This window comes from Nonomuraea sp. NPDC049480, from assembly GCF_044465905.1.
In the GTDB taxonomy this organism is placed as follows: Bacteria; Actinomycetota; Actinomycetes; order Streptosporangiales; family Streptosporangiaceae; genus Nonomuraea.
Window position 1 is genome coordinate 55,988 of record NZ_JBITMD010000004.1, and the last position, 113,563, is coordinate 169,550.

At 70.8% G+C, this 113,563-nt stretch carries 100 protein-coding genes, 1 tRNA gene and 2 pseudogenes (1 of these 103 only partly in view); 59 read left to right on the forward strand and 44 right to left on the reverse strand.

Annotation, left to right across the window (positions count from 1 at the left end; genetic code table 11):
• Positions 1-424: the end of a TerC family protein gene (locus ACIBX3_RS13475; protein WP_397116485.1), read on the forward strand. It extends 551 nt beyond the left edge of the window; only the last 424 of its 975 coding nucleotides appear in the window; the start codon falls outside the window, past its left edge; its stop codon occupies positions 422-424.
• A 40-nt stretch (positions 425-464) separates the two neighbouring features.
• Here the strand turns inward: ACIBX3_RS13475 and ACIBX3_RS13480 are convergent, their stop codons facing one another.
• The 3 genes from ACIBX3_RS13480 to ACIBX3_RS13490 form a co-directional block, all read right to left on the reverse strand.
• Entirely contained in the window at positions 465-641 is a 177-nt protein-coding gene (locus tag ACIBX3_RS13480; protein WP_397116487.1) for a hypothetical protein, read from the reverse strand.
• A gap of 89 nt (positions 642-730) precedes the next feature.
• Positions 731-1,465 carry a GntR family transcriptional regulator gene (locus tag ACIBX3_RS13485; protein ID WP_397116489.1) on the reverse strand — a complete coding sequence of 245 codons (735 nt, stop codon included), beginning with the start codon at positions 1,463-1,465 and terminating at the stop codon, positions 731-733.
• 88 nt (positions 1,466-1,553) lie between these two features.
• Positions 1,554-2,861 carry a hypothetical protein gene (locus ACIBX3_RS13490; RefSeq protein ID WP_397116491.1) on the reverse strand — a complete coding sequence of 436 codons (1,308 nt, stop codon included), beginning with the start codon at positions 2,859-2,861 and terminating at the stop codon, positions 1,554-1,556.
• A 162-nt stretch (positions 2,862-3,023) separates the two neighbouring features.
• Here ACIBX3_RS13490 and sucC point away from each other — a divergent pair, with 162 nt between their 5' ends.
• The 6 genes from sucC to ACIBX3_RS13520 are packed head-to-tail and all read left to right on the forward strand — an operon-like array spanning position 3,024 to position 9,939.
• The gene (gene sucC, locus ACIBX3_RS13495) at positions 3,024-4,154 is read left to right on the forward strand and encodes an ADP-forming succinate--CoA ligase subunit beta (RefSeq protein ID WP_397116492.1); all 1,131 of its coding nucleotides are present in this window, start codon (positions 3,024-3,026) and stop codon (positions 4,152-4,154) included.
• Between the two features lies 1 nt (position 4,155).
• Positions 4,156-5,058, forward strand: coding sequence for a succinate--CoA ligase subunit alpha (sucD, locus tag ACIBX3_RS13500; protein ID WP_397116494.1), 903 nt, complete (start codon positions 4,156-4,158; stop codon positions 5,056-5,058).
• A complete protein-coding gene (locus tag ACIBX3_RS13505; protein ID WP_397116496.1) occupies positions 5,055-5,822 on the forward strand; it encodes a hydroxypyruvate isomerase family protein in 768 nt (255 codons plus the stop codon). The genes sucD and ACIBX3_RS13505 overlap by 4 nt, the downstream gene beginning before the upstream one ends.
• Positions 5,819-6,679 (forward strand): 2-hydroxy-3-oxopropionate reductase, encoded by an 861-nt coding sequence (locus tag ACIBX3_RS13510; protein ID WP_397116498.1) that lies wholly within the window; start codon positions 5,819-5,821, stop codon positions 6,677-6,679. Before ACIBX3_RS13505 ends, ACIBX3_RS13510 begins: the two co-directional genes overlap by 4 nt.
• Entirely contained in the window at positions 6,679-8,397 is a 1,719-nt protein-coding gene (gcl, locus tag ACIBX3_RS13515) for a glyoxylate carboligase (RefSeq protein WP_397117396.1), read from the forward strand. Before ACIBX3_RS13510 ends, gcl begins: the two co-directional genes overlap by 1 nt.
• 12 nt (positions 8,398-8,409) lie before the next feature.
• The gene (locus tag ACIBX3_RS13520) at positions 8,410-9,939 is read left to right on the forward strand and encodes an aldehyde dehydrogenase family protein (RefSeq protein ID WP_397116500.1); all 1,530 of its coding nucleotides are present in this window, start codon (positions 8,410-8,412) and stop codon (positions 9,937-9,939) included.
• 4 nt (positions 9,940-9,943) lie between these two features.
• Here ACIBX3_RS13520 and ACIBX3_RS13525 read toward each other — a convergent pair whose 3' ends face one another.
• The gene (locus ACIBX3_RS13525; protein WP_397116502.1) at positions 9,944-10,288 is read right to left on the reverse strand and encodes a DUF6703 family protein; all 345 of its coding nucleotides are present in this window, start codon (positions 10,286-10,288) and stop codon (positions 9,944-9,946) included.
• Between the two features lie 68 nt (positions 10,289-10,356).
• Here ACIBX3_RS13525 and ACIBX3_RS13530 point away from each other — a divergent pair, with 68 nt between their 5' ends.
• From ACIBX3_RS13530 to ACIBX3_RS13540, 3 genes are all read left to right on the forward strand, one after another.
• A complete protein-coding gene (locus ACIBX3_RS13530; RefSeq protein WP_397116504.1) occupies positions 10,357-10,635 on the forward strand; it encodes an antibiotic biosynthesis monooxygenase family protein in 279 nt (92 codons plus the stop codon).
• A gap of 94 nt (positions 10,636-10,729) precedes the next feature.
• Positions 10,730-12,115: a glycine--tRNA ligase gene (locus ACIBX3_RS13535; protein WP_397116506.1), complete on the forward strand. Its 1,386-nt coding sequence runs from the start codon at positions 10,730-10,732 to the stop codon at positions 12,113-12,115.
• Positions 12,116-12,355: 240 nt separating this feature from the next.
• Positions 12,356-15,466 carry a M14 family zinc carboxypeptidase gene (locus ACIBX3_RS13540; RefSeq protein ID WP_397116508.1) on the forward strand — a complete coding sequence of 1,037 codons (3,111 nt, stop codon included), beginning with the start codon at positions 12,356-12,358 and terminating at the stop codon, positions 15,464-15,466.
• Between the two features lie 58 nt (positions 15,467-15,524).
• Here the strand turns inward: ACIBX3_RS13540 and ACIBX3_RS13545 are convergent, their stop codons facing one another.
• Complete coding sequence (locus ACIBX3_RS13545; protein WP_397116510.1) at positions 15,525-16,088, reverse strand: dienelactone hydrolase family protein; 564 nt, start codon at positions 16,086-16,088, stop codon at positions 15,525-15,527.
• A 126-nt stretch (positions 16,089-16,214) separates the two neighbouring features.
• Between ACIBX3_RS13545 and ACIBX3_RS13550 the strand changes: the two genes are divergently transcribed.
• From ACIBX3_RS13550 to ACIBX3_RS13580, 7 genes are read left to right on the forward strand one after another with little or no spacing between them, the layout of a single operon-like run.
• Positions 16,215-16,361 (forward strand): hypothetical protein, encoded by a 147-nt coding sequence (locus ACIBX3_RS13550; protein WP_397116512.1) that lies wholly within the window; start codon positions 16,215-16,217, stop codon positions 16,359-16,361.
• A complete protein-coding gene (locus ACIBX3_RS13555) occupies positions 16,358-17,371 on the forward strand; it encodes an AAA family ATPase (protein WP_397116514.1) in 1,014 nt (337 codons plus the stop codon). The genes ACIBX3_RS13550 and ACIBX3_RS13555 overlap by 4 nt, the downstream gene beginning before the upstream one ends.
• Positions 17,368-18,357, forward strand: a complete 990-nt coding sequence (locus ACIBX3_RS13560; protein ID WP_397116516.1) for a DUF58 domain-containing protein — start codon at positions 17,368-17,370, stop codon at positions 18,355-18,357. The genes ACIBX3_RS13555 and ACIBX3_RS13560 overlap by 4 nt, the downstream gene beginning before the upstream one ends.
• Positions 18,354-19,295: a VWA domain-containing protein gene (locus ACIBX3_RS13565; RefSeq protein WP_397116518.1), complete on the forward strand. Its 942-nt coding sequence runs from the start codon at positions 18,354-18,356 to the stop codon at positions 19,293-19,295. Before ACIBX3_RS13560 ends, ACIBX3_RS13565 begins: the two co-directional genes overlap by 4 nt.
• Complete coding sequence (locus ACIBX3_RS13570; protein ID WP_397116520.1) at positions 19,292-20,155, forward strand: S1C family serine protease; 864 nt, start codon at positions 19,292-19,294, stop codon at positions 20,153-20,155. The genes ACIBX3_RS13565 and ACIBX3_RS13570 overlap by 4 nt, the downstream gene beginning before the upstream one ends.
• A gap of 10 nt (positions 20,156-20,165) precedes the next feature.
• The gene (locus ACIBX3_RS13575) at positions 20,166-20,834 is read left to right on the forward strand and encodes a response regulator transcription factor (RefSeq protein ID WP_397116522.1); all 669 of its coding nucleotides are present in this window, start codon (positions 20,166-20,168) and stop codon (positions 20,832-20,834) included.
• Positions 20,831-22,000, forward strand: coding sequence for an ATP-binding protein (locus ACIBX3_RS13580; RefSeq protein WP_397116524.1), 1,170 nt, complete (start codon positions 20,831-20,833; stop codon positions 21,998-22,000). The genes ACIBX3_RS13575 and ACIBX3_RS13580 overlap by 4 nt, the downstream gene beginning before the upstream one ends.
• Here ACIBX3_RS13580 and ACIBX3_RS13585 read toward each other — a convergent pair.
• On the reverse strand, positions 21,992-23,371 hold the full coding sequence (locus ACIBX3_RS13585; RefSeq protein ID WP_397116526.1) for a cytochrome bc complex cytochrome b subunit: 1,380 nt from the start codon (positions 23,369-23,371) through the stop codon (positions 21,992-21,994). The genes ACIBX3_RS13580 and ACIBX3_RS13585 overlap by 9 nt on opposite strands.
• A 228-nt stretch (positions 23,372-23,599) precedes the next feature.
• Here ACIBX3_RS13585 and ppdK point away from each other — a divergent pair, with 228 nt between their 5' ends.
• Positions 23,600-26,236, forward strand: coding sequence for a pyruvate, phosphate dikinase (ppdK, locus tag ACIBX3_RS13590; protein WP_397116528.1), 2,637 nt, complete (start codon positions 23,600-23,602; stop codon positions 26,234-26,236).
• A 173-nt stretch (positions 26,237-26,409) separates the two neighbouring features.
• Here the strand turns inward: ppdK and ACIBX3_RS13595 are convergent, their stop codons facing one another.
• Genes ACIBX3_RS13595 through ACIBX3_RS13605 form a run of 3 tightly spaced genes read right to left on the reverse strand, consistent with a single transcriptional unit; the run spans position 26,410 to position 29,053 of the window.
• A complete protein-coding gene (locus tag ACIBX3_RS13595; protein WP_397116530.1) occupies positions 26,410-27,153 on the reverse strand; it encodes an SDR family oxidoreductase in 744 nt (247 codons plus the stop codon).
• Positions 27,153-28,133, reverse strand: coding sequence for an alpha/beta hydrolase family protein (locus ACIBX3_RS13600; protein ID WP_397116532.1), 981 nt, complete (start codon positions 28,131-28,133; stop codon positions 27,153-27,155). The genes ACIBX3_RS13595 and ACIBX3_RS13600 overlap by 1 nt, the downstream gene beginning before the upstream one ends.
• On the reverse strand, positions 28,130-29,053 hold the full coding sequence (locus tag ACIBX3_RS13605) for a zinc-binding dehydrogenase (RefSeq protein ID WP_397116534.1): 924 nt from the start codon (positions 29,051-29,053) through the stop codon (positions 28,130-28,132). Before ACIBX3_RS13605 ends, ACIBX3_RS13600 begins: the two co-directional genes overlap by 4 nt.
• Positions 29,054-29,141: 88 nt before the next feature.
• On the opposite strand from ACIBX3_RS13605, the gene ACIBX3_RS13610 reads away from it, so the two are divergent.
• Both ACIBX3_RS13610 and ACIBX3_RS13615 read left to right on the forward strand, forming a co-directional pair.
• Positions 29,142-30,083 carry a LysR family transcriptional regulator gene (locus ACIBX3_RS13610; protein WP_397116536.1) on the forward strand — a complete coding sequence of 314 codons (942 nt, stop codon included), beginning with the start codon at positions 29,142-29,144 and terminating at the stop codon, positions 30,081-30,083.
• Between the two features lie 548 nt (positions 30,084-30,631).
• Complete coding sequence (locus ACIBX3_RS13615) at positions 30,632-31,303, forward strand: DUF2306 domain-containing protein (protein ID WP_397116538.1); 672 nt, start codon at positions 30,632-30,634, stop codon at positions 31,301-31,303.
• A 3-nt stretch (positions 31,304-31,306) separates the two neighbouring features.
• Here the strand turns inward: ACIBX3_RS13615 and ACIBX3_RS13620 are convergent, their stop codons facing one another.
• The 3 genes from ACIBX3_RS13620 to ACIBX3_RS13630 all read right to left on the reverse strand — a co-directional run bounded on the left by ACIBX3_RS13620 (position 31,307) and on the right by ACIBX3_RS13630 (position 33,702).
• Positions 31,307-32,080, reverse strand: coding sequence for an FHA domain-containing protein (locus ACIBX3_RS13620; RefSeq protein WP_397116540.1), 774 nt, complete (start codon positions 32,078-32,080; stop codon positions 31,307-31,309).
• 91 nt (positions 32,081-32,171) lie between these two features.
• A complete protein-coding gene (locus ACIBX3_RS13625) occupies positions 32,172-32,846 on the reverse strand; it encodes a response regulator transcription factor (protein WP_397116542.1) in 675 nt (224 codons plus the stop codon).
• Between the two features lie 19 nt (positions 32,847-32,865).
• On the reverse strand, positions 32,866-33,702 hold the full coding sequence (locus ACIBX3_RS13630) for a S1C family serine protease (RefSeq protein ID WP_397116544.1): 837 nt from the start codon (positions 33,700-33,702) through the stop codon (positions 32,866-32,868).
• A gap of 109 nt (positions 33,703-33,811) precedes the next feature.
• On the opposite strand from ACIBX3_RS13630, the gene ACIBX3_RS13635 reads away from it, so the two are divergent.
• Positions 33,812-35,158, forward strand: a complete 1,347-nt coding sequence (locus tag ACIBX3_RS13635; protein WP_397116546.1) for a sensor histidine kinase — start codon at positions 33,812-33,814, stop codon at positions 35,156-35,158.
• A gap of 42 nt (positions 35,159-35,200) precedes the next feature.
• On the forward strand, positions 35,201-35,653 hold the full coding sequence (locus tag ACIBX3_RS13640) for a DUF1003 domain-containing protein (protein ID WP_397116548.1): 453 nt from the start codon (positions 35,201-35,203) through the stop codon (positions 35,651-35,653).
• Here the strand turns inward: ACIBX3_RS13640 and ACIBX3_RS13645 are convergent, their stop codons facing one another.
• The gene (locus tag ACIBX3_RS13645) at positions 35,654-36,082 is read right to left on the reverse strand and encodes a DUF6194 family protein (RefSeq protein ID WP_397116550.1); all 429 of its coding nucleotides are present in this window, start codon (positions 36,080-36,082) and stop codon (positions 35,654-35,656) included.
• A gap of 73 nt (positions 36,083-36,155) precedes the next feature.
• Positions 36,156-37,661 (reverse strand): M48 family metallopeptidase, encoded by a 1,506-nt coding sequence (locus ACIBX3_RS13650; protein ID WP_397116552.1) that lies wholly within the window; start codon positions 37,659-37,661, stop codon positions 36,156-36,158.
• Between the two features lie 80 nt (positions 37,662-37,741).
• On the opposite strand from ACIBX3_RS13650, the gene ACIBX3_RS13655 reads away from it, so the two are divergent.
• Both ACIBX3_RS13655 and ACIBX3_RS13660 read left to right on the forward strand, forming a co-directional pair.
• The gene (locus tag ACIBX3_RS13655; protein WP_397116554.1) at positions 37,742-38,962 is read left to right on the forward strand and encodes a deoxyguanosinetriphosphate triphosphohydrolase; all 1,221 of its coding nucleotides are present in this window, start codon (positions 37,742-37,744) and stop codon (positions 38,960-38,962) included.
• A 76-nt stretch (positions 38,963-39,038) separates the two neighbouring features.
• Complete coding sequence (locus tag ACIBX3_RS13660) at positions 39,039-40,202, forward strand: NAD(P)/FAD-dependent oxidoreductase (RefSeq protein ID WP_397116556.1); 1,164 nt, start codon at positions 39,039-39,041, stop codon at positions 40,200-40,202.
• Here ACIBX3_RS13660 and ACIBX3_RS13665 read toward each other — a convergent pair.
• The gene (locus tag ACIBX3_RS13665; protein ID WP_397116558.1) at positions 40,168-41,058 is read right to left on the reverse strand and encodes a M23 family metallopeptidase; all 891 of its coding nucleotides are present in this window, start codon (positions 41,056-41,058) and stop codon (positions 40,168-40,170) included. The two genes, ACIBX3_RS13660 and ACIBX3_RS13665, sit on opposite strands and share 35 nt — an antisense overlap.
• Positions 41,059-41,215: 157 nt before the next feature.
• Between ACIBX3_RS13665 and dnaG the strand changes: the two genes are divergently transcribed.
• From dnaG to rpoD, 3 genes are all read left to right on the forward strand, one after another.
• A complete protein-coding gene (gene dnaG / locus ACIBX3_RS13670; protein ID WP_397116560.1) occupies positions 41,216-43,057 on the forward strand; it encodes a DNA primase in 1,842 nt (613 codons plus the stop codon).
• A 53-nt stretch (positions 43,058-43,110) separates the two neighbouring features.
• Entirely contained in the window at positions 43,111-44,163 is a 1,053-nt protein-coding gene (locus tag ACIBX3_RS13675; RefSeq protein WP_397116562.1) for a YncE family protein, read from the forward strand.
• A gap of 597 nt (positions 44,164-44,760) precedes the next feature.
• Complete coding sequence (gene rpoD / locus ACIBX3_RS13680) at positions 44,761-45,864, forward strand: RNA polymerase sigma factor RpoD (RefSeq protein WP_397116564.1); 1,104 nt, start codon at positions 44,761-44,763, stop codon at positions 45,862-45,864.
• A 49-nt stretch (positions 45,865-45,913) separates the two neighbouring features.
• On the opposite strand, the gene ACIBX3_RS13685 is transcribed toward rpoD, so the two are convergent.
• Genes ACIBX3_RS13685 through ACIBX3_RS13715 form a run of 7 tightly spaced genes read right to left on the reverse strand, consistent with a single transcriptional unit; the run spans position 45,914 to position 54,225 of the window.
• On the reverse strand, positions 45,914-46,723 hold the full coding sequence (locus ACIBX3_RS13685) for a transporter substrate-binding domain-containing protein (RefSeq protein WP_397116566.1): 810 nt from the start codon (positions 46,721-46,723) through the stop codon (positions 45,914-45,916).
• Positions 46,720-48,078, reverse strand: a complete 1,359-nt coding sequence (locus ACIBX3_RS13690) for a hypothetical protein (protein WP_397116568.1) — start codon at positions 48,076-48,078, stop codon at positions 46,720-46,722. Before ACIBX3_RS13690 ends, ACIBX3_RS13685 begins: the two co-directional genes overlap by 4 nt.
• Positions 48,075-48,776, reverse strand: a complete 702-nt coding sequence (locus ACIBX3_RS13695; protein ID WP_397116570.1) for an FHA domain-containing protein — start codon at positions 48,774-48,776, stop codon at positions 48,075-48,077. The genes ACIBX3_RS13690 and ACIBX3_RS13695 overlap by 4 nt, the downstream gene beginning before the upstream one ends.
• Positions 48,776-50,062, reverse strand: a complete 1,287-nt coding sequence (locus ACIBX3_RS13700; protein ID WP_397116572.1) for a VWA domain-containing protein — start codon at positions 50,060-50,062, stop codon at positions 48,776-48,778. The genes ACIBX3_RS13695 and ACIBX3_RS13700 overlap by 1 nt, the downstream gene beginning before the upstream one ends.
• The gene (locus ACIBX3_RS13705) at positions 50,055-50,939 is read right to left on the reverse strand and encodes a PP2C family serine/threonine-protein phosphatase (protein ID WP_397116574.1); all 885 of its coding nucleotides are present in this window, start codon (positions 50,937-50,939) and stop codon (positions 50,055-50,057) included. The genes ACIBX3_RS13700 and ACIBX3_RS13705 overlap by 8 nt, the downstream gene beginning before the upstream one ends.
• Positions 50,939-53,059: a tetratricopeptide repeat protein gene (locus tag ACIBX3_RS13710; RefSeq protein WP_397116576.1), complete on the reverse strand. Its 2,121-nt coding sequence runs from the start codon at positions 53,057-53,059 to the stop codon at positions 50,939-50,941. The genes ACIBX3_RS13705 and ACIBX3_RS13710 overlap by 1 nt, the downstream gene beginning before the upstream one ends.
• Positions 53,056-54,225: a hypothetical protein gene (locus ACIBX3_RS13715; protein ID WP_397116578.1), complete on the reverse strand. Its 1,170-nt coding sequence runs from the start codon at positions 54,223-54,225 to the stop codon at positions 53,056-53,058. The genes ACIBX3_RS13710 and ACIBX3_RS13715 overlap by 4 nt, the downstream gene beginning before the upstream one ends.
• 178 nt (positions 54,226-54,403) lie before the next feature.
• Between ACIBX3_RS13715 and ACIBX3_RS13720 the strand changes: the two genes are divergently transcribed.
• From ACIBX3_RS13720 to ACIBX3_RS13730, 3 genes are read left to right on the forward strand one after another with little or no spacing between them, the layout of a single operon-like run.
• A complete protein-coding gene (locus tag ACIBX3_RS13720) occupies positions 54,404-54,577 on the forward strand; it encodes a hypothetical protein (RefSeq protein WP_397116580.1) in 174 nt (57 codons plus the stop codon).
• Positions 54,578-54,613: 36 nt separating this feature from the next.
• Complete coding sequence (locus tag ACIBX3_RS13725) at positions 54,614-55,888, forward strand: amylo-alpha-1,6-glucosidase (RefSeq protein WP_397116582.1); 1,275 nt, start codon at positions 54,614-54,616, stop codon at positions 55,886-55,888.
• Positions 55,885-56,358 (forward strand): hypothetical protein, encoded by a 474-nt coding sequence (locus ACIBX3_RS13730; protein ID WP_397116584.1) that lies wholly within the window; start codon positions 55,885-55,887, stop codon positions 56,356-56,358. The genes ACIBX3_RS13725 and ACIBX3_RS13730 overlap by 4 nt, the downstream gene beginning before the upstream one ends.
• Positions 56,359-56,476: 118 nt before the next feature.
• Here the strand turns inward: ACIBX3_RS13730 and ACIBX3_RS13735 are convergent, their stop codons facing one another.
• Positions 56,477-56,803, reverse strand: a complete 327-nt coding sequence (locus ACIBX3_RS13735) for a YtxH domain-containing protein (RefSeq protein ID WP_397116586.1) — start codon at positions 56,801-56,803, stop codon at positions 56,477-56,479.
• 126 nt (positions 56,804-56,929) lie between these two features.
• Here ACIBX3_RS13735 and ACIBX3_RS13740 point away from each other — a divergent pair.
• From ACIBX3_RS13740 to ACIBX3_RS13750, 3 genes are all read left to right on the forward strand, one after another.
• Positions 56,930-57,004: transfer RNA gene (locus ACIBX3_RS13740), tRNA-Asn, on the forward strand.
• 151 nt (positions 57,005-57,155) lie between these two features.
• On the forward strand, positions 57,156-57,569 hold the full coding sequence (locus tag ACIBX3_RS13745) for a hypothetical protein (protein ID WP_397116588.1): 414 nt from the start codon (positions 57,156-57,158) through the stop codon (positions 57,567-57,569).
• Between the two features lie 268 nt (positions 57,570-57,837).
• Complete coding sequence (locus tag ACIBX3_RS13750; protein WP_397116590.1) at positions 57,838-58,953, forward strand: nitric oxide synthase oxygenase; 1,116 nt, start codon at positions 57,838-57,840, stop codon at positions 58,951-58,953.
• Here the strand turns inward: ACIBX3_RS13750 and ACIBX3_RS13755 are convergent.
• Entirely contained in the window at positions 58,873-59,631 is a 759-nt protein-coding gene (locus ACIBX3_RS13755; RefSeq protein ID WP_397116592.1) for a tyrosine-protein phosphatase, read from the reverse strand. The two genes, ACIBX3_RS13750 and ACIBX3_RS13755, sit on opposite strands and share 81 nt — an antisense overlap.
• Before the next feature lie 49 nt (positions 59,632-59,680).
• Between ACIBX3_RS13755 and ACIBX3_RS13760 the strand changes: the two genes are divergently transcribed.
• The gene (locus ACIBX3_RS13760; RefSeq protein ID WP_397116594.1) at positions 59,681-60,454 is read left to right on the forward strand and encodes an enoyl-CoA hydratase-related protein; all 774 of its coding nucleotides are present in this window, start codon (positions 59,681-59,683) and stop codon (positions 60,452-60,454) included.
• A gap of 62 nt (positions 60,455-60,516) precedes the next feature.
• Here ACIBX3_RS13760 and galK read toward each other — a convergent pair whose 3' ends face one another.
• A complete protein-coding gene (gene galK / locus ACIBX3_RS13765; RefSeq protein ID WP_397116596.1) occupies positions 60,517-61,629 on the reverse strand; it encodes a galactokinase in 1,113 nt (370 codons plus the stop codon).
• A 43-nt stretch (positions 61,630-61,672) separates the two neighbouring features.
• On the opposite strand from galK, the gene ACIBX3_RS13770 reads away from it, so the two are divergent.
• Positions 61,673-62,512, forward strand: a complete 840-nt coding sequence (locus ACIBX3_RS13770) for a 1-aminocyclopropane-1-carboxylate deaminase/D-cysteine desulfhydrase (protein ID WP_397116598.1) — start codon at positions 61,673-61,675, stop codon at positions 62,510-62,512.
• Here ACIBX3_RS13770 and ACIBX3_RS13775 read toward each other — a convergent pair.
• From ACIBX3_RS13775 to ACIBX3_RS13785, 3 genes are all read right to left on the reverse strand, one after another.
• On the reverse strand, positions 62,446-63,117 hold the full coding sequence (locus tag ACIBX3_RS13775) for a DUF6766 family protein (protein ID WP_397116600.1): 672 nt from the start codon (positions 63,115-63,117) through the stop codon (positions 62,446-62,448). The two genes, ACIBX3_RS13770 and ACIBX3_RS13775, sit on opposite strands and share 67 nt — an antisense overlap.
• Before the next feature lie 79 nt (positions 63,118-63,196).
• Positions 63,197-63,571 (reverse strand): hypothetical protein, encoded by a 375-nt coding sequence (locus ACIBX3_RS13780; RefSeq protein WP_397116602.1) that lies wholly within the window; start codon positions 63,569-63,571, stop codon positions 63,197-63,199.
• A 34-nt stretch (positions 63,572-63,605) separates the two neighbouring features.
• Complete coding sequence (locus ACIBX3_RS13785) at positions 63,606-64,154, reverse strand: hypothetical protein (RefSeq protein ID WP_397116604.1); 549 nt, start codon at positions 64,152-64,154, stop codon at positions 63,606-63,608.
• Positions 64,155-64,276: 122 nt separating this feature from the next.
• Here ACIBX3_RS13785 and ACIBX3_RS13790 point away from each other — a divergent pair, with 122 nt between their 5' ends.
• The 6 genes from ACIBX3_RS13790 (at position 64,277) to ACIBX3_RS13815 (ending at position 73,720) form a co-directional block, all read left to right on the forward strand.
• Positions 64,277-69,286: a tetratricopeptide repeat protein gene (locus tag ACIBX3_RS13790; RefSeq protein ID WP_397116606.1), complete on the forward strand. Its 5,010-nt coding sequence runs from the start codon at positions 64,277-64,279 to the stop codon at positions 69,284-69,286.
• A 39-nt stretch (positions 69,287-69,325) separates the two neighbouring features.
• Positions 69,326-69,574, forward strand: a complete 249-nt coding sequence (locus ACIBX3_RS13795) for a helix-turn-helix domain-containing protein (RefSeq protein ID WP_397116608.1) — start codon at positions 69,326-69,328, stop codon at positions 69,572-69,574.
• 182 nt (positions 69,575-69,756) lie between these two features.
• On the forward strand, positions 69,757-70,479 hold the full coding sequence (locus ACIBX3_RS13800; RefSeq protein ID WP_397116610.1) for a TetR/AcrR family transcriptional regulator: 723 nt from the start codon (positions 69,757-69,759) through the stop codon (positions 70,477-70,479).
• On the forward strand, positions 70,476-72,959 hold the full coding sequence (locus ACIBX3_RS13805; RefSeq protein WP_397116612.1) for a PEP/pyruvate-binding domain-containing protein: 2,484 nt from the start codon (positions 70,476-70,478) through the stop codon (positions 72,957-72,959). Before ACIBX3_RS13800 ends, ACIBX3_RS13805 begins: the two co-directional genes overlap by 4 nt.
• Before the next feature lie 50 nt (positions 72,960-73,009).
• A complete protein-coding gene (locus ACIBX3_RS13810; protein ID WP_397116614.1) occupies positions 73,010-73,147 on the forward strand; it encodes a hypothetical protein in 138 nt (45 codons plus the stop codon).
• 144 nt (positions 73,148-73,291) lie between these two features.
• Positions 73,292-73,720, forward strand: coding sequence for an SRPBCC family protein (locus ACIBX3_RS13815; protein WP_397116616.1), 429 nt, complete (start codon positions 73,292-73,294; stop codon positions 73,718-73,720).
• Here the strand turns inward: ACIBX3_RS13815 and ACIBX3_RS13820 are convergent.
• Positions 73,686-74,861, reverse strand: coding sequence for an FAD-dependent monooxygenase (locus tag ACIBX3_RS13820; RefSeq protein WP_397116618.1), 1,176 nt, complete (start codon positions 74,859-74,861; stop codon positions 73,686-73,688). The genes ACIBX3_RS13815 and ACIBX3_RS13820 overlap by 35 nt on opposite strands.
• A complete protein-coding gene (locus ACIBX3_RS13825) occupies positions 74,858-75,445 on the reverse strand; it encodes a TetR/AcrR family transcriptional regulator (RefSeq protein WP_397116620.1) in 588 nt (195 codons plus the stop codon). Before ACIBX3_RS13825 ends, ACIBX3_RS13820 begins: the two co-directional genes overlap by 4 nt.
• Before the next feature lie 160 nt (positions 75,446-75,605).
• Here ACIBX3_RS13825 and ACIBX3_RS13830 point away from each other — a divergent pair, with 160 nt between their 5' ends.
• Entirely contained in the window at positions 75,606-76,139 is a 534-nt protein-coding gene (locus ACIBX3_RS13830; RefSeq protein WP_397116622.1) for a hypothetical protein, read from the forward strand.
• Positions 76,140-76,488: 349 nt separating this feature from the next.
• Here ACIBX3_RS13830 and ACIBX3_RS13835 read toward each other — a convergent pair whose 3' ends face one another.
• Positions 76,489-76,905, reverse strand: a complete 417-nt coding sequence (locus ACIBX3_RS13835) for a hypothetical protein (protein ID WP_397116624.1) — start codon at positions 76,903-76,905, stop codon at positions 76,489-76,491.
• Between the two features lie 78 nt (positions 76,906-76,983).
• On the reverse strand, positions 76,984-77,652 hold the full coding sequence (locus ACIBX3_RS13840) for a DUF397 domain-containing protein (RefSeq protein WP_397116626.1): 669 nt from the start codon (positions 77,650-77,652) through the stop codon (positions 76,984-76,986).
• Between the two features lie 171 nt (positions 77,653-77,823).
• Between ACIBX3_RS13840 and ACIBX3_RS13845 the strand changes: the two genes are divergently transcribed.
• From ACIBX3_RS13845 to ACIBX3_RS13855, 3 genes and pseudogenes are all read left to right on the forward strand, one after another.
• On the forward strand, positions 77,824-78,375 hold the full coding sequence (locus tag ACIBX3_RS13845; RefSeq protein WP_397116628.1) for a GntR family transcriptional regulator: 552 nt from the start codon (positions 77,824-77,826) through the stop codon (positions 78,373-78,375).
• A gap of 5 nt (positions 78,376-78,380) precedes the next feature.
• Positions 78,381-79,100 (forward strand): GntR family transcriptional regulator, encoded by a 720-nt coding sequence (locus ACIBX3_RS13850; RefSeq protein ID WP_397116630.1) that lies wholly within the window; start codon positions 78,381-78,383, stop codon positions 79,098-79,100.
• 199 nt (positions 79,101-79,299) lie between these two features.
• Positions 79,300-79,629 (forward strand): annotated as a pseudogene (locus ACIBX3_RS13855) (GTP-binding protein); the annotation flags it as partial.
• 170 nt (positions 79,630-79,799) lie between these two features.
• Here ACIBX3_RS13855 and ACIBX3_RS13860 read toward each other — a convergent pair.
• Positions 79,800-80,669 (reverse strand): intradiol ring-cleavage dioxygenase, encoded by an 870-nt coding sequence (locus tag ACIBX3_RS13860; protein ID WP_397116632.1) that lies wholly within the window; start codon positions 80,667-80,669, stop codon positions 79,800-79,802.
• Positions 80,670-81,039: 370 nt separating this feature from the next.
• Between ACIBX3_RS13860 and ACIBX3_RS13865 the strand changes: the two genes are divergently transcribed.
• From ACIBX3_RS13865 to ACIBX3_RS13875, 3 genes are all read left to right on the forward strand, one after another.
• Positions 81,040-82,428 (forward strand): glycoside hydrolase family 43 protein, encoded by a 1,389-nt coding sequence (locus ACIBX3_RS13865; protein WP_397116634.1) that lies wholly within the window; start codon positions 81,040-81,042, stop codon positions 82,426-82,428.
• On the forward strand, positions 82,425-85,664 hold the full coding sequence (locus ACIBX3_RS13870) for an MGH1-like glycoside hydrolase domain-containing protein (RefSeq protein WP_397116636.1): 3,240 nt from the start codon (positions 82,425-82,427) through the stop codon (positions 85,662-85,664). The genes ACIBX3_RS13865 and ACIBX3_RS13870 overlap by 4 nt, the downstream gene beginning before the upstream one ends.
• A 124-nt stretch (positions 85,665-85,788) precedes the next feature.
• Positions 85,789-87,894 carry an ATP-binding protein gene (locus tag ACIBX3_RS13875; RefSeq protein WP_397116638.1) on the forward strand — a complete coding sequence of 702 codons (2,106 nt, stop codon included), beginning with the start codon at positions 85,789-85,791 and terminating at the stop codon, positions 87,892-87,894.
• Positions 87,895-87,896: 2 nt separating this feature from the next.
• Here ACIBX3_RS13875 and ACIBX3_RS13880 read toward each other — a convergent pair whose 3' ends face one another.
• From ACIBX3_RS13880 to ACIBX3_RS13890, 3 genes and pseudogenes are all read right to left on the reverse strand, one after another.
• Positions 87,897-88,625, reverse strand: a complete 729-nt coding sequence (locus ACIBX3_RS13880) for an SDR family oxidoreductase (RefSeq protein WP_397116640.1) — start codon at positions 88,623-88,625, stop codon at positions 87,897-87,899.
• A 280-nt stretch (positions 88,626-88,905) separates the two neighbouring features.
• Positions 88,906-89,475: pseudogene (locus ACIBX3_RS13885) on the reverse strand (SDR family NAD(P)-dependent oxidoreductase); the annotation flags it as partial.
• Between the two features lie 136 nt (positions 89,476-89,611).
• Positions 89,612-90,481, reverse strand: a complete 870-nt coding sequence (locus ACIBX3_RS13890; protein WP_397116642.1) for a helix-turn-helix domain-containing protein — start codon at positions 90,479-90,481, stop codon at positions 89,612-89,614.
• A gap of 45 nt (positions 90,482-90,526) precedes the next feature.
• Here ACIBX3_RS13890 and ACIBX3_RS13895 point away from each other — a divergent pair, with 45 nt between their 5' ends.
• Entirely contained in the window at positions 90,527-90,703 is a 177-nt protein-coding gene (locus tag ACIBX3_RS13895) for a hypothetical protein (protein ID WP_397116644.1), read from the forward strand.
• A gap of 7 nt (positions 90,704-90,710) precedes the next feature.
• On the opposite strand, the gene ACIBX3_RS13900 is transcribed toward ACIBX3_RS13895, so the two are convergent.
• On the reverse strand, positions 90,711-92,954 hold the full coding sequence (locus ACIBX3_RS13900) for a pectinesterase family protein (protein WP_397117398.1): 2,244 nt from the start codon (positions 92,952-92,954) through the stop codon (positions 90,711-90,713).
• A 215-nt stretch (positions 92,955-93,169) separates the two neighbouring features.
• On the opposite strand from ACIBX3_RS13900, the gene ACIBX3_RS13905 reads away from it, so the two are divergent.
• Positions 93,170-96,106 (forward strand): endo-1,4-beta-xylanase, encoded by a 2,937-nt coding sequence (locus ACIBX3_RS13905; RefSeq protein ID WP_397116646.1) that lies wholly within the window; start codon positions 93,170-93,172, stop codon positions 96,104-96,106.
• Positions 96,107-96,269: 163 nt separating this feature from the next.
• Positions 96,270-96,803, forward strand: a complete 534-nt coding sequence (locus ACIBX3_RS13910) for a helix-turn-helix domain-containing protein (RefSeq protein WP_397117400.1) — start codon at positions 96,270-96,272, stop codon at positions 96,801-96,803.
• Here the strand turns inward: ACIBX3_RS13910 and ACIBX3_RS13915 are convergent.
• On the reverse strand, positions 96,726-97,625 hold the full coding sequence (locus ACIBX3_RS13915) for a hypothetical protein (protein WP_397116648.1): 900 nt from the start codon (positions 97,623-97,625) through the stop codon (positions 96,726-96,728). The genes ACIBX3_RS13910 and ACIBX3_RS13915 overlap by 78 nt on opposite strands.
• Entirely contained in the window at positions 97,622-97,975 is a 354-nt protein-coding gene (locus tag ACIBX3_RS13920; protein ID WP_397116650.1) for a PadR family transcriptional regulator, read from the reverse strand. The genes ACIBX3_RS13915 and ACIBX3_RS13920 overlap by 4 nt, the downstream gene beginning before the upstream one ends.
• 527 nt (positions 97,976-98,502) lie before the next feature.
• Here ACIBX3_RS13920 and ACIBX3_RS13925 point away from each other — a divergent pair.
• Genes ACIBX3_RS13925 through ACIBX3_RS13935 form a run of 3 tightly spaced genes read left to right on the forward strand, consistent with a single transcriptional unit; the run spans position 98,503 to position 100,194 of the window.
• The gene (locus ACIBX3_RS13925) at positions 98,503-99,528 is read left to right on the forward strand and encodes a LacI family DNA-binding transcriptional regulator (protein WP_397116652.1); all 1,026 of its coding nucleotides are present in this window, start codon (positions 98,503-98,505) and stop codon (positions 99,526-99,528) included.
• 43 nt (positions 99,529-99,571) lie between these two features.
• The gene (locus ACIBX3_RS13930; protein ID WP_397116654.1) at positions 99,572-99,796 is read left to right on the forward strand and encodes a type II toxin-antitoxin system VapB family antitoxin; all 225 of its coding nucleotides are present in this window, start codon (positions 99,572-99,574) and stop codon (positions 99,794-99,796) included.
• Entirely contained in the window at positions 99,793-100,194 is a 402-nt protein-coding gene (locus ACIBX3_RS13935) for a PIN domain nuclease (RefSeq protein ID WP_397116656.1), read from the forward strand. The genes ACIBX3_RS13930 and ACIBX3_RS13935 overlap by 4 nt, the downstream gene beginning before the upstream one ends.
• A gap of 13 nt (positions 100,195-100,207) precedes the next feature.
• Here ACIBX3_RS13935 and ACIBX3_RS13940 read toward each other — a convergent pair whose 3' ends face one another.
• Positions 100,208-101,281 carry a LacI family DNA-binding transcriptional regulator gene (locus ACIBX3_RS13940; protein WP_397116658.1) on the reverse strand — a complete coding sequence of 358 codons (1,074 nt, stop codon included), beginning with the start codon at positions 101,279-101,281 and terminating at the stop codon, positions 100,208-100,210.
• Between the two features lie 320 nt (positions 101,282-101,601).
• Here ACIBX3_RS13940 and ACIBX3_RS13945 point away from each other — a divergent pair, with 320 nt between their 5' ends.
• Positions 101,602-103,104, forward strand: coding sequence for a glycoside hydrolase family 43 protein (locus tag ACIBX3_RS13945; protein WP_397116660.1), 1,503 nt, complete (start codon positions 101,602-101,604; stop codon positions 103,102-103,104).
• Here the strand turns inward: ACIBX3_RS13945 and ACIBX3_RS13950 are convergent.
• Both ACIBX3_RS13950 and ACIBX3_RS13955 read right to left on the reverse strand, forming a co-directional pair.
• Entirely contained in the window at positions 103,069-103,842 is a 774-nt protein-coding gene (locus tag ACIBX3_RS13950) for an alpha/beta fold hydrolase (RefSeq protein WP_397116661.1), read from the reverse strand. The genes ACIBX3_RS13945 and ACIBX3_RS13950 overlap by 36 nt on opposite strands.
• Positions 103,843-103,962: 120 nt before the next feature.
• The gene (locus tag ACIBX3_RS13955) at positions 103,963-105,210 is read right to left on the reverse strand and encodes a C39 family peptidase (RefSeq protein ID WP_397116663.1); all 1,248 of its coding nucleotides are present in this window, start codon (positions 105,208-105,210) and stop codon (positions 103,963-103,965) included.
• Positions 105,211-105,401: 191 nt separating this feature from the next.
• Here ACIBX3_RS13955 and ACIBX3_RS13960 point away from each other — a divergent pair, with 191 nt between their 5' ends.
• Positions 105,402-106,082 (forward strand): adenylate kinase family protein, encoded by a 681-nt coding sequence (locus ACIBX3_RS13960; protein ID WP_397116665.1) that lies wholly within the window; start codon positions 105,402-105,404, stop codon positions 106,080-106,082.
• 132 nt (positions 106,083-106,214) lie between these two features.
• Here ACIBX3_RS13960 and ACIBX3_RS13965 read toward each other — a convergent pair whose 3' ends face one another.
• The gene (locus tag ACIBX3_RS13965) at positions 106,215-106,928 is read right to left on the reverse strand and encodes a class I SAM-dependent methyltransferase (RefSeq protein ID WP_397116666.1); all 714 of its coding nucleotides are present in this window, start codon (positions 106,926-106,928) and stop codon (positions 106,215-106,217) included.
• 83 nt (positions 106,929-107,011) lie between these two features.
• Between ACIBX3_RS13965 and ACIBX3_RS13970 the strand changes: the two genes are divergently transcribed.
• Positions 107,012-108,286 (forward strand): hypothetical protein, encoded by a 1,275-nt coding sequence (locus tag ACIBX3_RS13970; RefSeq protein ID WP_397116668.1) that lies wholly within the window; start codon positions 107,012-107,014, stop codon positions 108,284-108,286.
• 5 nt (positions 108,287-108,291) lie between these two features.
• On the opposite strand, the gene ACIBX3_RS13975 is transcribed toward ACIBX3_RS13970, so the two are convergent.
• On the reverse strand, positions 108,292-108,750 hold the full coding sequence (locus ACIBX3_RS13975) for an Lrp/AsnC family transcriptional regulator (protein ID WP_397116670.1): 459 nt from the start codon (positions 108,748-108,750) through the stop codon (positions 108,292-108,294).
• A 160-nt stretch (positions 108,751-108,910) separates the two neighbouring features.
• On the opposite strand from ACIBX3_RS13975, the gene ACIBX3_RS13980 reads away from it, so the two are divergent.
• Together ACIBX3_RS13980 and ACIBX3_RS13985 are read left to right on the forward strand one after the other, a co-directional pair.
• The gene (locus ACIBX3_RS13980; protein ID WP_397116672.1) at positions 108,911-112,264 is read left to right on the forward strand and encodes an indolepyruvate ferredoxin oxidoreductase family protein; all 3,354 of its coding nucleotides are present in this window, start codon (positions 108,911-108,913) and stop codon (positions 112,262-112,264) included.
• Entirely contained in the window at positions 112,261-113,412 is a 1,152-nt protein-coding gene (locus ACIBX3_RS13985; protein WP_397116673.1) for an acyl-CoA dehydrogenase family protein, read from the forward strand. The genes ACIBX3_RS13980 and ACIBX3_RS13985 overlap by 4 nt, the downstream gene beginning before the upstream one ends.
• Positions 113,413-113,563 lie beyond the last annotated feature (151 nt).

A 113,563-nucleotide genomic window follows, 5' to 3' on the forward strand; every position in this document is an offset into this window, starting at 1 on the left:
CTTCGGTCGCAGGATGGTGACCCCGATGCTGATCGTGATGGTCGCCATCGGGACCACCGACCTGCTGTTCGCGCTCGACTCCATCCCGGCCATCTTCGGGCTCACCAAGGAGCCCTATCTGGTGTTCACCGCCAACGCCTTCGCCCTCATGGGGCTGCGGCAGCTCTTCTTCCTCATCGGCGGGCTGTTGGACCGGCTCGTCTATCTGAGCAAGGGGCTGTCGGTGGTGCTCGCCTTCATCGGGGTGAAGCTCATCCTTGAGGCGCTGCACCACGACGGCGTGTCGTGGGCGCCGGAGATCCCGATCATGGTGTCTCTCGGGGTCATCGTCGGCACTCTCGCCGTCACCACGGTGCTGAGCCTGATGAAGTCGGCTCGCGATGCCAAGAAGGAGGCGAAGGAGCCAGAGCCTGTGGAGCGCTGACCACGCCGCGGTGGGGAGCTGGGCCGGCCCCTGCCGCGGCTCAGCGCCTCGGGGTCTTGCGTACGTCGTGCTCCGCGGCCCACTGCCGCAGGTAGCGCTCGGCGTCGTCGGCCGAGTAGTGCTTCTTGAGCGCCGCGCTCAGGCCGACGCCGAGCGCCCGGCCGTCCGCTGACTGACCCAGGGGATCACCCAGGAGAAAGCGAATGAACGCCTTCATGGTCATGCACCTCCTGTCCGTGTGGCTCCATCCTCTACCCGAGGTGTTTCGGAGCATGTCGATTACTGTGAACGTCAGGTAATCCGCTGTCATCCCGCGGTGCGGCGGCGCCGGCGCACCGGCTTCTGCTCGGGCTGAACGGGCTCGTTCTCGCGCTGCTCCATGTAGGAGGCGCGGGTGTGCTCGGTGTGCTCCCGCATGATCTTCGCCGCCCGGCGTTCGTCGCCGGCCTCGATGGCGTCGATGAGCGCGGTGTGCTCCTCCCACGAGGCCATGCCGCGCTGGCGGGCCACCGGCGTGTGGTACCACCGCACGCGCCTGGCCACCTGGCTGGCCAGCTCGGCGAGCACTCTGTTGCCGGACAGGGCCGTCACCACGGCGTGCAGCTCGGAGTTGATGGCCACGGCCGAGTCGATGTCGTCGGACTCCACCGCGGCGATGCCGCGCGAGCACAGCGCGCGCAGCCGCTTCACGCCGTCCTCGCCCGCGTGCTGGGCGGCCAGCCGCGCGGACTCGGTCTCCAGCAGCGCGCGCACGGCGAGCAGCTGATCGGCCTCCTCTACGGTGGGGACGTGCACGAACGCGCCCTGGCCGGGGTGCAGGTCGACCCAGCCCTCGCCGCTGAGCTGCTGCAACGCCTCTCGAACCGGCTGCCTGGACACGCCGAGGAGATCGGCCAGCTCGCTCTCGACCAGGTGCTGGCCGGGCTTGAGCTGGCCGGAGACGATGAGTTCCTGGATGGCCTCGATGACGCTCTCCCGGAGCGTGGCGGGGCGGCGAATCTTGGTGGCCGCCGCCTGGCCGGCCTGATCCGACAGCAACATGGTCACGACTCCAGGGGCTGCGTTAACGGTTTTTCGTCGACTGCCTACAGCATACCGTTCGCTGGGCGAACTGGGCTGGTGAACCTCGTCACAAGGGGATGGTCAGGGGTAGACCCGGGATGCGCAGGCGCGGCGTGGCCAGGGCCGGGACGGCGGCGAGCGCCGCGGCGGACAGGAGGGCGGCCACTGGGGCGGTGAGGGCGATCAGGGCCAGGACGACGGCCACGACTCCCGCCACGGCCTTCGCGCTGTAGACGACGGCGTGGATCTCGCCGGCCCGCTCCACGCCGAAGAACTCCCGGACGAGGCTGGCGAGGAGGGGATAGAACGCCCCGCCGCCCAGTCCGGCCATGACGACCCCAAGCCAGAGCAGCACCCCGCTCCCCACCACGCCGCCGACCGGCGCCGCTCCCCCTGCCGCGGGGAGCGTGCCGGTGGTCGCCGGCGTGACGTCCAGTGCGGCGGCCGCCAGCAGCGCTTGGCCGAGCGCGAGGGCGCCCAGGACGGCGGCCAGCACTCTGCGGCGGCCGAACAGCTCCGACCACCGCATGGCCACTGACCGGCTCGTGCCGTTGAGCGCCACCAGGACCGCCACCGCGGCCCAGGACCCCGTGCCCGCCACCACGATCACGTCGAACACCGACACCGCGCCCGCGCACGTCAGGATCAGTGCGAGCGCCGGCAGCGTACGGGTGCGCAGCGCCTGGGGCAGCCGGAACTGCTTGGCGGCCTCCGGGGTGACCCGCAGCCGCGCGGCGTCCAGGGCATGCGTGCGCGGGTCCAAGTCGTCGGGCCACCACAGGGCCGGCGGCAGCCGCAGGTGCCGGGCCGCGGCCCCGATGACGGCCACCGCGACGAGCGCGGCGGTCAGGAAGGCGGCGGACGTGGCGCCGGGGGCGATCCCTGCCCAGAGCAGCAGCGGGACGGCCCCGTACCCGAAGGCGCCGGTGATCAGGCCGACACGGGCGGCGGGCCGCTCCGGATACCAGGAGGAGACGACCTCCCCGCACACCCCGTAGACCAGCCCCGCGCCCAGCCCGCCGAGCAGCGCGTAGCCGGCGAACGCCACCAGGCCGCCGGCCGCGAGCAGCGACGACGCCTCGCTCCCGCTCCATGCGGACGACGGGCCGCCGGCGCTCCCGGCGATGAGCCCTGGTCCGGTCAGCGCGGCGGTCAGCAGGCCCACCCCGCTGAGGGCCGCCCCGCCGTACAGCGCGGGGCGCACGCCGAGGCGCCCACTCCGGACCCAGCGGAGCGCGGGGAGCGCGCCGGCCGCCTGGCAGGCGATCCAGGCGGCCAGGAGGGTCAACCCGGCGGCCTCGCGGGCGAGGAGCGCGGCGTAGGCGTACTGGAGCGGGCTGATCGCCGCCATGGCGGCCCAGGCCAGCCAGAACATGCGGGTGCGGTCGGCGGGGACGGGCCCTGGGAGGTACGGACGGCCTCGCCAATCTCGGATTGCATTCTCCATACTGTATGGAATATCCACAAATCCGAGGCCCTGTCGAGACCCTAGACGGAGGATATTCCATACGGTATACCGTAGACAAAGGAGGCTCGAATGGACCTGTACGAGTACCAGGCGAAGGAGCTCTTCGGGCGTCACGGGATCCCGGTCCCGGCAGGCAAGGTGGCGGCCACCCCGGCCGAGGCCCGCGAGATCGCGGCCGAGCTGAACGCGCCCGTTGTCATCAAGGCCCAGGTGAAGACCGGCGGACGGGGCAAGGCGGGCGGGATCAGGCCGGCGGCGGGGCCGGTCTCGGCCGAGCACGAGGCCGCCCGCGTGCTCGGGATGGACATCAAGGGACACGTCGCGCGCCGCGTGCTGGTGGAGGCCGCGACCGTGCCGTTCGAGGAGTACTACGCGGCCTTCCTGGTGGATCGGGCCGAGGGCGGCTTCCTGGCGATGGTGTCCGGCCAGGGCGGCATGGAGATCGAGGAGCTGGCGGCCACCGACCCCGACGCCATCGTGAAACTGCCGATCGACCCGGTGGCGGGGGTGGACGCGGACACCGCGCGGCTGCTGGCGGCCAAGGCGGGACTACCGGAGCAGGCGGCCGGCGCGCTGGAGAAGCTGTGGCAGGTCCTGGTCGCCGAGGACGCGGTGCTGGTCGAGGTGAACCCGCTGATCTGCACGACCGACCAGCGGATCGTGGCGCTCGACGGCAAGGTCACCCTCGACGACAACGCGCATTTCCGGCACGCCTGGGAGTACACCGAACGTACCGGCAGTTTGGAGGACCAGGCCAGGGCCAAGGGGTTGAACTACGTCAAGCTCGACGGCCGGGTGGGCGTCATCGGCAACGGCGCGGGCCTGGTCATGAGCACGCTGGACGTGGTCGCCGGGGCGGGCGCGGCCCCGGCCAATTTCCTGGACATCGGCGGCGGCGCGTCCGCCAAGATCATGGCCGACGGGCTGGACATCGTCCTGGCCGACCCCGGTGTGCGGTCGGTGCTGGTCAACGTCTTCGGCGGCATCACGGCCTGCGACGCGGTGGCCAACGGCATCGTCACCGCGCTCGAACTCCTCGGCGAGCGCGGCCGCGGCAGGCCCATCGTCGTACGGCTGGACGGCAACAACGCCGAGGTGGGGCGGCGCATCCTCAGCGAGGCGCGGCACCCGGCCGTCCGGCAGGTCTCCACCATGGACGGCGCCGCCGAGATGGCGGCCAGACTCGCGGCAGGTGCGTGAGATGGCGATCTTTCTGACCAAGGACAGCCGGGTGCTCGTGCAGGGCATGACGGGCGCGGAGGGCAGCAGGCACACGGCCCGCATGCTGGCCGCGGGGACCGACATCGTGGCCGGCGTGACGCCGGGCAAGGGCGGCCGGTCGGTCGACTTCGGCGAGCGCACGGTGCCGGTGTTCGGCTCCGTGGCCGAGGCGGTGGAGGAGACCGGGGCGGACGTGTCGGTGGTGTTCGTGCCGCCGCGGTTCACCGGCGGGGCCGTGGAGGAGTCCGTGGCGGCGGGCGTGCCGCTGTGCGTGGTGATCACCGAGGGCGTGCCCGTGCACGACGCGGTACGCTTCCGCGCCCTCGCGCGCGGCGGCCGTACCAGGATCATCGGGCCCAACTGCCCCGGTCTGATCAGCCCCGGGCAGTCCTCGGCCGGGATCATCCCCGCCGACATCACCACCGCCGGCCGCATCGGCCTGGTCTCGAAGTCCGGCACGCTGACCTACCAGCTCATGTACGAGCTGCGCGACCTCGGCTTCTCCACCGCCGTCGGCATCGGCGGCGACCCGGTGATCGGCACCACCCACATCGACTGCCTGAAGGCATTCCAGGCGGACCCGGGCACGGACGCCATCGTGATGATCGGTGAGATCGGCGGCGACGCCGAGGAACGGGCCGCGGCCTACATCGAGCAGCACGTCACCAAGCCGGTGGTGGCCTACGTGGCCGGCTTCACCGCGCCCGAGGGCAAGACCATGGGCCACGCGGGCGCCATCGTGTCCGGCTCGGCCGGCACCGCCCAGGCCAAGAAGGAAGCCCTGGAGAAGGTCGGCGTCCGCGTCGGCAAGACCCCGTCGGAGACGGCCCGCCTCATGCGCTCAGCGCTGGCACCGAGCCCGCCGAACGGAGTGAGGCCATGAACACGTTCGACGTCAACCTCTCCATTCTCTTCACGGACCTGCCGCTGCTGGAGCGCCCGGCCGCGGCGGCCAAGAACGGGTTCGACGCCGTCGAGCTGTGGTGGCCGTTCGGCACCCCGGACCCGACCGGCGCCGAGCCGGCCGCCCTGCGGCAGGCCATCGAGGACGCCGGGGTGCGGCTCGTCGGGCTGAACTTCGACGCCGGCGACATGGCCGCGGGCGAGCGCGGCCTGCTGGCCAGGCCGGACGGCTCGGCCCGCTTCCACGCCAACGTCGACGCCGCGATCCGCCTGGCGGGCGAGCTGGGCTGCGGGGTGCTCAACGCTCTGTACGGCAACGGCCCGGACACCGACAGGGACCTGGCCGTGGCGAACCTGCGCAGGGCGGCCGACGCGGCGGCCGGCATCGGCGCGACCGTGGTCGTCGAGGCGCTCAACTCCCACGAGAACCCGAAATATCCGATCACGTCATCGGAAGCGGCGTTCGCGCTGATCGACGAGGTGGACAGGGAGAACGTGGCCTTCCTGGCCGACCTCTACCACCTGCACCGGATGGGCGAGGACGTGCTCGCGCTCATCGACCGGCACGCCGGGCGGTTCGGCCACGTGCAGATCGCCGACGACCCCGGCAGGGGCCGGCCGGGGAGCGGGCGCATGCCGTACCCGGAGATCTTCGCGCGGCTGGAGGCTGCGGGCTACCGGGGACACGTCGGCCTGGAGTACCGGCACGAGGGTCCTGGAGCGTTCGACTGGAGGCTGGCATGAACATCGGCTTCATCGGCTTGGGGATCATGGGCAGCCCGATGGCGGCCAACCTCCTCAAGGCCGGACATACCGTGACCGGCTACGACGTGAGCGCCGAGCGGGTGGACCAGCTCGTCGCACTCGGCGGCAAGGGCGCCTCCAGCGTGGTCGACGCGGTCGGCGGGGCGGACGCGGTGATCACGATGCTGCCCGACTCGCCGCAGGTCGAGGAGGTCGCGCCACTGGTCGTCGAGTACGCCCGCCCGAGCCTCCTCTACATCGACATGAGCACGATCAAGCCGGAGACCTCCCGCAGGGTGGCGCTGCGGGCGGCGGCCGTGGGCGTACGGGCGCTGGACGCCCCCGTCAGCGGCGGCGAGCGCGGCGCCGTCGACGGCACTCTCTCGATCATGGTGGGCGGCGCGGCCGAGGACGTCGAGGCGGCCCGCCCGATCCTGTCGGCGCTCGGCACGACCGTGGTCCACGTCGGCCCCGCCGGCGCCGGGCAGACCGTCAAGGCCGCCAACCAGCTCGTCGTGGGCGGCATCTACGGGCTGGTGTCGGAGGCCATCGTGCTGCTGGAGGCGTCCGGCGTGGACCCGGCGGCCGGGCTCGACGTGCTCGCGGGCGGCCTGGCCGGTTCCCGGATCCTGGAGCTCAAGCGGCACACCATGGTCAGGCGCGAGTTCGCCCCCGGCTTCCGCATCGACCTGCACCACAAGGACATGGGCATCGCCGTCGCCGCCGCCCGTGAGGCCGGGGTCAGCCTGCCGCTCACCGGGCAGGTCGCCCAGCTCGTGGCCGCGGCCAGGGCGCAGGGCCACGGCTCGCTCGACCACTCCGCCCTGCTCAAGGTCGTCGAAAGGCTCAATGGATGATGAAGCGCATCCCTTGCATGGAGGCCGTGGTCGCGGTGCTGGAGTCGGAGGGCGTGGACACGGTCTTCGGCATCCCCGGGGCGGCCATCCTGCCGCTCTACGCCGCGCTCCAGCACAGCTCGATCAGGCACATCACGGTACGCCACGAGGAGGGCGGCACCCACGCGGCCGACGGCTGGGCCAGGGTCACCGGGAACGTCGGCGTCTGCATCGGCACCTCGGGCCCGGCCGGCACGAACATGATCACCGGTCTCTACACCGCCCTGGCCGACTCCATCCCGATGATCTGCATCACGGGTCAGGCCGTGTCCTCCAAGCTGCACCAGGAGGCGTTCCAGGCGGTCGACATCGTGGAGATCGCCCGGCCGGTGACCAAATGGGCGGTGCAGCTCAAGGAGCCCGCCCAGGCGCCCTGGGTGTTCAGGGAGGCGTTCCGGATCGCGCGGTCCGGGCGGCCCGGGCCGGTGCTCATCGACCTGCCGATCGACGTGCAGCGCGGCACCTGCCTGTACGACCGGGACCTCGACGCGCCGCTGCCCGTCGAGGAGCCCAGGCCGCTGCCCGGGGCCGTGCGCAGGGCCGTGGAGATGCTGGCGGAGGCCAGGCGGCCGCTCATCCTGGCCGGCGGCGGCGTGATCGGCGCCGACGCGAGCGAGGAGCTGCTCGCGCTGGCCGAGCACCTCCAGGTGCCCGTGCAGGTGACGCTCATGGGCAAGGGCGCCTTCCCTGAGGACCATCCGCTGTTCGCCGGCATGGCCGGCATCCAGACGCAGACGCGGTGGGGCAACGCCGCGTTCCTGGCCAGTGACCTGGTGCTGAGCGTGGGGGCGCGGTTCGGCGACCGGCACACCGGCGACCTCGGCGTCTACCGGCGGGGGCGGAAGTTCGTCCACGTGGACATCGAGCCCACGCAGATCGGCCGGGTCTTCGAGCCCGACCTGGGGATCGTCGGGCACGCCCGGCCGGTGCTGGCCGAGCTGCTGAACGAGGCGCGCCGCCGTACCGTGCCCGCTCGGGAGAAATGGGTGCGCAAGGTCGCCGAGCTGCGGCGCACGATGGGCCGCCGGGACGACTTCGACGACGTGCCGATCAAGCCGCCGCGGGTGTTCAAGGAGATCAACGAGTTCTTCGACCGGGACACCACGTTCGTCACCGCCATCGGGCTCTACCAGATCTGGTCGGGCCAGTTCCAGACGACGTACCTGCCGCGCCGCTACCTGGTGTGCGGGCAGGCCGGGCCGCTGGGCTGGGAGGTGCCGGCCGCCATGGGCGTCAAGTGCGCCCATCCCGAGCGGCAGGTCGTGGCGGTGGTGGGCGACTACTCCTTCCAGTTCCTCATGGAGGAGGTCGCGGTGGCCGCCCAGTACCGGATCCCGTTCGTCATCATCATGATCAACAACGAGTATCTGGGCCTGATCAGGCAGGCCGAGATCCCGTACGGCATGAACTACGCCGTGGACCTGCACTACGGCGAGGGCGGCATCGACCACGTCAAGGTCATGGAGGCGTTCGGCTGCCCGGCGCGCCGGGTGGAGCTGCCCGGCGACATCCGCGACGCGCTCGCCTGGGCGTCCGTCGAGGCGGCGCATGAGCGGCTGCCGGTCCTGGTGGAGGTGATGGTCGAACGCGAGGCCAACGCCGCCATGGGCCCATCGCTGGAAGCGATCAAGGAGTTCGAGCCGTTGCCCGAGCTCATCACCGCCGACTGGTCCGACTGAGGAGGCACGCACATGCGGCTCAAGCCGGGTACGGCCTGGTCCGACGCCTACGACCGCTGCTGCGCGGCGGCGCCCGAGGCCTTCCACGACGACCGCGTGCTCAACCACTGGGGCGGCATCTGGCACCGCGACGGACGCCCGGTGCCCGGTTTCTCGCCCCTGGACGGCACCGCCATCGCCGGCCCTCCCCGGCTCGACCGGGCGGGCGCCGGCCGTGCGGTGGCGGGCGCCGTCGAAGAGCACCGGCGCTGGCGGCACGTACCGCTCGCCCAGCGCAAGGCCATGGTGACGGCGGCCGTCGACGCCATGGCCGCCCACCGCGACCTGCTGGCCCTGCTCCTGGTCTGGGAGATCGGCAAGCCGTGGAAGACGGCCTGCGCCGACGTGGACCGCTGCCTGGACGGGGTCCGGTGGTACGTGGAGGAGATCGACCGCATGGTCGCCGGGCGCACGCCGCTGCCCGGCCCGGTCAGCAACATCGCGAGCTGGAACTACCCGATGAGCGTGCTCATGCACGCCATGCTGGTCCAGGCGCTGGCCGGGAACGCGGTCATCGCCAAGACCCCCACGGACGGCGGCTTGTGCTGCCTCACCCTGGCCTGCGCGCTGGCCGTCCGCGAAGGGCTGCCGTTCACGCTGGTCAGCGGGGGAGGGGCGGACCTGTCGCCGGTCCTGGTGGCAGGGCGGTCGCTGGGGTGCGTGTCGTTCGTCGGCGGCAGGGACGCCGGGGCGAAGGTCGCCACCTCGCTGGCCGACCTCGGGCGCCGGCACGTGCTGGAGCAGGAGGGGCTCAACTGCTGGGGCGTGTGGGAGTACGGCGACTGGGACCTGCTCACGAGGCAGATCCGCGCGTCGTTCGACTACGGCAAGCAGCGCTGCACCGCCTACCCGCGGTTCGTCGTGCAGCGCTCGCTGTTCAACGAGTTCCTCAGGGCCTACCTGACGGCGGTCGAGTCGTTGCGCCACGGCCACCCCCTGGCCGTCGCCGCCCCCGACGATCCGCTGCCGGAGCTGGACTTCGGCCCGCTGATCAACGCCTCGAAGGCCAAGGAACTCGCCGACCAGGTGGACGAGGCGGTCGCGCGCGGCGGCGTCCCGCTGCACCGCGCGTCCCTGAACGCCGGACATTTCCTGCCGGGGCAGGATATTTCCGCTTACTTCGCCCCGACGGCCCTCCTCAACCCGCCCCGCTCCTCACCCCTCCACCACGCCGAGCCCTTCGGCCCGGTCGACACGATCGTGCTGGTGGACACGGAGGCGGAACTGCTGGCCGCCATGAACGCCAGCAACGGCGCCCTCGTCGCGACCCTCTCCTGCGACGAGGAGGAGACCTTCCGCCGGCTGGCACCCGAGGTCCGGGCCTTCAAGGTCGGCCACAACCGCCCGCGCTCGCGCGGCGACCGCGAGGAACTGTTCGGCGGCCTCGGCGCCTCCTGGCGCGGCGCCTTCGTCGGCGGCGAACTCCTGGTGCGGGCCGCCACCACCGGCCCGGACACCGAACGCCTCCCGGGCAACTTCCCGCACTACACGCTGCTGCCCTGAAGCCCTAAAAGGCCCCGAAGCGGGTCGCCACGAGCAGCACGAGGAACGTCGTCATGGCGACCCGCAGCAGCTTCGCTCCAGGCCGCAGCGACGGCCACGACAGGTATGCCAGCCACCCCACGAACGCCAGCACCACCAGCGCCGCCACCCCGCCCAGCGGATTGGCCACGGCGAATCCGGCCAGCAGCAGGACCACCAGCACCACGGGCGGCACCCACCGCGGCAACTGCGTGGACAGGTAGGTCAAGGGCACCGCGCTGCGCTGCTCCACGGCCTTGCGCAGGCCGGTCGCGCCCGGCGTGAAGAATCGCTCACCCTCGGGGAGCGGGCGCTTGTTGTTCGAGGCCACCCCCAGAGCCTACGGGAGATCGCGCACCGTGCGGGTGAAGCGCCTCTAGGCTGTTGCAGGTGCTCGCCGTGATCCGATACACCGTGCCAGAGTCCCAGTCCCAAGACTTCGTCAAGCAGGGGCAGACCATCCTCGACACGTTCGCCGCCCAACCCGGCTACGAGCGGGGCCGGCTGGCCCGATCGGTCGATGAGCCCAATCTGTGGGCCATGATCACGGAATGGGAGGGCGCCGGGTTCTACCGCAGAGCGCTCTCCGCCGCCCGGATGGCGATGTATCCGCTGATGATTCTCATGGTCCACGAGCCCAGTGCGTACGAGGACATATACACCCAAGACCGGGCATAGGATTTACTCGCGCGCGAGAGTGGGCGGCAGTCCCCTAAGCTGGGATCTCATCAATTTCACTCGCCGACCTCCAGCCGGAAAGAGATTCAACCAAATGGCACGACGCACCGACGTCATGGACACCATCGTCAGCCTCGCCAAACGCCGCGGGCTCGTTTACCCGTCGAGCGAGATCTACGGCGGACTTCGCGCGTCGTGGGACTACGGTCCCCTGGGTGTCGAGCTGAAGAACAACGTCAAGCGGCAGTGGTGGCTGTCCATGGTCCAGGCCCGCGAGGACATCGTGGGTCTCGACTCCTGCGTCATCCTCGCGCCCGAGGTGTGGCGGGCCAGCGGCCACGTCGAGACGTTCACCGACCCGCTGACCGAGTGCCTGTCCTGTCACAAGCGCTTCCGGGCCGACCACCTCGTCGAGGCCTACGAGGAGAAGAACGGCAAGTCGCCCGAGGGCGGCCTGGCCGACATCACCTGCCCCAACTGCGGCAACAAGGGCACCTTCACCGAGCCCCGGCAGTTCAGCGGCCTGCTCAAGACGTTCCTCGGCCCGGTCGAGGACGAGTCCGGCCTGGCCTTCCTGCGCCCGGAGACCGCGCAGGGCATCTTCATCAACTACCTCAACGTCCAGCAGTCCGCGCGCAGGAAGATCCCGTTCGGCATCGGCCAGATCGGCAAGTCGTTCCGCAACGAGATCACGCCGGGCAACTTCATCTTCCGCACCCGCGAGTTCGAGCAGATGGAGATGGAGTTCTTCGTCAAGCCGGGCACGGACGAGGAGTGGCACCAATACTGGATCGACGAGCGCTTCCGCTGGTATTCCGATCTGGGCATCAACAAGGACAACCTGCGGCTCTACGAGCACCCCAAGGAGAAGTTGTCCCACTATTCCAAGCGGACGGTGGACGTCGAATACCGCTTCAACTTCGCCGGTTCCGAGTGGGGTGAGCTCGAAGGCATCGCGAACCGCACCGACTTCGACCTCAGCTCCCATTCCAAGGCGTCGGGCGTCGACCTCAGCTTCTTCGAGCAGGACACCGGGGAGCGCTACGTTCCCTACGTCATCGAGCCGGCGGCCGGCGTCGACCGCGCCACGCTGACGTTCCTGCTCGACGCCTACAGCGAGGACGAGGCCCCCAACGCCAAGGGCCAGATGGAGAAGCGCACGGTCATGCGGCTCGACCACCGGCTCGCGCCGGTCAAGGCCGCGGTGCTGCCGCTTTCGCGCAACGCCGACCTGTCGCCGAAGGCCCGCGACCTGGCCGCGCAGCTGCGCCGCCGGTGGAACGTCGAGTTCGACGACGCGGGCGCGATCGGCCGCCGCTACCGGCGCCAGGACGAGATCGGCACGCCCTTCTGCATCACGGTCGACTTCGACACGCTGGAAGACCAGGCCGTGACGATCCGCGAGCGCGACAGCATGGCCCAGGAGCGCATCGCCATCGACGGCGTGGAGTCCTATCTTCGCCAGCACCTGAACGACTGATCCTTCGGTTCGAAAAGGCCGCTCGCCGCACTTCGGCGGGCGGCTTTTCGATTCCGGCGGCCGGGGCCCGCATGAACCACAGAGCCGGCGTTCGCCTGTCATACGGGTTCGTCACCCGCCGGGATCGTATGGTCCAAACTTTGACCACATGTGGCCGTCGTGATTGACAAGAGTCCGGTGTACACGGAGATTGCGGGCAATCCCTAGCGGCATTCGGGGGCCGACTTTCTCGGAGGCGCGATGAAGCGCATGTTCATCATGTTCGCCGGCATGTTCCTGCTCCTTGGTTCGTTCACCGTTCCGCCTGCCTCGGCGGTGCCGGAACCGACGGCGGGACCTGACGGCGTCTTCGTCTACACCGGTGAGCTGAGCTCGGACCAGATGGCCAAGCTGGTCGCGGCGGGTGTGGACCGCGAGGAGATGAGGATCGTCAAGCGGGCGGACGGCAAGGTCACCGTCGAGGTGATCCTCGCCTCGGCGCTGGCCGACTCTCTCGCCAAGCAAGGCATCACCCTCAAGGCCCAGGCCGCGAACACGGCGCGGCAGGCGCAGCAGGGCGACGGGGTCTTCAAGCGTTACGCGGGCGCGGGAGGCATCCGTGAGGAGGTCATCGCCGCGGCCAACGCCAAATCGAACATCGCGAAGGTCGTCGAGCTCGGCAACAGCCTCAACGGCACGCCCATCACGGCGATCAAGGTGACCAAGGACGCGCGCAAGCTGCGTGACGGCACCCGCCCGGCCATGCTGTACCTGGCCGCGCAGCACGCACGTGAGTGGATCACACCCGAGATGGTGCGGCGGCTGCTGCACCACTTCCTCAACGGCTACGGGACCAACGCCGAGCTGACCCAGCTGGTGAACACCACGGAGCTGTGGTTCCTGCCGGTGGCCAACCCCGACGGCTACGACTACACCTTCACGCCGGACAACCGGCTGTGGCGCAAGAACCTGCGCGACAACGACGGCGACGGGCAGATCACCAGCAACGACGGCGTCGACCCCAACCGCAACTTCGCCTACAAGTGGCGCTACGACGACGAAGGCTCGTCGAGCCTGATCAGCAGCCAGACCTACCGCGGCAAGGCGCCCCAGTCCGAGCCGGAGACCGTGGCGCTGGACAACCTGACCAAGCGGGTGCAGTTCACGTACATGCTGAACTACCACTCGGCGGCCATGCTGCTGCTGTACGGCATCGGCTGGCAGCAGGCGACCCCGTCGCCCGACGACCTGATCTTCGAGGCCATGCTGGGCGACGACGCGAACCCGGCCGTGCCGACGTACGACCCGGACATCGGCGCCGAGCTCTACACCACCAACGGCGAGACCGACGGGCACATGACCAACCTGCGCGGCATCATGTCGATCACGCCGGAGATGTCCACGTGCGAGGCGGCGGCGGCGAAGTACCCCGACGACGAGTGGACGGTCGAGGGCTGCGCCGGCGGGCTCGGCTTCACGTTCCCGGACGACGAGCGGCTGATCCGGGAGGAGTTCGAGATGAACATCCCCCTGGCGGTCGCCGCGGCCAAGACCGTGCGCACGCCCGACAAGCCGGTCTCCGTGGTCGGGCGCACGGTGCCGGACTTCGCACCGGACTCCTTCACCGTCTCGTACGGCGACCCCCAGCCGGTGGCCGTGACCGCCCGCAGGTCGCTGCTCAACAAGGTGCTGCGCTACCGCATCAACGGCGGCCGCGTGCAGACCAGGCAGCTGAGCGAGTGGAAGGGCGGCAAGCGGTACGGCGGCGAGAACGATCTGTACTTCGCCGAGTACCGGAGCTACGTGATCGGGGCGAAACCGGGTGACAAGGTCGAGGTCTGGTTCGAGGGCCTCAAACGAGGCAGCGGCCAGGCCTCCAGCTCGCACTTCACGTACACGCTGGCCAAGGACTCCGCGGCCAAGGTCCTGGTGGTCGCCAACGAGGACTACACCGGCTTGAACCCGGACTACCCGCCGTCGGTGACCGCGCCCAAGTACGCCGCGAAGTATCAGCAGGCGCTCAAGGCCGCCGGGTACGCGTCCGAGACCTGGGACGTCGACTCCCAGGGCGTGCCGCACCACCTGGGCGTGCTGTCGCACTTCAAGGCCCTCGTGTGGGAGCTGGGCGACAACCGGCTGTCCATGGAGCAGCAGGACCTGGTGACGGTCACCCCGCTCGGCGACCTGCCCGACGCCGACGTCAAGCCGTCACAACAGAACCTGACCATCGCCGTCCGCGACTACCTCAACGAAGGGGGCAAGCTTCTCTACACCGGCGAGACCGCTGCGTACTACGGCATTCTCGACACCATCGTCGGCGGCATCTACTACGGCATCGACGGCAACCCCGATGGCGACTGCGTGGTCACCACCATCCAGGGCCTGTTCGACGAGTGCCTGCTGCTGGCGGACGACTTCACGCAGTACTACCTCGGCGTCGGCGGCCGCATTCCGCGCGAGAACCCGGCCGGCTTCACCGGCACGGGCCCGCTGGCCGGGGTGGGCGGCACGTTCGGCGGGCCTGCCACCGCCGACAACCCGGTTGACGAGGCCGGGGTCCTGCAGCCGATGGGCACGGACTTCCCGCGCTTCACGGGCACTCCGGCGGCGGGCTACCAGCTCGGCACCCCTGGGCCGTTCGACCCGATAGAGGGCCAGTGGTATATCAGGGGCACGCATGCCGACGACTCGTATATGCGGCTGACCAGGACGATCAACCTGGGCTCCGTGACGGCGGCGCAGCAGCCGCGGCTGGCGTTCCAGCTGTCCTTCGACACCGAGCCCGGCTACGACAATGTCATCGTCGAGGCCCACACGGTCGGCCAGGACAACTGGACGACGCTGCCGGACCTCAACGGCGGCACCGACACCCAGGTGCCGGCGGAGTGCGAGGCCGGATTCCTCCTGGAGGAGCACCCCTGGCTGCTGCACTACCTGACCCCGGGTAACCCATGCACGCCGACCGGGACCAGCGGGTCCTGGAACCGGTTCACCGAGAACTCGGGCGGCTGGCAGCAGGTGGCCTTCGACCTGTCCGCGTACGCGGGGCAGCAGGTCGAGGTATCGATCAGCTACGTGACCGACCCCAGTACGGGCGGCGTGGGCGCGTTCGTCGACGACACCCGGATCACCACCACCGGCGGGACGCTGGAGTCCGAGGGCTTCGAGAGCGGGCTCGGCCCGTGGGCGATCCCCGGTCCTCCGGCGGGCAGCCCGACCGGCGCCGGCGACTTCGTCCGCGCCGAGGCCGACAGGACGGCGGCCGTGACCACCAAGGACACGGTGCTGCTGGGGTTCGGGCTGGAGCAACTGGCCGGCGACAACGAGCGGAACGCGACCGTGAAGAAGGTGATGAAGTATCTGATCGGCTGACCCGCGCATGACGAACGGCCACCCCTGCCCGGGGTGGCCGTCTCGCCGGCGAACGGCGTCATGGGCACCGCCCCAGCTCGCCCACCGCCGCCTTCATGTCGGCCACGAACCGCTCCGGCGGGATCTCTCCGAGCTTGGCGGTGGCCGCCGCGGTGTCGGTGAACGAGGCGGTGCCGCCCTCGCGGGACAGCAGGTCGACGGCCAGGGCCGAGTAGCCGCTGGCGGTCAGGCGGCCGGCGACCGAGCGGATGTGGTCGGTGAGGCCGCGGTTCTCGTGGATCACCAGGACGGCGCCCTTCGCGTCCCCGTCGGCGGCCGCCCACGCCGCCTGCAACGTCGTGCCCTCCGGCCCCGCGAACGTGATCGCCTCCGTCGGCAGCGGCGAGGGTCCTGCCGGGCTCACCGTCGTGGTGGCGGGCGCCGGGGAGGTCGCGGGCGAGGTCCCCGCGGTGGTGGGCGCGGCCGGTTCCTCTGAGGCGCCGCACGCGGCCAGGAGCGCGGTGGCGGCGGGCAGCCCGAGGCCCAGCAGCGCGAGCCGCCGCAGCGCCTCCCGGCGGGGGATCAGGCCGTCCGCGTGGTCGAGGGCCACCTCTTCTGCGAGATACCGCTGGATGGGCGTCATGCCGGAGGTCTACCCCCGTCGACCGAAAAATCGTGTAAAGCCGAGGGTTACGCGGGTTTTCGCGGTCACTTGATGACATGCCTTCTAAGCCCACTAAGAGGCCGATACGAGGGACACGAGGAAACCATGCGTACATCACGTTTCGCTCTTGTGCTGCTGGCCACCGGCGCGGTGCTCATGACCGGGAGCGCCGCGTTCGCCGATCCCGAGCCGAGCGCGCTGGAGCTACGGGTGGTCGTCGACGACTGCCCCGACAAGGTCGTGCAGCCGTGACGGATCCCGCGCTCCTGGAACGGGCGCTGTTCGAGGTCAAGCGGGTGATCGTCGGCCAGGACCACATGGTCGAGCGGCTGCTCGTGGCAGTGCTCGCCAAGGGTCACTGCCTGCTGGAGGGTGTGCCCGGCATCGCCAAGACGCTCGCCGCGGAGACCATGGCGACCGTGGTCGGCGGCACGTTCGCGCGCATCCAGTTCACACCCGACCTGGTGCCCTCCGACATCGTCGGCACCAGGATCTACCGGCCGTCGACCGAGAGCTTCGACATCGAGCTCGGCCCGGTCATGGCCAACCTGTTGCTCGCCGACGAGATCAACCGGGCGCCCGCGAAGGTGCAGTCCGCGCTGCTGGAGATCATGGCCGAGCGGCAGGTCAGCATCGGCGGTGTCACCCATGAGGTGCCGACGCCGTTCCTGGTGCTGGCCACCCAGAACCCGATCGAGTCCGAGGGCGTCTACCACCTGCCCGAGGCACAGCGGGACCGCTTCCTCATGAAGATCGACGTGGACTATCCCAGCGAATCGGAGGAGCTGGCGATCGTCTACCGCATGAGCGTGGACCCGCCCGCGCCGCGGCAGGTCCTCGACCCCGCCCACGTCATCGCACTTCAGCGGCGGGCCGAGCAGGTGTTCGTGCACCACGCGGTCGCCGAGTACGCCGTCCGCCTCGTCTACGCCACCCGAGACCCCGACCGGTACGGCGTGCAGGACGTGCGCCGGCTGCTGGGGTTCGGCGCGAGCCCCCGTGCCACGCTCGGCCTGCTGGCGGCCGGCCGGGCGCTCGCGGTGCTGCGGGGGCGCGACTACGTGCTGCCGGAGGACGTACGGGACCTGGCGCACGACGTGATGGCGCACCGGCTCGTGCTGTCCTTCGACGCCCTGGCCGACGGGGTGTCGCCGCGGGAGATCGTGGACCGGGTGGTGGCCGCCGTGCCGCTGCCGGTCATCGCCCCGCAGCAGGACGGGGCCCGGCAGCAGGAGACCCTGCGTCAGGAAGCCGTGGCATGAAGCCGTACCTGATCGCCGAGCCCGCACTGCGCAGGCTCGAGCTGACGATCACCCGGAGGCTGGACGGACTGCTCCAGGGCGAGCACCTGGGGCTGATGCCCGGTCCGGGGAGCGAGCCGGCGGAGACCAGGCCGTACCAGCCGGGCGACGACGTGCGGCGGATGGACTGGAACGTCACCGCCCGCACGAACGAGCCCCACGTGCGCGACCTGGTCGCCGACCGCGAGCTGGAGATCTGGGCCCTGCTCGACGCGACCGCCAGCATGGACTTCGGCACCGCGGCGATGGAGAAGCGGGAGCTGGCCCTGTCCACGCTGGCCGCGGTCGGCTTCCTCACCCAGCGGACCGGCAACCGGATCGGCACGCACATGCTGCACGGCGGCGGCGTCAGGACGCTGCCCGCCAGGACGGGCCGGCCGCACCTGATGGCGCTGCTGCAGGCGGCGTTCGCGCTGCCGCGCACCCCGCCGGGCGTGGCCGAGCCGCTGCTCGGGGTGGCGGCCGAGCAGCTCGGCCGGGTGGTACGGCGCCGCGGCCTGATGGTCGTCGTGTCGGACTTCCTGGACGCGCCCGAGACCTGGGAGCTGCCGCTGCGCAGGCTCACCGCCCGGCACCAGGTGCTGGCCGTGGAGGTACTGGACCCGCGCGAGCTGAGCCTGCCGAACGTGGGGATCCTGACGCTGATCGACCCGGAGACGGGGCGGCGGCGCGAGATCGCGACCTCCAGTGCTCGGCTGCGGCGCAGGTACGCCGAGGCGGCGGCCGGGCAGCGCGACGCCATCGCGCAGGCGATGCGCCGGGCCGGGGCCACCCACCTGCGGCTGCGTACCGACCGGGACTGGGTGCGCGACCTGGTCAAGCACGTGATGAGACAACGCCGCCTGGCCGCGCTGGCCACGAGCCCCGCCTTCCCGGCACGCCCGGCGGGCTCCAACCCGCCCGGCCCGGGCACAGGCGGGCCCCCGGAAGGAGGTGGTGCGGCGTGAGCCTGCTCGCGCCCATCTGGCTGCTCCTGCTCATCCCCGTGGCCCTGCTGGCCGTCACCTACGTGGTGGTGGGCCTGCGGCGCAGCGCGTACGCCGTCCGGTTCACCAACCTCGACCTGCTCGACAAGGTCGCCCCGAGGGGACCGGGCTGGCGCAGGCACGTGCCCGCGGCGGCGCTGCTGCTCATGTTCGCGCTGCTCGTCGTGGGCTTCGCCCGGCCGACCGCCGAGGTGACGGTGCCCAGGGAGCGGGCGACGATCATGGTGGCGTTCGACGTGTCCGCGTCCATGGGCGCCACCGACGTCTCCCCGAACCGCTTCGAGGCGGCCAAGCAGGCGGCCAGGCAGTTCGTGCAGGGCCTGCCGGAGCGGTTCAACCTGGGGCTGGTGCCGTTCTCCTCGGGGGCCTCGGTGGCCGTGCCGCCCACGACGGACCGGCAGGCCGTGCTGACGGCGATCGACCGGCTCGGCATGGACTCCGGCACCGCGATCGGCGAGGCGGTCTACTCCTCGCTGGAGGCCATCGCCTCGCTCGACTCGGAGGAGGAGGCGCCGCCCGCGCACATCGTGCTGCTGTCCGACGGCTCCAACACCACCGGCCGCACGGTCAGCGAGGCGGCGGCGGAGGCCGCCAACCGGCGCATACCGGTCACCACCATCGCCTACGGCACGGCGGACGGCACCATCAACCTCTCCGGCCGCGAGGTCCCGGTGCCGGTGGACGGCCCGGCCCTGCGCGGGCTGGCCGACGCGGCGGGCGGCGGCTTCTACGAGGCGGCCACCGGCGACCAGTTGCAGGCCGTCTACGACGACATCGGGACCTCGGTGGGGTACCGGACCGAGCGTCAGGAGGTATGGCAGTGGTTCGTGGCGGCGGGACTGATCTTCGCGCTGATCGCGGCGGTGACGTCGATGTTGTGGTTCTCGAGGCTCCCATGAGGGGCCTCGGCAGCCCGCGCGGGCCGGAGTTCGTCACGCCGCACCTGGAGGCCCGCCAGGAGCCGGTCCTCCCGGGCCTTTCTCCACAGGTTGGGGCGCACAAGGCGCCCAAGCCCCCCACGACGTCGCCCAAGGGACGCCTGCTGGTGGCCGCCGTGCTCGTCGCGGCGGTCACCGGGGCGGCGGCGGGCGTGGCGGGGGCCCGGCTCTCTGAAGGGTCCGAGCCGGCCCCCGCCGCGGCCCTGCCGAGGGTCGCCGCGGCCCCGTCGGCCAGTCTGACCGGGCTGAGCGCGACCGCGGCCCGGGTGCTGCCCAGCGTGGTCTCGGTGGAGGCCGGGCGCGGCGGCGGGTCGGGGTTCGTGGTGGACGGCCGCGGTCACATCCTCACCAACGCGCACGTGGTCAGCGGGTACGACGACGTGACCGTGATACTCAGCGACGGCCGCAGGCTGGCCGCCCGCGTGATCGGCGAGGACGACGACGAGGACCTGGCCGTGCTGGAGGTGTCCTACCCCGGGGACCTGACGCCCGCCACGCTGGGCAGGTCCGCGGACCTCTCGGTGGGCGACCAGGTGCTCGCCATCGGCTCGCCGCTGGGACTGTCCGGCACGGTCACCGCCGGCATCGTCAGCGCCCTGGACCGTGAGGTACGACTGGGCGGCGCCCGGCGGAACGCCGTCCAGACCGACGCGTCCATCAACCCGGGGAACTCCGGCGGCCCGCTGGTGAACGCCCGGGGCGAAGTCGTCGGTGTGAACACCGCGATCGCGGCCGGCCGGGGCGGCGGCAACATCGGCATCGGTTTCGCCATCCCCATCGACCGGGCCGCGCCCATCGCGGAACGAATCATCCGAAATTAGGGTGCAGGGCATGCGACTGCTTGTGGTGGAGGACGAGGAGGACCTCGTCGAGGCGATGCGCGTCGGCCTCGTACGCGCCGGATATGCGGTGGACGTGTCCTACGACGCGCCGTCCGCGCACGAGAAGTTGCAGGTCAACACGTACGACCTGGTCCTGCTCGACCTGAACCTGCCCGGCGGGGACGGCTTCCAGCTGTGCCGGACCGTTCGCGCCGCGGGCCAGGGCGTGCGGATTCTCATGGTCACCGCCCGCGACCGGCTGGACGACCGCGTACGCGGACTCGACGAGGGGGCCGACGACTACCTGGTGAAGCCGTTCGCCTTCCCCGAACTGCTGGCCAGGGTGCGGGCGCTGCTGCGCAGGGATTCCAACGGCGGCACGTCCGTGATCCAGGTGGGCGGGCTGAGGATCGACACGGCCCGGCTGGAGGTCACGCTGGACGGCAGGGCGCTGGCGCTCACCCCCAAGGAGTACGGCGTCCTGCACTACCTCATGACCAGGCCGGGCCACGTCGTGTCCTCCGAAGAACTGCTCGAACACGTCTGGGACGAGCACGCCGACCCGTTCACCAACACCGTCCGGGTCACGGTCGGCAACCTGCGCCGCAAGCTGCAGGAAGAGGGCCTCATCGAGACCGTGATCAGCCGGGGCTACCGGCTCAAGGAGCCGACGGCATGATCCACACCATTCGCTTCCGGCTCACCGTGCTCTACTCGGGCCTGCTGTTCGTGCTGGCCACGCTGGTGCTCGGCGGCATCTACTTCGCGGTCTCCAAGACGACCGAGCAGCGCCCGATCACCCCCGAGTACGCCAAGGCGTACAGCGGCGGCCAGTACATCGGCAAGCGGGAGGTGGTCTTCGCCGAGGAGGTGGAGAACGCCGTCAACGTCCGGACCATGGCCACGCTGCGCGACTACTCGCTCTACACCCTGGCCGGCCTCTACGTCGCCAGTCTCGGCATCGGCTGGGTCCTGGCCGGCCGCGTGCTGCGCCCGGTCCGTTCGATCACGCGTACCACGGAGGAGATCCAGGCCACGGACCTGAAGCGGCGCATCAACCTGAACGGGCCGCGCGACGAGCTGAAGGACCTCGCCGACACCATCGACACCATGCTGGACCGGCTGGAGGAGGCGTTCCGGGCGCAGCGCCAGCTCATCGACGACGCCTCGCACGAGCTGCGCAGCCCGCTGACCATCATCAGGGCGAACGTGGACGCCGTGCTCGCCGCACCCGACGCCAGCGACGAGGAGCGGGTCAGGGCCGTGGCCATCGTGGACCGCGCGACCACCCGCATGACCAGGCTCGTGGAGGACCTGCTGGCCAGCGCCAGGCGGCAGGGCGGCGCGTTCGCCGACGCCGATCTCGACCTGGCCAGAGTGGTGGGAGAGGCGTGCGAGGAGTACACGGCCCCGGCCGCCGCCCGCGACCTGACGATCACCCGTCACCTGGGGCGCGGCCTGGAGATCACCGGCGACGCCGACGCGCTGCGGCGCTCGGTGGCGAACCTGCTGTCCAACGCCGTGCGCCTGTCGCCGCCCGGCGGCACGATCCAGGTCGGGGCCGGCCGGTGGGAGGGCTGGTTGTGGACGGCGGTCCGCGACGACGGCCCCGGCATCGAGGAGGCCGACCGGGAGCGGGTGTTCGACCGGTTCTGGCGCGGCGACACCAGCCGCCGCGACCGCCACACGGGCCTCGGCCTGGCCATCGTCCGGCAGATCGTGGAGTCGCACGGCGGCCGGGTGGCGGTCTTCTCCCGGCTGGGGGAGGGGGCGACGTTCGTGCTGTGGCTGCCACCGCGCGACGGCGTGCCCGGCACGCCGCCCGAGGAGAACCCCCTAGGCTGACCGTCCGCGGCACACGGCACGGGTGACGAGGAAGGCCACCACCGGCAGCACGAACACCGCCACCCGCAGGGCCACGATGATCGTTTCATACGTGCTCGCCGGGACCGTCAGCAGCGCCGCCGGGACCGGCGGCGGCTCGGGGAACCCCGGAGCCGAACGCATCACCGGCGGCGCCGGCGAGACCCACATCCCCGCCCACAACACGGTGAAGAACGTGATCACCGCGACGCCGAGCGCCGTGCGCACCGGCGCCTGCGACGGCCGGTCCAGCAGGTGGTGCTGGTCCCCGTCGCCGGTGAACCGCCGCTCCAGGAACGGGTAGACGAGCAGCACGCCGAAGAACACCGTGAGGATCAGCGGCGGGATCCACAGCCCGGTCTGGAGCACGTACCCGCCGATCGTGATCTCCCACCCCGGGACGAGCCGCTGGGCGCCGTCCAGCACCCCGAAATACCAGAACGGCTGCGCCGCCACCGGATGGGCGCCCGGCTGGTACGCCCCGTGCTCCCACACCGGGTTCACCCGCGCGAACGTGGCCAGCGCCGCGATGGCGGCGATCGTGAACAGCGCCGTCGCCCCGTTCTTGATCGCGAAGTACGGGAAGAACGGGCCGCCGGTGACGGTCTGCTCCCCGGCCGCCGTGGCCCTTCGCTCGTGTTCATGGTCGCGACCGCTTCGCTCGGTGTGCTTCTGCCGCCAGGTGAGGACCAGCGCGTGCAGCGGCACCACCGCCAGCAGGATCCCCGGCACCAGCAGCACGTGCGTGACGAAGATCCGCGGGATGACCTGCCCGGGGAAGGCCCCGTCGAACACGAACGCCGACAGGTACGTCCCCACCAGCGGAATCGACAGCAACACCCCCTGCGCCTGCCGCAGCCCGGTCATCGCGAGCTGGTCGCCGGGCAGCGAGACGCCCAGGAACGACTCGAACAGCACCAGCCCGAACAGCACCACCCCGAGCATCCACGTCAGCTCGCGCGGCCTCCTGAACGCGCCGGTGAAGAACACCCGGCACAGGTGCGCCACGATCGCCAGCACGAACACTGTCGCCGACCAGTGGTGCAGCTGGCGCATCAGCAGCCCGCCGCGCACCTCCAGGCTGAGTTCCACGGTGGAGGTGAAGGCCACGTCCGGGTTGGGCTTGTAGAACAACGTGAGGAACGTGCCCGTGAGCACCAGCAGCGCGAACGAGTACAGCGCCAGCTCGCCCAGCAGGAACGACCAGTGGCTGGGAAACAGCTTCCTGAGCTGCGGCCTGAACCAGCGCGCGAAGGGCAGGCGATCGTCAAGATAGAGCGCCGCGTCGCGGGCCGCCTTCGCCGAACCGGCCACGACGCGAGGCCTTCTCTTGGGCTTGGTAGGAGTGGCCATGGGCGCCTCCTGGCGGGGGGTTGATCCAATTCTGCACCTCCCTTGCCCCATTCACAAGAATTGGTGTAAACCAATTGGTATAAACCAATTCCGTGTTGACCTTCATAAATTGGATTAGACCTCTCACATGCTTCTGACCTGCACAAATGACGACTTAGGCGAGGAGTGCAGTTTCATCATCAATTCCGCCGGTAGAGTCCGGGACAGAGGCGTTGGATTGGAGCTGTGGTGGCCAAGCATGTTTACGACTTCACCGAAGGCAACAGGAATCTCAAGGATCTTCTCGGCGGTAAAGGCGCGAACCTCGCGGAGATGACCAACCTCGGGTTGCCCGTTCCCCCCGGATTCACGATCACCACGGAGGCGTGCCGCCACTACCTGACACGGGGCGGCCTCCCGGACGGCCTCGAGCAGGAGGTCGCCGAGCACCTCTCCGCGCTCGAGGACCAGATGGGCAGAAGGCTCGGCCAGTCCGACGACCCGCTCCTGGTGAGCGTGCGCTCCGGCGCGAAGTTCTCCATGCCGGGCATGATGGAGACCGTGCTCAACATCGGGCTCAACGACGAGTCCGTGCACGGCCTGGCCAAGCAGGCGGGCGGCAACGAGCGCTTCGCGTGGGACTCCTACCGCAGGCTCATCCAGATGTTCGGCAAGACGGTGCTCGGCATCGACGGCGACCTGTTCGAGCACGCCCTCGACGCGATCAAGGGCAGGCGCCAGGACACCGACCTGGACGCCGGCGAGCTGCAGGGCCTGGTGGAGACGTACAAGGGGATCGTGCGCGAGCAGACCGGCAAGGACTTCCCCGCCGACCCGCGCGAGCAGATGCGCCTGGCCGTCATGGCCGTCTTCGACTCCTGGAACGCCCCGCGCGCCATCCTCTACCGCCGCCAGGAGCGCATCCCCGCCGACCTCGGCACCGCCGTCAACATCATGGCCATGGTCTTCGGCAACTACGGCGACGACTCCGGCACCGGCGTCGCCTTCACCCGCGACCCGGGGACCGGCCGGCAGGGCATCTACGGCGACTACCTGCAGAACGCCCAGGGCGAGGACGTGGTCGCGGGCATCCGCAACACGATCCCGCTGGAGGAGCTCGAGCGCATCGACAAGCACTCGTACGACGAGCTCCTCGGCATCATGGAGACGCTGGAGACGCACTACAAGGACCTGTGCGACATCGAGTTCACGATCGAGCGCGGCAAGTTGTGGATGCTCCAGACGCGGGTCGGCAAGCGTACGGCGGCGGCCGCGTTCTGCATCGCCACCCAGCTCGTCGACCAGGGCCTCATCAGCCTCGACGAGGCCGTCACGCGCGTCACCGGCGACCAGCTGGTCCAGCTCATGTTCCCGCGCTTCGACGGCGGCGCCGAGAAGAAGAAGATCGCCAAGGGCATGAACGCCTCCCCGGGCGCCGCCGTCGGCAAGGCCGTCTTCTCCTCCGAGCGGGCCGTGGAGCTGACCGAGCAGGGCGAGGACGTCATCCTCGTCCGCCGCGAGACCAACCCCGACGACCTGTCCGGCATGATCGCCGCCAAGGGCGTCCTGACCAGCCGCGGCGGCAAGACCTCCCACGCCGCCGTGGTCGCCCGCGGCATGGGCAAGACGTGCGTGTGCGGGGCGGAGGAGCTGGACGTCAACACCCGTGACCGGACCTTCACGGCACCGGACGGGGTGGTCGTGTCGGAAGGCGACGTGATCTCCATCGACGGGACGACCGGCGAGGTGTACCTCGGCGAGGTCCCGGTCGTGGCCTCGGCCGTGGTCGAGTACTTCGAGGGCGCCGAGCCGGACGACGAGCTCGTCCGTGCGGTGGACCGCATCATGCGCCACGCGGACGCCGCCCGCAGGCTCGGCGTACGGGCGAACGCGGACACTGCCGACGACGCCGCGCGGGCCCGCCGCTTCGGCGCGCAGGGCATCGGCCTGTGCCGTACCGAGCACATGTTCCTGGGCGAGCGCCGGCAGCTGGTGGAGGACCTGGTCCTGGCCTCTTCCGACGAGGAACGCCAGGCCGCGCTGGACGCCCTGGAACCCCTCCAGAAGTCCGACTTCACCGGCATATTCCAGGCCATGGACGGCGACCCCGTCACCATCCGCCTCATCGACCCGCCCCTGCACGAGTTCCTGCCCGACATCGTCGACCTGTCCGTCAAGATCGCCACGTCGTCGGACGTCACGGAGAAGGACCGCAAGCTCCTGGCGGCCGTGAAGCGCCTGCACGAGCAGAACCCGATGCTCGGCCTGCGCGGCGTCCGCTTGGGGCTGGTGATCCCCGGCCTGTTCGCCATGCAGGTCAGAGCCATCGCCCATGCCGCGAAGGAGGTCCCGGGCGCCCGCCCGGAGATCATGATCCCGCTGGTGGCGGCCGTGCAGGAGCTGGAGTCGGTACGCGAGGAGGCCGTCAAGATCCTCGCCGAGGTCGGGGTCGAGGCCCTGATCGGCACCATGATCGAGGTCCCCCGGGCGGCGTTGACCGCCGGCCAGATCGCGGAGGCCGCCGAGTTCTTCTCGTTCGGCACCAACGATCTCACTCAGATGGTGTGGGGCTTCTCCAGGGACGACGTGGAGGCCGCCTTCTTCTCCCAGTACCTCAACCTGGGGATCTTCGGCGTCTCCCCGTTCGAGACCCTGGACAGGGATGGTGTGGGGCGGTTGGTCAAGATCGCGGTGGATGAGGGCCGGGCGGCACGGCCGGACCTGCACCTCGGGATCTGCGGGGAGCACGGCGGGGACCCGGACTCGGTCCACTTCTGCCATGAGGTGGGCCTGGACTACGTCTCCTGCTCGCCGTTCCGGATCCCGGTGGCCCGGCTGGAGGCGGGCCGCGCCGCCTTGACCGACACCGACTCCGACACCCGCTAGGAAGTCCTGGGACCGCCCAGGGCTCCAGGGAGCTCCAGGAGGTCCTAGGCGAAAAGCAAGGTCTTCGCCGGGGGGCGCTGCGCGCCATTCGAGTGCTCAGGCAGCGCCTCCCAAGGGGCAAGCCGGCGCGCCCGGTGATGCCGCAGCGCCCTTCTCGTACATGAGCGGCATGGTCAGGCGGGGATCGCCGTCACCAGGCCGCCATCGATGACGAGGTCTTGGCCGTTGATGTAGGACGCCTCTGAGGAGGCCAGGAACGTCACCGCCGCGGCGACCTCCTCCGCCAGGCCGAACCGGCCGGCCACCACCCGGCCGGTGATGGCCGCCGCCTCCGTCTCGCTCAACGCCGCGGCCGGGTACATGGGTGTGTCGATGTATCCCGGACTGATGGAGTTGACGCGAATTCCACGCGGTGCGAGTTCCGCCGCCAGGGTGCGGGCCAGGTTGTGCGCGGCCGCTTTGGTGGCCGAGTAGAGCGTGAGGATGCCGTTGCCACGATGCAGGGTCCACGAGGCGTTGATCACGATGGAGCCGCCATCGGCCAACAGCGGCAGCGCCTTCTGGATCGTGAAGAACACGCCTTTGACGTTCACCGCGATGCTTTGATCGAAGTCGGCTTCGGTGATGTCGGCGAAGGGCACGAAGGTGCCCACGCCCGCGTTGGCGAAGACGACGTCCAGCCTGCCGTGCCGAGTCTTGATCGTGTCCATGAGGGCGTCCAGTTGGTTGAGGTCGGCCGCGTCCGCCACCATGCCGAGGGCGTGCGGGCCGAGCATGGCTGCGGCCTGGTCCACACGCCGCTGGGTGCGGCCGGTGACGATCACGTGCGCGCCTTCGGCGACGAGGCGGTGTGCGGTGGCCAGTCCCATGCCGCTCGTGCCGCCGGTGATCAACGCGGTTTTGTCGATGAAGCGCATTAGGTGAGTGCTCCGGAAAGTCGGTCGGCGGCCGCCGGCAGCCAGTCGGGGCGGGCGTTGCCGAGCAGGTGGTCGCCGTGAGGGATGTGCAAGTACTGTCCGCGTGGCGCCAGGCGGGCGAGGGGTTCGCCGTTGGTCACGCCGGGGATGAGGTCCTGGCCGCCGTCCACCACCATGAGAGGGCAGGTGATGCGCGGAGCGAGGGTGGACAGGTCCACCTGGCGGGCGAAGTGGCGGGCGGCTTCCTCTCCGCCGGCGCGCTGGATGAGAATCTCCTGTACGAGGGACGGCAGGGTGTCCCAATCCAGGCGGAAGGGACCGCTGACGGTGACCGCGGCCGCGACGCGCGGTTCATGGGCGGCGCTTTCGGCGACGTAGTAGCCGCCGAGGCTGAGCCCGACCAGTCCCACGCTCTCGACGCCGAGTGCGTCGATGACCCGGCCGATCACCTGATGGTAGTCCGCAGTGATCGTGGAGGTGGCCGCGAGCGTGCCCTGGCCCGGCCCGTCCATGGCGAACACCGCCAAGCCCCGGCGCAGCAAGGCGGTGATCAAGTCGTGGAACTCCTCCTTGCTGGAATCCAGCCCGGGCACCACTACGACCGTGGCCACCGCATCGGCCGGGCCGCGCAGCCAGCCGGCGAAGCCTGATCCCTCGATCCGGCGCGCGCCAGGCTCCAGCAGTCGCAGGGCGCGGCCCATGGCGGCGTCGGCCTTCACGGCGGCGAGAGCGTGTTCAGGATTCGGCCCCAGGGTGGCGAAGTGGAACCAGCGGGCCGCGACCTGATAATGCTCGCCCGCGGAAATCGCCGTGCCCGCCTGCTCGGCGCGCACAAGGTGTCCGTGTGCGGCGCGCATCAAGGCCTCGCCCCAGCGGCCCAGGTCGGCCAGCTCACCGGCGACCCGCTGATATTCGTGCGGGTCCAGCCCGGCTCCCGTGGCTCGCGTCAGGTTGGCGGCGGCGAAGTCGGCGGCGCTCATCGTGGTGCTCCGATCGTCAGGACGGCGTTACCGCGGATCCGGCGTTCCCGCAGGTCGACCAGCACATCGGCGGTCTGGCTCCAATCGGCGGTACGGCCGATCTCCGGGTGAAGCCGCCCGCCGGACACCAGGCGTACCAAGGTGGCCAGATCAGGGCCGTACGGCGCGCCCGCATAGTGGAAGTGCCGGATCACTGCGTTCTCCGGCCCGGCGAGCAGGTCGAAGAAGTTCACCGTCGCCGGGGTACGGCTGGCCTGGCCGAACCAGACCAGCGTGCCGCCGGGGACCAGCCTGGCCAGCGCGGTCGCGAGCACGCTGCCGCCGGTCGACTCCAGCACCACGTCGAACGGCCCGCCCGTGTCCGCCACGTCGTGCACGATCGCCGCGGCACCCAGCTCGCGCAGGCGTGCACCACGCTCCACAGTGGCGGTGACCGCACTCACCTCCGCCCCCGCCGCGGCCGCCATCTCGGTGAGATAGTGGCCCACCCCGCCAGAGGCGCCGGTGACCAGCACCCGCCTGCCCGCCAGGGCGCCGGCCGTACGGAGCAACCGAAGCGCGGTGATCCCGGCCAGCGGCAGCGCGGCCGCCTGGACGGCGCTGATCTCGTCGGGCAGCACGGCCAGCGAGTGAGTGGGCACGGCCACGTACTCGGCCCAGCCGCCCATCGGCGGATGGCCCACCACGCGGGTGCCGGCCGACGGCCCTGAGCCGTCGGCAGCGGCCTGCACGACCAGGCCGGCGACGTCCTTGCCGGGCAGCGGGCCGGGTTTCGGCCCCTCCAGCAGGAACGTCTCACCTCGGTTCGGGGAGAAGGCCTCGACCTTGATCAGCACTTGGCCCGTGGTGGGTACGGGCTGCGCGTCCTGGGCGAACTCCACCGGACGCGCTGCATCTCCCGTGGGGATCAATCTTCGCATGCGGCCATGAAACCGGTGCCAGGGTTGCGCGATCCAACAACGCACAGGTGAGCCCGACAACCACTGGTTGTCGCCTAAGGTGACAGACGTGGACCTCGACCTGGCGCAGGTGCGCGCGTTCGTGCTGGCCGCCGAAGAGCTGCACTTCGGTCACGCGGCCGAGGAACTGTCGATTTCCCAGCAGGCGCTGTCCAAGCGGATCGCCCGCCTGGAGTCCATGCTCGGCAGGCGCCTGTTCGAACGCGGTGGCCACGGGGTGCGGCTCACCGAGGCAGGGCGACGTTTCCTGGAGCCCGCCCGGCAAACCTTGGCCGCCGCGGACCTGGCCGTGGCGGCGGTGCTGGATGTTCACCGTCAGTTGCGGATCGATGTGTGGGGCCACCTGTACGCGCCCATGCGCACGCTGGCGCAGGTGGCGTCCCACGAGCCGCGGCTGGAACTCGGGCATGGCCGTGACCTGCCTGCGGTGGCCGCCGCGCTGCTGCACGGCACCGTGGACGCCGCCTTCGGCCGCGTCCACGCGCCTCTGCCCGCCGGACTGACGCATCGCCTGATACGACTGGAGCCGGTGGATGCGATCCTCAGCGCCGACCATCCACTGGCGCACGCCCCGGCCATCCGGCCCGAGCAACTGCGCGACAGCGTGCTGTGGACTCCGGGGCCGCTCCATCGGCTGGACTTCCTGCACCGCTTCGCCGAGCACTTCGGCATCCGCGACCAGGCCGAGGGCGCCAATCTGGGGCTGGACCACTTCCTGGCGGATCTGGCAGCCGATCCGCGCCGCTTCTGCCTGCTGCCCGCGGACATACCGCTCCCATCCGACCCGGCGATCCGCTCGGTCCCGCTGGTGGATCCGACACCCTTGTACGCCTGGTCGCTCCTGTGGCGGGACAACGGCGGCCATCCGCTGCTGGAAGCCTTGACGCGTGCCTTCACGGCGGAGGCGGAGCGCAACCGCTGGCTCGAATACGATCCCACCCGCGATTGGCTTCCCGAGCATCACCCCTCACCGCGGCGGAACCGTCCCTGACCCCCGGGATGCTGGTGTTGCTGTGTGAGCGTGTTCCCGGCGCGCAGAGCGTCCACGTACCGCCCGCAGGCGGTCTCTTCGTGACCGTCGCCGGTGAAGCGCAAGATCAGGTATTGCCCACCTTCGGAGCACAGCTCCAGTTCGCCACAACAGGACGTCTTGATCACCCGCGTCCGCGGGGTACGAGGGCGGTGTGGTTCCCATTCGTACAAAGAGAGCTCCTTCGACCGGCGCCACGCGATCCTTCGTATGGGATGTCGCACCTGATGGTGAGAGGACAGGAAGATCGGCGTGGGCGCGCCGCACAGGGCCGTCGTCGACATTCACGGTCGGGTGCCGGGTTGGCGCTCCATGAGGCCTAAGGGTCCGAGCTCATTGATCACGAGTACAAATTCGACTGCCCTGATCGCGGCCCTCTGACCAGCAGACGCCCCACTCTGGCGCAGTCAGGGAGCGGCACGGTGCCGACCCCCTGCAGGGCCGGCACGGGCGGATGCGGGCCGTCCGGCTCCGCCGCATGATGGCCAGCCGAAGTGCTGGAGGAAGTCATGACCCACCACGTAAGCGGCGCTCCGGCGCGAGCCCGCCGGATCTGGCTGATGGCGGCCGTCGCGGCGGTTTTCGGTGCCGTGCTCGTCACGCCCTGTCTCGGGCTCGACGCCGCCGGCAGCCGGCTCGACGTGGGCGGCGGGGCGCGCTATTACCTGCTCGTCGCGCACATCTTCACCGCGCTGGTCGCGCTCGTCCTCGGCCCGCTCCAGTACGTCCCGGCGATCCGGGCGCGCAGACGGGCGCGCAGACGGGCGCACCGGACGATCGGCCGCTGCTACCTCCTCGCCGGGGTGCTGCCGTCCGCGCTGACCGCGATACCGGTGGCGCTGCTCTCGGGCCGGCTCATCACCCAGATCGGCCTGACGATTCCCGCCGTGCTGTGGCTCGCCACCGGCTGGCTCGCCACCGGCTGGCTCGCCTTCCGTGCCGCCCGCCGCCGCGACTTCGTGCGGCACCGGCAGTGGATGATGCGCAACTACGCGCTCACCTTCCTCGCCGTCACCTCACGGGTCCTGGTGCCGCTCATCCTGCTGGCCCAGGTGCCGTTCAGCGACACGGTGAACGCCGGCTCCATCGGCGCGAGCGCCCAGTCCGTCATCCCGATCGGGCAGGTGCTCGGGTGGATCGTCAACCTCGCCGTCGTGGAGATCATGATCCGGCGGCCCTGATCCTCATTGCTGGAGGTCGGATTCCAGGAGGTTGAGGTCCGGGGGGACCAGGGTCGTGGACTCCACCAGGCCTCTGAGGAGGTTGTGCAGGAGGTTGTTGTCGTACGGCCGGCCGGCCGCCTGGTCGTGCAGCAGCGGGTACGGGAAGCCGGCGGCATGGAGGCGGCGGCGGACGACCTCGATCCTGTCCTCGATGATGTTCTTCCGCCAGTTGTCCTCCGGCCGGAGATAGGCCAGCCGCTCCTTCGCCTGCCGGTACGTCAAGGGCCGCGGGGACTCCTCGTACAACAGGTACCGCTCGCCCAGGACCACCAGGAGCAGGCGCTCGGTGTCGTCCAGCTCCCACATCTTCGGCGGTATGGTCTCGATCTCGTGGCGGTTCCCGTGCGTTTCGCCCTCATGGCCCGCCACGTAGAGCTCCACCAGGTGCTGGCGGTGGCCGGATCCCCTGATGAACAGCGGCGTGTAGCCCTCCGCCAGGGGGATGGGGTCGGTCGAGGTGTGCATCAGCTGCCCGCGTGGCAGCCGCACCAGTTGCCGGCCCATGTTGCGGAGCCACCACAGGTTGTCGTGGTACGTCAGCTCCCCGTGCAGGCGGCTCACCGACTGGTCGTCGGCGCCGACGCTCAGGTCGACGTGCGGGCGTCCGGCCCGGCCGAAGCGGACGTGGCGGCCCGGGCGTGGCCCGACCTTGATGCCGCCCGCGAGCGTGCGGACGTGCAGAGTGCCCGGGTGGGCGGGGGGCACACCGTACGCGAGGCTCTGGGGGACGTTCATGGATTCGCCTCCTGGTGCTGGTCGCATGCGTGCACGTCCATGGTGCCCCACCCGTCCGGGACCCTCCCCGGAGATCGCGGTCCACGACGCGTCAGATCGCCGGGTCGAGACGGTAGCCGGCGCCGCGCACGGTCTGGATGTTGTCGCGGCCGAACGGCCGGTCCACCTTGTCGCGCAGGTAGCGCACGTACACGTCGACCACGTTGGACCCGCCGTCGTAGGCGAAGTCCCACACGTGCTCGATCAGATGGGTGCGGCTGAGCACCTCGCCGGGCCGCCGCATGAACTCCTGCAGCAGCGCGAACTCCTTGGGCGACAGCGTGATCGCCGCCTCGCCGCGCAACACCACGTGGCTGACCGGGTCCAGCGAGAGATCGCCCGCCCGCAGTACGGCGGGACGCTCGTGCGGGTCGCGGCGGGTCAGCGCGCGCAACCGGGCGTACAGCTCCGACAGCGCGAACGGCTTGGTCAGGTAGTCGTCGGCGCCCGAGTCCAGGCCGCGTACGCGGTCGTTCACGGCATTGCGCGCGGTGAGCATGAGCACCGGGGCCCAGCGACCCGCCGCGCGCATCCGCCGGCACACCTCGAACCCGTCCGGCGCGGGGATCATGGCGTCGAGCACCACGGCGTCGTAGTCGTTCTCCATGACGCTCCACAGCGCGTCCTCGCCGTTGCCCGCGGTGTCCACGGCGTAGCCCTCCCGCCGCAGCCCGCGGATCAGCATGCGGGACATGCCGGGGTCGTCCTCGACGACGAGCACCCTCATGGCACCACCCTAAGGCTCGTCACTGGTGGAGCAGGTCGTCGATGGTCTGCCGGGCGCCGTTGACGGCGATCGCGAAGCCGATGTTCTGCGCGTCGCCGGCCGCGGCGGTGTTGATGCCGATGATGCGGCCGGAGGCGTCCACGAGCGGGCCGCCGCTGTTGCCCGGGTTGATGGCGGCGTCGGTCTGGATGACGTGCTGGAGCTGAGCGCCGGCGTCGGTCTGCACGGTGCGGTCGAGCGCCGAGACGATCCCCTCGGTCACCGTCGGGCCGCCGGGCAGGGCCAGGGCGTTGCCGATCGCGATGACCGGGTCGCCGACCCGCAGCGTCGAGGAGTCACCGAGGGCGGCGACGGGCAGGCCCGTGGCGTTGATCCGCAGCACGGCCAGGTCGGCCGCCGGGTCGCTGCGCAGCACCTTCGCCCTTGACGTCCGCCCGTCCCGCAGCGTGACCGTGACGGTCTGCGCGCCCTGGACGACGTGGTTGTTCGTGGCGATCAGCCCGTCGGCGCCGATCACGAACCCGGTGCCGGTGCCCTGCTCGGCGACGGGCTCCATGAGCGCGTTCACGCCGACCGAGCGGGTGCGGACCGTGACGATCGACGGCTCGATCTTGGCCAGGATGGCGGGCGCGTTCACGGCGCCGGCCGAGGTCGCGGGGACGGTGACGGCCGGGGCGCTCGCCCGGGCGACGTCGCGGCCGCCCAGGTAGCCTCCGGCGCCCGTGGCCGCCACGACGGCGACCAGGGCGACGGAGGCGGCCAGCACGCGGCCGCCGTTCCGCCGCGCCCGGTGCGCGGGGGCGTGGGGGCCCGGGTAGGGGGGTGACTGGCGCGGCTCGAAGGTGGGGACGGTCATCGTGTGCTCCTCAGGTGGCGATCCGTTGTGTTCGCGCCTTCAGCGTGCGAGCCCTCCCATGAGAGAACGATGAGAGCCTTGGCGGGCGGATTGTGCCAGGCTGTGCAGGGTGCGGCTGCTACCAGGCTCGATGCGGGCCCGCGTGACGCTCGTCACCGCGGCGGGCGCCGTCTGCGCGCTCGTCGTCTGCCTCGCCCTCCTGTACGCCGCCCTCGACCGCCAGTTGCAGGCCGCCATCGACGACGGCCTGGCGGTCCGCGCCGGCGACCTCGCCGTGGCTCTGGAGAACGACGACGTCGCCGCCCTGATCGACGACCCGATGGCCCAGTTGTACGGGCGCGGCGGGGAGGTGACGGCCGGGTCGACCTCGCTGGAGGGCCGGCGGCTGCTCACCACCGAGCAGGTCCACCAGGTCGGGGACATCACGCTGAGCACGCGGACGCTGCCGATCGGGGACGGGGGCGCGGAGATCTCCGTACGGCTGCTGTCCGAGCGCCTCGAACCGGGTGGCGGCGTGCTCACGGTTGGGGTGTCGGCCGAGCCGATCCAGGCCGCCAAGGATCGGCTGGCGATCGTGCTCTTCCTCGCCGCGCCGCTGCTCGTCGCCGGGCTGGCCGCCGGGGCGTGGGCGGTCGTGCGCACCGCGCTGCGGCCCGTCGACGCCCTGACCCGTGAGGCCGCCATCATCTCGTCGCTGGAGAGCGACAGCCGCCTGCCCGCCGTGCCGGGGGACGACGAGATCGCCCGGCTTGCCCGTACCCTGAACGACATGCTGGCCAGGCTCGGCGTGGCGGCCGAGCGCGAGCGGGCGTTCGTGGACGACGCCAGCCATGAGCTGCGCACCCCGCTCGCGGTGCTGCGCGGCGAGCTGGAGCTGGCGCTCGACGCGGTCGGCGACGACCGCGAGGTCGAGCAGTCGCTGCACGCGGCGCTCGGCGAGGTGGACCGGCTGTCCCGGCTGGCCGACGACCTGCTGCTGCTGGCGCGGGCCCGGGCCGGCGCGCTCGTGGTCCGCACGGAGGCCGTGGACCTGCTCGACCTGGCCGCCGCCGAGGCACGCCGCCTCGGACCCGCGCTCGGCCTGGCCATCGAGGCGTCCGGCGATCCGGTCGTGGTCAACGCCGACCCCGAGAGGCTCCGGCAGGTGCTCGCCAACCTGGCCCGCAACAGCGCGGCGGCCGGAGCAGGCACCGTGCGGTTCCGGGTCGCGCGCGGTCGCGAGTCGGCCACCGTGGAGGTCGCCGACGACGGGCCCGGCTTCCCCGAGGGACTGCTGGACGCGGCGTTCGCCCGGTTCACCCGGGGGGACGACGCCCGCAGCGGCGTCTCGCCCGGCGCCGGGCTCGGCCTGTCGATCGTGCGTGCGGTGGTCAGCGCGCACGGCGGCATCGTGTCCGCTCGCAACGGGGAGCCGCTCGGCGGCGCGGTGGTCACGGCCTGCCTGCCCCTGACGTAGCTCTCATCCTGCTCTCATCCCCGCCGGGGCACGATCGGGCCTATGAAGGCAGACCAGCATCCGCTCACGCGCCTCGGCCGGCCCCGGCACAACCGCTGGATGCGGCATCCGGGCGTCCGCACCGGCGGCCGGCTCACCCTGGGGGAGCGGGCGGCCGACCGGACGCGGCTCGTCATGGGGTCGTGGCCGTTCGTGCTCACGTTCCTGGCGCTGCTCGTCGTCTGGATCATCGGCAACGGGCGGCACGGCTTCGACCCGTACCCGTACATCCTGCTGAACCTGGTGCTGTCGTGCCTGGCCGGCCTGCAGGCGTCCGTGCTGCTCATCGCGGCCAGGCGCAGCGACCAGGTGGCCTCGGAGCTGGCGACGCACGACTACCAGACCGACCAGGGCACCGCGATGGCCATCGCCGCCCTCCGCGCCGACGTCGCCGACCTGTCCGTCCAGCTCGCCCGCGTCGAGGCGCTCGTGAAGACCCGGCACCCGACGCCGTGATCAGCGGCGGTGACGTCCGGCCGCGCGGGCGTGGGCGTCGGTCACCAGGGAACGCGCCTGCTGCTCGCCGGGGTTGAGCACGCAGACCCACCCCTGGGCCGCGTACACGGGATGCGGGAGGACCTGTTCCAGGACGGTGTAGTCCAGGCCGTCGGGGCGCGCCTCGGGCGGGTAGCCGAGGAGCCGCTCGAACGCCGCGCGCCCGGCCGCGACATTCAGCCGGAACACGCCCGGCCGGTCGAGGTCGGAGGCGGTGTCGAAGCCGGGGTAGTTCTTGATCACGATCGTGGCGAACGGCTGCCGGTCCGATCTGTAGGTGAAGAACGCGTCGCCCCATGCCACCTCCGGGGAGCCGTCGTCCGGGCCGGCGATGAGGACCGAGGTCTCGGGCAGGCCGTTCACGAACTGGATGATTTCCTCTTCAGTCATGCCATCAATGGTGTCATTGACCCACCCAGTGAGACTTTGAGCGGCATCGGCCGAGAAAACGGGCGCCGAAGTCTCAACCCGCGATACTGGCCTGCGGGGCCGGGTCCTGGACGGGGACGTAGTCGTGGCGCATGCCGTGGCTGCCCAGCCACTGCCGCAGCCCCGCGACGGCCTCCGGATTCGCCGCCACCTGGGCCGCGTACTCCGACAGCGACACCTCCTCGCCGTCGTCGAACAGCAGCCGCGCCGGTCCCGACCACGACAGCGTCCACCGGGCCTCCCCGAGCTGGATCAGCACCGCCTCCAGCGCCTGCCCCAGCACCCCGGCCAGCAGCGTGTCCGACGGGTTCCAGCCCAGCTCGCGCAGCCGCTCCTCCAGCTCGGCCTGACGCCCCCGGGCGATCGCCTCGAACGCCGCGTCCAGGTACGGCCGCGAGGCCCCCATGACCCGCTGCCCGGACACCGCGAGGTCGTGCAGGGCCTCGGCGTTGCGACCCGCGTACATGCCCTCGGACACCAGCTCGTCCCACGACACCGGGCGCAGCCCCGCCAGCGCCTCCGGCGTCCACATCGAGTGCTCGACCGCCTGCACCGCCACGTTCGCGTCCTGCAGCAGCGTCAGCGCGGAGCGTGGGTCGGGCACGTGCTGCGGCTCCGCCAGGTGCTCGATCGCGGTCAGCCGCTCGGCCAGGCTCGGATGGGAGTCGTACGGCGAGACCTCCTCCGGCTCCGCGCCCAGCTTCGCGAGGTGGGTCTGCCGCTCGGGATCGCTCATCATCGCGTGGAAGCCGCCGAACACCGAGGCGGGCCGGGCGCCGCCCGCGCCCGTCAGCGACAGGTAGCTGTTGACGTAGATGTCCCAGCCCAGCGCGGTCGTGTGGATCTTGCGGAGTGCGCCCGCCATGGCCTGCCGGCCGCCGATCCCGACCGCGAACTGGTCGGCCTCCAGCTCCTGCTTGCGCGAGACGGCCTGCGAGACGCGCAGGTAGAGCTTGGCGTACCAGGTGAACAGCTTCTGGATGAACGGGTGGTTGCCCAGCCCCTGCACCGTCGCGATGAGCGAGACCCGCCCCCGGTAGACCGGCGCGCCCAGGCGGGTGTGCGCGCCGCTGTAGTGGCCCAGCTCGTGCCCCAGCACCGCGCGCAGCTCGTCCACCGTCAGCGTCTGCAGCAGCGGCAGGCCGATGAACATCCGCCGCCGCGTGGCCCGCAGCCCCAGCCATCGCGTGTCCTCGGACACGGCCGCGTTCACCTCCGCGACCAGCCGGATCTCGTCCGGCGGCGCCGTGCGTACGCGCTGGGCCAGGTCCTCGACCGTCTGCCAGAGCACCGGCTCGTGCTCGCGGCCCACCGGCACGCCCGGCTGCTCGCCGCCCTTGCGGCGGGTCACCATGAGCAGGGCGCGCAGCAGCGCGCCCGCCGCCAGTGTGAGGACGATGGCGATCTTGACGGTGTTCGCGTGGAACTCGACGAGCAGCATGACGTCGAAGAACACCGCGGCCGTCAGAATGAGGCCGACCAGGACGTAGAAGCCGGCGAGCAGGGTGAAGGCCAGCACTGCTCGGAACGCTGTGGTCATGGGGGAGGGCTCCCGGGGAAGGGGTTCTCGCGAGGCTTGACATTAGCGGAGTCGGGAAACTGGATAAAATCACTGAACCAATGCCGTACTACGACGAGCACGATCAGGAACGTTGGGTTCCGGAACCTCCCGGCAATCCTGAACGCTCCGCGTTCGAACGCGACCGGGCCCGCGTGCTGCACAGCTCCGCACTCCGCAGGCTGGCCGCGAAAACGCAGGTCGTGGGCCCTGGAGAGACGCTCGGCGGCGGCCAGCACATCCCCCGGACCCGGCTGACCCATTCGCTCGAATGCGCCCAGGTCGGCAGGGAGATGGGCGCCACGCTCGGCGTCGATCCGGATCTCGTCGAGACCGCCTGCCTCGCGCACGACCTGGGGCATCCGCCGTTCGGCCACAACGGCGAGCTGGCGCTGAACGCGCTGGCGGCCACGTGCGGCGGGTTCGAGGGCAACGCCCAGAGCCTGCGCCTGCTCACCAGGCTCGAGGCCAAGGTCCTCACCGAGGACGGCCGCAGCGCCGGGCTCAACCTCACCCGGGCGGCTCTGGACGCGTCCATCAAATATCCCTGGACTTGCGAAAAATCCGCAAAGTTCGGCGTGTACGACGACGACCTGCCGGTGTTCAAGTGGATCAGGGAGGGCGCCCCGCAGGGCCGGGTGAGCTTCGAGGCGCAGATCATGGACTGGGCCGACGACGTCGCCTACTCCGTCCACGACCTCGAGGACGCCCTGCACTCCGGCCACGTCACCCCGGAGGCCCTCCAGTCGCCCGTCGAGCGCAAGCAGGTGTGCGAGATCTCCCGCACCTGGTACGCCCACGGCGCCGACCTCAACGAGCTGGAGGAGGTCTTCGCCAAGTTGATCGCCGCCCCGCTCTGGCCGCGCCGCTTCACGGCCACCCTGGCCGACCTGGCCGGCCTCAAGGCCCTCACCAGCGGCCTCATCGGCCGCTTCTGCCGCTCCGCGCAGACCGCCACCAAGGAGGTGTACGGCTCCCGCCACCGCGCCGACCTCGTCGTCCCGCACACCACCCGGCTGGAGTGCGCGCTGCTCAAGGGTGTCACCGCCCACTATGTGATGACCACCGAGGACCATCACGCCAACCAGGCCAGGCAGCGCGAGCTTATCACCGAACTGGCCTCCATGATCACGCTCGGCGCGCCCGGCACGCTGGAGCCCGCCTTCCGTCCCGCGTACCTCGAGGCCCCCGACGACGCCGCCCGCGTCCGCGTGGTCATCGACCAGATCGCCTCGCTCACCGACACCTCGGCCGTCGCCTGGCACCGCAGGCTCTCGCGATGATCAAGCTTTCTCCATGACCTCCGTGACCTGACAGAACCCGCTTTCCCGATCCCCGCGACGGGCGGATACTGCGCCCATGGCCACATATGTGATCGTCGGCGCCGGGCTGGCCGGGGCGAAGGCCGCGCAGGCACTGCGCGAGGAGGGCTTCGACGGCGAGATCGTGCTGATCGGTGCGGAGAACGAACGGCCCTACGAGAGACCGCCCCTGTCCAAGGACTACCTCCAGGGCAGGAGCGAACGGGAGACGATTTTCGTCCACGCCCCCGGCTGGTACGCGGACAACGGCGTGGATCTCCGGCTCGGCATGCGGGCCACCCGCATCGAGCTCGATCACCACCTGGTCAGGCTCGGCAACGGGTCGCGCCAGCCGTACGACAAGCTCCTGGTCGCCACCGGCGCCACGCCCAGACGCCTGCCGGGGCCCGGCCACTACCTGCGTACCGCCGAGGACAGCGAGACACTCAAGGAACGCCTCGCGCAGGCCGGCAGCGTGCTGGTCGTCGGCGCGTCCTGGATCGGCCTGGAGACCGCGGCGGCGGCCCGCGCGGCCGGCTGCGCCGTCACCGTCGTCGAGCCCGAGCCCACCGCGCTCAACCGGGCGCTCGGTCCCGAGCTGGGCGACGTGTTCGCCCGCCTGCACGCGCGCAACGGCGTGGACCTGCGCTTCGGCACCGCCGCCGCCGAGATCACCGAGACCGGCGCGCGGCTCAGCTCCGGCGAACGGCTCTCGGCCGACCTCGTCGTCGTCGGCATCGGCGCGGCCCCCGAGGTCGAGCTCGCCCGCGACGCCGGGCTCGAGGTCGGGCAGGGCATCCTCACCGACGCGGCGCTGCGCACCTCGCACCCGGACGTGTTCGCCGCCGGTGACGTGGCCGAGTCCCTCCACCCGCTGTACGGACGGCACATCCGCGTCGAGCACTGGGCCAACGCCCTGCACGGCGGCCCCGCCGCCGCCCGGTCCATGCTCGGCCAGGACGTCGTCCACGAACTGGTCCCGTACTTCTACACCGACCAGTACGACCTCGGCATGGAGTTCTCCGGCGACATCGAGGGCTACGACGAGATCGTCTACCGCGGCGACGTCGACAGCCTGGAGTTCATCGCGTACTGGCTGCGCGACAGCCGGGTGATCGCCGGCATGAACGTCAACACCTGGGACGTCGTCGACGAGATCCAGGAGCTCATCCGATCACGCGTCATCGTCAACCCAAAGGAGCTTGCGACGGGCCAATCGTGACCACCGCCGGGCTGTCGTCGTCGCCGGACTGGGGCTGGGGCTCGGGCCGGTCCGTCTTCTCCGGCCGCGAGACCTTCTTCGGCGAGCACTGGACCGTACAGGGCGGCGTCTCGCCGAGCTTGGCCCGCAACGCCAGCGTCTCCTCACGCGGCGAGAACGTGCGGTTGCCCGACTGCCAGGCGTCCAGGTAGTCCCAGGGCTTGACCATGCCCCGGCGTACCCACCAGAACGCCGGGCCGGTCTTCCACGAGATCGCGAAGTACAGGTTGGGGCCGGTCTCGCGGGCGTTGCCCGACGTGCCCACCCGCCCGAGCAACCGGCCCGCCTCCACCCGCACGCCCGGCTTGACGCCGTCGGCCACCGAGTCGAGGTGGCCGCCCAGGTAGCGGACGCCGTCGTCACCGACGATCGTGACGAACCTGCCCTCGCGGTCGGCACCCGCGTCCGTGGACGGCCGCCACCTGTTCTGGATGTTCACCTCGTCCACGACGCCGTCGACGGGCGCGACGAACGCGCACCCCTGACCCGCCCAGATCGTGGTCTTGGGCAGCACGAGCAGCTTGCGCTGGTAAGTCGTCTTGCAGCCCTTGACCGGGAAGGTGTACGTGTACTTCGACAACTTCGGCGGCGGCACCTTGACCGGGTCTTCGCCCTCCGGCGGCTGGTCGGCGGCCTGGTGCTCGATCGACGGACTCGGCTCGGGGATCGTGGCCGTGACCGACGGCGTGCCCGTCACCGGGGCGGTGCCGGGCGACGTGGCGCTCACACCCGCCAGGCCGGTGGCCTGGGTGCAGGCACCGGTCAGCAGCAAAGCGCCCATGACGGCCGCCCATCGTCCGAGATGCCCCGATCGCATGATCTCCACCTGTGTCACCGTTTCCACCGACAACCTTTACCTTTGTAGCCGACCGGGAGACCCCGCAGAGCCGCTTTCCCTCCATAGCAACCCGATGGTGAGGCCATTCTGGCGGCAGGTGCCGGGAACGTCGGTGGCGCGGCATAGACTCACCGGCGTGGCTGGCCGGATCCGTGATGTCGACATCGCGCTCGTACGCGAGCGTTCACCCATCGCCGACGTGATCGGCGAGCACATCCAGTTGCGCAACGCCGGTGGCGGCAACCTCAAGGGCCTGTGCCCGTTCCACGACGAGAAGAGCCCGTCCTTCAACGTCACCCCCGAGCGCGGAATGTTCTTCTGCTTCGGTTGTTCCCAGGGTGGCGACGTGATCACGTTCGTCGAGAAGATCGAGCACCTGTCGTTCGGCGAGGCGGTCGAGCGGCTGGCGCAGCGGGCCGGGATCCAGCTGCAGTACGAGCAGGGCGGCTACGTCCCCCGGCGCGATCACGGCGAGCGGGCCAGGCTGATCGAGGCGCACAAGGCGGCCGCCGAGTTCTACGCCGGCAAGCTGTTCGGGCCCGACGCGGCGGCCGGGCGGCGGTTCCTGTCGGAGCGGGGGTTCGAGCGGGCCGACGCGGAGCTGTTCGGGGTCGGATACGCGCCCAACGAGTGGGAGGCGCTCACGCGGCATCTGCTGGGGCGCGGGTTCACCACCGAGGAGATCGTCAAGGGCGGGCTGGCCAAAGAGGGCCGGCGGGGGCCCATCGACCGGTTCCGAGGGCGGCTGATCTGGCCGATCAGGGACGCTACGGGCGATGTGATCGGATTCGGCGCACGGAAGCTGCTTGATTCCGATGACGGGCCGAAATACCTGAATACGCCTGACTCGCCGCTTTACAAGAAGAGCCAGGTGCTTTATGGGATTGACCTCGCGAAACGGGAGATCTCCAAGCGGGCACAGGCGGTGATCGTCGAGGGTTACACCGACGTGATGGCGTGCCATCTGGCCGGGGTGCCGACGGCGGTGGCCACCTGCGGCACCTCGTTCGGCGAGGAGCACATCAAGATCCTGCGCCGGTTCCTGCTGGACCAGGCCGAGTTCCGCGGCGAGGTGATCTTCACCTTCGACGGCGACGCGGCGGGGCAGAAGGCGGCGCTGCGGGCGTTCGCCGACGAGCAGAAGTTCGTCACGCAGACGTACGTCGCGGTGCAGCCCGACGGGCTCGATCCGTGCGACCTGCGGGTCAAGCAGGGCGACGCGGCCGTGCGGGATCTGATCGCGAGCAGGGAGCCGCTGTTCCAGTTCGCGATCAGGAACACGATCTCCCGCTACGACCTGCGCAGCAACGAAGGCAAGATCGCCGCACTGGACGCCGCCGCGCCGATCGTGGCCGGGATCAAGGACGTGGGGCTGCGCAAGCGCTACGCCATCGACCTGGACCGGTGGCTGGGCTTCATGGACGAGCGGTTCGTCATGCAGCGCATCTCCGCCGTCGCCGGGGCCCAGCAGGGCCGCCCGCAGCGCGCGCCCAGGGCGGCGCCCGTCGATCCCAGCGTCCGGGTCGAGGGCGAGCTGCTCAAGCTGGCCGTGCAGCGGCCCGCGCTCCTGGGCCCGCGCTTCGACGCCCTGGACCCGCAGGCGTTCACGGCGCCCGACCACGTCACCCTGCACAAGGTGATCGTGGCCGCCGGCGGGGTCGTCGCGGCCGGCTACGGCGGCCGGGAGTGGGTGGACCTGCTGCTGACGCACGCCCACGAGGAGGGCGCCCGGGCGCTGGTGACCCGCTTCGCGGTGGAGCCCATCCAGGCGGACACGCACGCCGAGGAGCGCTACGCCGGGGCGATGCTCGCCGCCATCGAGGCCATCGCGGTCGATCGGGCCATCAGCCAGGTCAAGTCGCGGATCCAGCGGCTCAACCCGGTGGAGGAGCAGCAGGAGTACAACAAGTTGTTCGGTGAGCTGGTGGCGCTGGAGCAGCAACGCCGCGTGCTTCGCGATCGCGCGGCCGGCAGCTGACACCGTGACCTGTTCGTGATCAACCTTCGCCGAGTGCGCGAGGTCTAACGAGCGTGAGAATCAAGATCACCTCCTTGGGGGCGTTGGCGACTGGGGCGTTGGCGGCGGCTGTGGTCGTGGCCGGCGCCACCACCGGTCAGGCGCCGGCCGCGGCCACCGCCGGCCAGGCCGGGGCCGCCGCTGGGCCGGCCGGGGCCGCCGCCGGGCCGGCCGGTGGCGCGAAGACCCCGGCCGTCAGGACCGCGCACCTGCCCAACTGCGGCGGCGACTCCTACCGTGCTTGCAAGGGCTCGCCGTGGTACCTCTACCTCCGCGACGGCCGCTGGATGACGTTCCCCGACGCCACCCGGCACCCGGTCGAGGCGAACGGCAAGCGGGTCGACGACCGCCCGCCCCCGTTCGCGGTCAGCGGCGACGGCAGCACGATCGCCTACGTCCGCGCCCGCGACAACCGCGTGGTCGCCAGGCGCTGGCCCGGCGGAAAGCCTGTCGTCATGACGGTCGGCACCAAGGGCGTCGGCACGAACCACACCGATCTGCGTCTGGCCCCCGACGGCCGCCGCCTCCTGGTGAGCTTCGCCGACGCGGAGAAGAAGCGCCCCGGGCTGGTGATCGACACGGCCACCGGCAAGCCGCTCAGGACGATCCCCGCCGCGGAAAGGCCTCAGAGTTTCAGCGCCGACGGGGACGAGGTGCTGTCGCTCAAGGTGCACTCTGACGACACCATCGAGATGCTGGCGTATCCCGTCGAGGACGGCGAGCCGGTCACCGACACCCCGTACCCGGCCGTGGTGTCCGAGTGGGCGAACCTGGCCCTGGCCGCCGACGGTCACACCGTCCTGGTCCACACGTCGCCCAAGGACAAGATCCGCGCCTACGACCTGAGCGCCAGGGCCTGGACCGGCCCGGCGAAGCCGATCAAGGTCAAGCATGATGTGCCCACGCTCGTGTGGGGACCGGGCGGGCGGCTGGAACTGCACACCCTGGACGGATCCGACCAGGAGGGGCGGTGGACCACGCAAATCTATGCGCTCAACCCGCGGACGGGGGCCACCAAGCGGATCGACAAATACACGATCCCCAGCGGTGTGCCGAAAAAGCGATGAATCCCGCAAGATCCTTTAGTTGATGGCGATCTTCCTGGTGACTTTTGCGATCATTCCCGCCGCCCGCGCCGGCGGCGACACCGTTCGCCGTCCAGAAAAGGACGCGAAACCCGCAGGTCGTGCCGCGTGATGGCCTCGGGCGCACGCTGGACGGCGCGGCGGCCGGCGAGGGGGTCCGGCCGGTCGGCACGGGGGAGATCGAGGTCGCGGACACCTTCGGGCTTTCCGCGGAACCGGGTGTATCCCGCAGGCGGTTGATAACAGTTCGGCTGCGATCACAAGCGGCAAACCCGGGCGGTTAACCCGGAAACATGTCTCGGTCCAAGACGTGACAGAACAGGTGGACAACGCCGTCCGGGCAGCGAAAGAGCTACGTCCGGCCGGGGGGTCGTGCCGGGCGCGTGAATCCTGATCGCGTAATTGACTTTACTTTCCTGATCAATGTTGGGCTAAACCTTATTCCGATCTCAATTGGGTAAGGGCGATCGGCTTACCTTCAGTGACAAAAATGGGTCTGCCATTTGATGGAACCAATACTGCAGACTGTCTCCCGTGGGTGCATCGGTGCTGCCAAGTAGTCCGCCATCGGTAGATCAGGTGGCGGACCTCGTCGCGAAGGGAAGAGAGCGCGGGAGCGTAACCGTCGATGACGTCGCAGCCGCGCTTGACCGGTCCGAGTTGCCGTCCGACGCGCTGGAGCGCGTCGTGCGGATGCTCGCCGAGAACGGCGTGGAGGTCCTCGAGCCACAGGGCGACGAGGAGACCCCCCGCGCCGATGAGGAAGACGTAGGCAAGCGGGCGCCGACCAGCGATCTGGTCCGTATCTACCTACGGGAGATCGGCCGGGTGCCGCTGCTGACCGCTGAGGAGGAGGTGGAGCTCGCCAAGTCGATCGAAGCCGGCCTGTTCGCCGAGGACAAGCTGGCCAACGGGGTCTCGCGTCTGGCCTTCCCGGAGTTCAGGGAGCTCGTGTGGCAGGGCACCCGAGCCAAACAGCGGCTCATCGAAGCCAACCTCAGGCTCGTGGTGTCGATCGCCAAGCGGTACGTGGGCCGCGGCATGCTGTTCCTGGACCTGATCCAGGAGGGCAACCTGGGACTCATCCGGGCCGTCGAGAAGTTCGATTACACGAAGGGTTACAAGTTCTCCACCTACGCCACCTGGTGGATCCGGCAGGCGATCACCCGGGCCATCGCCGACCAGGCGCGTACGATCCGCATCCCGGTGCACATGGTGGAGACCATCAACAAGCTCGTCAGAGTGCAGCGCCAGCTCCACCAGGACCTCGGCCGCGAGCCGATTCCCGAGGAGATCGCCAAGGAGATGGACCTCCCTGTCGATCGTGTGGTGGAGATCCAGCGCATCGCCCAGGAGCCCGTGTCGCTGCAGTCGCCGATCGGCGAGGAGGATTCCGACCTCGGTGACTTCATCGAGGACGCCGACGCGGTCGTGCCCATGGAGGCCGCGGCCTTCATCATGCTGCAGGACCAGCTCGACGACATCCTGGCCACGCTGTCGGACCGCGAGCAGCGCATCATCCAGCTCCGCTTCGGCCTGGCCGACGGGCATCCGCGCACGCTCGAGGAGGTGGGCAGGGAGTTCGGGGTCACGCGGGAGCGCATCCGCCAGATCGAGTCGAAGACCCTGGCCAAGCTCCGCCATCCGACGCGGGCGCAGATGCTCCGGGACTACCTGGACTGACCCTTCGCAAGCGGGTCGGGGCGATCACAGCCTCGACCCGCTCGCATGTTCAGGAGCAGCCCTCGAACTGCGGCACCGCGATCGTGCTCAGGTCCAGCCCCGACGTGCCGAACCATTTCTTCAACAGCGTGCCCGCCGTCCCGTCCTGGTACATGCCGGTGATCACCCGGTTGACCGCCTCGCAGCCCGGCACGTCCCCCTTGCGCAGGCCCACTCCGGTGCGCTGCTCGTTGAACTGCGCGTTGTTCAGGTGCAGTCCCGAGCCGTCCTGCATGGCCAGCCCCGCCAGGATGACGTCGTTGGTGGTGACCGCGTCCACCTGCTTGCTCTTCAGCGCCGTCACGCACGCCTTGTAGTCGCCGAACGGCACCACCTGCGCCGCGACCTTCCGCTCCTCGACGACCCGCTGGGCCGCGTTCGACCCCTTGACCTCGCAGATCTTCCGGCCCTTGAGATCGCGCACGTTCTTGATCGTCTCACCCGGCCGCGTCAGGATGTCCTGATAGGAGATGTGGTACGGCCCCGCGAACAGCACCTTGGCCTTGCGGTCCTGGCTGATCGTGTACGTCGCCACCACCATGTCGGCCCGCCCGCCGACCAGCACCTGCTCCCGGTCCGCCGCCAGCACGGGCAGGAACGAGAAGTCCTTGCCGAGCTTCCCGGCGACGTAGCGGGCCACGTCGACGTCGAAGCCCTCGAACTTGCCGTCGGACGTGCGGAGCCCGACCGACGGCAGATCCGGCCGCACCCCGATGACCAGGCTGTCCTTGTCCATGATCGACTCGGGCTCGCCGGTCCCGCAGCCCGCGACCACCATCGCGGCCGTGAGCGCCGCCACCACCGCCAGCACTCGCTTCACCGGTACTCCTTCAGTCGAGGCCACACCCCGGCGATCATCAGCAGGCCGATCGCTCCGATCGCGAACGGAAGCAGCCGCCACAGGTTGTCCAGGGCGCTCTCCCCAGTGCCGATCGCCCGCTCGAACACGTCCTGGTGCCGGTCGGCCAGCTCCACCACCTCACGGTCGTAGGTGTCGAACGACGCGGTGACCGGATCGAGCCGGGCGGCGACGGCCTCGTTGGTCCGGCCGCTCCTCACCAGCTCGCGGAAGTTCTCGTCGGCGGCCTGGAAGCCCCGATACGCCGCCAGCACCTCCGCGCCCTGCGAGCCGACGAGCTCGGGCCCCAGCAGGCCGAGGAAGTTGTTCGAGCCCGACGCCACCTCGTTGTGGTAGGTGTCCAGGTTGCCCACATCGGCGTAGATCACCGACAGCGACTTGTCCAGGAACGTGTGCTCGTAGGTGTCGGCCCGCTCCCTGTCCAGCAAATAGCGGCTCTGGTCGCCCTGCATGCTGTTGCTGATCGCCCGGGCCTTGGCCAGCGTCAGCATCGAGTCGAACCCGGACGACTTGGCCTCCAGCAGCACGTCCTGCTCCTGGCCGAGCACGCGTACCCCGAAGCCCAGCGCGACCGCGGTCGTCACCGTGGCGACGAGCAGGGCGGGCAGGATCCGCCGCCGGAAGCGCCTGGACACGAAGCTCTGCAGCCACAGCAGGCAGCCCAGCGTGATCAGTCCGGCCACCACCACCGCGCCCCGCAGGAGCGGCACCAGGACGACCTGCTCGTCGTACGTGCGGCGGACGATCGTGCCGTTCTCCAGGGTCAGGTTGTACGCCTGCGGCAGCAGCACCAGCCGCATCAGGTCGGTGGCCTGGCGGTAGATCGCCACCACGTCTTCAGGCGGCGGCCCCGGCGCGTGCTTGGACCGCTCGTCGAGCAGCAGCGCCTGCCCGGCCAGCCGCTCGTACCTGCCGAGCCCGTCGAGCACCGACTCCACGGTCCGCCGCTCGGCCGGGTTGTCGCCCGACAGCTCGAACGCCTTCAGCAGCGCCTGGTTGGCCTCCGATCGGCGCATCTCGTACCGGGCGAGGGCCTCGTCGCGCTGCCGGGCGTACCCGGTACCCATCACCAGCACGTTGGCGACCTGCGCGTCCATGTCGCTCAGCGCCAGGTAGAGCCCGGCGGTGGCGACCACCTGCGGGCCGGCGTCGCGGCCGATGATCCGCAGGCCGTCGCGGGCGGTGGAGCTGCCGACGGCGAGCGCCACGAACAGCAGCGCCAGCGAGGCGACGGTGACGCCGGAGACGACCCGGATCCGGCCGGGCACGCTCCTGTGCACCTGCGGTGGGGCGGCCCGGGTCTGCACCACGGTCACGGCGTGCCCTCCCTGATCGTGATCACGGTCCACGCGCCCAGGTGGATCCGGTCGCCGGGGCCGACCCTGACGGGCACGTTGACCTTGAGCGGCTTGCCGTTCACCTGGGTGCCGTTGGACGAGCCCGGGTCGACCAGCGTCCAGGAGCCGTCCGGCTGGGCCAGCAGCACGGCGTGCAGGTGCGAGACGCCCGGGTCTTCCGGCGGCCCGGTCAGGTCGATCTCGGGCACCACGTTCCTGGCCCTGCTGCGCCGCCCGATGCGGACCTGCTCGCCGTACAGGCCGAACGAGCGCTCGGGACAGTACGGCGGGAACGCCACCGCGTCGGCGTCCGGGCCGCCCTCGGCGATGATCTTCTCGTAGTAGGCGCGGTCGGCGGCGGTGACGGCCTCCCACCGCGCCCCCGTCGCCGGGAGCGGAACCGAAGCGCCGTCGCCCTGTCCGATTGCCGAGCCTTGCTGCTCGGGGTGCAGTGACGGATGTCCTCGCTGCGCTGCGGATCCATCACCGCTGAAATCGTGGCCGCACACCTCGCAGAACTGCCCGGCACGCGGCGTCCGGCAGATGGGACAGCCTTCGGCCGACCCGTCGACAGGGGCCTGAGACTGCGGTGGGGCGGGTGCCGCCGTCATCTGGGCGCCGCACACGTCGCAGTAGTCGTCGGCGCCCGACGCGTGCCCCTGCGGGCAGCTCGCCATCAGTTTCCTTCCTTGCGCAGCCGGCTGGTACGGACCGAGCCGGTGTCGAGCTCGATCTCGTCGGCCTTCTCGACGTTCCTGCGCAGCCTGGCGGTTCCGGTGGCGGGATCGATCTCGACCATCTTCTCCAGCAGCCGCGCGGTGTCCTCGCGGCCAGACTCGGCGGCCAGCTCCCTGGCCTTGGCCAGGCGGGCGGTCGCGGTGTCGACGTCGCCCATGGCCCGGGCGCTGAGCCCGTCCTGGATCAGGTCGTGCAGCTCCGCCTGGCCGGTGTAGTGGCGGATCTTCCCGTTGATCCGGGTGGACAGCGCCAGGTCGTCGGTCCACTGGGCGAGCACGTTGCCACTGGCCACGACGTCCCCGGTGTCGGGCCGGACGAGCTTGACCCAGCCCGCCCGGATCTCCTGCCCGATCTGCCCGGGCGGCACCTCGACGCAGACGTGGTATTCGCGCTCCTCCGTGCCCCACGAGCCGGTCGGGTAGTCGCCGGTCAGCGGGTTGACGTCGGTGCGCTTGCCGGTCAGATCCAGCAGCACCGGAGAGACCTGCTTGACGAACTTCAGCCTCGCCGTCTGCGGAACCCACACCCGCAGCGACAGCTCGGCCACGGTCTTGCTCATCGACGTCTGCGTGAGCCGGCGGAAGTACTCGGACAGGTCTCCCTGGTTGCGGACGAAGTCGAACGTGCCGAGCATCGCCTCGGCCACCTTCCGCAGCTCGGCGGGCACCCAGTCGTCGCCGACCCCGAGGCAGTCGACCACGAACTTGCCGCTCCAGCCCGCCAGGACGGAGCTGAACACCTCGGCGCGCTCGTTGTTCTGGCCGTCGGTCATCAGCAGCGCGTGCCTGATCGCCGACGGGTGGGCGGTCAGCAGGTGGCCGGCCAGCTTCAGCCACTCGCCGATGGCGGTGCCGCCGTGCGCGGTCAGCCTGCCGATCGCCCTGATGGCCTCCGCCCTGGTGGCGGCGGTGGCCTTGACCAGGTGCGGATTGCCGCCCGGGAAGACCATCTTGGCCTGTTCGGTGCCGGCGATCACCGCGAAGTACACGCCGTCGCGCAGCGTCTGCACGGCGGTCGCGGCCGCCTGCCGGGCCTCGCGGATCTTGCTGCCGCTCATCGAACCCGACGTGTCCACGATGATCACTTCGGCGGCCTCAGCGGGCGCCGCCTGCACGGTGACGCCGCCCGTGGAGCCGATGGTGAGGATGGCGTGCACCTCGCGACCGTCGAGGGGGAGGTACTTGTTCTGGTCGATGGTCAACGTGAAAGCGGGCTGGTCACTCACGGGCATCTCCTAGGGGGATCAAAGCAATGGTCACGTTGTCCTGGCCGCCGGAGTCCAGCGCGTGCCGCAGCATCTCCCGGGCCCTCTCGAGCGGGGTGCCGGCGCTGGGGAAGGTGTAGCCGTCCAGGTAGCGCCACAGGCCGTCGCTGCAGATCAGCAGCAGGCCGGGCCCTTGCGGGGCGAAGACCTGGACGTTGAGCGCGACGTCCTCGGCGTCGGCGCCGAGCCAGGCGGTGATCTCACCGGTCTCGATCGCGTCGTCCTCGGTCAGCAAGGCGCCGCCCGGCAACAGATAAGCGCGGGTGTCCCCGGCCCAGCCGAGCGTGACCCGGCCGCGTTCGACGACGGCGGCGATGTACGTGGAGGCGGGCGCGTCGTGGACGGAAGTCGCCAGCTTGGCCACGGCCCGCCCGGCCAGGTCGAACGCCTCCTCCTGCGACAGCCCTCCGGCCAGCGCGGCCGACGCGACCTCCACGGCCACCGCGGACGCCTCGTCGGCCCTGGGCGAGCTGCCCACGCCGTCGCACACCACCGTCACCACCGCGTCGCCGGACGCGAGCAGCGCCATCGCGTCCTCGTTGCGGCTGCGGCGCAGCCCCTTGTCCGTCACGGCCGCCGCGCCGCACTCCAGCACGATCTCCGCATGGTCCCTGCCGGTGGGCTGGCGCAGGCCGCAACGCTCGCAGTAGCCCTCGGTGTCGACGGCGGCCGCCCCGCAGGACGCGCAGGCAGGCGCGTTCAACCTGTGCCCGCACGCCTCGCAGTAGGTGTCGCCCTCCAGCACCGGCCCCTCACAAACCGGACACGTGCGCGGGTCTGATTGCCGAGCTTCGCTCGGGGTGCTGTGATGGATGTCCTCGCTACGCTGCGGATCCATCACAGCCACGTCCTAGGTCGCACGGCGTTCGCCTGGTCGATGAGCGCGTGGCGCTCCTGGCGCGAGACCGCCACGGCGGCCAGCCTCCGGTAGATGGACTCCAGCCGCCTGCGCAGCCCGGGCTCGGTGAACTTGGCCTCGGCCAGCTCCAGCCCCGGCGGCGGCGCGTTGCTCTCGAGCCAGGCCAGCCCCCCGTGCAGCAGCTCGGCGGTGAGCAGGTCGCGGCGGCGCGAGTCCAGGTCGGCCAGCTTCGCCAGCCGCTGCCCCGCGGCCACCAGGTCCGCGGGGACGACCTGGCGCCGGCGCGCCGCGGAGGCCACCAGCGCCACCTGCGCCGACACCCGGTGGCTCGACGTGTCCGGCACCTCGTCGAGCACGCTCATCCTCTCCGTCCTGGCCAGCCCGAACGCCGCGCTCACGAACGCGTGATCGGTCCGCCACACGGTCTCGTACAGGGGCGCCGCACGCCGGCCGGCGCACTCCAGCGCGAACGCCAGCGCCAGCTTGGGCGCGAGCTCGCCCGGCAGCATCGACAGGCACGCGTCGAACATCGACACCGCCTGGTCGGTCTGCCGCGTGGCCAGCGCCAGCACGCCGCGGTACCAGGTGACCCGCCAGTCGCCGGGCAGCTCCGCGGACAGCGCGTTGAGCGCGACGGGCGCCTCCGCCGCGCCCCGCTCGGCCAGCAGCCTGGCCCACATCAGCTTCGTCTCGGGCGTCTGCGGCATCGCTGCGAGCTGGTCGATCAGCTCCTTGCCGCCCCTGCCCGCCAGCGCGCCCAGCGCACCCGCGGCCGGGTCGGCCGGGTCGACCAGCGGCACCGGCAGAGCGCCTGCCACCTGCGCCGGGTCGAGCGGCCCGAACACCTTCTCGCCCTCCTCGGACAGCGCCGTCCCCACCGCGCCCCGCTCGGGCCCGAACAGCGTCGAGGGATGCGGGTACGGCACCCCGTCCGCTTCCGCGCAGACCTCGCGCAGCACCCCGACGAGCTGCTCCTCCATCTCCCACGCGCTCTGGAACCTCGCGGCCGGATCATCGGCCGTAGCCCTGCGCAGCAGCCGGGCGAACGACGGGTGCCCGCAGTCCTGCGGCAGCGGGGCGGCCCGGCCGCCCGTGACCGGGCTGAACGACGGGATCGCCAGCACCGCCAGCGTCCTCGCCACGGTGTACAGGTCGGAGGCCACCGACGACGGGTGGGTCTCCAGCTCGGGGGCGTGGTAGCCGCGGGTGGCCCACGAGGTGCCCGGCGGCGAGCCGATGGGCTGCACCGCGCCCAGGTCGATGAGCTTGAGCCCCTTGCCGACCCTGATCACGTTGGCCGGCTTGAGGTCGCAGTAGACCAGGCCCTGCTCGTGCAGGTAGCCGAACGCGTGCAGGATCTCCCGTCCGTACATCAGGACCTCGCGCAGCGGCAGCGGGCCCTGGCGGCGCAGCTCGTGCAGCGACTGGCCGCCGACGTACTCCATGACGATGTAGCCGAGCCCGGCCGACCGCTGAAAGTTGAAGATCTTGACGATGTTCGCGTGGTCGACCGTGGTGAGGAACTTGCGCTCGGCCTCCGCCGCCGCCAGCGCCTCGGCGTCGTTGGTGTTGAGCAGGCCCTTGAGCACCACCCACCGGCCGTCGAGGTTCTCGTCGGCGGCCAGGTAGATCCAGCCCAGACCGCCGTGCGCCAGGCAGCCCAGCACGCGGTACTGGCCCGCCACCAGGTCGTCCTTGTCCAGCTTCGGCGTGAAGGAGAACAGGGTGCGGCAGTGCGGGCAGAACCCGTCCGTCAGCCCCGGCCGGCCCTCCCTGGAGCGGCCGACGGGCTTGCCGCATTGGCTGTTGGCGCAGAACCGTTTGTCCTCGGGCACCTTGGGGTCGGTCATCACGGCGGTGGCCGGGTCACGATAGGGCACCGAGGGCAGGTCGGCGATGGTGGCCAGGACGCCGGCCCGCGACCTGCCGCTGCTCGTCGGCCCGGTCATGGGCCTGCTCACCGGGTTGGTGTGCGGTGACGAGGCCTGTGTCGGCAACGAGACGGACGGCAGCGCGGGCGGGGTCGCCGCGTGGCCGCACAGGTCGCAGTAGCCGTCCTCGATGGTGCCCGTGCAGCCGGGCTGCGCGCAGCGAGTCATGCCTTACCTCCGTGGATCGCGCGCTGGTAGTCCTCGACGGCGGCGGCCGCCTTCGTCAGGTCGCAGGGGGCGGTCCACAGCAGCGCACGCGCCCGGTCGAACAGCGCGGTGGCGGCCGGATCCTCCGCCATCCCCTTGCGTACCGCCATCACCTGGCAGGCGCCGAGCCGACCGCGCAGCTCGTCACGCCGGCCGACCAGGCCGTACAGCGCCCTTGCCGTCGCCTGCGCCTGCTCGGCCGCCCTGCGGGCGTCGTTCTCCAGCCCCGCCAGCCGCTTGGCACGCTGCACCCAGCTGTCGGCCGAGACGTCGAGCGCGTCCAGCGCGGCGGCGAGCGCGTCCACGCGGCTCCTCGGCTGGGCCTGGGGCGGCAGAGCGATCTTGACGACGACCGCGCCGTGGGCCAGCCTGGCCTCGCTCTCGGCGGCCCGCACCCGGTCCAGCGCCGCCACCAAGTCCTCACGGCGCCTGCCGAACTCCCGTTTGACGACGATCGCCAGGTCCAGCTCGGCCATCGAGCCGGCCAGCAGCCGGGCGAGCCGGTCCAGGTCGTGCTCGACGGCCGCGCCGAGCGGGTCCGTGACCACGTCGGCGCGGATCCGCTTCAGCTCGGCCTCCTCCGAGGCCAGGCCGGGCGTGCTCTCGCCGAGCTCGCGCTCGAGCTCGCGGATCCGGCGCAGATCGGCGTCGGCGGCGTCGAGACGCGGCAGCAGAGCGTTCCACTTGGCGTCGATGTCGTTGAGCGCGGTGGTGACCTGCTGGAACGCGGCGTCCATCCGCGCCACCGTCTCGTCGAGCGTCAGCCGCTCGTCCGTCTGGGGCAGCAGCGAGCGCTGCTCGACGGGCTTGGCCGCGGCCTTCAGCACGACGGAGGCGCCCGCGAGCAGCTCGGTCAGCTCGGCCAGTTGCTCGGCGCCGATTCTGGAGCGTGAGGCCCTGAGCTGCTCGGCGTCGCGCAGCACCAAGCGGTACGCGTCGTTCAGCCCCCACAGTCTGGCCAGCGACTCCTGCGCCGCGGCCCAGCGGCGCTCGGTCGCGCCGCGTAAGGAGGCCCCCTTGAGTAACTGGTAGGTGGTATGGGATTCGAGATCGAGCAGGTCGCCGGAGATACGGTCGCGTTCGTCGGCGCGAGCGCGCAGCGCGTGCTCGACGCCTTCCCTGCTCATTGGTGGTCCCAGGCTCATCACGCTCCCCGTGAAGAGGCCCCCCGATGCCCCGTTTATACCGGCTCAACGGGGCGTCAGAGCGCTTTAGTTCCTTTGGCTCGGGGGGACCCCTGACTTGTCCCTGATTCAACCCTGTGTCGCCTGCAATCCGCTTAAAGGATCTCGTAGCGTGACAGGCATGGGACGCATACTTCTGATCATCGCGGCGGTCGTCGCCGCGCTCGTACTGCTCGGGCCCCTCGTGGGCTTCGCGCTCACGCTCCTCAAATGGGGCCTCATCATCGGCGCCGTCGCCGCGGGCGTCATGTTCGTGTCGAAGTGGGCCCAGAAGAAGTCGGCGGAGAGGACATAACTTCCTTCCTGCGGGATCCGCAGTCATAGTTGGGTGATGGAGGCGCGGCCGGCGGTTGACGATGCCGCGCTCGGGCGCGAGGCCATGGCCGTGCTCGAGGCGAACTGGACGGGCACTGGCACCGTGCCCGCGCCAGGTCTCTATCCGCACCAATGGAGCTGGGACTCCGCGTTCGTCGTGATCGGCCTGGCCAGGCACCGGCCGGACCGGGCCCGCGACGAACTGCTCAGCCTGCTGCGCGGGCAGTGGGCGACGGGGATGGTGCCGCACATCGTCTTCCACACCCCGGAGGCGTACTTCCCCGGGCCGTCCGTGTGGCGCTCTCAGGACCACGAGGCAGCTCCGCAGGTGCTCACCTCGGGCCTGACCGCCCCGCCGCTGCACGGGCTGGCGCTGTGGTGGCTCTACCGGCACACCGGCGACGTGGCCTTCGTCAGGAAGGCGTACCCGGCGCTGGTCGCCCAGCACGACTACCTCGCCGCGGCCCGCGACCTCGGCGGCGCCGGGCTGGCCGCCATCGTGCACCCGTGGGAGTCGGGCATGGACGACAGCCCGGTCTGGGACCAGCCGCTGGCCGCGCTGCCCGTGATCAGGTACGGCTACCGCAACGTGGACCTGGAGGAGCGCCACCCCGACAGCGATCACGACCGTTACGTCTGGCTCGCCATGCGCTACCGTGACGCCGGCTACAGCGCCGGCTACCTGCGTGACGAGCATCCGTTCGCGGTCGAGGACCCGATGTTCAACGGGATCTGGCTGGCCTCGTGCCAGGCGCTGGCGGAGCTGGCGCCGCTCGCGCACGCGGACCCCGTACCGCATGTCGAGCAGGCGGAGCGCATCAGGCGGGCCATGATCGACCGGCTCTGGGACGACTGCTTCTACGCCAGGGACCTGCGGACCGACCGGTTGATCAAGGTGTGCACGGTGGGCGCGTTCGGGCCGCTGCTCGACCCCGGGCTGTCCAGCGAGCACCTGAGCGCCGCCGTCGAGATGCTGGAGTCGGCCAGGTTCATGGGCGCCACCGGCTACCCGGTGCCCAGCTGCGAGATCCGCGCCGCCCAGTTCGACCGCACCCGCTACTGGCGCGGGCCGTCGTGGGTGAACACCAACTGGCTGCTGCGCCGGGCCGCGGCCGTGCACTCGCTCGACCACCTCGCCCAGCAGCTCACCAACGGCACGCTGCGGCTGGTCCGGCAGGCCGGTTTCCGCGAGTGCTTCGACCCCTTCGACGGCAGCGGGCGCGGCTGCCGGGACTTCTCCTGGAGTGCGGCGCTCACGCTCGACCTGCTCGCCGATACCGTGGTGGAATGACCTTCTTCCGCCGCCTGCCCGCCGACGTGCGCAAGGCCCTCGCCCTGGAGCCGGGCGAGCGGGTGCTGACGTTCGCCCGGTCCGACGACGGCCACGTGGTGGCCACGAACCTGGCGTTGTTCCTGTCCGACGGGACGCGGGTGCCGTACGAGGAGATCGACAAGGCGTCGTGGGACGAGGCGGGGCTGCGGGTGCTCACCATGGACCGCGGCCGGCACCTGGAGCGGATCTCCGAGCCGCGCATGCTGCCGGAGACCGTCCGGGAGCGCGTCAATTCCACGATCGTGGTGAACAAGCACGTCGATCTGCCCGGCAGGGGCGGCGTGCGACTGGTGGCCAGGCGCCGGCCCGGCGGCGAGGTGCTCGGCTGGACCCTCGTCTTCGACGAGGGGCTCGACCCCGAGGACCCCGGCCTGCGCGCGCAGGCCGAGCAGGCCCTGGAGGGGGTACGGCGCAGCATGGGCGTGTGACGTCCCTCACACGCCCATGTTCGGGCCTTGAGAACAAGAAACCTGCCGGCCGGACTGCCGCCCTACTGTTGTGCCTGGTTGAGGCCGTAGCGGCAATTCGCTTGCAGGTTTCTCATTCTCAGTACGGGATGCCGCTCTCGCGGGGTTTGTTCTCCATGCCTCTGGAGTCCTCCTCGTCCGGCCACCCCGTGCCGCCGTCGTGCTTGTGGGCGTCGCCGCTCAGGAACGGGAGCCGGTGGTGCAATGTGTCACCCACCCTCGATCTGGCCATTCCCGCGTACTTCGACGCCTGCGCGCCGACCACGCCCGCGACCTCCTGGACCCGGGGATTGTCGGCGACACGCTGCGCCGTCCGCTTGATCTGCTCGTACCGTTCACGCCCGGCCCGGCTGCCCAGCACGTAGCCGATCGCCATGCCAACAGCGAATGTCATCCGATATCGCATTTCGCACCTCCGCTGTCTCCGGGCCTACCCCACTTACGATGCGACACGCACTCCTGGAGTGCGCTAATCTATTCGTGCGCACCGCGGAGGGGCCGGAAAGCCCCAACGATCAGCGCAAACGGTCTATCCCGCGTAGCTCAACGGCAGAGCAGCCGGCTGTTAACCGGCAGGTTATAGGTTCGAGTCCTATCGCGGGAGCCACCCTGCAAGGCCCTTCACAGATCCGTGAAGGGCCTTGATCGTTTTATGGGGATCATAGGTCGCTGAAGATCCCTTCGGGTGTCTTAAGTCCCGCTTCAGGTGTGTGAGGCCACTCTCCAAGGTGTCCAATCACCTCGGGGAGGGAGATCCCATGTTGAAGCGGCGCCTCGCGATCATCGGAACGGCGGTCGTGCTGGGAGTGGCGGGGATGGCCGGTTCCGCGCTGGCCGACGACCATCCGGTCGAAAGGCACGGCGGCGCGGTGAAGGTGCATGCCGAGCCGGCCGAGCCGGTGTTCCTCGGCGGGAAGCTGACGTGCTGGACGAGCGGCGGCGGCAAGGTGAGATTCTCCAAGGCCAAGGTCGCCGAGTTCGTCCACGAGAAGGTCATCGATCCCGAGCACGCCTGGGACGTCGCCGCCGACGGCGTCACGGTCGTGCCCGCCGACCGGGTGGCGATCGCGGTCCACGCCAAGGAACTGCCGCGCAAGGTCGCCGGCAAGCGCTGGCGCTCCGGCCGCGTCATCCATCTCACGTGCGTGTGGGACGAGTTCGCGGCCAAGTAGGCGCGTCGTGCCCCCGGACTTCTGGTCCGGGGGCATTTTCACGCTTTGTAACACGACGATCACATGATTTTAGATTTGGCGGGACAAAGCCCGTCGGCGCGCGAAAGGATGGAAAGACCGGTCCCCTGGGCCGGAGCCGCGGGAAGGTCGTGACGGCGGTGAGGAGAGGGCGCCGCCACCAAGGACGTGCCGCCGAATACCCGGAACCGGCGGGGCGATCCGATGACGGAGAAGTGCTGATTGCCGCGTGCGTACCTGGATCAGGTCCTTGCGTCCCTTCGATGCGCCCGCCGTACGGTCATGGCTGGAACGAACCACCGACCTGCGCGAGGCGGAGCGCTTCATCAGGCTCTACCATGCCGAGAACCCGTCCGCCGGCGGCCTGTACGCCCGGCTGCGCGACGTCGCCAGAGACGTCGCCCGCACGGGGACGTACACGCACACGTTCGAGGAGCTCCAGTTCGGAGCCCGGGTGGCCTGGCGCAACAGCAGCCGCTGCATCGGCCGGCTCTACTGGCGCTCGCTGCGGGTACGCGACCGCAGGAAGGTCGCCACCCCCGAGCGGGTCGCCGTCGAATGCGTCGACCACCTGCGCGAGGCCACGGGCGACGGCAAGATCCGGCCCACCGTCACCGTCTTCCCGCCTGACACCCCCGCCCTGCCGGGCCCCCGGATACTGAACGACCAGCTCATCCGCTACGCCGGGCACCGCGTCCGTGACGGCCGGATCGTCGGCGACCCGAAGAACGCCGAGCTCACCGACGCGGCCAAGGAACTGGGGTGGCGTGGCGGCACCGGCGGCCGGTTCGACGTGCTGCCGCTGATCATCCAGCCGGGGCTGGGGGACCCGCTCCTGTGCAACGTGCCCGGCGACGCCGTGCTGGAGGTGCCGCTGGCGCATCCCGAGTACCCGTGGTTCGCGGACCTGGGGCTGCGCTGGCACGCCGTACCGGTCATCTCGGACATGTGCCTGGAGATCGGCGGCATCTGCTACCCGTGCGCGCCGTTCAACGGCTGGTACATGGGCACCGAGATCGGCGCGCGCAACCTCGCCGACACCGACAGGTACGACCAGCTCCCCGTGGTCGCCGAGCTGCTCGGCCTGGACACCTCCACCGAGCGCTCCCTGTGGCGCGACCACGCGCTGGTGGAGCTGAACGTGGCGGTGCTGCACTCGTTCGAGCAGGCCGGGGTGACGGTGACCGACCACCACACCGAGTCGCGGCGCTTCCTCACCCACCTGGCCAAGGAGGAGAAGGCCGGGCGGGTCTGCCCGGCCGACTGGTCGTGGATCGTGCCGCCGCTATCGGGCAGCGCCACCCCCGTCTTCCACCGCTACTACGACACCAGCGTCCTCACCCCGGCCTTCGTCCACCACCGTTAGCCGCGCGCGCAAGGCGGCCAGGTCGGAGGTGCCCAGGCCGCCCGCGCGCAGGCGATCCTCGGCGTCGAGGCCGTCGAGCAGGGCCAGCACGACCTCCCGCGCGGTGGTCCCTGCTCCGGCCAGGTACGCCCGCACGCGCAGGTCGTCGTCCGGCTGGCCGAGCCGGGCGTAGAGCGGGCTCAGGCGGGCCGCCGACCGCTCGTAGTCGGCCAGGATGTCCGGCGCGCCCACCCCGGCCAGTGCGAGCAGCAGCATCGCGATCAGGCCCGTGCGGTCGCGACCGGCCACGCAGTGCACGAGCACCCCGCCCGGGGGCGCCTGCGCGATCACGCGCAACACGCGGGCGCACCGGTCCGGCCGGCGCTCCAGGAACGGGCGCAGGTAGAGCGGCGTGCCGCCGTGCCGGCAGGTCTCGCCCGGGTCGTGCAGCGGCACGTCGACGACGGTCATCCCGGGGGGACGGAAGCCGGTGCCGGCGCGGTGCTCACCGGGCGTGCGCAGGTCCACGATCGTCCGCACGCCGTGCGCCGCTGCCGCCGCCCAGCCCGCCTCGGTCAGCCGGTCCGGCGTGTCGGAGCGGATCACGGCTCCCCACCGGGTACGCCGCCCGCCTTCCGCCCGCAGGCCGCCCAGATCGCGGACGTTGTGGCAGCCGTCCCACGCGAGATCACGATCCATGGGGATACGCTACTTGCCGTGGCGGCCTAGAACCTGGTTCTGTTGGGGCATGTCGGAACTCGTGCTCTCAGCTGTCGACCAAGGCGTGCTCACGCTGACCTTCAACAGTCCCGAGACGCTGAACGCCTGGACGGACGCGATGGGGCGGCGCTACTTCGACCTGCTGGCGGAGGCCGAGAAGGACCCCGAGGTCCGGGCCGTGGTGGTCACGGGCGCGGGCAAGGGGTTCTGCTCGGGGGCTGACTTCAAGACCCTGAACGCGATCCAGACCGGCTCCTACGACGAGACCCCCGATCCCCGGCCCCACACCTTCCCGACGACCATCGGCAAGCCGATCATCGCCGCGGTCAACGGCGCCTGCGCCGGCCTCGGCATGGTGCACGCCCTCGTCTGCGACCTGGTCTTCACGGCCGAGGACGCCAAGTGGACCACCGCCTTCCCTCGGCGGGGGCTGATCGCCGAGTACGGGCTGTCGTGGGTGCTGCCGCGGATCATGGGGCAGCAGCGGGCGATGGACGTCCTGCTGTCGGGGCGGGTGTTCACCGGGCGGGAGGCGTACGAGCTGGGGCTGGTCAACCGGGCCGTGCCCGGGGACGGGGTGGTCGCGCAGGCGCAGGCGTACGCCCGGGAGCTGGCCGTGCACAGCTCGCCGGGGTCGATGGCGGTGATCAAGCGGCAGGTGTGGCGCGACTGGGACGTCACGCTGGAGGAGTCCGCCAAGGTGGCGATCCAGGAGATGATGGCCTCCTTCGGCCGCCCGGACTTCGCCGAAGGCGTCGCGAGCTTCCTGGAACGCCGCCCACCGAACTTCCCACCCCTGTAGTCGTGTCCCGTCACGCGGGCCGCCCCCCCCGCGTCCGTAGCGGGGGCCGGGTTCGCGCGTTCCTATGCCAGGCGGTGGGCGCCGCGGGCCGGGGTGGCCGGGAGGAAGCGGGGGGCCTGGAAGCCGTGGTCGGCGTAGGCGCGGGTGACCGACTCCTTGACGCTCTCCAGGCGGTCGTCGGCCACCAGGGCGATGGCCGAGCCGCCGAAGCCGCCGCCCGTCATCCGGGCGCCGCGGGCCCCGCCCCTGACGGCGGCCTCCACCGCCACGTCCAGCTCGGGCGACGACACCTCGTACTGGTCCCTGAGCGACAGGTGGGAGGCGTTCAGCAGCGCGCCGATCTCGGTGACGGCGCCGGCCCGCAGCAGGCCGATGAGGGCTTCCACGCGGTGGTTCTCCGTGACGACGTGCATCGTGCGCTTGCGCTCGTCGCCCTGCAGCCGATCCAGAGCGGCCGCCAGGTCGGTCACGTCGCGCAGGGCGGGGACGCCGAGCTTGCGGGCCGCGGACTCGCACTCGGCGCGGCGCTTGGCGTACTCGCCGCCCGCGTGCTCGTGGTGGACCTGGGTGTCGATGATGAGGATGCTCAGGCCGTGGGAGCCCAGGTCGAGCGGGATGTTGCGGGAGCCGAGCGAGCGGCAGTCGAGGAAGAGGGCGTGCCCCTCCTCGCACAGGGCCGAGGCGGCCTGGTCCATGATGCCGCAGGGCATGCCGACGAAGTCGTTCTCCGCCTTCTGGCTGAGCAGGGCGATCTCCATGGGCGTCATGCCCAGGTCGTGCAGGTCGTTGAGGGCGGAGGCGACGGAGACCTCCAGGGCGGCGCTGGAGCTGAGGCCGGCGCCCTGCGGGATGTCGCCGTCGATGGCGATGTCGGCGCCCGCCACGCGGTCGCCCAGCATGGCCAGGACGCCGACGACGTAGCGGGTCCAGCCCTGGGAGTCCTCGTGGTGCTCCATCGTGACGGTCTCGCCCGAGCCCTGGAGGGAGAGGACCCGGATGGTCTTGTCCGCGCGCGGGGTGACCGCGGCCGTCACGCCCCACGGCACCGCGAACGGCAGCACGAAGCCGTCGTTGTAGTCGGTGTGCTCGCCGATCAGGTTGACCCGGCCCGGCGCGCGCCAGACCGTTTGCGGGGACGCACCGAAAGCGGCACGAAAAGCTTCAGCAACGCGCATAATCGAACACTCCTCAACAAAGACCCGACCGTAGACTAGCGCCATGGAAGAGCTCCTGGATCCAGGGCTGGGCCAGGTCCGGGTGTTCCTGATGCACGACGACAACAAGCCGCGCAAGCTCAAGTACAACCTGGGCCATCGCCGGCTGCTGACCTTCGGCGGCGCGTACTCCAATCACATCAGGGCTGTGGCGGCGGCGGGGTGCCGGCACGGGATCGAGACCATCGGCGTCATCCGCGGCGAGGAGCATCTGCCGCTGAACCCCACCCTGGCCCGTGCCCAGGCCTGCGGGATGACCATCACCTACCTCGACCGGGCCTCCTACCGGCTCAAGCACACCGAGGAGGTGCAGGCGCGGCTGCGGGCGCGATGGGGCCGGGACGTGGCGATCCTGCCCGAGGGCGGCAGCAACGCGGCGGCCGTGCGGGGCTGCGCCGAGCTGCCGGGGGAGATCGGCGTGCCGTACGACGTCGTCTGCTGCCCGGTCGGCACCGGGGGGACGCTGGCCGGGATCTCGGCGGGGCTGCCGGAGGGCAGGCGGGCGATCGGGTTCGCGGTGCTGAAGGGGGCGGGGTTCCTCGCCGGGGAGGTGGCCAGGCTGCAGCGGGAGGCGTACGGGCGTACGTGGTCGAACTGGGCGATCAACCTGGACTACCACTTCGGCGGGTACGCCAGGACGACCCCGGCCTTGGACGGATTTATCGAGAAATATCAGGTTGAGGGCGTCTACGTCGCGAAGATGCTCTACGGGATCCTCGACCTCGCCCGGCAGGGCGCGTTCGCCCCCGGCACCCGCATCGTCGCCGTCGTCACCGGTCAGCCCTCGACCCCGGTGGCCAGGTGGGATGCCCCGACCGGCTTCGACTCGGGCGAGCCGCGCTGACGCAGATAGATCGACAGCACCACCATCGACAGCACGGCCAGCAGCTCCGACTGCCAGTTCTGCAGGCTGCGGTCCCAGAACTCCGGCGAGGTGACGTACGAGCCCCACGAGACCGGATCGCGCAGGTCGCTGAGCCGCTCGGAGTTGTACGCGGCCTGGCCGGCCACCGACTGCGCCAGCCACGACAGCACGAAGATGGTCCCCATCACCAGCCCGAGCGAGTTGCTGAACACCCACAGCCGGATCTCCTTGACCCTGGCCCACCTGGGCGAGTGACTGCCGGAGTGCTCGCCGATCTGCTGGTCCTTGTCGGACTCCGCCCCCATCGAGCCCATGGTCTTCGACTCGGGCGACCCCTTCTGCACGAGCCAGACGGTGAGCACGATGAACAGGAAGAACTGCAGGTATTCGGACTGCCAGTTCTCCGCGACGTCCACGGCGAACGTCGACGACGTCACGTACTGCAGGACCGAGACCGGCTCGTCGCCCTGGACCAGCTGCCGGTCGTTGAACTGCAGGGTCCCGGCCACCGCCTGACCGGCCACCGCCAGCAGGAACATGGTGAGGAAGGCCAGCGCGAGCGAGTTCTCCTTGACCCACTTCACAGCCGCGACCACCCCACGAAGAAGAACCAGGCGAGGCCGAGCACGATCACCAGGGTGGTCAGCGCGAACATCACGCGCATCAGTCCTCCACCTCGCATTCGTACGGGAGGTCGCGCACCGGCTCGCAGCCCGCCGCCCTGACCCGCCATCCGTCGCCGAAGCGGTGCAGGAACAGCGTGTCGCCGCCCAGCCGCACCTGCGCCTCCTCACCCCACACGCTCACCGAGGTGACCGCGCCGCCCGGGCCGAGCTTCAGCTCACGCAGTGCGTCGGCGCACGACTGGTCCGGATCGGGGAGCCTGTCGGCGGTCTTACGGGCGAGCATCCCGCACGCGGCCTCCTCCTGGTGCGCGCTGAGCGCGGCGTGGAACCGCTCCGCGGCCCGCGCGGGCGAGGCCGTGTCCACCGCACAACCGGCGAGGGCGAGCGCCAGCAGGGTGATCAGGATCCTCATGGGACCCCTGCTACCCAGCCGTCAATCAAACATGTCAGCCGCCGAGCTGGTCGAGCACGGGGGACACCAGGGCGTTCAGCTCGCGCGTCAGCACCACCACCACGCGGTGGGCGCGCTGCTCGACATCGTCGTGCGGGCCCTCCGGCTCCGGCGGCAGGTCGTCGAGCGGCACCGGCGCCTCGACCAGCAGCGAGGCCCGCAGGAACGGGATCCTGGCCAGGTCCTGCTGCGACGGCTCGACGTACTGGCCGAAGGTCTCCTGCCAGCCCAGCCAGCCGCGGTCACGCCACCAGGCACGCGAGCGGGTCAGCTCCTCGGGCAGTGGCGAGACGAGCCTGATCCGCGCGTACAGCGTCCCGTCCCAGGTGTTGCGGTGGCAGGTCGCCTCCAGGATGCGCCGGTCCCAGCGGACGTAGCCGGGGGTGAGCGACGGCGGCGTGGCCAGTCGCCACGCGGCGCACGCGAACCTGATGGGCGCGATGTCGCCCCACTCGAACTCCTCCAGGTTCTTGCGCACGTGTACGGCATAGCGCCCGTCACGGTCTCTGTCGAACTCCTGATCGATCCAGAACGCCTTGGCCATGACACCTACGCTACGGCCCTCCCATGGTGAGACGCGTGAGTACTGGAGATCTCGGATTGCCCTGTGACCCGGCGCACAAGATGTGTAGCTTTTTCACATTGTTGGCTGACCTTGGGGTGAAGATGGCGTCAGAACAGCTCGACGCGGCCATGAGCTGCTGGGAAGCGGGAGAACTCGACCAGGCCGCCGCGCTGTTCAGGCAGATCGCGGCCACAGGGGACCCGGAGGCGTCCCACCTGCTGGCCGGGCTGCTGCAGGAGCGGGGAGACCTCGAAGGCTCCGAGGCGGCCCACCGGTCGGTGATCCAGTCGGGCGACCCGGTGTTCGGGCAGCGCTCGGCCATGGCCATGGGCATGTTGCTGGTCAACGCCAAGGAGTGGGCGGCGGCGCACAGGGTGCTGATGATCGCCTCGGACGGCGCGGACTTCGAGGTGGCCGCGCTCGCCGAAACGGCGCTGGTGCTGGTGTGCACGCAACTGGGCGACGCCCAGGGCGCGGAGGAGGCGCTGGAGCGGGCCCGCAGGTGCGACAGCCCCGCGGTGGCCGAGCTGGCCGCGCGGCTGGAGCTGCCGGAGTTCCACCAGGATCCCGCCTCGGCCCGCGACCTGTACGAGGCGGCGGAGGACGAGGACGACTACCGCTCGTTGCTGACCTGCGGGGATCCCGACGTGGTGGCACGATCGGCGTTCCGGCTCTACCAGGTGTACGCCGAGGAGGAGGACTTCGAGGCGGCCAGGGAGATGTGCGAGCACGCCATCGCCGTCGGCCACCCCGACCACCTGGCGATGGCGCACAAGCTGCTCGGCGCCGTGCTGGTGGACCTGGGCGAGTACGCAGAGTCGGCGGCCGCCTACCGCGTGGCCGCCGAGGACCCCCGCCCCGAGATCCGGCTGCCCTCGCTGATCGAGCTGGCCAAGGTCACCGCCCAGCTCGGCGACGAGGACGAGACGAAGGCGATCTTCCACCGGGTGATCGCCAGCGGCCAGCGCGAGTACGTCGTCCAGGCCCAGGCGTGCCTGGCCCAGATGCACACCGAGGCCGGAGAGGCCGCCGAGGCGCTGGCCGCGCTGCGGGCGGTGCTGGAGGCGGGTGAGAGCGACTGGGCCTCCGCCTGCGTCGCGCTGCTCGGCCTGCTGCTCGACCAGCGGCCGGAGGTGTACGACGAGGTCATGGAGCTGGCGCGGCTCGCCGCCGGGCACGAGGACCCCGACGCCGCGTTCAAGGCCAGGCTGCTGCTCGACCACGACAGCCGGCAGCAGCCGCTCGCCGACCCGGTGGAGGAGCAGGCGGTCCAGGACGTCGACGCGGCCCTGACCCGCCTCCGGGCGGGCGACCTGGACGAGGCCAGGCGGCTGCTACGCCGGGCCGCCGACTCGGGCGCGGCCACGCAGTCGATCCGCGCCATGGTGGCGCTGGCCGAGCTGGAGCTGGGCGAGGGCGACCGGGAGCAGGCCGACGAGCTGCTGACGTACGTGGCCGAAGGCGACGACGTCGTCCAGGGCTTCGCCGCCACGTTCCTGCTGCACCTGCTGCGGATCTCCGGAGACGACCTGCACCCGGTGCTGCGCGCGCTGGCCGGCCACCAGCGGCTCGGGCGGGAGGAGGGACTGTCGCGCTACCAGGAGATCATGGATCACGCCGATCCCGCCGTGGCCGCCGTGGGCACCGCGGTCTTCGCCCAGGTGCTGGCCTCGTTCGGGTACGCGCTGTCGGAGACCTCCAGGTTGCTGCACGACGCGGCCGGGTCCGGGGAGCCGCTGGCCCTGTCGTACGCGGCCACGCTGGCGAAAGAGATCCTGCCGGACCGGGACGAGGCGGTCGCCCTGCTGCGCCGGGCCCGCGCGGAAGGGCATCCGGCGCTGGCGCCCTGGGTCGGTTACCTGCTGGGCGGGCTGCTGGAGGACGAGCCGGCCGAGGCGCGGGCGGCGTACACGATGGCGCTGGACAGTGCCCACCTGGGGCTGCGGAGCGAGGCGGCCGGCGCGCTGGCGACGCTGTACGAGGAGCAAGGGGACCTGCCGGCGGCCTGCCGGCTGCACCAGCGGCGGATCGCGCGGGAGGACGGAGAGGAGGCCGCCCGCAGCGCCTGGCTGCTGGGGCTGACCCTGGTCAGGCTCGACGACCTCGTGGCCGCGCGGGCCGCCTTCGAGCTGGCCACCGGCGAGCCCGAGCCGATGGGGCGGTTCGCCCGCACCCTGCTCGACCGGGACTTCGACGGTGCGGCGGCGGCGCTCGCGGGCGTGCCCGAGGGCGGGAACACGCTGCTCACCAGCATGCTCGCCATCGAGAGCGCGCACGCCTGGCAGCGGCGCGGCGAGAGCGCGGCCGCCGACGCGGCGCTCTCGCTGGTGGCCGGCGGCGGGCATCCGGGCTTCCGCCAGGAGGCGGCCTGCTACCTCGGCGCGCTGCGCAACGAGGCCGGGGACAAGGAAGGGGCGATCGACGCCTGGGAATGGGCCGTGGAGGGCGACAACGAAGGGCTGGCCGCGATGGCGCTGAGCGACCTCGCCCATGTGCGGCAGGAGCTCGGGCAGCTCGCCGAGGCCGCGGGCGCGTACCGGCGGGTGCTCGCCGGGGAGGGGGCGGACGAGCGGCGCAGGACCGATGCGACGATGCGGCTCGCCGAGGTGCTGGTGGCGAGCGGCGAGCCGGGGGAGGCAGGTGAGCTGCTGGCCGCGGGGTTCGGCCCGGCCGGCAGGCTGTATCTGGCGGGCATGCTCCGCGACCACGGCGACCTGCCGGCGGCCCTGTCCACCCTGACGACGATCATCGCCGCCCAGCCCGGCCTGCCGGGTGGTGGGCCGGACGCGGCGCAGGCGGGGGCGGATGAGGCGCGGTTGCTCGGGGAGCTGCTCGCCAGGACCGGTGACGTGGCCGGTGCGAAGGCGGCGTTCGAGCGGGCCGTGGCCGCCGGCCCCGAGTCCGCGGCGGGCACGCTGGTGACGGCGGCGCGGCTGGTCGGGGAGGCGGGCGACGGCGACTACGCCCGGGCGGCCTATGAAAGGGCCGCCGCACAGGACGGCGACGGCTGGGCCGCCGCCGTGGCACGCGTCCGGCTGGGCACGGCCTCCGCCGAGGAACGGGGATGGGTGCTGGCGGCCGACGGCGACCGGCCGGGCGCGGTCGCGGCGCTGACCGAGGTCGTCGGATCGGCGCCGCTGGCCGAGCTGGCGCTCGCGCTCGACGACGGCGACGTGCCCGAGTCCCGCCGCCTGCTGACCGCCCTCACCGGCGACGACCGTGCGGAGGGCCTGATCCAGACCCTCCGCACGGCCAGAGGGCTGGACGACCAGGAGACCGCCAGGCGGCTCTACCGGCTGGTGATCGAGCTGAGCGACGCGACCGAGCCGGCCGCGGAGGCGTACCTCTCGCTGGGCGCGAGCTGGGCCGGGAACGGCGCGCCCGGCCGCGCCGAGCTGTGCTTCCTGCCCGCCACCGAGCACCCGGGCACGGCCCACGCCGCCTGGCACAACATCGCGGTCGTACGGGAGCGCCGCGGCGACGTCGACGGCGCCGTGGAGGCCCTGCGGTCCGGCATGCCCCGTACCGCGGCCATGCTCGCCGGGGTGCTGGAGGAGCGCGGCGACGCGGCAGGCGTACGGCAGGCGCTGTCCGACGGCGCGGCGGACGGGGACCTGGAATGCCTGCGCCGGCTGGTCGACCACCTCGTCCGCGGCCAGGAGCACGAGGCCGCGGCCGAGGCGGCGGAGCGGGCGGTGGCGACCGGCGATCCGGAGACCGTTGCCATGGGCTACTGGGGATGGGGCGACGCGTGCCGGGGCACGGGCGACCTGACGGGCGCCGTCCAGATGTACCGCAAGGGCGTCGACGCGGGCTTCGAGCCGTTCGCGGCGGGCCTGCGCAGGAACCTCGCCGTGGCTCTGCACGAAATGGGGGACACGGCCGCCGCCTACGAGGAGGTGGAGTCGGCCGCCGCGGCCCCCGAGCCGGAGGTCGCCGCCGTAGGGCACATCCTGATGGGCTGCTGGCGGCACGACGAGGGTGACGTGCTCGGGGCCGCCGAGGCGTTCGCGGCCGCCGTGGCCACCGGCGACGAACGTGGCGGGGAGGCGCTGGAGAACCTCGGGACGCTCGCATACCAGCAGTTCGAGCGCGGCGCGCACGACGTGGCCGTACGGGTGCTGGACCTGATGGGCGAGAAGGGCGCCGAGGTGGCGCGCGAGCTGGGCGGGGAGTGCGAGGACCCGGCGGCGGTGCGGGCGTATTTCCGGCGGGCCGGCGAAGGGTCGTTCACCGATCTCAACGTCGCCGACCGGCTGGCCGCGCTGGGGGAGCGGGCCGAGGCGCGGGCGATCTTCGAGCGGCTGACCGAGGACGACGACCCGGACATGCGGTTCGTCGCCGGCGGCAGGCTGCTGGAGCTGCTCGACGGCGAGGGCGACGCCGACGCGTTGTACGACGTCGCGCGGCGGCAGGCGGCCGACGCCGACAGCCCGGTCAGGGAAGTGTTCGGGAGCCTGCTCGGCATGTTGCAGGACAACCGGGGCGACACGACGGAATCGCTGCGCACGCTCCGCGAGGCGGCCGCGGGGGGCGAGCCCATCGCGCTGTCCACGCTGGCGCAGACGCTGGTCGGCGCGGGCCTGGTGGACGAGGGGCGGGAGACGTACCTGCGGGTGCTCGACGCGGGCGACGCCGGGCTGGCGGCGCGGGCGATGGTCGCGCTGGGCCAGACCTTCCACGAGGAGGACGAGGAACGGGCGCGCGAGTGGTACGTCAGCGCCGTCGAGGCGGCCGATGGGCACACCAGCGCGCTGGCCGCGATGTACCTGGGCGCGCTGGCCAAGCGCCACCGCGACTTCCCCGAGGCGCTCACCTGGTACCAGCGGGTCATCGACGCGGGCGACTCGGAGTCCGGGATGGCCGCGGCGCACCTGGGCGAGCTGTGCTACTGGCTCGGCGACCGCGACGGCGCCCTGCGTTACTACGAGCTGACGCTCGGCCTGACCGAGGAGGCCGAGCTGGTGGCCGAGGCCGCCTGCCGGCTCGGCGAGATCCGGTACGAGCGCGGTGACCTGGTCCTCGCCCGCCGCCTGCTGCGGGCGGCGGCGGGCACCGGCGACCCGTCGTTCGCTCCGCAGGCCGAACTCCTCCTGGAGAAAATGGGCTGAAAGCTCGCAGTATCTCGAAAAAGAGATACCGTTGATGGTATGGAGGACGAGCTGCCGCAGCTGCCCGGGTTCAGGGAGATGGCGGCCAGGCGGCGGGAGATGATCGCCGAGCTGAGCGAGAGGCGCCGGGCGTCCGGGCTGTCGCAGACCGACGTGGCCGCGCGCATGGGCACCTCGCAGTCGGCCGTGGCGAGGCTGGAGGCGGGCGACGCGGACGTGCGCGCCTCCACGCTCGAACGCTACGCGGCCGCGATCGGCCACCGCATCACCTGGCGCCTGGAGAGCTGATCGCTCGCGGCGCGGCGGCTCGCGACACGCGACAGCCGAACGCGCTGTTCCGCCTCGGTGAGCCGTACATGAGCGTCAAAGGCACCACTGACGAGGTCATGAACGCGCAGGAGGATCGGGTGAACTTGTGGTTAATTAAATGACCGTATAGTCTCATCGAGTCAAACAATGAGGTGAGACGGATGGTCAAGGTCGGACGGCCGCCGCAGGATCCGGCGCGCCAGCTCGAACGGGCGCACCGGATCCTCGACGCCGCTGCGGAGCTGATCCTGCGCTGGGGCTACGACAAGACCACGATCGACGACGTGGCCAAGCGGGCCGTCGTCGCCAAGGGCACGATCTACCTGCACTGGAAGACCCGCGACGACCTGTTCGCCGCGCTGCTGCGCCGCGAGCGGGTCCACCTGCTGGAGGACATCCGGGCGAGCGCGCCCGCCACGCTGAGCGAGCTGTTCGGGCGGTTCGTCGGCACGCTGCTGCGCCGGCCGCTGCTGCGGGCGGTCCTGATGAGCGACTCCGAGGTGCTCGGCAAGCTCACGCGCATGAAGCGGCGCAGCACGACCGGGCTGGAGCTGGGCGGCGCGTTCGACGCCTACGTCAAGCGGCTGATCGAGCACGGCGCGGTGCGGAAGGATCCCGGGGATCACGTGATCGTGATCAGCTCCATCCTGTACGGGTTCGTGGCGCTGCCCGACATGCTGCCGGAGGAGGCGAGGCTGCCCGACGACCGGATCGAGGAGCTGGTCGCAGACACCCTCGAGCGCGCCATGAGCACGGGCCGGGCGCTGCCGGACGAGGACGTGCGGGCCGTGGCGCAGGCGACCCTTGACTTTCTGGACGCCATGGCGGAGGTCGCCCGCCAGAAGCTCGCGATCTCTCTGGGCTCTGAGGAGCGTGCGAAGTGAAGCTGGTGCTGCCTCTCGACGACGCCGCGGCCGACCTGGCCACCGTGGGCGGCAAGGGCGCCTCCCTGGCCCGGCTGATCCAGGCCGGCCTGCCGGTCCCCGGCGGATTCCACATCACGACTGAGGCCTACCGCGCCTTCGTGCGGGACTTCCGGGACGACATCCTGCGGGCGGGGGATGCCGAGCGGATCGCGGAGCTGTTCGCCTGTCACGAGATGCCCGAGAGCATCGCGGGGGAGATCCGGCGGGCGTACGCGGCGCTCGGCGACGACGTCCCCGTGGCCGTCCGCTCGTCGGCCACCGCCGAGGACCTGCCGGAGATGTCGTTCGCCGGCCAGCAGGACACCTACCTCAACATCCGCGGCGACGCCCTCCTCGACGCCGTCAAGCGCTGCTGGGCCTCGCTGTGGAACGCGCGCGCCATCGCCTACCGCGACCAGAACGGCGTTCCCCACGACGACGTGGCGCTGGCCGTGGTGGTGCAGGAGCTGGTGGACGCGGACGCGGCCGGGATCATGTTCACCGCCGACCCGGTCACCGGCGCCCGCGACGAGACCGTCGTCAACGCCTCCTGGGGGCTCGGCGAGGCCGTGGTGGGCGGCCAGGTGACTCCCGACACGATCGTGGTCGCGCACGGCGCGGTCACCCGATCCCGGACGAGCGACAAGACGGTCATGACCGTCCGCACCCCGACCGGCACCGAGGAACGGCCCGTGCCCGGCGAGCTGCGGCGCGTGCCGGTCCTCTCCCCGGAGCAGGCCGTGGAGCTGGCCGCGCTCGGCGCCCTCGTGCAGGACGTGTACGGGATGCCGATGGACGTGGAGTGGGCCCGGTCCGGCGACGCGTTCGCCATCGTGCAGGCCCGCCCGATCACCGGCATCAAGCCGCAGACCGAGGAGTGGAACGACAGCCTCAAGGGCGACTACCTGTGGACCGCGGCCAACCTGGGCGAGGCCATCCCGGACGTGATGACGCCGGTGACGTGGTCGTTCGTGCGCATGTTCATCCACGAGGCCATGGCCGCGTCCTCCCTGCCCGGCTTCGACCTGGTCGGCAACATCGGCGGCCGTTTCTACATGAACCTCAGCATCGTGCACACCATCGCCGCGGCCCTCGGCATGGAGAGCAGGCTCAGCGCGACGGAGAACGTCTTCGGCAAGCTCCCACCCGGTCTGGACGTGCCGAAAGCCGAGATCTCACGCTGGGAGATCGTCAAGCGGGTCGTGCCCATGGCGATCAACATCCAGCGCCGGGTCAGGACGAACCTGAAGGGCATGCGCGCCTTCCTGGCCACCTCGCGGCAACGTTGTGAGGAGCTCCGCGCCGCGATCGCCGCCACCGGCTCCGGCCCCGAGCTGGCGCGGCTGTGGGCGGACGAGATCGAGCCGCACATGGTCACCTCGTGCCGCATGCTGGAGGCGGCCGGACGCCAGGGCGGCTCCACTCTCGTCCACACCCGCGACAAGCTGCGCGAGATGATGGGTGATACCGACGCCGAGGCCATGCTCACCGGGGTCAACGCCGGCGGCGAGCTGGCCAGCCTGGGCCCGGTCATGGGCCTGACCCGGCTGGCGCGCGGCGAGATCACCAGGGAGGAGTTCGCCCGCGCGTACGGGCATCGTGGCCCCCACGAGTTCGAGGTCTCCATCCCGCGCCCCGGCGAGGACCCCGACTGGATCGACGCCCAGCTCGCCGGCCTGCGCGACGTTCAGGCCGGCACCGAGGCGCTGCTCGCCCGGCAGGAGAAGGCCAGGGAGGAGGCCTGGGCGCGCTTCGCCGCGCGTTACCCGGGCAAGGAGGCCAAGATGCGCGAGCGGGTCCGGCGCTGGAGCGCGGTCGTACGCGATCGCGAGTCCACGCGTTCGGAGAACATGCGCGCGTTCTGGGTGCTGCGGGCCTTCACCGTCCGCGCGGGCGAGCTGACCGGGCACGGCGACGACGTGTTCTACCTCTACCTGGAGGAGCTCCTGGACCTGCTGCGAGGGAACGCGGCCGGGCTGGAGCGGGTGCCGGTGCGGCGGGCGACGTACGAGAAGTACGCCGCGCTGCCGCCGTACCCGACGCTGATCGTGGGCCGGTTCGATCCGGTGCGCTGGGCCGCCGGCCCGGACCGGCGAGGCGACCTGTACGACGCCCGCGGCGGCATGGCGCCGGTCGGCGACACCGTGACCGGCTTTCCTGGAGCGCCCGGCGTGGTGGAGGGCATCGCCCGGGTGATCTCCGGCCCGGAGGAGGGCGAGCGGCTCAAGCCCGGCGAGATCCTGGTCACGACGCTGACCAACGTGGGCTGGACGCCGATGTTCCCGCGGGCCGCCGCCGTCGTGACCGACATGGGCGCGCCGCTGTCGCACGCCTCGATCGTGGCGCGCGAGCTGGGCATTCCGGCCGTGGTCGGCACCGGCAACGCCACCATGCGGCTGCGCGACGGCGACCGGATCCGGGTGGACGGCGAGCGTGGCACGGTCGAGTTGCTGGCGTGAAAAGACTGCGCCAAGTCCACCGCCCGCGCGACCGGCGTGTGATCACTTGGGTGACCATGATCGAACAGTGGATTTTCGAGGACGAACGTGAGCTCGAGGCGCGATGCGCCCGCTTCAGGGCGGCCAGGCTGACCCTGGAGCGCGTCGGTGACGAACGGGCCGAGGAGGAGCCCGATACGGCGGCGTAACCCCGACGAGCTGCCGTCGCCGCCGCTCATGGCCGAGGCCGAGCGGCGGCTGGCTGTGGACCCGCCGGATGTGACTCAGAACGTGTATAAATGCCTCGAATCCCGCGAGGGGGTCGCGTTCCTACGTCACGATGAGGCTCATGCATGCGCGAAATCAGCACCGCCATCGACATCCAGGCGTCACCTGAAAAGGTGTGGGCGGTCCTGGCGGACTTCGCCGGATACGCGGCCTGGAACCCGTTCATCAGGGAGGGCTCCGGAGAGGCGGTCGTGGGCGGCAAGCTGAATCTGCGGATGTTCCCGGAGAACGGCCGGCCGATCACGTTCAAGCCCGAGGTGCTGGCCGCCGAGCCGGGCAAGTCGCTCAGGTGGGTCGGCCACCTGATCGTGCCCGGGCTGTTCGACGGCACGCACGAGTTCACGCTCACGGCCACGCCCGACGGCGGCACCCACCTGGTGCAGAGCGAGAGCTTCACGGGGCTGCTGGTGCCCTTCCTCGGCAAGATGATCGAGGGCACGCGGCGTAACTTCGACAACTTCAACGCGGCGCTGAAGAAGCGCGTCGAGGGCTGACGTCGATCAGGTCGTGACCTCCCGCGCTCAGCGAGTTCACGAACAGGCGGCTGCCTCCCGGCAGGGCGGCCAGGCGGAACAGCAGGTCGCGCGCGATGATCCGCCACCTGCTCGACGGGGCCATCCACTGGATGAACCGGCGCCCGTACCGCTGGACCTCGGCGATGGGCGGCGCCATCCGCGCCTGGTAGCGCGCCGCCGCCGCGGGCACGTCCCCGCCGGCGGCGGCCAGCTCGTCGGCGAGGACCCGGGCGCCCGCCATCGCCATCGACGCCCCGTGCCCGGCGAACAGCGACACGGCCTGGCAGGCGTCCCCGACGAGCACGACCCTGCCCTGGTGCCAGCGCTCCATCTCGATCTGGTTCACCTGGTCGTAGTACAGCTCGGGCGGGTCCGGGCAGTGCGACAGCACGTCGGGCAGAATCCAGCCCAGGTGTCCGTAGTGGCGGCGCAGCGCTTCGGCGGGATCGGCGGGCAGCGCCGGGTCCGGCTCGCGGCGCAGGAACAGCAGGGCGACCCTGCCGCCGCTCAGCGCGTACGCGCCGGCCATCAGGCCGGGCTCGGTGACCATCTGGTAGCGCGTCCCGACCCGGTCGCTGAGCTCTTCGTCGTCCACGACGTACGCCGCCACCTGGTGCCCGAGATAGCGTGGCGCCACGTCGCCGAACACCAGCTCGCGAACCCGTGAATGCGCCCCGTCCGCGCCCGCCAGCAGGTCCACCTCGCGCGACGTGCCGTCGGTCAGCCGCAGGGACACCCCGTCCGGGCCCTGCTCGGCGGACTCGACGGTGACGCCGTACGTGATGGGCGCCCGCACCTCGTCGGCGACGATCCGCGCCAGGTCGCCGCGCGGCAGACTGAACACCTCCTCCAGGCCGGACGTCAGCGTCAGCCGGCTGGTCCGCCGCCCGGCCCGGTCGACGTAGCTGAGCTCGTTGACCGGGTAGCGGGCCGTGGTGAGCCGCGCCCGCAATCCCATCCGCTCGGCGACCTGCAAGCCGGGACCGTAGAAGTCGATCAGGTATCCGCCGTCGCGGAACGCCGGCGCGCGCTCGGCCAGCTCCACCTCCCAGCCGGCGCGCTCCAGGTGCCAGGCGAGCGTCAGCCCGGCGATGCCGGCGCCGCAGATGAGAGCCTTCATGGTCGCGTCCCTTCGCCGATGGTGCCGAACATCGCCCGCAGCGGCCCCGCCAGCGCGGCGGGGTCGAGATCGGGATCGAGCGCGCGGTGCAGCATGATCCCGTCCACGGCGGCGGCCAGCATCGCGGCCGCGGCCGTCGCGTCGCCCTGGTAGCCGCGCTCGGCCAGCCACGACGCGACACGCGACCGGAAGGCGGCTATCTGCTCGCCCAGCCGCTCGCGCAGCTCCGGCAGCCGCGTCGAGGCCAGGAACATCTCCACCACCAGCAGCGAGGCGGGATCCACGCCGCTGTAGCGGGAGAGCTCGCCCAGCAGCCAGTCCACGCCTTCGCCGATGCCGGGCCGCGTGGTGAGCTCCTTGGCCAGGAGGTCAAGCATGCCCGCGCTGAAACCGGTCCCGGCTGCGACGAGCAGGTCCGTCACCGACGCGAAGTGGTAGTGCACCACGCCGGGCGCCACCCCGGCCCGTTCGGCGACCAGCCTGGTCGTGACGCCACCCCAGCCGAGCTCGGGGATGAGCGCGACGGTCGCGTCGAGCAGCCGCTGCCGGGTCGTCTGACCGCGGGCCGCGGAATCACCAGCCATGATCCCTCCTTTTGGACGATCGCCTTGGGCATTCGTCCAAAGAATATCACGCGCCGGCCTCCAACTGGCTGAAGGCGCCCTCACCGGCCGTGATCCCGAGCAGCCGCAGCCCGGCCGCCTCCACCAGCTGCGCGAATCCTCGTATGCTAGGAATTTGGTCATGCGAACATCGGTATTTGCATTAACAGCGACCGCAGGATTATTTATTGTGATCGCGGCCGCCGTTGCCGCTGTCGCGCTCGTCCTGTCACCGCCATCCGGTGAAATCGGCCCAGCAACAACTCCGACTGTCGCCACCTCCCAGCAAGCCATCGATGAGGAGGAAGAAGACGGGGAACGGGTAGCTCCCGGAACTGCATGGTCGCTGCACCTCGACGAGGCGACACGCCAAAGTCTCGTCGATGCCGCTCGGAGAACAGGTGCGCCCACAGCGGTCAGAGCGGTTGCGAGCGGGACCGCCTACTATGGCGCCGTATATGGGCAGACCGAAGCCCAGGATGATTTCTATGCGATCGTCATGACCAACCAGATTCACTTCTGGAGCAAACATGGCGGCAACGCATGGCGCTATAGGGGTGACTTCCAAACGGCGGGCTGCATACCCCCGCTGCCGTCGCAGCTATACCTCGCATGGGGACTGAGTCTCTCAACAGAACGGCCAGCCGACTTACCCCCGTGCCCTCACCGTCCGTAGGCAGATTCATGTCGCCCGGTGCGGACCATTGAAGCCAGCGGTCAGCGGACATCTCCCCTGAGCAGGGCTGACCACATTGCTTCAGCCCTTCGGCGGTGCCATCGCGCGGTTTCCATGGCGGTGCCCGATGTGGATGTCCGACGGATGAACCACAGGCCGCCGGCGGCGCATAGTTCGTAGATCGGCCAGGAATTGTGGCAGGTCCAGGCATTCACTCTCAAGCGTTCGTCAACGCGGGGTTCACTCCAGTCGAGTGCTACGCAGTGGAGCGCCGGCAGAGGGACATGGGGACTCATACAGCCGTGGTCAAAGCTCATCGCCGACGCCCGTACGGGACCGCCGCGCCTGCTCATGAGGTGCTGGCCTCGGCCCGTCGTCGGATCGGGCAGGGATGGTCGGTGTGCCGGTTGGGGCAGCAGACCATGCCAATGCTGGCGAATCGGCCGCCCTGGAGCCACTCGCCCCACTGCACGTCCACTCCGCGCGGCAGCGCGTCGCGCGCGTACGCCAGGCGGTCCTCCAGCAGGATGCGCTCCGGCAGCAGCAGCGCACCCCGCACCTTGCCGAACTCAGCCTTTAGCCAGTCGGCAGCCTCGCCGAGGTCATGGAAGGTGGCCGCGATCCGGGAGTTGGGTTTGGCCAGCCAGTCGCCGGTCCGCATCGGCGGCAAGGTGGAGGTGGGGAAGTCGGGTGAGCCCGGCCGACGTTCTGCCTCATTGGCGCGCTCGGCGCCGTTGCCGGTCCACTGGTAGGCGTGCCAGTGCATGATCAGAGTGCTCCCGTAGAGTGCTGGGAGCGGCCCCTGCTTGCTTCGATCAGGCAGGGGCCGCCGTCTTCGGTCGCGCTAGATGGTGGTCATACCGGCGGCGCGCAGTTCGGCGCCGGTGAACCGGAGGGTTCCGGCGTCGGGGTTCTTCGAGTCACGCAGTGCGTAGGCGTACTGGACGCCTGGAAGGAGGGCGATCTCCACACAGGACTCCATGTCCTGCTCCTGCTGGTTGCCGCCGCACAGCTTGGTGAACGGCACGTCACTGAGCGGTTGGCCGTACAGATCCCTCATGGGATCTCCTCTCATTCGGGCCCCGGCGATTTGCAGGGCCGGCTTCCCACGCGCGGGGTTGCGCCTGGGGCTTGGATCCCCGGCTCGCCACGGGTCTGAGACATCGAACGGCGGGCCGAGATGCTCATAGCGGCCCGTACGGGACCGGGTGTTGTGCAACAGGGCGGCCTGCCAGGCCAGCGTGGCCGCCAGCGCGATGGCATCGGGCTGCCGGACGGTCCGCAGGACCCCGGCCGCCGCCATGTCGACGGTGAACGCCGGGAGGAGCCTGGCCGTCCACCACACCTGTCCGGACGCATCGTGCTCGCGCGTGATCTCCCAAGCCGGGTAGGTGTTACGTAGCGTCGAGAGCTGGCGGCCTGCCCAGTCCTGCAGGGCCGCCCCCTTTGCGACGACCTGGCGCACGCTCTGAGCGCCCGCCTGCGCCAGGCCCTGTACCTCGATGCCGGTCATTGCTCCTCCGTTCCACAACTCGGGGCGTAGATGCATCGCAACCTTAATGCTATTCCCGAAAGGCAGCAAGGCTTTGACTGGGACGACCTGAGTACTCTTTGATCGAGACACCACATACGAACCGGACGGTGACAGCGCCAGCTGCCCCCTTTCATCTCGGTGGAGGACCACATGGCAGATGCGGGCTGGGCGAGCGTGTCCACCCCTTACGTAAGGCCGCGCCGTCCCGGCGAGCCCGACGCCTGGGCGGAGGAGGCCGCCGCTCATGGTCATGTCGGCACGAATCAACTACGGGGCGTGGAAGAGGCGTATCCGCCGCGCGAGGTGGCTGACCTGCTCGGTCTCGGTCCCGAAGACACAGCGGTCGTCCGGCGCAGGCTGGTGCTCCTCGATGGACGGCCTACGGAACTGGCTGACTCCTACTATCCAGCGGAGATCGCTCGCAACACGCGGCTGGCAGAAGCCCGCAAGATTCCGGGCGGAGCGCTTACCATGCTGGCCAGCCTCGGTTACCAGCCCCGCACCGCAGAGGAACGGGTAACGGCTCGCCCCTCGAACGCGCCTGAACAAGATGCGCTGGACATCCGGCCGGAGGACTGGGTCATGGTCCTCACCAGAGTGTTGCGCACGGACACTGGAACGCCGATCGAGGCCACTGTCATGACGATGGTCGCCGACGGACGTGAGCTGCGCTACAAGATGATCATTAACGAGGAGACCTGACAACCTTGGCAAGGCGGCCCGACCCACGTCCGCGTCATCAGCAGATCGCCGCAGAACTGCGAGCCGAGATCATGTCCGGCGCGCTGAAGCCGGGCGAGCAACTTCCTTCGACACCCCAGCTGGTAGCACGATTCGAGGCGGCCAACGCGACGATCCAACGAGCCCTTCAATCCCTGAAGGACGAAGGGTTTCTGCGTGGCCATGCAGGCAAAGGAGTATTCGTACGAGAGAGCCGGCAATTCGTCGTCGAGGCCACCACTTACAAGTCTCCTGGTCCGCGTGGCTACAGTTATGAACTGCTCGACGTGGGCGATGTGAGGCCGCCGAATGACGTTGCTGCGGCACTCGCGATATCTGATGGCGACAGCGTCGTCATGCGTCACCGTCTATTGCTCCATGATGGCGAGCCCGTAGAGCTGTCGTGGTCGTACTATCCGCTCGACATCGCCGCTGGAAGTCCTCTGACCAGCCGCAAGAAGATCCGCGGTGGTGCGCCACGGGTACTTGCGGATCTGGGCTTTCCGGAGCGGTATTTCGAGGATCGCATTTCTGCGCGGCAGCCCACACCGAACGAAGTGGAGGGTTTGGACTTGCCGGCCGATGTGCCGGTCTTCAGGCAGTTCCGGGTCGTCTACAGCGACCGGCAACGACCGGTCGAGGTTTCGATTCTTATCAAAGGCGGACATCTCTACGAGCTTTCGTATCACCAGGTGGCCGACCAATAGCCCACGTGGATCCCCGGGCGGAAGGCCGGGTTCGGTTCGCTGGTGTGGCCAGTAGGGAGAGCGCCCCCGGCGTAAATTCGGTTGCCTACGTCAAGCGCCCTCTGGTGTGCTGGCCGCAGCCGACGAAGGAGCAGGAAATGCGAGCAACGTTCATGTCTCTCAGTGAAAGGACAGGTCAATCCGGAGGACATGACGTTCGTTGCGTACGCTCAACTTGGGGATCCTGGCGCATGTGGACGCCGGCAAGACAAGCCTGACCGAGCGGCTGCTGCACGCCGCCGGCGTCATCGGCGAGATCGGCAGCGTCGATGACGGCAACACCCAGACCGACTCGCTCGACCTTGAACGGCAGCGCGGCATCACCATCAAATCCGCCGTCGTCTCGTTCGCCGTCGGCGACACCGCGGTCAACCTGATCGACACACCCGGCCACCCGGACTTCATCGCCGAGGTGGAGCGGGTGCTGAACGTTCTCGACGGGGCCGTGCTGGTCGTCTCGGCCGTGGAGGGCGTGCAGGCGCAGACCCGCGCTGTACGCGAGCTCGGGCAGCGCCTGCCCGGGCTGACGCGGGGCGAGGGCGTGCTGGAGAGCGCGTTCGACCGGTACGAGCCGGTACGCGGCCCGGTCCCCGAACGGCCGCGTACCGACCACAATCCGCTGGACCGCAAGGAGTATCTCCTGCACGTGGTGCGGCGGGTCTAGGAGCCGTCCTTGTCGGAGTCGGCGGCGAAGACGATGGCGCCCAGGTAGCCGTCGTCCTCCGCCGCCACCTTCATGATCATGCCTTCCTTGTAGATGTTGTCGTTGTCGTTGAACGTGTCGCGTCCCGTGTGCTCCGAGTACGGCGCCATCGCCATGATCTTGCTGTTCATCGACTCGTCGAACATGAACTGCGTGGTCAGCACGCGCTGGTTGCTGAAGTGGATCATGGCGTGGATGTGGATCGTCCGGCCCCGGTACCAGCCCGGCCAGATGGTCGTGAACTCCACGATCCCGTCGCTGTTGGTGACCTGCGCGCCCCGTAGGTAACGCTTGTCGTCGGTAGGCGTCAGGTCGGCCATGTCGCCCTCGCCGCCGCCCCCGCCTGGCCCGCCGCTCGGCGGGGCCCCGGTGGGAGCGCCGCTCGGCCGGTTCCCGCCGCCGCCTCCGCCGGTCGACGCGGCTTCCGCGCCCGAGTAGAGCCCGGCCGCGTCGCAGTGCCAGATCTCCACGACCGCGTTCGGCAGCGGCTTGCAGGTCTCGCTGTCCTGCACCTTGATGGCGACGCGCAGCCGCACGCCCTGCTTGTCCTCGCGGATGTCGCTGCGGACCTTGTCCGCGTCGAAGTAGTAGGGACCCTGCGTCGTGGTCTGGGTCAGCGTGCAGGTGTTGGCGTCGGCGAACAGCGCGTTGAGGTCGTTGGACGTGGTCGTGGCCTCCGGCGTGACGGTGGCTCCCGTGGTCGTGGTGACGGCCGTCGTGCCTGCCTCGCTGCTGCAGGCGGCCAGCAGGCCGCCGAGGCCGATCGAGCTGATGCCGGTGATCAGCCGCCGCCTGCTGACGCGCTGACCTTCATGATCGTGTCCCATCCGCGTTTCCTTCTCCTTGTTCCGTTGCTGGCGGAACAGCACGGTAGAAGGCGCACCTTTGCCGGGGTCTTTGCGCTGGATGAACTTCTCATGAGACGGGGAGCGCGAGGGCGCCCAGGTGCCCGTCGCCATCCACGGCAGGCGTGCGTGACTATCGAAAGCCTTTTCGGTGATATGAAACCGTAACCAAACGCTCGCTTGCTGATCAGCGCCCGGATGGCCGGAAATATGCAGCTCAGTCCCTATGCGTCTAGTTGCAGTTCACGATTGACAGTCCCCGCTCTGCGGATTTACGTTCCGAAAACCTTTTAGGTTCTTCCCTTCGTTTCGGATCAGTGATGTTAGCGCTAACACACCAAGGGGCACCCTCATGAGACGACGATGGGCAGCGGCCCTCGCCACGGCACTCCTCGTCCTCCTCGGCACCGGGCGGCCCGCGCTCGCGGGCCCGCCGATCACCACCGCGATCTACACGGCCGACCCGGCCGCACTGGTCGTCGGTGACACCCTCCACGTCTACACGGGCCACGACGAGGCCCCGGCCGGCGGCACCAACTTCGTCATGCGCGACTGGCACGTCTTCACCTCCACCGACGCCACCACCTTCACCGACCAGGGCGCCAAGTTGTCGATCTCCAGCTTCCCCTGGGCGGGCGCCGACGCCTGGGCCGGAGAGGTCGAGCGCGGAGCCGACGGCAAGTACTACTGGTACGTCTCCATCAACGGCAACGGCCCCGGCTGGATGAACATCGGCGTGGCCGTCGGCGACAGCCCGACCGGCCCGTTCAGGGACGCCATCGGCGGCCCGCTGATCAGCGACAGCACCCCCAACTCCTCGCCGCTCAACATCGACCCGACCGTGTTCAGGGACGACGACGGCCAGGTCTACATGTATTGGGGCTCCTACTACGGCCTGCGCGCCGCCCGCCTCAACAGCAACATGACCTCGATCAACGGCTCGGTGATCACCCCGAGCGGCGTGTCGAACTTCTGGGAGGCCCCCTGGATGTTCAAGCGCAACGGGACCTACTACCTCGCCTACGCGGCCAACGACTCCGGCTGCTCGCAGCCCAACTACGCCTGCATCCGCTACGCCACCGCCGGCAACCCGCTCGGCCCGTGGACCCACCGCGGCGTCGTCCTCGACCAGGTCAGCTCGACCACGAACCACCCGGCGATCGTCGAGTTCAAGGGCCAGTGGTACATGGTCTACCACAACGCCGCCGCCCCGGGCGGGGGCAACTTCCGCCGCTCGGTGACGATCGACAAGCTGTCCTTCAACGCCGACGGCACCATGCAGAAGGTCGTCCAGACCGGCGGCCCGACCACTCCGGGCAACCTGGCGGCCGGCGCCACCCCCTCCACCTCGTACGTCTCGCCGTGGGAGACGCTCGCCGCGATCAACGACGGCTACACCCCGGCGAACTCGGCCGACCACAGCCACGGCGCCTACGGCAACTGGAACCACCAGGGCACCGAGTGGATCGAGTACTCCTGGCCCACCGCACAGACGATCTCCCGGTCCGAGGTGTACTGGTTCGACGACAACCTGGGCATCGACCTGCCGGCCTCCTGCCAGATCCAGTACTGGAACGGCAGCGCCTACGTCAACGTGCCAGGACAGTCCGGCTGCGGCGTGGCGGCCAACACCTTCAACACCACGACCTTCACCCCGGTCAGCACGACCCGGCTGCGGCTGAACATCACGTCCAGGTCCGGTTTCTCGACCGGCGTGCTCGAATGGAGGGCCTTCTCATGAGACGCGCCTTGGTCGCCATCCTCCTGGTCGCCGGCTTATTGGCGGCACCACCGGCCAGCGCCGACCAGACCATCGGCTTCCCCTCCTTCAGCGGCCCGGCCGTCCCCGCCGCGCCCGGCACGTACACGACCGGCAACATGATGCAGGCCATCTACGACGCCGAGAGCTCGGGCACCGACTTCTGGATGGACCGGCTGCTGGCCCGCCCAGGCAACGATCCCGCGGGCACCTGGCTCATGACCCGCGGGCGGGCGCTGTTCATGAAGACCCACACGCCCGGAACGCTCGGCTTCGCCGGGCAGGCGGCGTACTGGGAGAGCATCAGCAACAACAACGCCTTCACCGTCGCGGTCACCCCCGGCACCTTCACCGAGCAGGTGGGCTCCCGCTGGCAGGCGCCCAGCCACTGGAAGAGCCGGCACACCAGCGGCTCGATCACCGTCGACCAGACCAAGTTCATCACGGAGAACAACGTCGCCGTCGCCAACCTGGCCATCACCAACGGCGGCTCCGGCTCGGCGACGCTGCAGGTCAGAGCCACCTCGCCGTACGCCACCTCGGGGAGCGGCAGCGAGCTGACCGGCCAGGTCAACGCCTACAACAACCTCACCACGCTCTTCCCCCGGCTCACCGGCGACGGGTTCACCGTCTCCAGCGGCGGGCTCAACAGGTCCGTCACCGTCGCGGCCGGCGCCACCGTGACCGTCAAGGTCGTCATGGGCTTCGTCACCAACGAGATCCCGGCCTCCCGCACCGAGTACGACGCCTACGCCGGCTACACGCCCGCCACGGCATTCGCCACGCACGTGCGCGCGTACAACCGGTGGTGGGCCGAGAACGTGCCCTACATCGACGTGCCCGAGCCCGGCATCAAGAAGAACATCTACTACCGCTGGTGGCTGATGCGCTACAACCACCTCGACGCGGACATCCCCGGCCAGACCTTCCAGTTCCCCACCTCCATGGAGGGCGTGCTGGGCTACAACAACGCGATCGTGCTCACCCAGCCCATGCACATCGACGACCTGAAATACCTGCGCAACCCGATCTACTCCTACGGTGACTGGCTGAGCGTCGGCCAGGTCTCCAAGAACGGCCGCTTCCTGGACAACCCCGGCGACCCGGAGAACTGGTCCAACAGCTACACCCAGTACATCGGCGAGGCGGCCTGGAAGAGCTACCAGATCCACGGAGGCCAGCCCGCCATCGCCGCCAACCTGGCCCGCTACGCCGAGCAGGACGTCAAGGGTCAGCTCGCCTTCTACGACACCGACAACAACAAGCTCATCGAGTACGACTGGGGTGCCCTGACCGGGAACGACGCCGACGCGGTGTCCTTCCACTGGAGGCCCAACCAGCGCATGGATCGCGCGGAGGCCGCCTACCAGTACAGCGGCGCGATGGCCGCGGCGCAGGCGTACGAGGCGATCGGCAACACCGCCAAGGCGAACGAGATGCGCACGCTCGCCACGCAGATCCAGAACGCCATCGTCAACGTGCTGTGGAACCCCGGCAGGCAGCTGTTCGAGCACCGGCTGAAGCCCACCAACGAATGGGTGCCGTGGAAGGAGATCAACAACTACTACCCGTTCGCCGTCGGCGCGATCCCCAACACCGCCACCTACAAGCAGGCTCTGCGCCTCTTCGACGATCCGGCGCAGTATCCGATCTTCCCCTTCTACACCGCCAACCAGGCCGACAAGGCGGCCTCGGGCACCGGCAGCAACAACTTCTCCACGATCAACTCCACCGTGCAGTTCCGCCTGCTCTCCTCGGTGCTGCGGAACTACTCCAACGAGTGGATCGACGCGACCTGGTACAAGAAGCTCCTCTACTGGAACGCCTGGGCCCAGTACGTCAACGGCAACACCCAGTGGCCCGACGCCAACGAGTTCTGGGCCGACTGGAACGGCTCCTCCATCACCTACCGCTCCTGGATCCACCACAACATCCTGGGCAGCAGCAACTGGACCGTGATCGAGGACGTCGCCGGACTGCGGCCGCGTAACGACGCCAAGGTGGAGCTCTCGCCGATCAACATCGGCTGGACCCACTTCACCGTCAACAACCTGCGTTACCGCAACGCCGACCTGACCATCGTCTGGGACGACCCGGCCGACGGCGTCGTACGCTACCCCGGCGTGCCCCAGGGCTACTCCATCTTCATCAACGGCAACCGGGCGGCCACGGTGTCGTCGCTGGTGCCGTTCACCTGGGACCCGGCCACCGGCGCCGTCACCACCAGCGGCACCGTCACCCACAACGTCGCCGTCCCCGGCCTCCAGTCGCCCGCGCAGGTGAACCACACCAGCGCCCGCATGGTCGACCTGCTCGCCAAGGCCGGCGTCGACCTGACCGCCAACCTGACCAACCTCGCCGCCGACGCCACCCCCACCGCCTCCACCACCGCCTCGGGCAGCTCCACGGCGGGGGCGAAGGACGGGTTCCCGATCAACGAGCCGTTCTGGGGCGGCACCACCGCCGGGCAGGACTGGTACGAGCTGAACTTCGGCGCGGCCCGAACGTTCAACGAGGTCCGGCTCTACTTCAAGGACAGCCGCCCGGCCAGCTCCACCTACCGGGCCCCGGCCTCCTACACGGTCCAGTACCACAACGGCAGCGCCTGGGTGGACGTGCCCGGCCAGGCCAAGACCCCGGCCACGCCACGGGCCAACTACAACGTGGTGCAGTTCTCCGCCGTCAGCGCACAGCGGATGCGGGTGCTGGCCACGGCCGCCTCAGGAGCCAGGACCGGGCTCACCGAGATCAAGGTTCACAACCGGGGCGGGGTCCAGCCGGAACCCAACCCCAACGTGGCGCTGCAGGCCACGCCGTCGGCGTCGTACACCTCCTCATGGGAGAGCGTCGCGGCCGTCAACGACGGGATCGACCCGCCGTCGTCCAACGACACCGTGAACCCGCGCTGGGGCTGCTGGCCGGAGACCGGGCAGCAGTGGGTGGACCTCACCTGGTCCTCGGCCCGCACGCTGAACCGGGCCCAGGTGTACTTCTTCGACGACGACCAGGGCATCGACATGCCGGCGTCGTGGAAGCTGCAGTACTGGAACGGCAGCGCGTACGTGGACGTGCCCGGCGCGTCGGCGTACACGCTGACCAAGAACGCCTACAACAACGTCACCTTCACCGCCACGAGCACCACCCGCCTGCGGGTGCTGCTCACCGGCAACGGCAGCAGCTCCGTCGGCCTCCTGGAGGTCAAGGCCTACGGAACGTGAGCAGGAAAGGGGCGTGCCCGCCGGGGCACGCCCCTTTCCCGGATATGGAGTAGCCACTTTCTCACTTTGAGTGATAGCGGGCGCGGAACTCAGGCAAGCTGCTGTCAGAACCGCATTCGATTGGGTGGCGATCACGATGGCAGGTAAGTGGCAGGCAGGAAATCTCCCCCCGGAACTCACGAGCCTGGTCGGGCGGCGCAACGAACTGGACCAGATCCGGCGGGCCTGCCGTCGATCCCGCCTGGTGACCCTCACCGGCGTCGGCGGGGTCGGCAAGACCCGCCTGGCGCTGCGGGCCGCGGCCGACCTGCGGCCCGAGTTCTCCGGCGGGGCCTGGCTGGTCGAGCTGGCGCCGCTGGACGACGGCACGCTCCTGCCGCACGCGATCGCCGAGTCGCTCAGGCTCACCGACCAGTCCACCCGGCCGATGGCCGAGGTGCTGGCCGAGCACCTGTTCGGCCGCGAGGTCCTGCTCGTGCTCAACACCTGCGAGCACCTCGTGGACGCCTGCGCGCGGGCCGCCGAGGCGCTGCTCGCGGCCGTGCCCGGGCTGCGCGTCCTGGCCACCAGCCGCCGCCCGCTGGAGACGCCCGGCGAGCTGGTGTACACCGTCGATCCGCTGCCGGTGCCCGCCGAGGACGCCACGGACGTCGCAGGCCACGACGCGGTGGCCCTGCTGGCCGAGCGCGCCGCCGAGGCGCTGCCGGGCTTCGAGGTCGCCGGGCACAACGAGGCGGCCGTGGCGCGCCTGTGCCGTCGCCTGGAGGGCATCCCGCTCGCCATCGAGCTGGCCGCGGCCCGGCTGCGCGAATTCTCCGTCGAGGACCTGGCCGACCGGCTCGACGACCGGTTCGCCACGCTGGAGGCCGGGGCCGGCGAGGCCGGCCCGCCGTGGCACCGGGCCCTGCGTACGGCGGTCGGGTGGAGCCACGAGCTGTGCGAACCCGCCGAGCGGCTGCTGTGGGCGCGCGTGTCGGTGTTCGCCGGCGACTTCGACGCCGAGGCCGTCCGGCGGGTGTGCAGCGACGAGCGGCTGCCGGAGGCCGACGTCGGGCTGCTGCTCGACGCGCTGGCCGACGAGTCGATCCTGACCTGGCTGCCGACAGGCGCGGGCGAGCGCTACCGCATGCTCGAGACGCTGCGCGAATACGGCGCCGCCTGGCTGCGCGACCTGGGTGAGGAGGAGGAGTTCCGGCGGCGGCACCGCGACCACTACCTGGCGCTGGCCGTCCGCGGCGCCGCCGGCTGGCTCGGCCCCGGCCAGCTGTCCTGGTACGACCGCATGATCAGCGAGCACGACAACCTGCGGGCCGCGCTGGAGGCCGCGCTGGCGGAGAAGGACGCCCCGGCGGCACTGGGGCTGGCCGGGACGCTGGCGTTCTTCTGGTATGGCTGCGGCTATGCCAAGGAGGGCCGCCACTACCTGGAGCAGGCGCTGGCCCTCGGCGGGGAGCCCGGCCCCGCGCTCGTGCAGGCGCTGTGGGCCGACGGCCTGCTGGCCGCCACACAGGGGAACGCGGCCGCGGCCGAGGACAGGGCCGCCGAGTGCGCGGCCGCCGCCGTCCCCGGCGACCCATACGCCGAGATGTGCGTCAAGGCGCTCAGGTCGTCCGCCGGCGTCATCCGCGGCGACGTGCCGCAGGTGATGGCGGAGTCGGAGGGGGCTTACCGCATGCGGTGGAGCGACGAGGAGCCCACGCTGCCCGGCCTGCTCGCGCTGCTGTGCCGCGCCCACGCGCTGACCGTGGACGGCCGGGTGGAGGAGGCCATCGGCGTGCTCGACGACTTGCGCGCGCTGTGCGACCAGCGCGGCGAGCAGTCCATGCGCTCCCACGGCGACCTGCTGCGCGGGCAGGCCGAGCTGGCCCGCGGCCGCCTCGGCGCGGCCGTCGCCTTCGGCCAGGAAGCCCTGCGGGCCAAGCGGCGGCTGCACGACAGCTTCGGTCTCGGCCTGACCGTGGACCTGCTGGCCCTGGCGGCGGGCACGGCCGGCCGGGCCGAGCGCGCGGCCCGGCTGCTCGGCCTGTCGCGGCGCATCTGGTCCACCCACGGCCAGGCCCAGGCCAACGTGCCCGCGTGGGTGGCCGGGCGGCAGGAGTGCGAGCGGCAGGCCCGCGACACGCTCGGCGACGACGCCTACCAGGTCGCCTTCCGCACCGGTTTCGACAGCGACATCGACGCCGGCATCGCGTACGCGCTGGAGCACGAGGGCCTGACGAACGGCTGCTGAGCTCAGCGCTGCCGGGCCGGGCGGATGACGAGTTCGTTGACGTCCACGTCCGCCGGCTGGGCGAGCGCGTACGAGATGGCGCCGGCGATGGTGTCGGCCGGGATGGACTCCGCCCGGTAGGCGCGCATCGCGTCCTTCGCACCGGGCTCGGTGATGGTGCCCGCCAGCTCGGACTCCACGACGCCGGGTGAGACGGTGGTGACCCGGATGCTCGGGTCGAGCTCCTGCCGCAGGCCCTCGGTGATGGCCCAGGCGGCGTACTTGGTGGCGCAGTACACCGCGGCCGTCGGGACCACCTGGTGGGCGCCGATGGAGGCCACCGTCACGAAGTGGCCGCCACCTTGCCGCCGGAAGTGGGGGAGGGCGGCGGCGATGCCGTTGAGCAGGCCGCGGACGTTCACGTCGATCATCCGGTCCCACTCCTCGACCAGCAGCGAGTCCAGGCGCGACAGCGGCATCACGCCGGCGTTGTTGACGATCACGTCGATCCGGCCGTGCCGCTGCGCGGCGGTGTCGGCGAAGGCGGCCACGTCCTTGCGGTCGGTCACGTCGAGGCGGTGCACGTCGACGCTGCCGCCGCCGTTCCTGATCGCCTCCGCGACGGCGGCGAGGCGGTCCTCGCGGCGGGCGCCGATCACCAGGTGGTGCCCCTCGCGGGCCAGCCGCAGCGCGGTTGCCTGCCCGATGCCGCTGCTCGCGCCGGTGACGAGGACGATCTTCTGGGTGGTCATGCCGGGTTTCCTTCCGGGTAGTCGGCGCCGAGGGTGAGGTCGCGCCAGGCGTCGAAGGTGGTGCTGAGCGTGTCGAGGCGGGCGGTGGCGATGTCGTAGGCGGCCTTGCCGAGCAGCAGGCGCAGCGGCGGGTCCGTTGCGGTGACCGCGGCGATGACCGCCTCGGCGGCGCGGGCCGGGTCCCCGGGCTGGCGGCCGTAGGTCGCCAGGGTGGCCGCGCGGCGCGCCCCGCGGTCTCGGCGTAGTCGTCGATGCGGACGGGTGATTGCCGCATCGACGGGCCGGACCAGTTCGTACGGAACGCGGCGGGCTCGACGATCGTCACCTTGATCCCCAGCGGGGCCACTTCGGCGGCCAGCGACTCCGACAGGCCCTCCACGGCGAACTTGGTGGCGTGGTAGTAACCCGTCGCGCCGAACGCGGCCAGGCCGCCCAGCGAGGAGACGTTCACGATGTGGCCGGAACGGCGGGCGCGCATGCCGGGCAGGACGGCCTTGGTGACGTCCGCCAAGCCGTGGACGTTGGTGTCGAACAGGGCTCGGACGTCGTGGTCCTCGCCCTCCTCGACGGCCGCGAGGTAGCCGTAGCCGGCGTTGTTGACCAGGACGTCGACGCGGCCGAACACGTCCTCGGCCCGCTTGACCGCCTCCGCGACCTGGGCACGGTCGGTGACGTCGAGCGGCAGGGGCAGAGCGCGGTCACCGTGCGCGGCGGCGAGGCCGGCCACCTGACCCGGGTCCCGGGCGGTGACCGCCGCCCGCCACCCGCGCTCCAGCACGGCGGCGGCGAGCGCGCGGCCCAGGCCGGCGGAGCATCCGGTGATGAACCAGACGGGGGTGTTGTCCTTCATGCGAGTGTCACTCCGATGGTGTGGTTGACGGCATGGCGAGACGGCGCTCCGGCGGAACGGCGGACGCCTTTCGCCGGGCACGGCGGCATGGCGCTCCGGCGATCGTGCGGGCCGGACGCGTCGGGTTGGGCGAAACTCAGCCTTCGGGGTCGGGAGCGTTCTCCCGCGGCCGCTGGAGGCGCGCGGGGTCGGCGGTGAGGCTGCCGAGCAGGGACAGGGCCTCTTCGGACGGGCTGCCCTGGCCGGCCTGGTAGACGACGAGCTGCTGCCCGGGAGCGCTGTTCACGGTCAGCGACTCGTAGTGCAGCGTCAGCTCGCCGACCAGCGGATGCCGGAAGCGCTTGGACTCATGGGTCTTCTGGCGGATGTCGTGGCGGGCCCACAGCCGCCGGAAGGCCTCGCTCTTGATCGACAGCTCGCCGACCACCTCGGCCAATCGGGGGTCGTCGTAGTCGGCGCCGGCGGCCGCCCGCAGGCCGGCGACGGTGTTGGCGGCCACCCGGTCCCAGTCCGGGTAGAAGTGCCGCGCGTCCCGGTCGAGGAACACCAGCCGGACCAGGTCCCCGCTGTAGGCGTGGCCGTCGAACAGGGCCTTGCCGAGCGCGTTGTGCGCCAGCACGGTCAGGCAGCGGCCCAGGACCACCGCGGGCGTGTGCGGCCAGGCCTCCATCATGCGCAGGAGGTTCGGGCTGACGCGCTCGCGGCGCGCCGCCGGACGGCGCCTGCCGGAGGCCGGGCGGGCCAGCTCGTGCACGTGCGCGGTGGCGTCCGGCTCCAGCGCCAGCGCCCGGGCCAGCGCGTCGACCACCTGGACGGAGGGGTGCCGCTCGCGGCCCTGCTCCAGCCGTACGTAGTAGTCGGTGCTCACCCCGGCCAGCGCGGCGACCTCTTCGCGCCGCAGTCCCGCCACCCTGCGGTGGCCGGCGGCCGGGAGGCCGACGCTCTCGGGCTGCACCAGCTCGCGGCGGGCGCGCAGGAACTGGCCGAGCGGGTTTTCCCTGTCCATGCCTTCGACACTAGGTCACGCCCGGCACCCGCAGGGGCGCTGAGGGTGGCCGCGCTGCACCCACGCTCGCCGCCACGGCCGGCGAGGGACGGCGGTATCGCCTGCGGCGGCGCGGGCGTTCGCGCGGCGGGCGGCGGCTGGATCACCGTCGTGGCGGGAGCGGTGATGATGGTGACCGGCACCGTCATCTTCGTCGCCCACCACGACGGCTACACCTTCTGACCTCCGTTCAGCGCAGGCGGCCGGCGCCCGCGCCCGGGGGGACGAGCGCACGCAGCGCCTCCGGCGGGTGGATCCGGGTGAACAGCTCCGGGGTCCAGCCGGCGTCCGTGCCGAGTGACGTCCCGTTGGCCTTGTTGTACGCGGCCACCAGGTCGGCGGGCATGCCGTCCACCAGGTTGTCCTTGGCGGTGATCGCCGTGCCGCCGAACACCGTCAGCACCTTCGCCGCCGCGATGCCGTCGAAGGCGTTGCGCTCGGCGTAGACCTTGGAGCCGAAGCCCACGCCGATGCTGTACCCGTGCCCGGCGCCGCCCGAGTAGTAGTTGTTGTACACGTGCACCTGGCCGAAGCGCACCCGGGGAGCACGTTGCCCGAGGCCCTCGAAGTGATTGTGGTGCAGCGTGACCTTGAGCTTGTCCGCCTCGCCGTACCTGGCCGGGTTGTCGGTGTTGCCGATCAGCGTCACCTTGTCGTGGTTGCTGAGGTGGTTCCAGGAGAGCGTCACGTAGTTCGAGCCGCGGACGACGTCGAGCAGCCCGTCGTGGACCTGGTACGGACGGCCGAAGTGCAGCGGCTGGCCCGAGTCCGGGTTGTCGCCGTCGTCGAGGCTGTTGTGGTCCAGCCAGACGTGGGTGGAGCCGGAGACCTCGACGTTGTCGAACGAGGCGTTCCAGTTGCCCTCCGCGCCGTCGGTCGGGTCCCACTGCGGGAAGCAGTCCGCGGTGTCGGTGATGGTGAGGTTGCGGACGATGACGTTGTCGGCGTTGCTGATCCGCAGGCCGAAGCTCTTCAGCGCGGCGTCCCCGCCCATGCCGACGAGGGTGACGTTGGAGCCGATCGTGACCGTGACGTGCTCGGCCATCTTGGCGTACGACGCCTTGCGCGCGTCTTCCAGCGGCCCCGACGGCACGGTGGTCCTGCCCCACACGGCCGGGTCGTACGCGGCCAGGTAGGCGGGCAGGGTGTATCCGTTGACGGCGTAGTCCGCGCAGGTCAGCGGGGTACCCGAGTCGTCGGTGTCGGCGTCGATCGCGCCCTTCACATAGATGATCTTGGGGGTGTTGTCGGCGGGGTCGCCGAGCGCCGCGCGAAGCTGCGCCCTGGTGGAGACCACGCGCACGTTCTCGGGGCGGGCGGCCGAGCCGCCGGTCGTGCCGGTGGTGGCCGCCGCCCAGCCGTCGTTGCGCGGGAGCACCTGACGGCCGAGTCCGTAGGGGGCCGGAAGGCGGCGGCGCACCGGGTTCCAGCCGTCGGAGCCCGCCAGGTACTTCTCCGGCGTGAAGGCCGCCGCCTGCTCGGCCGTGAGCTGCGGCCGGTCGGCGTTGACGGTCGCGCCCGGGCCGTGGTTGCGGTATTCGGACAGGCGGGCGTCCCGCCAGTTCAAGCCGGACATGTCGGTCCAGGGCGCGTCCTTGACCTGCTGCCCCAGCCACGACTCGCGCACCAGCACCTGCCCGCGGGCCGTCGCCGAGCCGCCGGCCGGCCACGGGCGGCCCAGGTGGACCGTGCGCGCCGGGGCGTTGCTGGTCAGGTGGCTGCGGTAGATCAGGAAGCCGTACGGGTTGCTCAGCTCGGTGCTGGCCGCGGTGACGTAGCCGTTGTTGTCCGCGCTGCCGCGGTTGAGCGCCTTGATCACGCAGTTGTCGAAGACGGCGGTGGCGCGGCCGAAGATGAAGTCGACGTCGCCCTCCACGTAGCAGTCGCGGAAATACTGCCGGGCGACCGTGCCGGCGGAGGGTGTGTTGGCGTACAGGGTGTCCTGGTTGCCGAGGAACCTGACGTTCTCGTACACCTGCCGGTCGCCCGTGGTCCGCACCGCCACGGCCTGGCTGTTGCCGTTCGCGGCCTCGTTGTAGGAGTTCTCGAAGGTGAGGTTGCGGGCGGTGAAGTCGGGGGCGCTGATCACGTACGAGGCGCTGCCCGAGGTGCCGTAGGTACCTGACCCGTCCGGCTTGGGTGTGGAGGCGGAGACGTCGAAGGTCAGCACCACCTCGCGGGGGTCGCGCGTGTCCCCCACCAGCGAGATGTGCGGCTTGTCGGCGGGGATGACCACCTGCTGCTTGTACGTGCCCTTGCGGACGAGGATGGTGAGCGGCCGCGCGTTGCCGGACGGCACCGCGTCGACCGCGGCCTGCACGGTGGTGTGGTCGCCCGTGCCGTCGGCCGCGACCACGATCGTGGCCCGCGTCTGGGCCTGCGCGGGCGCGGCCAGGGTCATGGCGATCAAGGGGAAGAGGAACAGAAGTCGCATACGCAACCTCGCACGATGGAACGGCAATCGGTTGCATGAAACGGTGACGTAACGGCGCTGACACGTCAATGGATGCAGTAAAACTGCACTTCATCTACGACAAGCGATTGCAAAGGTTCGGGATCTATTGACCGCGCCGACGCGGCGATCTAAAGTCCGCCTGACAATTATCGGAAGTTGTTTGAAACTTTCATCCCGGATGCCATAGGAGCACCGTGCGCACCCTTCGAGCCCTGGTGGCCGCCGCCCTTTTATGCCTCGTGCCGGTGCTGCCCGCGCACGCCGCAGCCGACATCACCTACGACTTCGAGGACGGGACCACGCAGGGCTGGGGCCCGCGTGGCGGTGGCGTCTCCGTCGCGGCCAGCGCGGACGCGGCGCACGGCGGGACGAGCGGCCTGCTCACCACGGGCCGGACGGCCACCTGGCACGGGGCCTCGATCGCCGCGCCCTTCGTCAAGGGCGTCACCTACCGCGTGACCGCGTACGCCCGGCTCGTCACCGGGCAGCCGGCCGCCACGATCGCACTGACCGTGCAGCGCACGCCGACCGGCGGCGAGACCACGTACGAACGGGTCGCGGCTGCCGCCGTGACCGACGGCGAGTGGGTGCGGCTCGCGGGGACGTACCTGTTCAGCGCCGACTCCAGCGACCTCCAGCTCTACGCGGAGAGCTCCGACGCCACCTCCCAGTACCACCTCGACGACATCGTCATCAGCCCGCAGGGCGATCCCACGCGCGAGCCGATCAGCACGGACTTCGAGGACGGCACCGCCCAGGACTGGTCGCCGCGCGCCGCCGCCACGCTCCAGCCCAGCGCCGGCGCCGCCCACGGGGGCTCCCGCAGCCTCGCGGTGACCGGCCGCTCGGCCTCCTGGGACGGGCCCGCGATCAACGTGCTGGGCCGGATGGGCAAGGGCGACAAGTACGCCCTGTCCGTGTGGGTGCGGCTCGGCCCCGACACCGCGGCGGGCCGGCTCGGCCTTTCGATCGAGCGGCGCAGCGCGGGCACGACCAGCTACGAGCGGATCGTCCCGCCCAAGGACGTGCCGGCGGGGGAGTGGGTACGGCTCGCGGGGACGTACACGCTCGCCTATGACGTCGACTTCCTCAGCGTGTACGTCGAGTCCGACGGCGGCACGTTCCCCTTCTACCTGGACGACTTCGCGATGACGTACGTCGCGCCCAAGCCCATCCAGACCGACATCCCCGCGCTCAAGGACAAGGTGCCGTTCACCATGGGCTCGGCGCTCACCCGGCCGGACACGCTCGGTGTGCACGGCGAGCTGCTGGCCAGGCACTTCAACGGCATCACCCCCGGCAACGAGCTGAAGTGGGACGCCACCGAGCCCAGGGAGGGCGAGTTCGCCTTCGCCGACGGCGACCACTTGGTGGACTTCGGCGTCCGGCACGACATGACGGTCCGCGGCCACACGCTGGTCTGGCACAGCCAGACTCCGGCGTGGGTGTTCGAGGGCCCGGACGGTGCGGAAGCGGACAAGGAAACTCTGCTGCGCCGCCTGGAGAACCACGTGCGCACGCTGGTGACCCGCTACAAGGACAAGATCGCGGTCTGGGACGTGGTCAACGAGGTCATCGACGAGAACCAGCCCGGCGGGCTGCGCCGCTCCAAGTGGTACGAGATCGCCGGCCTCGACTTCGTCCGCACCGCCTTCCGTGTCGCCCGCGAGGCCGACCCGGACGCCAAGCTGTTCATCAACGACTACAACACCGAGTTCCCGCGCAAGCGCGAGGCCCTGCACGCCCTGGTCAAGCGGCTCAAGGACGAGGGCGTGCCGATCGACGGCGTCGGCCACCAGCTCCACCTCAACATCGAGCAGCCGCCCGCCTCGTACGTCGAGGACACCCTCGAACGCTTCGCCCCGCTCGGCGTGGACCAGCAGGTCACCGAGCTTGACGTGAGCGTCTACACCGACTTCGTCTCCTCCTACGACTCCATCTCGCCCGAGCTGCTGGCCGAGCAGGGGCACCGGTACAAGGAGTTGTTCGACGTCTTCCGGCGGCAGGCCGCCAAGCTGAGCTCGGTGACCGTCTGGGGGGAGTCCGACGACGTCAGCTGGCTCAACACCTGGCCGATCCCGCGGCTGAACGCGCCACTGCTGTTCGACCACGACCTGCAGGCCAAGCCCGCCTACTGGGCCGTCGTGGACCCGTCCAAGCTGCCGCCACTGGTGCGGAAGCTGGAGGCCCCCGCCGGGACGGTCAAGGTGGACGGCAAACGGGACCTGCAGTGGGACCTGCTGCCCGACGCGCCGATCGCCCGGGTGGGCGACGTGTCCGCCGCCTTCCAGGCGCGCTCCGCCCCGGACGGCCTGTACGTGCTCGCGGAGGTCACCGATCCGACCGTCAACGTGACGGACCGGGTGACGTTCACCGTGGACGGCACCGCGCACACCGTCACGCGGTTCGGCGGCTCCAGGGCCGCGGTGAACAGGACGGCGACCGGCTACCGCGTCGAAGCGCTGGTCAAGAAGGGCGCCGACGTGGACGTGACCGTGCGCGACCGGACCACGACCACCTCCTGGACCGGCAAGGTCACCGCGGTCCCCGCCGTCAAGCTCACCTCCGCCGCCCACCGCGCGCCCGTGCTCGACGGCGTCGTGGAGCCGGCGTGGCGGACCGCGCCGGAGATCAGAACCGCCACCTGGATCCAGGGCACCTCGGGCGCCACCGCGCGCGTCAGGTCCTTGTGGAGCGGCTCCACGCTGTACGTCCTGGCCCAGGTCACCGATCCCACGCTGAGCGAGGAGTCGGCCAACCCCTGGGAGCAGGACTCGGTCGAGATCTTCGTGGACCCCGGCAACGGCAAGACCAAGGGGTACACCGACGACGACGGGCAGTACCGCGTCAGCTTCTCCGGCCGGCTCACCGTCGGCGGCACCTTCGACGCGGCCGGGGTCAAGGACAACCTCTCGGCCGTCGCCAAGGTCGTGCCGGGCGGGTACGTCGTCGAGGCGGCGATCAAGCTGCCGACGATCACACCGGCGGAAGGCACGCTGCTGGGGTTCGACGTGCAGGTCAACGACGCCACGGGCACGGCCCGCACCGGTGCGGTGACCTGGAACGACAGCACCCGACGCAGCTACCTGGACACCAGTCATTGGGGCGTGCTCCGCCTGGTCCGGACGTAGGCGGGCCACTCCACGCGGGAAGGGCCCCCGTCGAATGCTTCCGTTCTAGTGGTCGTCGCAACACCCCAGCTCGGGGAGTGCGATGGAGTTCGAGATCCGCGAGATCCGGACGCCTCAGGGGCGGAAGCCGCTGACTCGTGAGCGGGAGGCATACTTCCGCCCTATGGATCAAGGTTTCAGCAGCCGTGAGGCGTGCCGGATCGTCGGGATCAACCTGCGGACCGGGAAGCGGTGGCGGAACGGCAGGGCGCCGAACAAGGCAAAAAAGAAGGGGGCCCCGCCGGTCAAACGACTGGCGGGGCCCCCTTCTGGCGTGTCCCGCTACCTGCGGGAAGACGAGCGCATCTACATCGCTGACCGGGTGCGGGAGAAGGCGTCGATCCGCGAGATCGCGCGCGAACTCGGTCGTGCGCTCTCGACCATCAGCCGAGAGGTGCGACGCAATCGGCACCCCACCAACGGGCAGTACCGGCCGCACGTGGCGCAGGCCCGTGCCGACGCGCGCCTTCCCACGCGAAAGACTTTGGCTGGTGTCAGCGATCCTGGACCATTGCTGCACGGACGTCAGCCAGGACGACGACGTTCGAGGGCATCGACGGCATCTTGGTCGCGTAGGGCGTCAGGCGGGTTCCGCGGTGCGGGCCAGCCACGCCGTGACGCCCAGCAGCGCCGCCGTCGCGACGGTTACCGCCGTTAGGCCGGCCAGGTCGGTGAACCACGACGGCATGACATCGACGAGGAGGAACGGCGTCAGGATGGCAGCCGTCCGGCGGCCCACAGGGGAGCGCAGTGCCATCGCGGCCACCGTACCGATCGCGGCCAGCATCAGGACGGCTCCGAAGGCCTTGGGCAGCATGGCGCCCACGACGCACGCGGCCAGTACCCCGCCCGTCCAGGCCAGCAGCCGCCGGGACCCTACAGGGCCGGGACCGGGCGACGGCGCGAGGGTCAGCATCGCCGCGCAGACGCACGCCGGGAGGGCCGACAGCAGCATACTGGCAGCGATCAACGGCCGCCCCGAGCCGAGAAGCACGTCGCCCACCACTATGGTCCCTTCAGGCAGGGACAGCAGCCGGGCCATCGTCACGGCCGCGTGCAACGCCGCCATGGCCCATGCGCAGGCGATCGCCGCCCATCGCCGGCCCAGCCAGGCCAGCAGCACGATCAGCCCGTACGGCAGGGCGTATACGAGATTCGGGAGGGCCAGGTCGAAGGCTAACCGGCCGGCGTACCCGGCGGCGCGGAACAGGCCGCCGCCGAACAGCGTGAGAGGGGCGAGGATGGCGGCCAGGTCGACGGCGGCCCGCCAGTGCCGCCGTGACCCGGGCGGCGCGACCCGGCGCAGCCGGATCGCCAGGCCGCCGCGCACCAGGTCGAACGCGTCTCGCCCGGTCGGGCGATTCTGGCCCGGAGTCGAGGCCGCCAGTAGCACGGCGAGCATCTCCTCCTCGTGCCGCGCCCGGTGGTCCTTCGGGTACCAGGTCAGCAACCGGCGGTAGCGCCGTTCCAGCGCGGTCACGAGGCGCCGCCGAGGGACGGCTGCGCGGCCGGGCCGCGGCGCAGTCGCGCGGTGGCGGTGTCGGCGTTCCGGCGCAGCCGTTCGGCCTCGGCCGACAGCCGGGCCGCGCCCTCGGCGGTGAGCCGGTAGTAGCGCCGGGCCCGGCCGTCCACGACTTCCTCGCGGTCGGTCTCGATCAGCTGCTCGCCCTGGAGCCGGTCGAGCGCGGCGTACAAAGTGCCGGCGCGCAGCCGCACCCGCTCACCGGAGATCTTCAGGACGTCGGTGATGATGCCGTAGCCGTGCTGCGGCCCGGCCGCCAGGGCCGTCAGTATCAGGAACGTCGGTTCCTGCATCGACCTGTTCTTCATGCGATCGATATATACCGACAATCTTCCTATAGTGCAACATCCTGCCCCAGCCGCAGGTGGGCCGACGAGCTCAGAGGCAACGCGGCGAGCCATAGCCCGACCGACATCCGCAGCGTCACCGGCGCAGTTCCCGAGAAGACGAGGCAGCCTGGCGCGGCTCCCCGACCATGTGGGGACCGATGGCATGACACGGTCCTCATGAGCCGACTGGAGGGTGGGCTTAAGGACTGAGCGCAAGCGCCAATCAGCCAGACCCACGAAAGACGAGCGGCTGGGATACCTCAGCCGAGCGTCTCGCTATGCTTCTCGCAGCCAACAATTGATCACTGTGTTGCTACGACCCCTGGAGTGCGCCATGGGCGACGGGGGCCTTCGGCGTCTCCGGGGTGCCCGTCATCCGGGTCGACCTGCGCCTCCTTCGCGGAATCGTGCTCGAGGCCGCCCGTTCGTGACCCGGGCCTCGCGCGTGAGGCCGCGGACCGGCCTCGCGGCTCCACGTCCCTTAGCCGCCCGACTACCATGTGATCGTGAACGCGAGCCCCCGACATGTCCGCAAAGGGGCCGCCCCGAGCATCCGCGACGTCGCCGCCGCGGCCGGCGTCTCGCACCAGACCGTCTCGCGCGTGCTGAACGAGTCGCCCAGGGTGCGGCCCGCCACCCGCGCCGCCGTGCTGGCCGCCATCGACCAACTCGGCTTCCGGCCCAACAGGGCGGCGCGGACGCTCGGCTTCGGCCGTGCCAACAGCGTCACCGTGGTGACCTCCAACACGACGCTGTACGGATACGCCTGCACGCTGCAGGGCATCGAGGAGGCCGCCAGGACGGACGGCGTGGCGCTGGGCATCAGGGTCGTGGAGTCGGCCGAGGTGCGGCAGACTGTCGAATACGTGAGCGACCCGAGCGCGGGCGGGCTCATCGTGATCGCGTTCGACCCGCTCGGGACCGCCGTCCTGGAGGCTCTGCCGCCGCACGTCCCGGCCATCGTCGCCGCCGAGCCCGGCGCGCCCGACCTGGGCCGGGTGGCGATCGCCCTGGACGAGCGACGCGCCGCCGCTGATGCCACCCGGCACCTGCTGGAGCTGGGCCACCGGACCGTCCACCACGTGGCCATCCCGTCCGAGGGACGCTCCGGCGGGCGGCACGCAGGCTGGCGCGACGCGCTCACCGAGGCCCGGTCCGAGATCCCGGAGGTGCTGGGGTGCGGGTGGGACGTCGCGTCCGCCTATATGGCAGGGCAGCGGCTGGTCGCCCGGGACGATGTGACGGCGATCCTGTGCGGGAACGACGACATCGCCCAGGGGGTGCGCAGAGCGCTCTATGACGCGGGCAAGGACGTGCCGGAGGACGTGAGCATCGTCGGGTTCGACGACATCCCGGGGTCGGCGTTCTGGACGCCCGCGCTGACGACCGTGCGGATGGATTTCGCGGGGCTGGGACGAGCGTGTTTCCGCGCGGCGGTGGCCGAACTGGGCGAGCAGTCACAGCCGGAGATCTCTCTGGTGCCACCCCGCCTCATCGTCCGCGAATCCACGGCCCCTCCGCGTCGCCCGTAGGTCCGTATATACTTCTTGAGAGACGTATATACGGGGAGGCAGAATGGCCAAAACTGTCATCGACCTCGACGACGACGCCCTGGCCGAAGCCGCGAGGCTCCTCGGCACCACATCGAAGAAGGACACGGTCAACGCTGCCCTCCGAGAGATCGTGGACCGGCGCAGGAGGGCAGCGGCCGTGGCCCGCATGCGTGAGATGGTCGCAGCAGGGGAGATCGACTTCTCCGTCATGGAGAAGGGCGGCGACGCACATCAGGACGTCGCGTGACCGAGCTCTACCTGATTGACACCAGCGCCTTGGTCCGGTTCTACCGGGGTCAGGCCGGCGCTGAATGGGATCAGACAGTCTCTGCCGGGCTGGTGGGCATCTGTGAGCCGGTGAGGCAGGAGTTTCTTCGCGGCGTCGGTGGCCGGCCCGCCTTCTACGAAGCCGACAGCCTTCTCCATGAGACTTTTCCCTACTACGTGATCCCGGATTCCGCCTGGGACGAGACAAGCGCATTGCAGCGAGAGCTCGCCGACAAAGGATGGCACCAGTGCGCCTCCCCGGTGGATCTGCTCATCGCGGTGACAGCCCGGCATCACAAGCTGACCCTGCTCCACGCGGACCGTGACTTCGACACCATCGCGCGCCTCACCGGACAGTCGTCCCGCTGGATCGGTTGAGTGCCGCACCCGCCTACGTGCGACGCGGCGGGCGGACGGAGTCGCGGACGACGATGTGGGTGCCGAGGACGACATGCTGGCGTTCCTGGCGGTTGAGCGCCAGGCGCACCGCCGTGCGGCCCAGCTCCTCCGTCGGGATGTGCACCGTGGTCAGGCCGGGGGACAGGTCGGCGGCGAAGGGGATGTCGTCGTAGCCGGCCAGCGACACGTCCTCCGGCACTCTCAAGCCCGCTTCGCGCAGCGCGGCCAGCACGCCGATGGCCACCATGTCCGTGGCGGCGAAGACGGCGGTGAACTCCGCGCCCAGCGCGATCAGCCTGCGGGCGGCGTCGTATCCGTCGGTGCGGCCGAAGCCCGCCGGGACGACGAGCTCCGGATCGTACGGCACTCCGAACGACTCGTGCGCCCGCACGAACCCGCGCAACCGGTCGATCTTGGTGGTGCTCAGATCGTCGGAGGCGGCGCCCACCAGGGCGACGCGCCGGTGCCCCTGCGACAGCAGGTGGCTGGTCATCGCGTAGGCGCCGCCCTCGTTGTCGTACTCGACCACGGTGGTCGGCACGTCATCGCCGAGCGGCGGCCGCCCGCACAGCACGAGCCTGGAGCCGGCCTTGTCGAGGGCGTGGGCGAAGTGCGACATGCGCTCGCGGTAGGTGTCGTCGAGCGAGCCGCCGCCGACCAGGATGACCGCGTCGGCCCGCTGCTCGCGCATGGCCTCGACGACGGCCAGCTCGCGGGCCGGGTCGCCGTGGGTGGTGCACACCATGCACAGCCGCCCCTCGGCGGTGGCCTGCTGCTCGACGCCCTTGGCGACGTAGGCGAAGGACGGCCCGGTGACGTCGTCGAGCACGAACGCCACCATCTTGGTGCTGGCCCCGGACAGGGCGCGGGCGTGCACGTTGAGGACGTAGTCGAGCTCGCGCATGGCCCGCATCACCCGCGTCCGGGTGGCCTGGGCGACCGGATAGTCGCCCTTGATCACTCTGGAGACGGTGGTGGCCGACACTCCGGCCCGCGCGGCCACGTCGCGGATGGTGATGCGCTCGTCGTCCGCGCCCGCTTCTCTCGGGCGTACTCTTCGCGACAAGTCAGGCCCTTCACGGTCGTCGAGGGGAAGCTCCGGGAGGTCCGCGACCTCACCGCAGTCTAGAGCCGGCGCGATACGCTCGGCATCTGATCGGTGTGGTATGGGCGAGGGCTCCGTCATTCAGAGACCCTTCCATAGAAACCGATGTCTATCGTAGAAGCGCGGGTGGGCTGCGGTCAATGGTCCCGTGCCGAAACGCGTCTGGGCAGGGCAGCGGCATTCTGGGTAAAGTGTCCGTAACGCGTGCTTGTGGTCGCGGTCTCCGCGGCTCTAGCGTTCACAGCCATCGGTTTCTGTCACTTCACCGCCGAGTTGAGGTCATGATCCGCAACCCCGTCCTGCCCGGCTTCCACCCCGACCCGTCGATCCTGCGCGTCGGCGACGACTACTACCTGGCCACCTCGACGTTCGAGTGGTACCCGGGCGTGCGCGTGCACCACTCACGCGACCTGGTCCACTGGCGGTCGCTGGGCGGCGTCCTCACCGACCGCCGGCTGCTCGACCTGAGCGGCGTCCCGGACTCCGGAGGGATCTGGGCGCCCGACCTGACCTACGCCAACGGCCTGTTTCACCTGGTCTACGGGGTGATGGACAACTACGGGCACGGCTTCAAGGACATCTGCAACTACCTCGTCACCGCCCCCTCCATCGACGGCCCCTGGTCGGACCCGGTCCAGCTGCCCGGCCGCGGGTTCGACGCCGCGCTCTACCACGACGAGGACGGCACGTCGTACCTGCTCAACATGGTCTTCGACTCCCGCCCCGGGCGCGGCTTCGCGGGGATCGAGCTGCAGCCGCTCGGCGGCGGCGAGCCCCGGCTCATCCTGGAGAACCGGCACATCACCGAAGGGCCGCACGTCTACAAGATCGACGGCTGGTACTACCTGATGGTGGCCGAGGGGGGCACCGGCTACGAGCACGGCGCCACCGTGCTCAGGTCCCGCTCGCTGGAGGGCCCGTACGAGCCGGACCCGGCCGGGCCGATGTTCACCTCCCGCCACGACCCCGGCCTCGAACTGCAGAAGGCCGGGCATGGCTGCCTCGTCCAGACCCAGGACGGCGACTGGTACGTCGCCCATCTGGCCGCCCGCCCCTCCACCCCGCGCGGCCGCTGCGTGCTGGGCAGGGAGACCGCGATCCAGCACGTCGAGTGGGTGGACGGCTGGCCGCGGGTCGCCGGGGGAGTGGCCGTCGTCGAGGTGCCCGCCCCCGCCCTGCCGCCCCACCCGTGGCCGCCCGCGGAGGAGGAGTGGAGCACCCTGCGCCGGCCCGCCTCGCCGGACTGGGTGACCTTCGACGGCGACCAGGTGACGATCAAGGGCGGGCAGTCCCCGTACGGGCTGCGCAGCCCAAGCCTGGTCGCCCGCCGCGTCACCGGCATGAAGTGCGCCTTCGAGGCGAGCGTCACGTTCGAGCCGGGCAGCGTGCACCAGTCCGCCGGGATCACCGCCTACTACAACTCCCGCAACTGGTACCACCTCGCGATCACCACCGACGGCCTGGTCCTGACCGGCAGCGACCGGGGCGCCAGGACCGTGCACTTCACCGGAGACCCGGCGAGCCGGCTCGGGCTCGAGTTCGACGGCCCGGTGCTGCGCTTCTCCTGCGACGGCAAGCCCATTCCGGTGGAACTGGACGCCACGACCCTGTCCGACGAGTACGCCGACGAGATCATCGACGGCCAGATCCGGGCCTTCGGCTTCACCGGTGCGTTCGTCGGCCTGTGGGTGCAGGATCTGGCGGGCGAGGGCGGCCGGGCCACCTTCCACGACATCCGCTACCGGTTGCTAGAGGACGTCGGAGAGCCACTCCGTGAGGAGTGAGGCGTAGCCGGCCGGGCGTTCCAGGTGCAGGAAGTGGCTGGTGCCCGGCCAGGTCACGACCCGGGACCCCGGCGGCGCGGGGATGGCCGACTCCCAGGCCGCCGGCTCCGGGCGGGCGTGCAGGCTCAGCGCCGGGCGGGTGCGTCCGGCCAGGTATTTCTCCGCCGCGCGGCGCGTGCCGAACGCCTCCTCGGTGAGGTACAGGCCTTCGAAGCACCGGGCGAGCACGTGGCCCGGGGTGGCGAGGAGCTGGTCGCGTACGGCCGGGGGCAGGGCGTCGGCGCCGAGCTGGCGTACGGCGGCCGGCGCCCCGTCGGCCCGCAGCGCCGCCAGGCGGCCGGCGAACGAGCGCTCCTCGTCCTCGTCCGCGCCGTAGGCCGGGTCGATCACCGCCAGCGCCCGGACGCGGCCGGGATGCTCGACCGCCATCGCGGTCGCGATCTGGGCACCCATCGAGTGCCCGACGGGAACCGCCGTCTCGACGCCGAGCCGGTCCATGAGCGCCACCAGATCGGCGGCCAGCTCGGCGGGGCGGTATCCGGAGGCGGGCGCGGAGGAGCTTCCGTGCCCGCGCAGGTCGGGGGTGAGGACGCGGAAACGCGGCGGCAGCGCGGCGGTCACCGGTACCCAGGCCTGCCCGTGCCCGCCCCAGCCGTGCACGAAGAGCAGGACCGGGGCGTCGCGCGGGCCCTCGTCGGAGTGGTGCAGCATGACGCCCGGGAGCTCTGCGACCGCCATCGGCCCTCCTCAACCGCATAGAAACCGTTGGCTACCGATGGTAGGCGAAGATCTGGTCCGCCGGCCGCCGCGGGTGGGCTCAGGCCTCCGTTCGCCGTTGAACTCCCGGCACGGCGGAGGTCACCAGTTGGCGGGCAGTCCTGGCGTCGTGGCGGGCAGCACGTGGCCCGGCGGGTGGATGACGTACGCGATGCCGCCGCTGCTGGAGCTGCGCAGCCAGACGTTCTCGAAGTCGGCACGCGGATAGACGTGCCGCACGGCGTCGTTGGTCGGCGACGCCGGGTCGTTGGCGATCACGTCGCCGGTCGCCGTGAAGCCGATGATCACCATGAGGTGGCCGTTGGTGCCGTACCCGGCGCCCGGCAGCTCGCCCTTCTTGAACGACTGCGAGGTGATGACCGGGATGCCCGCCTTGATCAGCTGCTCCAGCTCGGTGAGCGAGCGCAGCCTGGTGACGAACCCGTCCATGCCGTAGCGGCCCGCGTAGGCGGTGTTGAACGGCCAGTTGCCGGCGCCCTGGTAGGCGTGGTCGTAGGTGTAGCGGGCCGCGTAGTCGACCTCCGGGTTCGGATCGGACGGGTCGACCCACGCGGTGTCCTGCGCGCTCGGCCACTTGCCCCAGTAGCCCAGCACCATCGTGGTGGAGGTCGGGCTGCACCACGCCTCGCCGCCGCCGTCCCATTCGGGATAGTGGCCCTGATGGATGTTCTGGGAGCGTCGCGGCACGTCCAGCTCGACGCCCCAGGCGCCGCCGCCGGGGCTGACCGGCACGGTCTTGCGGTCCGGCACGTCGGAGACCATGGCGCCGGCCGTACGCACCCGCGGCGTCACCGGCGAGCCCGGCGTGCGGTAGAGCGTGATGCGCAGCTGGTAGGCGGTGATCTGCTTGCCGGCCGCCGCGACGAGCGTGTCCACGGCGACCGTCGCGTCCGCGTCGCCCTGGCCGGGCACCGAGGTGCGGCGGATGTCGCCCTCGGCGTACGCCCAGCGGCCCAGCGAATACCACTTCGTCAGCCCTTCGGCGTTCCTGGCCCGGGTCTCGACCTGCAACCAGCTGCCCGGCGGCAGGTCCGCGGTCCAGGAGGCGACCAGCTCGGTCGCGGGGAACCCGATGGCCTGCTCGGGGCCGGTCCAGCGGGCGTACTCCCAGGTCTTGGAGCCCAGCGCGTCGGTATAGGTGATGGTGCCGGCGGCCGAGCCGAACGACAGGCCGTCGCCGGCCGTCGTGCCCTCCGCCGTGCCGGTCGTGAAGTCGGCCCGCTGGAAGAGGACGTCCGCGGGCACGGCCGGGGCCGGTTTCGCGCTCGCGGCAGGGGACAGGGTCGTGATCACAAGGAGGGACGACAGGATCACGGTCAGCGCACGCATGTACCCACCTTCTCGGAAGGGCGCTCGATGGGCCGAGAGTAGGCACAGCGGGCATGGCGGACATCGGGAAATCTACGTATCGCCGCATTGCCGGCGCGGCCCGACGGCACACCATGCGGCTTCTCAGGGTTGGATCGCTGGTGGGATGGTGACGATGCTCGAAAGATGAAATGACCGCGAGATGATGAGATATGCGGAAATACGTGATCATGGGTGTGCAGGGAAGCGGCAAGGGCACGCAGAGCAAGCTGCTCGCGGGCGACCTCGACCTGGTGCACATCAGCGTCGGCGACATCTTCCGCTGGCACGTCAAGACCCACACCAAGCTCGGCGCCCAGGTCCGCCGCCTGGTCGCGGCGGGGGAACTGGTGGGGGACGACCTGGTGGAGGACGTCGTCAGGGACCGGCTCCAACTGCACGACTGGAACTTCGGATTCGTCATCGACGGCTTCCCGCGCAACCGGCGGCAGGCCGAATTCTTCCTGGAGAGCTACGACATCGACGGGGTGATCCACCTCGACCTGCCGGACGACGAGGTACGGCGGCGCGTCCTGGCCCGGCGGCTGTGCTCGCGATGCGGCATGGACTACAACCTGATCGCGCACCGGCCGGAGGCCGAGGGGCGCTGCGACGTGTGCGGCGGGGAACTGGTCACGCGGGAGGACGACGCCCCGGACGCGCTGGCCAGGCGGCTGCGCGACTACCACAGCAAGATCGATCCGGTGATCGAGCTGTTCCGGCGCAAGGAATATGTGATGACGATCGACGCGCGGGCCGACAAGGTCACCGTCCAGCAGACCATCCGCGCCCGCTTCAACCTTCCGCCCTACGACCCGGCGTGGACCGGCGAACCGGCACAATTGCCCGGCTGACCTGTCCTCCCCTTTGCCGGCCTGTCCACGCACTTCCACGAGGCGCCGGAGCCCGGCATCGCGGCGGCCGTCGCTTCAGCCGGTGGCCTGCCCTCGCGGGCAGGTTCTCGTCCTCTTCGTCAGCCGGAAAGTCTAGGAATTCCTGCCGAATCTCATGACGAGGAAAACGGGGAATTTCGCGGCGTCCGGGCGCTTGGCCGCCCATTCCGAGGCCGGCTCGGGCTCGGCCATTTCCTCCAGCCACAGGCCGTGCCGGCGGAAGGTGTTGACGTAGGTGGAGAGTGTGCGGTGGTTGGCGCCGACCTGGCGCCGCAGGGACGAGAGCTCGCCGTCGGCGCGCCACCACTCCTCCGTGAAGTAGCCCGCGTCCCCGGGCCACGAGCCGGAGACGTCCCGGCCGCCGGGGAAGCACGGGTGCAGGATCGAGCACACGAAGACGCCCCCGGGCCGCAGGGCGCGGGCGGCCGTGGCCACCGCGCCGTCGAGGTCGTCGATGTCGGAGAGGCCGAAGCTGCAGACGACGGCATCGAACGGGCCGGAAACGTCAGGGATGTCCGGGGCCGTCACGTCGGCGTGGTGGTAGCTGATGCCGAGCGGCGCCTCGCGTTCGGCGTCGCGGGCCTTTTCGATCAGGGCCGACGAGATGTCCACACCCACCACGTGGGCGCCACGGCGGGCGAGCGCGCGGCAGACGCGGCCGTGACCGCAGGCGACCTCCAGGACCCGGCGGCCGGCGATCGGCTCCAGCAGGGCGAGCAGGCGCACGGAGGCGGGATCGTCGACGGCGTCCGTCCAGCCGGCCGCGTAGAAGTCGGCGACGTCGTCATAGCGGGCGGTACCTGACATGATCCCGACACTACGCACCCCAGTACGCCATGGCGGCGCTGTTCGTCGAGCGCGGAACCGCCCCCGGTGGCAAAGAGTCCCCCATGAGGGTGCCAGGTTCCGGTGTGATCGCCCCTGTGCGCGGGCCGCGCGAGAGGAGGATCACCCCCGGGGGTCCGAGCAGGTACGGCACGCTCACGCGGGGGGACGAAATGCGCAGGCCGGGGATCACGGCGGTCGTCGCGCTCGCGGCGCTGGGCGGCGGCGGCTGGAGCGGCCCGCCCGCGGAAGGCGTTCCCCTGCCCGGCGGCGGCCCCGAGCTGCGCATCACCAAGACGGTCACCCCGGACCCCCTGATCATCGGCGGCGAGTCCGTCTACGCGGTGACCGTCACGAACACCGGCGACCAGGACGCCGAGAACGTGACGATCATCGACGCCGTCGACCCCGGCACGGCTCCCGGCCCGCTCCCCAGAGGCTGCTCACTCGCCGGCCTGATCATCACCTGCGGGGGAGCGGGCCTGACGATCCCGGCCGGGCAGAGCGTGGCCTACGAGCTCCCCGTCATGATCGACCCGTCGCTCCCCGACGGCACGGACATCACCACCCGCGCCCGCGTCACGGCCCCGCACGCGCCCGGCGACACGATCCAGCTGACCAGCCGGACGCGGACGATGGCCGACGTGGAGGTCGTCACGACCGGCCCGCCCACCGTGAGCGAGGGGGCCGGCATCACGTACACGGTGACCGTCACCAACAACGGCCCCTCCCCGGCCGTGGACGTCACCGTGCAGGACCTCGCCGACGGCGACCGGACCACGCTCACCGGCCGCCCCGCCGCGTGCGGCGGCGACCCGCTCACGACCTGCCGGCTCGGCGTTCTGGGTCCGCGCGAGAGCAGGACGCTCTCCTTCGCCGCCGCCCCCGGCGTCACCGGCCCGATCGAGAGCTGCGCCAGCGTCCACACCGCCAGTCGCGAGGTGAACACCGCGAACAACCGCTCCTGTGCGTCCACCGCCGTAGAGCCGGTCCGGCCGACCCGGACCCCGGCTCCGCCTCCTGTCCGCACGCGCTCGGCCGAACTCGCCGAAGAACCCGTTCCCACCCCCGTGCGGGCCCCCGGCACCGAGCCCAGGCCCGGCGGCGGCGAGCCACGCGCCGCCGGCGCCTCCAGCCAAGGCGAAAAGCTCGGCCCGGACGCGCCCAGCCCGACCCCGGCGGGAGGCGGCGCGCCGGTGGCCCCGAAGCCCGCCGGCCAGACGCTCCCCATGACCGGCGTGTCCCTGTGGCTGATCGGCCTCGGCGCCCCTGTGCTGCTCGCTGTCGGCCTGCTCGTCCGCTTCTTCTCCCGCCGCGACCAGTCGGACAGAACCCCCTGACGAGGTCACGTGGCACCGCGCGCCAGCGCCTCCCGCGTCCACGACCCGAGCACCAGCAACGTCTTCGTGCCCGTCACGTCCCCGGCCCGGCGCAACCGGTCGATGACCTGCTGCAGATGCCCGAGATCCCGCACCCGTACGTGGATCAGCGCGTCCGGATCGCCGGCGATCGTGAACACCGCCTGCACCTCCGCCACTTCCGTCGCGGTGCGGACGATCTCGCTGACCGGCGTCGTCCCGGGATAGCGCAGCTCGGTGAACGCCTCGATGCCCCATCCGAGCTTGGCGTAGTCGATCTGGACCGTGAACCCCTTGATCACGCCGATCTCCCTGAGCCGGTCCACCCGCCGCTTGACCGCCGCCACCGACAGCCCGACCAGCTCGGCCATCTCCGAGAACGTCCTGCGCCCGTCCTCCCGCAGCAGCCGCAGCACGTGGTGATCGATCTCGTCCACGTCAGGCACGCCAGACACCTCCCTCAGGCGCAAAGAACATCAGTCATCAAGCCACAGTCCTCATATTGTTTGCGTCTTCGGCGTACTTTCTCATCTAATACTTGCGCATATCCTGCCCGCGTTGCTGTGCTGGGAATCACACCACGTACGAAGCCAGGAGGAGGTACGGGTGAGCGCGACTCCCGCCCCCGTGTCGCTCGACGACAAGTACACAGCGTCCGACGGCCGGGTGCTCATCTCGGGCATCCAGGCCCTGGTCCGCCTGACGCTGGAGCAGCGCCGCCTGGACCGGGAGCGGGGGCTGGACACGCGGGTGTTCGTCTCCGGCTACCAGGGCTCCCCGCTGGGCGGCGTCGACCTGGAGATGGGACGGGCGGCGCGGCTCCTGGACGAGGCGGGCGTGGTGTTCCAGCCCGGGCTGAACGAGGAGCTCGCGGCCACGTCGGTGGCCGGCACCCAGCTCCTCGGCCAGGTGCCGGGCCGCCGCCACGACGGCGTGACCGGTTTCTGGTACGGCAAGAACCCCGGCCTGGACCGGGCCGCCGACGCGATCAGGCACGCCAACGTGGCCGGCACCGCGCCGCTCGGCGGCGCCGTGGCCTGGATCGGAGACGACCCCGGCTGCAAGTCCTCGACCCTGCCCAGCTCGTGCGAGCCGATGTGCCAGAGCCTGTCCCTGCCGCTGCTGGCGCCCGGCTCGGTCGGGGAGATCATCGAGTTCGGGCTGCACGCGGTGGCCATGTCCCGCGCCACCGGCCTGTGGACCGGACTGAAGATCGTCGCGGACATCGCCGACGCCTCCGCCACCCTGGACCTCGGCCTCCTGCGCGCCGGCATCCCCGTCCCCGGACGCCGTCCCGTCAAGGCGCCCCCCATCCTGCTGGGCGCGGCCGCGCTCGACGCCGAGCACGACATGCTCACCCGCCGGCTCGACCTGGCCCGCGAGTACGCCCGCACGCACGGCCTCAACCGCGTCATGTCCGGATCGGGCAACACCGCTCTGGGCATCGTGGCCTCCGGCACCACGTACGCGGTGGTCCTGCGGGCGCTGGCCGACCTCGGCCTCGACGAGGCCGCCATGGACGACCTGGGACTGCGGCTGATCAGGCTGGCCATGCCGTTCCCGCTGGCCGCCGCCGACCTGGCCGCCATGACCGCCGGCCTCGACCGGGTGCTGGTCGTCGAGGACAAGGTGCCGTTCCTGGAAGGGCAGGTCAAGCAGGCGCTGTACGGCCGCGAGCGGATGCCGGCCGTGGTCGGCAGGGAGCTGCTGACCGCGCGCGGCACGCTCGGCGCCGAGGACGTGGCCAAGGCCGTCGCCACCTGCGTCGGCCGGGACCGGCTCCCGCGCGAGACCGTCACGGTGACCAGGCGCCGCTCGCTGCCGATCGTGGCCGCCCGCACCCCGTATTTCTGCTCGGGCTGCCCGCACAACACCTCCACCCGCACCGCCGACGACACGCTGGTCGGCGTCGGCATCGGCTGCCACGCGATGATCGCGCTGGACGGGCACGGGCGCGGCACCCAGGTCGGCATCACCCAGATGGGCGGCGAGGGCGCCCAGTGGATCGGGCTGACGCCGTTCACCGACGACCGGCATTTCGTGCAGAACCTCGGCGACGGCACCTTCCACCACTCCGGCTCCTTGGCCATCAGAGCCGCCGTCGCCGCCGGGGTGACGATGACGTACAAGCTGCTCTACAACGACGCCGTCGCCATGACGGGCGGCCAGCGCGCCGAGGGCCGCCTCGACGTTCCCTCGCTCACGCACGAGCTGGCCACGGAGGGCGTACGGCGCATCGTGATCACGACGCCGGAGCCGGAGACGTACCGGGGCGTGCGGCTGGCCCCGATCGCCTCCGTACGGCACCGCGACGACCTGGCCGCGGCAGAGAAGGAGCTGGCCGCGCTCGACGGCGTCACCGTGCTGATCCACGACGACCGGTGCGCGGCCGAGGAACGGCGGCTGCGCAAACGCGGCAAGTTGCCGACCCCGGTCGAGAAAGTCGTGGTGAACGAGCGGGTCTGTGAGGGCTGCGGCGACTGCGGCGACGTCTCGACGTGCCTGTCCGTGCAGCCGGTCGAGACCGAGTACGGCCGCAAGACCCGCATCCACCAGGCCTCCTGCAACTCGGACCTGAGCTGCCTCAAGGGCGACTGCCCGTCGTTCCTGCTGGTCGAGCCGGGCACCAAGACCGTAAGGAAAGTGACGTCCCCGCCCGTGGAGCCGCCGGAGCCCGCCGCGAGGCCGGAGGAGGTGCTGATCAGGATGCCCGGCATCGGCGGCACCGGCGTCGTCACCGTCTCGCAGATCCTCCAGATGGCCGCCCACCTCGACGGGCTGCACGCGGCCGGTCTCGAGCAGACGGGGCTGGCGCAGAAGGGCGGGCCCGTGGTCAGCGATGTGAGGATCTCGCCGCACCCGGTCGAGGGCTCCGTACGCGCCTCGCAGGGCCGCGCCGACGTGCTGATCGGATTCGACGTGCTGGGCGCGGCCTCCGACGCCAACCTGGCCGTGGCCTCGCCCGAGCACACCGTGGCCGTGCTGAACACCGCCGTCGTGCCCACCGCCGCCATGGTGACCGGCCGCGTGCCCGTGCCCGGGCACGCCGCCGCGGTCGCCCGCGTGGAGTCCGCCACCAGGAGCGTCACGTGCCTGGACGCCCACGAACTGGCCGAGGCGCTGTTCGGCGACCACATGCCGGCCAACCTGCTGCTCGTCGGCGCCGCCTACCAGCACGGCCTGCTGCCGGTGTCCGCCGCGGCCGTCGAGCGGGCGATCACTCTCAACCGGGCCGCCGTCGAGCAGAACCTCGCCGCCTTCCGGTGGGGCCGCGCCGTCGTGGCCGACCCCGACGCCGTGCGCAGGGCCGCCCTGGGGGTCGCCGAAGAGCCGGCCGAGAAGCTGGACGAGGTCTTGGCCGTCCGCGTGGCCGACCTGACCGGCTACCAGAACGCGACCTACGCCCGCACGTACGAGGAGGACGTGCGGCAGGTCATGGAGTCGGCGGTCGAGCGCGCGGGCGAGGAGACCGGCACGGAGATCGCCCTCGCCTACGCCCGCGGTCTGCACAAGCTCATGGCGTACAAGGACGAGTACGAGGTCGCCCGCCTCCACCTGGACCCCGCCGAGCAGGCCAGGCGGGAGCGCGAGTTCGGCGCGGACGCGGTCGTCACGGTGCTGCTGCACCCGCCGGTGCTGCGCGCCATGGGCATGAAGCGCAAGATCAAGCTGCGCCGCTCGGCTCCGGTGCTGTTCCGCGGGCTGCGGGCCGCCCGGGTGCTGCGCGGGACCGCGTTCGACGTGTTCGGCCGGGCCCGCGTGCGCCGCGTCGAGCGGGAGCTGGTCGGCGAGTACCGCGATCTCGTGCGCGCCGCGCTGGCCAGGCTCACCCCGGCGACCGCCGACGCCGTCGCGAAGATCGCGGGCCTGCCCGAGCTGATCCGGGGGTACGAGGACATCAAGCTCGCCCGCGTCGCCGAGTTCCGCGAGCGCGCCAGGACCATGCTGGAGGGACTGTGACCGTCGACCGCCTGCTGCCGGACCAGGACGCCGAGGACCTCATCGAGCTGACCCGCGAGATCGCGGACAAGGAGCTCGCGCGGCGGGTCGACGAGCACGAGCGCGCCGAGACGTACCCTTCGGGACTGTTCGGGGTGCTGGGGGACGCGGGACTGCTCGGGTTGCCGTACCCGGAGGAGTACGGGGGCGGCGGGCAGCCGTACGAGGTGTACCTGCAGGTCATCGAGGAGCTGGCGATGCGGTGGGCGGCCGTCGCCGTCGCGACCAGCGTGCACACCCTGGCCTGCTTCCCCGTTTTCGCCTACGGCACGGAGGAGCAGCGGGCGCGGTGGCTGCCCGGCATGCTGGCCGGGCGCCTGATCGGCGGCTACAGCCTGTCGGAGCCGCAGGCCGGCTCTGACGCCGGGGCCCTGACGTGCAAGGCCGAGCGGGTCGCGGACGGTTACCGGATCAGCGGCAGCAAGGCGTGGATCACGCATGGCGGCATCGCCGACTTCTACGCCCTGTTCGCCCGTACGGGGGAGGGCTCCCGGGGCATTTCGTGCTTCCTCGCGCCGGGCGCGGCCGATGGGCTGTCGTTCGGGCGGCCGGAGGAGAAGATGGGCCTGCACGCCGTCCCGACGACCAGCGCCCACTGGGACGGCGCCGTCCTTGAGGCCGACCGGCTGATCGGCTCGGAAGGCCAAGGGCTCCAGATCGCGTTCAGCGCGCTCGACTCCGGCCGCCTGGGCATCGCCGCCTGCGCGACGGGCCTGGCCCAGGCCGCGCTGGACGAGGCGGTGGCGTACGCCAAGGAGCGGAAGACGTTCGGCAAGCGGATCATCGACCATCAGGGGCTCGGGTTCCTGCTGGCGGACATGGCCGCGGGGGTGGACAGTGCGCGCGCCACGTACCTGGACGCGGCCCGCCGCCGCGACGCCGGGTTGCCGTACAGCCGGCAGGCGAGTGTCGCCAAGCTGGTGGCGACGGATGCGGCGATGAAGGTGACGACGGACGCGGTGCAGGTGTTGGGCGGGTACGGGTACACGCGGGAGTTCCGGGTGGAGCGGTACATGCGCGAGGCCAAGATCATGCAGATCTTCGAGGGCACCAACCAGATCCAGCGCCTGGTCATCAGCCGTCACCTCGCCGGCCAGCAGGTTCGCTGAAAATGTCGGATCTTCGTGCTTGTGGAGATCGATCAGCGCCCTGTTTCTTCGCTGTTCCTTCAGCGTGAGTGCGCGGACTCGGAAGAAGATCCATTGAACTGCCGCCTCCGATTGCGGGGCCGTGGCCGAGCGCATCGCCAAACACGCCGAC

Coding starts and splice junctions, on each gene's coding strand:
- ACIBX3_RS13480 (WP_397116487.1), bottom strand. CDS start 641: ATGAAGGCGTTCATTCGCTTTCTCCTGGGTGATCCCCTGGGTCAGTCA.
- ACIBX3_RS13485 (WP_397116489.1), bottom strand. CDS start 1,465: ATGTTGCTGTCGGATCAGGCCGGCCAGGCGGCGGCCACCAAGATTCGC.
- ACIBX3_RS13490 (WP_397116491.1), bottom strand. CDS start 2,861: ATGTTCTGGCTGGCCTGGGCCGCCATGGCGGCGATCAGCCCGCTCCAG.
- sucC (WP_397116492.1), top strand. CDS start 3,024: ATGGACCTGTACGAGTACCAGGCGAAGGAGCTCTTCGGGCGTCACGGG.
- sucD (WP_397116494.1), top strand. CDS start 4,156: ATGGCGATCTTTCTGACCAAGGACAGCCGGGTGCTCGTGCAGGGCATG.
- ACIBX3_RS13505 (WP_397116496.1), top strand. CDS start 5,055: ATGAACACGTTCGACGTCAACCTCTCCATTCTCTTCACGGACCTGCCG.
- ACIBX3_RS13510 (WP_397116498.1), top strand. CDS start 5,819: ATGAACATCGGCTTCATCGGCTTGGGGATCATGGGCAGCCCGATGGCG.
- gcl (WP_397117396.1), top strand. CDS start 6,679: ATGAAGCGCATCCCTTGCATGGAGGCCGTGGTCGCGGTGCTGGAGTCG.
- ACIBX3_RS13520 (WP_397116500.1), top strand. CDS start 8,410: ATGCGGCTCAAGCCGGGTACGGCCTGGTCCGACGCCTACGACCGCTGC.
- ACIBX3_RS13535 (WP_397116506.1), top strand. CDS start 10,730: ATGGCACGACGCACCGACGTCATGGACACCATCGTCAGCCTCGCCAAA.
- ACIBX3_RS13540 (WP_397116508.1), top strand. CDS start 12,356: ATGAAGCGCATGTTCATCATGTTCGCCGGCATGTTCCTGCTCCTTGGT.
- ACIBX3_RS13545 (WP_397116510.1), bottom strand. CDS start 16,088: ATGACGCCCATCCAGCGGTATCTCGCAGAAGAGGTGGCCCTCGACCAC.
- ACIBX3_RS13550 (WP_397116512.1), top strand. CDS start 16,215: ATGCGTACATCACGTTTCGCTCTTGTGCTGCTGGCCACCGGCGCGGTG.
- ACIBX3_RS13560 (WP_397116516.1), top strand. CDS start 17,368: ATGAAGCCGTACCTGATCGCCGAGCCCGCACTGCGCAGGCTCGAGCTG.
- ACIBX3_RS13570 (WP_397116520.1), top strand. CDS start 19,292: ATGAGGGGCCTCGGCAGCCCGCGCGGGCCGGAGTTCGTCACGCCGCAC.
- ACIBX3_RS13575 (WP_397116522.1), top strand. CDS start 20,166: ATGCGACTGCTTGTGGTGGAGGACGAGGAGGACCTCGTCGAGGCGATG.
- ACIBX3_RS13580 (WP_397116524.1), top strand. CDS start 20,831: ATGATCCACACCATTCGCTTCCGGCTCACCGTGCTCTACTCGGGCCTG.
- ACIBX3_RS13585 (WP_397116526.1), bottom strand. CDS start 23,371: ATGGCCACTCCTACCAAGCCCAAGAGAAGGCCTCGCGTCGTGGCCGGT.
- ACIBX3_RS13595 (WP_397116530.1), bottom strand. CDS start 27,153: ATGCGCTTCATCGACAAAACCGCGTTGATCACCGGCGGCACGAGCGGC.
- ACIBX3_RS13600 (WP_397116532.1), bottom strand. CDS start 28,133: ATGAGCGCCGCCGACTTCGCCGCCGCCAACCTGACGCGAGCCACGGGA.
- ACIBX3_RS13605 (WP_397116534.1), bottom strand. CDS start 29,053: ATGCGAAGATTGATCCCCACGGGAGATGCAGCGCGTCCGGTGGAGTTC.
- ACIBX3_RS13615 (WP_397116538.1), top strand. CDS start 30,632: ATGACCCACCACGTAAGCGGCGCTCCGGCGCGAGCCCGCCGGATCTGG.
- ACIBX3_RS13620 (WP_397116540.1), bottom strand. CDS start 32,080: ATGAACGTCCCCCAGAGCCTCGCGTACGGTGTGCCCCCCGCCCACCCG.
- ACIBX3_RS13625 (WP_397116542.1), bottom strand. CDS start 32,846: ATGAGGGTGCTCGTCGTCGAGGACGACCCCGGCATGTCCCGCATGCTG.
- ACIBX3_RS13630 (WP_397116544.1), bottom strand. CDS start 33,702: ATGACCGTCCCCACCTTCGAGCCGCGCCAGTCACCCCCCTACCCGGGC.
- ACIBX3_RS13640 (WP_397116548.1), top strand. CDS start 35,201: ATGAAGGCAGACCAGCATCCGCTCACGCGCCTCGGCCGGCCCCGGCAC.
- ACIBX3_RS13645 (WP_397116550.1), bottom strand. CDS start 36,082: ATGACTGAAGAGGAAATCATCCAGTTCGTGAACGGCCTGCCCGAGACC.
- ACIBX3_RS13650 (WP_397116552.1), bottom strand. CDS start 37,661: ATGACCACAGCGTTCCGAGCAGTGCTGGCCTTCACCCTGCTCGCCGGC.
- ACIBX3_RS13655 (WP_397116554.1), top strand. CDS start 37,742: ATGCCGTACTACGACGAGCACGATCAGGAACGTTGGGTTCCGGAACCT.
- ACIBX3_RS13660 (WP_397116556.1), top strand. CDS start 39,039: ATGGCCACATATGTGATCGTCGGCGCCGGGCTGGCCGGGGCGAAGGCC.
- ACIBX3_RS13665 (WP_397116558.1), bottom strand. CDS start 41,058: ATGCGATCGGGGCATCTCGGACGATGGGCGGCCGTCATGGGCGCTTTG.
- ACIBX3_RS13695 (WP_397116570.1), bottom strand. CDS start 48,776: ATGGCGAGCTGCCCGCAGGGGCACGCGTCGGGCGCCGACGACTACTGC.
- ACIBX3_RS13705 (WP_397116574.1), bottom strand. CDS start 50,939: ATGGATCCGCAGCGTAGCGAGGACATCCATCACAGCACCCCGAGCGAA.
- ACIBX3_RS13710 (WP_397116576.1), bottom strand. CDS start 53,059: ATGACTCGCTGCGCGCAGCCCGGCTGCACGGGCACCATCGAGGACGGC.
- ACIBX3_RS13715 (WP_397116578.1), bottom strand. CDS start 54,225: ATGAGCAGGGAAGGCGTCGAGCACGCGCTGCGCGCTCGCGCCGACGAA.
- ACIBX3_RS13720 (WP_397116580.1), top strand. CDS start 54,404: ATGGGACGCATACTTCTGATCATCGCGGCGGTCGTCGCCGCGCTCGTA.
- ACIBX3_RS13725 (WP_397116582.1), top strand. CDS start 54,614: ATGGAGGCGCGGCCGGCGGTTGACGATGCCGCGCTCGGGCGCGAGGCC.
- ACIBX3_RS13730 (WP_397116584.1), top strand. CDS start 55,885: ATGACCTTCTTCCGCCGCCTGCCCGCCGACGTGCGCAAGGCCCTCGCC.
- ACIBX3_RS13735 (WP_397116586.1), bottom strand. CDS start 56,803: ATGCGATATCGGATGACATTCGCTGTTGGCATGGCGATCGGCTACGTG.
- ACIBX3_RS13745 (WP_397116588.1), top strand. CDS start 57,156: ATGTTGAAGCGGCGCCTCGCGATCATCGGAACGGCGGTCGTGCTGGGA.
- ACIBX3_RS13755 (WP_397116592.1), bottom strand. CDS start 59,631: ATGGATCGTGATCTCGCGTGGGACGGCTGCCACAACGTCCGCGATCTG.
- ACIBX3_RS13760 (WP_397116594.1), top strand. CDS start 59,681: ATGTCGGAACTCGTGCTCTCAGCTGTCGACCAAGGCGTGCTCACGCTG.
- galK (WP_397116596.1), bottom strand. CDS start 61,629: ATGCGCGTTGCTGAAGCTTTTCGTGCCGCTTTCGGTGCGTCCCCGCAA.
- ACIBX3_RS13770 (WP_397116598.1), top strand. CDS start 61,673: ATGGAAGAGCTCCTGGATCCAGGGCTGGGCCAGGTCCGGGTGTTCCTG.
- ACIBX3_RS13780 (WP_397116602.1), bottom strand. CDS start 63,571: ATGAGGATCCTGATCACCCTGCTGGCGCTCGCCCTCGCCGGTTGTGCG.
- ACIBX3_RS13785 (WP_397116604.1), bottom strand. CDS start 64,154: ATGGCCAAGGCGTTCTGGATCGATCAGGAGTTCGACAGAGACCGTGAC.
- ACIBX3_RS13790 (WP_397116606.1), top strand. CDS start 64,277: ATGGCGTCAGAACAGCTCGACGCGGCCATGAGCTGCTGGGAAGCGGGA.
- ACIBX3_RS13795 (WP_397116608.1), top strand. CDS start 69,326: ATGGAGGACGAGCTGCCGCAGCTGCCCGGGTTCAGGGAGATGGCGGCC.
- ACIBX3_RS13800 (WP_397116610.1), top strand. CDS start 69,757: ATGGTCAAGGTCGGACGGCCGCCGCAGGATCCGGCGCGCCAGCTCGAA.
- ACIBX3_RS13815 (WP_397116616.1), top strand. CDS start 73,292: ATGCGCGAAATCAGCACCGCCATCGACATCCAGGCGTCACCTGAAAAG.
- ACIBX3_RS13820 (WP_397116618.1), bottom strand. CDS start 74,861: ATGAAGGCTCTCATCTGCGGCGCCGGCATCGCCGGGCTGACGCTCGCC.
- ACIBX3_RS13825 (WP_397116620.1), bottom strand. CDS start 75,445: ATGGCTGGTGATTCCGCGGCCCGCGGTCAGACGACCCGGCAGCGGCTG.
- ACIBX3_RS13830 (WP_397116622.1), top strand. CDS start 75,606: ATGCGAACATCGGTATTTGCATTAACAGCGACCGCAGGATTATTTATT.
- ACIBX3_RS13835 (WP_397116624.1), bottom strand. CDS start 76,905: ATGCACTGGCACGCCTACCAGTGGACCGGCAACGGCGCCGAGCGCGCC.
- ACIBX3_RS13840 (WP_397116626.1), bottom strand. CDS start 77,652: ATGACCGGCATCGAGGTACAGGGCCTGGCGCAGGCGGGCGCTCAGAGC.
- ACIBX3_RS13845 (WP_397116628.1), top strand. CDS start 77,824: ATGGCAGATGCGGGCTGGGCGAGCGTGTCCACCCCTTACGTAAGGCCG.
- ACIBX3_RS13860 (WP_397116632.1), bottom strand. CDS start 80,669: ATGGGACACGATCATGAAGGTCAGCGCGTCAGCAGGCGGCGGCTGATC.
- ACIBX3_RS13865 (WP_397116634.1), top strand. CDS start 81,040: ATGAGACGACGATGGGCAGCGGCCCTCGCCACGGCACTCCTCGTCCTC.
- ACIBX3_RS13870 (WP_397116636.1), top strand. CDS start 82,425: ATGAGACGCGCCTTGGTCGCCATCCTCCTGGTCGCCGGCTTATTGGCG.
- ACIBX3_RS13880 (WP_397116640.1), bottom strand. CDS start 88,625: ATGACCACCCAGAAGATCGTCCTCGTCACCGGCGCGAGCAGCGGCATC.
- ACIBX3_RS13890 (WP_397116642.1), bottom strand. CDS start 90,481: ATGGACAGGGAAAACCCGCTCGGCCAGTTCCTGCGCGCCCGCCGCGAG.
- ACIBX3_RS13900 (WP_397117398.1), bottom strand. CDS start 92,954: ATGCGACTTCTGTTCCTCTTCCCCTTGATCGCCATGACCCTGGCCGCG.
- ACIBX3_RS13910 (WP_397117400.1), top strand. CDS start 96,270: ATGGATCAAGGTTTCAGCAGCCGTGAGGCGTGCCGGATCGTCGGGATC.
- ACIBX3_RS13920 (WP_397116650.1), bottom strand. CDS start 97,975: ATGAAGAACAGGTCGATGCAGGAACCGACGTTCCTGATACTGACGGCC.
- ACIBX3_RS13930 (WP_397116654.1), top strand. CDS start 99,572: ATGGCCAAAACTGTCATCGACCTCGACGACGACGCCCTGGCCGAAGCC.
- ACIBX3_RS13945 (WP_397116660.1), top strand. CDS start 101,602: ATGATCCGCAACCCCGTCCTGCCCGGCTTCCACCCCGACCCGTCGATC.
- ACIBX3_RS13950 (WP_397116661.1), bottom strand. CDS start 103,842: ATGGCGGTCGCAGAGCTCCCGGGCGTCATGCTGCACCACTCCGACGAG.
- ACIBX3_RS13955 (WP_397116663.1), bottom strand. CDS start 105,210: ATGCGTGCGCTGACCGTGATCCTGTCGTCCCTCCTTGTGATCACGACC.
- ACIBX3_RS13960 (WP_397116665.1), top strand. CDS start 105,402: ATGCGGAAATACGTGATCATGGGTGTGCAGGGAAGCGGCAAGGGCACG.
- ACIBX3_RS13965 (WP_397116666.1), bottom strand. CDS start 106,928: ATGTCAGGTACCGCCCGCTATGACGACGTCGCCGACTTCTACGCGGCC.
- ACIBX3_RS13970 (WP_397116668.1), top strand. CDS start 107,012: ATGAGGGTGCCAGGTTCCGGTGTGATCGCCCCTGTGCGCGGGCCGCGC.